The sequence below is a fragment of the Bradyrhizobium sp. Cp5.3 genome, assembly GCF_000426265.1.
GTDB lineage: Bacteria > Pseudomonadota > Alphaproteobacteria > Rhizobiales > Xanthobacteraceae > Bradyrhizobium > Bradyrhizobium neotropicale.
Genome location: NZ_AUFA01000001.1, coordinates 170,600 through 282,243, shown reverse-complemented (window position 1 = coordinate 282,243; position 111,644 = coordinate 170,600). Strand labels below are relative to the sequence as shown.

Annotated in this window: 109 protein-coding genes, 1 tRNA gene and 1 riboswitch (2 of these 111 running past the window's edge); of the genes, 73 read left to right on the top strand and 37 right to left on the bottom strand. The window is 65.2% G+C overall.

Annotation, left to right across the window (positions count from 1 at the left end; translation table 11 throughout):
• From K289_RS0101365 to K289_RS50140, 4 genes are all read right to left on the bottom strand, one after another.
• Window positions 1-1,108, bottom strand: partial view of an ABC transporter substrate-binding protein gene (locus K289_RS0101365; protein ID WP_027549801.1) — the 5' portion only. The gene continues 23 nt to the left of window position 1, outside the view; 1,108 of the gene's 1,131 nt are visible here — the first part of the coding sequence; the start codon lies at window positions 1,106-1,108; its stop codon lies beyond the left edge, outside the window.
• 54 nt (window positions 1,109-1,162) lie between these two features.
• A complete protein-coding gene (locus tag K289_RS0101360) occupies window positions 1,163-2,041 on the bottom strand; it encodes a shikimate dehydrogenase (RefSeq protein ID WP_027549800.1) in 879 nt (292 codons plus the stop codon).
• Between the two features lie 132 nt (window positions 2,042-2,173).
• A complete protein-coding gene (locus tag K289_RS0101355) occupies window positions 2,174-3,112 on the bottom strand; it encodes a LysR family transcriptional regulator (RefSeq protein WP_027549799.1) in 939 nt (312 codons plus the stop codon).
• Window positions 3,113-3,367: 255 nt separating this feature from the next.
• The gene (locus K289_RS50140; RefSeq protein ID WP_145927762.1) at window positions 3,368-3,544 is read right to left on the bottom strand and encodes a hypothetical protein; all 177 of its coding nucleotides are present in this window, start codon (window positions 3,542-3,544) and stop codon (window positions 3,368-3,370) included.
• 167 nt (window positions 3,545-3,711) lie between these two features.
• Here K289_RS50140 and K289_RS0101340 point away from each other — a divergent pair, with 167 nt between their 5' ends.
• From K289_RS0101340 to K289_RS50135, 8 genes are all read left to right on the top strand, one after another.
• A complete protein-coding gene (locus K289_RS0101340; protein WP_027549798.1) occupies window positions 3,712-4,440 on the top strand; it encodes a LuxR family transcriptional regulator in 729 nt (242 codons plus the stop codon).
• Window positions 4,441-4,526: 86 nt separating this feature from the next.
• Complete coding sequence (locus tag K289_RS0101335) at window positions 4,527-5,186, top strand: acyl-homoserine-lactone synthase (protein ID WP_027549797.1); 660 nt, start codon at window positions 4,527-4,529, stop codon at window positions 5,184-5,186.
• Between the two features lies 1 nt (window position 5,187).
• Entirely contained in the window at window positions 5,188-5,406 is a 219-nt protein-coding gene (locus tag K289_RS0101330; protein ID WP_027549796.1) for a hypothetical protein, read from the top strand.
• Between the two features lie 572 nt (window positions 5,407-5,978).
• Entirely contained in the window at window positions 5,979-6,896 is a 918-nt protein-coding gene (locus tag K289_RS0101325) for a branched-chain amino acid ABC transporter permease (protein ID WP_027549795.1), read from the top strand.
• Window positions 6,893-7,837: a branched-chain amino acid ABC transporter permease gene (locus K289_RS0101320; protein ID WP_027549794.1), complete on the top strand. Its 945-nt coding sequence runs from the start codon at window positions 6,893-6,895 to the stop codon at window positions 7,835-7,837. The genes K289_RS0101325 and K289_RS0101320 overlap by 4 nt, the downstream gene beginning before the upstream one ends.
• Entirely contained in the window at window positions 7,830-8,597 is a 768-nt protein-coding gene (locus K289_RS0101315; RefSeq protein ID WP_027549793.1) for an ABC transporter ATP-binding protein, read from the top strand. Before K289_RS0101320 ends, K289_RS0101315 begins: the two co-directional genes overlap by 8 nt.
• Entirely contained in the window at window positions 8,590-9,303 is a 714-nt protein-coding gene (locus K289_RS0101310; RefSeq protein ID WP_027549792.1) for an ABC transporter ATP-binding protein, read from the top strand. The genes K289_RS0101315 and K289_RS0101310 overlap by 8 nt, the downstream gene beginning before the upstream one ends.
• A gap of 258 nt (window positions 9,304-9,561) precedes the next feature.
• Window positions 9,562-9,840: a hypothetical protein gene (locus tag K289_RS50135; protein ID WP_198024648.1), complete on the top strand. Its 279-nt coding sequence runs from the start codon at window positions 9,562-9,564 to the stop codon at window positions 9,838-9,840.
• Between the two features lie 253 nt (window positions 9,841-10,093).
• Here K289_RS50135 and K289_RS0101300 read toward each other — a convergent pair whose 3' ends face one another.
• The gene (locus K289_RS0101300) at window positions 10,094-11,530 is read right to left on the bottom strand and encodes a glutamine synthetase family protein (protein ID WP_027549790.1); all 1,437 of its coding nucleotides are present in this window, start codon (window positions 11,528-11,530) and stop codon (window positions 10,094-10,096) included.
• Between the two features lie 202 nt (window positions 11,531-11,732).
• Window positions 11,733-13,091 (bottom strand): aromatic ring-hydroxylating dioxygenase subunit alpha, encoded by a 1,359-nt coding sequence (locus K289_RS0101295; protein WP_027549789.1) that lies wholly within the window; start codon window positions 13,089-13,091, stop codon window positions 11,733-11,735.
• A gap of 116 nt (window positions 13,092-13,207) precedes the next feature.
• Between K289_RS0101295 and K289_RS0101290 the strand changes: the two genes are divergently transcribed.
• Together K289_RS0101290 and K289_RS0101285 are read left to right on the top strand one after the other, a co-directional pair.
• Complete coding sequence (locus tag K289_RS0101290) at window positions 13,208-13,993, top strand: IclR family transcriptional regulator C-terminal domain-containing protein (RefSeq protein ID WP_027549788.1); 786 nt, start codon at window positions 13,208-13,210, stop codon at window positions 13,991-13,993.
• A gap of 143 nt (window positions 13,994-14,136) precedes the next feature.
• Entirely contained in the window at window positions 14,137-14,469 is a 333-nt protein-coding gene (locus K289_RS0101285; RefSeq protein ID WP_027549787.1) for a PRC-barrel domain-containing protein, read from the top strand.
• Window positions 14,470-14,550: 81 nt separating this feature from the next.
• Here the strand turns inward: K289_RS0101285 and K289_RS0101280 are convergent, their stop codons facing one another.
• Window positions 14,551-14,946, bottom strand: coding sequence for a group II truncated hemoglobin (locus tag K289_RS0101280; RefSeq protein WP_027549786.1), 396 nt, complete (start codon window positions 14,944-14,946; stop codon window positions 14,551-14,553).
• A 266-nt stretch (window positions 14,947-15,212) separates the two neighbouring features.
• Window positions 15,213-16,121: a helix-turn-helix transcriptional regulator gene (locus K289_RS0101275; protein ID WP_027549785.1), complete on the bottom strand. Its 909-nt coding sequence runs from the start codon at window positions 16,119-16,121 to the stop codon at window positions 15,213-15,215.
• A gap of 135 nt (window positions 16,122-16,256) precedes the next feature.
• Here K289_RS0101275 and K289_RS0101270 point away from each other — a divergent pair, with 135 nt between their 5' ends.
• The 5 genes from K289_RS0101270 to boxB all read left to right on the top strand — a co-directional run bounded on the left by K289_RS0101270 (window position 16,257) and on the right by boxB (window position 22,629).
• On the top strand, window positions 16,257-17,798 hold the full coding sequence (locus K289_RS0101270) for a benzoate-CoA ligase family protein (protein ID WP_027549784.1): 1,542 nt from the start codon (window positions 16,257-16,259) through the stop codon (window positions 17,796-17,798).
• An 85-nt stretch (window positions 17,799-17,883) separates the two neighbouring features.
• Window positions 17,884-18,702, top strand: a complete 819-nt coding sequence (locus tag K289_RS0101265) for an alpha/beta fold hydrolase (RefSeq protein ID WP_027549783.1) — start codon at window positions 17,884-17,886, stop codon at window positions 18,700-18,702.
• A gap of 21 nt (window positions 18,703-18,723) precedes the next feature.
• Window positions 18,724-19,272: a DUF309 domain-containing protein gene (locus K289_RS0101260; RefSeq protein ID WP_027549782.1), complete on the top strand. Its 549-nt coding sequence runs from the start codon at window positions 18,724-18,726 to the stop codon at window positions 19,270-19,272.
• Window positions 19,273-19,365: 93 nt separating this feature from the next.
• Window positions 19,366-21,054: a 2,3-epoxybenzoyl-CoA dihydrolase gene (gene boxC / locus K289_RS0101255; RefSeq protein ID WP_027549781.1), complete on the top strand. Its 1,689-nt coding sequence runs from the start codon at window positions 19,366-19,368 to the stop codon at window positions 21,052-21,054.
• Between the two features lie 123 nt (window positions 21,055-21,177).
• Window positions 21,178-22,629 carry a benzoyl-CoA 2,3-epoxidase subunit BoxB gene (gene boxB / locus K289_RS0101250; protein WP_027549780.1) on the top strand — a complete coding sequence of 484 codons (1,452 nt, stop codon included), beginning with the start codon at window positions 21,178-21,180 and terminating at the stop codon, window positions 22,627-22,629.
• Between the two features lie 186 nt (window positions 22,630-22,815).
• Here boxB and K289_RS0101245 read toward each other — a convergent pair whose 3' ends face one another.
• Both K289_RS0101245 and K289_RS0101240 read right to left on the bottom strand, forming a co-directional pair.
• Window positions 22,816-23,616 (bottom strand): SDR family oxidoreductase, encoded by an 801-nt coding sequence (locus K289_RS0101245; protein WP_027549779.1) that lies wholly within the window; start codon window positions 23,614-23,616, stop codon window positions 22,816-22,818.
• Between the two features lie 182 nt (window positions 23,617-23,798).
• A complete protein-coding gene (locus tag K289_RS0101240) occupies window positions 23,799-24,857 on the bottom strand; it encodes a polysaccharide deacetylase family protein (protein WP_027549778.1) in 1,059 nt (352 codons plus the stop codon).
• A 165-nt stretch (window positions 24,858-25,022) separates the two neighbouring features.
• On the opposite strand from K289_RS0101240, the gene K289_RS0101235 reads away from it, so the two are divergent.
• The 14 genes from K289_RS0101235 (at window position 25,023) to phoB (ending at window position 37,280) form a co-directional block, all read left to right on the top strand.
• The gene (locus K289_RS0101235) at window positions 25,023-26,417 is read left to right on the top strand and encodes an OmpA family protein (RefSeq protein ID WP_027549777.1); all 1,395 of its coding nucleotides are present in this window, start codon (window positions 25,023-25,025) and stop codon (window positions 26,415-26,417) included.
• A gap of 2 nt (window positions 26,418-26,419) precedes the next feature.
• A complete protein-coding gene (locus tag K289_RS0101230) occupies window positions 26,420-26,716 on the top strand; it encodes a hypothetical protein (protein WP_027549776.1) in 297 nt (98 codons plus the stop codon).
• A gap of 122 nt (window positions 26,717-26,838) precedes the next feature.
• Entirely contained in the window at window positions 26,839-27,429 is a 591-nt protein-coding gene (locus tag K289_RS0101225) for a TetR/AcrR family transcriptional regulator (RefSeq protein ID WP_027549775.1), read from the top strand.
• Window positions 27,426-28,358 carry a haloalkane dehalogenase gene (locus K289_RS0101220; RefSeq protein ID WP_027549774.1) on the top strand — a complete coding sequence of 311 codons (933 nt, stop codon included), beginning with the start codon at window positions 27,426-27,428 and terminating at the stop codon, window positions 28,356-28,358. Before K289_RS0101225 ends, K289_RS0101220 begins: the two co-directional genes overlap by 4 nt.
• A gap of 12 nt (window positions 28,359-28,370) precedes the next feature.
• On the top strand, window positions 28,371-28,598 hold the full coding sequence (locus K289_RS0101215; protein ID WP_027549773.1) for an Rdx family protein: 228 nt from the start codon (window positions 28,371-28,373) through the stop codon (window positions 28,596-28,598).
• Window positions 28,599-28,621: 23 nt separating this feature from the next.
• On the top strand, window positions 28,622-29,146 hold the full coding sequence (locus K289_RS43775; protein ID WP_084788527.1) for a GNAT family N-acetyltransferase: 525 nt from the start codon (window positions 28,622-28,624) through the stop codon (window positions 29,144-29,146).
• A 316-nt stretch (window positions 29,147-29,462) separates the two neighbouring features.
• On the top strand, window positions 29,463-30,518 hold the full coding sequence (locus K289_RS0101200; RefSeq protein WP_027549772.1) for a lysylphosphatidylglycerol synthase domain-containing protein: 1,056 nt from the start codon (window positions 29,463-29,465) through the stop codon (window positions 30,516-30,518).
• A gap of 34 nt (window positions 30,519-30,552) precedes the next feature.
• Complete coding sequence (locus tag K289_RS0101195; RefSeq protein WP_027549771.1) at window positions 30,553-31,851, top strand: ATP-binding protein; 1,299 nt, start codon at window positions 30,553-30,555, stop codon at window positions 31,849-31,851.
• Window positions 31,852-31,994: 143 nt separating this feature from the next.
• Window positions 31,995-33,005, top strand: coding sequence for a phosphate ABC transporter substrate-binding protein PstS (gene pstS, locus K289_RS0101190; protein WP_027549770.1), 1,011 nt, complete (start codon window positions 31,995-31,997; stop codon window positions 33,003-33,005).
• A 167-nt stretch (window positions 33,006-33,172) separates the two neighbouring features.
• A complete protein-coding gene (gene pstC / locus K289_RS0101185) occupies window positions 33,173-34,162 on the top strand; it encodes a phosphate ABC transporter permease subunit PstC (protein ID WP_027549769.1) in 990 nt (329 codons plus the stop codon).
• A 4-nt stretch (window positions 34,163-34,166) separates the two neighbouring features.
• On the top strand, window positions 34,167-35,012 hold the full coding sequence (pstA, locus tag K289_RS43770) for a phosphate ABC transporter permease PstA (RefSeq protein ID WP_035683561.1): 846 nt from the start codon (window positions 34,167-34,169) through the stop codon (window positions 35,010-35,012).
• Window positions 35,009-35,830, top strand: coding sequence for a phosphate ABC transporter ATP-binding protein PstB (pstB, locus tag K289_RS0101175; RefSeq protein ID WP_027549768.1), 822 nt, complete (start codon window positions 35,009-35,011; stop codon window positions 35,828-35,830). Before pstA ends, pstB begins: the two co-directional genes overlap by 4 nt.
• Window positions 35,831-35,841: 11 nt before the next feature.
• Window positions 35,842-36,558, top strand: coding sequence for a phosphate signaling complex protein PhoU (gene phoU, locus K289_RS0101170; protein WP_027549767.1), 717 nt, complete (start codon window positions 35,842-35,844; stop codon window positions 36,556-36,558).
• A gap of 14 nt (window positions 36,559-36,572) precedes the next feature.
• On the top strand, window positions 36,573-37,280 hold the full coding sequence (gene phoB, locus K289_RS0101165; protein WP_027549766.1) for a phosphate regulon transcriptional regulator PhoB: 708 nt from the start codon (window positions 36,573-36,575) through the stop codon (window positions 37,278-37,280).
• 239 nt (window positions 37,281-37,519) lie between these two features.
• Here phoB and K289_RS0101160 read toward each other — a convergent pair whose 3' ends face one another.
• A complete protein-coding gene (locus K289_RS0101160; protein WP_027549765.1) occupies window positions 37,520-38,032 on the bottom strand; it encodes a GcrA family cell cycle regulator in 513 nt (170 codons plus the stop codon).
• 455 nt (window positions 38,033-38,487) lie between these two features.
• Here K289_RS0101160 and K289_RS0101155 point away from each other — a divergent pair, with 455 nt between their 5' ends.
• The 3 genes from K289_RS0101155 to K289_RS0101145 all read left to right on the top strand — a co-directional run bounded on the left by K289_RS0101155 (window position 38,488) and on the right by K289_RS0101145 (window position 41,858).
• Window positions 38,488-39,690, top strand: coding sequence for an aspartate aminotransferase family protein (locus K289_RS0101155; RefSeq protein ID WP_027549764.1), 1,203 nt, complete (start codon window positions 38,488-38,490; stop codon window positions 39,688-39,690).
• Window positions 39,690-40,610 (top strand): ornithine carbamoyltransferase, encoded by a 921-nt coding sequence (gene argF, locus K289_RS0101150; protein WP_027549763.1) that lies wholly within the window; start codon window positions 39,690-39,692, stop codon window positions 40,608-40,610. The genes K289_RS0101155 and argF overlap by 1 nt, the downstream gene beginning before the upstream one ends.
• Window positions 40,611-40,850: 240 nt before the next feature.
• Entirely contained in the window at window positions 40,851-41,858 is a 1,008-nt protein-coding gene (locus K289_RS0101145) for an Hsp33 family molecular chaperone (RefSeq protein ID WP_027549762.1), read from the top strand.
• Window positions 41,859-42,000: 142 nt separating this feature from the next.
• Here the strand turns inward: K289_RS0101145 and apaG are convergent, their stop codons facing one another.
• Window positions 42,001-42,393 carry a Co2+/Mg2+ efflux protein ApaG gene (apaG, locus tag K289_RS0101140; protein ID WP_027549761.1) on the bottom strand — a complete coding sequence of 131 codons (393 nt, stop codon included), beginning with the start codon at window positions 42,391-42,393 and terminating at the stop codon, window positions 42,001-42,003.
• Window positions 42,394-42,571: 178 nt separating this feature from the next.
• Here apaG and K289_RS0101135 point away from each other — a divergent pair, with 178 nt between their 5' ends.
• From K289_RS0101135 to K289_RS0101125, 3 genes are read left to right on the top strand one after another with little or no spacing between them, the layout of a single operon-like run.
• Window positions 42,572-43,813 carry an OpgC domain-containing protein gene (locus K289_RS0101135; RefSeq protein WP_027549760.1) on the top strand — a complete coding sequence of 414 codons (1,242 nt, stop codon included), beginning with the start codon at window positions 42,572-42,574 and terminating at the stop codon, window positions 43,811-43,813.
• The gene (locus K289_RS0101130) at window positions 43,813-44,592 is read left to right on the top strand and encodes an SGNH/GDSL hydrolase family protein (protein ID WP_027549759.1); all 780 of its coding nucleotides are present in this window, start codon (window positions 43,813-43,815) and stop codon (window positions 44,590-44,592) included. Before K289_RS0101135 ends, K289_RS0101130 begins: the two co-directional genes overlap by 1 nt.
• Window positions 44,593-44,604: 12 nt before the next feature.
• Complete coding sequence (locus K289_RS0101125) at window positions 44,605-45,606, top strand: SGNH/GDSL hydrolase family protein (RefSeq protein WP_027549758.1); 1,002 nt, start codon at window positions 44,605-44,607, stop codon at window positions 45,604-45,606.
• 123 nt (window positions 45,607-45,729) lie between these two features.
• On the opposite strand, the gene K289_RS0101120 is transcribed toward K289_RS0101125, so the two are convergent.
• Window positions 45,730-46,917 carry an O-succinylhomoserine sulfhydrylase gene (locus K289_RS0101120; RefSeq protein WP_027549757.1) on the bottom strand — a complete coding sequence of 396 codons (1,188 nt, stop codon included), beginning with the start codon at window positions 46,915-46,917 and terminating at the stop codon, window positions 45,730-45,732.
• A gap of 74 nt (window positions 46,918-46,991) precedes the next feature.
• A riboswitch (SAM riboswitch) is annotated at window positions 46,992-47,071 on the bottom strand.
• A 108-nt stretch (window positions 47,072-47,179) separates the two neighbouring features.
• Here K289_RS0101120 and K289_RS0101115 point away from each other — a divergent pair.
• The 5 genes from K289_RS0101115 to K289_RS0101095 all read left to right on the top strand — a co-directional run bounded on the left by K289_RS0101115 (window position 47,180) and on the right by K289_RS0101095 (window position 52,441).
• A complete protein-coding gene (locus K289_RS0101115) occupies window positions 47,180-48,286 on the top strand; it encodes a 2'-deoxycytidine 5'-triphosphate deaminase (protein WP_027549756.1) in 1,107 nt (368 codons plus the stop codon).
• A 111-nt stretch (window positions 48,287-48,397) separates the two neighbouring features.
• Entirely contained in the window at window positions 48,398-48,811 is a 414-nt protein-coding gene (locus K289_RS0101110) for a PAS domain S-box protein (RefSeq protein ID WP_027549755.1), read from the top strand.
• Window positions 48,812-48,915: 104 nt separating this feature from the next.
• Window positions 48,916-49,968, top strand: coding sequence for a hypothetical protein (locus K289_RS0101105; RefSeq protein WP_027549754.1), 1,053 nt, complete (start codon window positions 48,916-48,918; stop codon window positions 49,966-49,968).
• Window positions 49,969-50,134: 166 nt separating this feature from the next.
• Window positions 50,135-51,580: an MATE family efflux transporter gene (locus tag K289_RS0101100; RefSeq protein ID WP_027549753.1), complete on the top strand. Its 1,446-nt coding sequence runs from the start codon at window positions 50,135-50,137 to the stop codon at window positions 51,578-51,580.
• Between the two features lie 147 nt (window positions 51,581-51,727).
• Complete coding sequence (locus tag K289_RS0101095; RefSeq protein ID WP_027549752.1) at window positions 51,728-52,441, top strand: hypothetical protein; 714 nt, start codon at window positions 51,728-51,730, stop codon at window positions 52,439-52,441.
• 50 nt (window positions 52,442-52,491) lie between these two features.
• On the opposite strand, the gene K289_RS0101090 is transcribed toward K289_RS0101095, so the two are convergent.
• From K289_RS0101090 to K289_RS0101070, 5 genes are all read right to left on the bottom strand, one after another.
• On the bottom strand, window positions 52,492-52,977 hold the full coding sequence (locus K289_RS0101090) for a hypothetical protein (protein WP_027549751.1): 486 nt from the start codon (window positions 52,975-52,977) through the stop codon (window positions 52,492-52,494).
• A gap of 114 nt (window positions 52,978-53,091) precedes the next feature.
• Complete coding sequence (locus K289_RS0101085; protein ID WP_027549750.1) at window positions 53,092-53,490, bottom strand: SRPBCC family protein; 399 nt, start codon at window positions 53,488-53,490, stop codon at window positions 53,092-53,094.
• A 128-nt stretch (window positions 53,491-53,618) separates the two neighbouring features.
• Entirely contained in the window at window positions 53,619-53,978 is a 360-nt protein-coding gene (locus K289_RS0101080) for a VOC family protein (RefSeq protein ID WP_027549749.1), read from the bottom strand.
• A gap of 55 nt (window positions 53,979-54,033) precedes the next feature.
• On the bottom strand, window positions 54,034-54,873 hold the full coding sequence (locus K289_RS0101075) for a helix-turn-helix transcriptional regulator (RefSeq protein WP_027549748.1): 840 nt from the start codon (window positions 54,871-54,873) through the stop codon (window positions 54,034-54,036).
• A gap of 95 nt (window positions 54,874-54,968) precedes the next feature.
• Window positions 54,969-55,544 carry a methylated-DNA--[protein]-cysteine S-methyltransferase gene (locus K289_RS0101070; protein ID WP_027549747.1) on the bottom strand — a complete coding sequence of 192 codons (576 nt, stop codon included), beginning with the start codon at window positions 55,542-55,544 and terminating at the stop codon, window positions 54,969-54,971.
• 172 nt (window positions 55,545-55,716) lie between these two features.
• On the opposite strand from K289_RS0101070, the gene K289_RS0101065 reads away from it, so the two are divergent.
• Window positions 55,717-55,790 (top strand) — tRNA-Gly (locus K289_RS0101065).
• 36 nt (window positions 55,791-55,826) lie between these two features.
• Here K289_RS0101065 and K289_RS0101060 read toward each other — a convergent pair.
• Window positions 55,827-56,636: a cyclase family protein gene (locus tag K289_RS0101060; protein ID WP_035683650.1), complete on the bottom strand. Its 810-nt coding sequence runs from the start codon at window positions 56,634-56,636 to the stop codon at window positions 55,827-55,829.
• Between the two features lie 339 nt (window positions 56,637-56,975).
• Here K289_RS0101060 and K289_RS0101055 point away from each other — a divergent pair, with 339 nt between their 5' ends.
• The 11 genes from K289_RS0101055 (at window position 56,976) to K289_RS43765 (ending at window position 67,524) form a co-directional block, all read left to right on the top strand.
• Window positions 56,976-57,557 carry a helix-turn-helix domain-containing protein gene (locus K289_RS0101055; protein WP_027549745.1) on the top strand — a complete coding sequence of 194 codons (582 nt, stop codon included), beginning with the start codon at window positions 56,976-56,978 and terminating at the stop codon, window positions 57,555-57,557.
• Window positions 57,557-58,069, top strand: a complete 513-nt coding sequence (locus K289_RS0101050) for a GNAT family N-acetyltransferase (RefSeq protein ID WP_035683556.1) — start codon at window positions 57,557-57,559, stop codon at window positions 58,067-58,069. The genes K289_RS0101055 and K289_RS0101050 overlap by 1 nt, the downstream gene beginning before the upstream one ends.
• 2 nt (window positions 58,070-58,071) lie before the next feature.
• Window positions 58,072-58,536 carry a GNAT family N-acetyltransferase gene (locus K289_RS0101045; protein ID WP_027549743.1) on the top strand — a complete coding sequence of 155 codons (465 nt, stop codon included), beginning with the start codon at window positions 58,072-58,074 and terminating at the stop codon, window positions 58,534-58,536.
• Between the two features lie 103 nt (window positions 58,537-58,639).
• The gene (locus K289_RS0101040; RefSeq protein WP_035683553.1) at window positions 58,640-59,704 is read left to right on the top strand and encodes a LacI family DNA-binding transcriptional regulator; all 1,065 of its coding nucleotides are present in this window, start codon (window positions 58,640-58,642) and stop codon (window positions 59,702-59,704) included.
• 109 nt (window positions 59,705-59,813) lie between these two features.
• Window positions 59,814-61,265 (top strand): xylulokinase, encoded by a 1,452-nt coding sequence (gene xylB, locus K289_RS0101035; protein ID WP_027549741.1) that lies wholly within the window; start codon window positions 59,814-59,816, stop codon window positions 61,263-61,265.
• Entirely contained in the window at window positions 61,266-62,588 is a 1,323-nt protein-coding gene (xylA, locus tag K289_RS0101030; RefSeq protein ID WP_027549740.1) for a xylose isomerase, read from the top strand.
• Between the two features lie 12 nt (window positions 62,589-62,600).
• On the top strand, window positions 62,601-63,362 hold the full coding sequence (locus tag K289_RS0101025; RefSeq protein WP_027549739.1) for an ATP-binding cassette domain-containing protein: 762 nt from the start codon (window positions 62,601-62,603) through the stop codon (window positions 63,360-63,362).
• The gene (locus tag K289_RS0101020) at window positions 63,362-64,444 is read left to right on the top strand and encodes an ABC transporter permease (protein ID WP_027549738.1); all 1,083 of its coding nucleotides are present in this window, start codon (window positions 63,362-63,364) and stop codon (window positions 64,442-64,444) included. Before K289_RS0101025 ends, K289_RS0101020 begins: the two co-directional genes overlap by 1 nt.
• Window positions 64,445-64,537: 93 nt before the next feature.
• Entirely contained in the window at window positions 64,538-65,470 is a 933-nt protein-coding gene (locus K289_RS0101015; protein WP_027549737.1) for a sugar-binding protein, read from the top strand.
• Between the two features lie 122 nt (window positions 65,471-65,592).
• Window positions 65,593-66,570, top strand: a complete 978-nt coding sequence (locus K289_RS0101010; RefSeq protein ID WP_027549736.1) for an aldo/keto reductase — start codon at window positions 65,593-65,595, stop codon at window positions 66,568-66,570.
• 3 nt (window positions 66,571-66,573) lie between these two features.
• A complete protein-coding gene (locus K289_RS43765) occupies window positions 66,574-67,524 on the top strand; it encodes an amidohydrolase (protein ID WP_084788526.1) in 951 nt (316 codons plus the stop codon).
• On the opposite strand, the gene K289_RS0101000 is transcribed toward K289_RS43765, so the two are convergent.
• From K289_RS0101000 to K289_RS0100985, 4 genes are all read right to left on the bottom strand, one after another.
• Complete coding sequence (locus tag K289_RS0101000) at window positions 67,487-67,852, bottom strand: nuclear transport factor 2 family protein (protein ID WP_027549735.1); 366 nt, start codon at window positions 67,850-67,852, stop codon at window positions 67,487-67,489. The genes K289_RS43765 and K289_RS0101000 overlap by 38 nt on opposite strands.
• A 172-nt stretch (window positions 67,853-68,024) precedes the next feature.
• The gene (locus K289_RS0100995; protein ID WP_027549734.1) at window positions 68,025-68,375 is read right to left on the bottom strand and encodes a RidA family protein; all 351 of its coding nucleotides are present in this window, start codon (window positions 68,373-68,375) and stop codon (window positions 68,025-68,027) included.
• A 78-nt stretch (window positions 68,376-68,453) separates the two neighbouring features.
• Complete coding sequence (locus K289_RS0100990) at window positions 68,454-69,359, bottom strand: PHB depolymerase family esterase (RefSeq protein ID WP_245283827.1); 906 nt, start codon at window positions 69,357-69,359, stop codon at window positions 68,454-68,456.
• A 14-nt stretch (window positions 69,360-69,373) separates the two neighbouring features.
• Window positions 69,374-71,032 carry an FAD-binding dehydrogenase gene (locus K289_RS0100985; protein ID WP_027549732.1) on the bottom strand — a complete coding sequence of 553 codons (1,659 nt, stop codon included), beginning with the start codon at window positions 71,030-71,032 and terminating at the stop codon, window positions 69,374-69,376.
• A gap of 251 nt (window positions 71,033-71,283) precedes the next feature.
• Here K289_RS0100985 and K289_RS0100980 point away from each other — a divergent pair, with 251 nt between their 5' ends.
• From K289_RS0100980 to K289_RS0100960, 5 genes are all read left to right on the top strand, one after another.
• The gene (locus K289_RS0100980; RefSeq protein WP_027549731.1) at window positions 71,284-71,805 is read left to right on the top strand and encodes a hypothetical protein; all 522 of its coding nucleotides are present in this window, start codon (window positions 71,284-71,286) and stop codon (window positions 71,803-71,805) included.
• A gap of 120 nt (window positions 71,806-71,925) precedes the next feature.
• Window positions 71,926-72,120 carry a hypothetical protein gene (locus tag K289_RS0100975; RefSeq protein WP_027549730.1) on the top strand — a complete coding sequence of 65 codons (195 nt, stop codon included), beginning with the start codon at window positions 71,926-71,928 and terminating at the stop codon, window positions 72,118-72,120.
• Window positions 72,121-72,148: 28 nt separating this feature from the next.
• On the top strand, window positions 72,149-72,739 hold the full coding sequence (locus K289_RS0100970; RefSeq protein ID WP_027549729.1) for an SCO family protein: 591 nt from the start codon (window positions 72,149-72,151) through the stop codon (window positions 72,737-72,739).
• Window positions 72,740-72,961: 222 nt separating this feature from the next.
• Window positions 72,962-73,897: a transporter substrate-binding domain-containing protein gene (locus K289_RS0100965; RefSeq protein WP_027549728.1), complete on the top strand. Its 936-nt coding sequence runs from the start codon at window positions 72,962-72,964 to the stop codon at window positions 73,895-73,897.
• A 196-nt stretch (window positions 73,898-74,093) separates the two neighbouring features.
• Window positions 74,094-75,737 (top strand): lysine--tRNA ligase, encoded by a 1,644-nt coding sequence (locus K289_RS0100960; RefSeq protein WP_027549727.1) that lies wholly within the window; start codon window positions 74,094-74,096, stop codon window positions 75,735-75,737.
• A 67-nt stretch (window positions 75,738-75,804) separates the two neighbouring features.
• Here K289_RS0100960 and K289_RS0100955 read toward each other — a convergent pair whose 3' ends face one another.
• Window positions 75,805-76,557 (bottom strand): carbonic anhydrase, encoded by a 753-nt coding sequence (locus K289_RS0100955; RefSeq protein ID WP_027549726.1) that lies wholly within the window; start codon window positions 76,555-76,557, stop codon window positions 75,805-75,807.
• A gap of 115 nt (window positions 76,558-76,672) precedes the next feature.
• A complete protein-coding gene (locus K289_RS0100950; RefSeq protein ID WP_027549725.1) occupies window positions 76,673-77,326 on the bottom strand; it encodes a helix-turn-helix transcriptional regulator in 654 nt (217 codons plus the stop codon).
• A gap of 205 nt (window positions 77,327-77,531) precedes the next feature.
• On the opposite strand from K289_RS0100950, the gene K289_RS0100945 reads away from it, so the two are divergent.
• Together K289_RS0100945 and K289_RS0100940 are read left to right on the top strand one after the other, a co-directional pair.
• A complete protein-coding gene (locus K289_RS0100945; protein WP_027549724.1) occupies window positions 77,532-77,876 on the top strand; it encodes a DUF952 domain-containing protein in 345 nt (114 codons plus the stop codon).
• Window positions 77,873-78,970, top strand: coding sequence for a quinone-dependent dihydroorotate dehydrogenase (locus K289_RS0100940; protein ID WP_027549723.1), 1,098 nt, complete (start codon window positions 77,873-77,875; stop codon window positions 78,968-78,970). Before K289_RS0100945 ends, K289_RS0100940 begins: the two co-directional genes overlap by 4 nt.
• A 138-nt stretch (window positions 78,971-79,108) precedes the next feature.
• On the opposite strand, the gene K289_RS0100935 is transcribed toward K289_RS0100940, so the two are convergent.
• The 5 genes from K289_RS0100935 to K289_RS0100915 form a co-directional block, all read right to left on the bottom strand.
• On the bottom strand, window positions 79,109-80,434 hold the full coding sequence (locus K289_RS0100935; protein WP_027549722.1) for an MATE family efflux transporter: 1,326 nt from the start codon (window positions 80,432-80,434) through the stop codon (window positions 79,109-79,111).
• 1 nt (window position 80,435) lies between these two features.
• A complete protein-coding gene (locus K289_RS0100930; RefSeq protein WP_027549721.1) occupies window positions 80,436-81,170 on the bottom strand; it encodes an MBL fold metallo-hydrolase in 735 nt (244 codons plus the stop codon).
• A 76-nt stretch (window positions 81,171-81,246) separates the two neighbouring features.
• Entirely contained in the window at window positions 81,247-81,552 is a 306-nt protein-coding gene (locus K289_RS0100925) for a DUF6460 domain-containing protein (RefSeq protein ID WP_027549720.1), read from the bottom strand.
• 600 nt (window positions 81,553-82,152) lie between these two features.
• Window positions 82,153-84,030: an ATP-dependent DNA ligase gene (locus K289_RS0100920; RefSeq protein WP_027549719.1), complete on the bottom strand. Its 1,878-nt coding sequence runs from the start codon at window positions 84,028-84,030 to the stop codon at window positions 82,153-82,155.
• Window positions 84,027-85,064: a ligase-associated DNA damage response exonuclease gene (locus tag K289_RS0100915; protein ID WP_035683547.1), complete on the bottom strand. Its 1,038-nt coding sequence runs from the start codon at window positions 85,062-85,064 to the stop codon at window positions 84,027-84,029. Before K289_RS0100915 ends, K289_RS0100920 begins: the two co-directional genes overlap by 4 nt.
• Before the next feature lie 134 nt (window positions 85,065-85,198).
• On the opposite strand from K289_RS0100915, the gene K289_RS0100910 reads away from it, so the two are divergent.
• From K289_RS0100910 to pdeM, 4 genes are all read left to right on the top strand, one after another.
• Window positions 85,199-86,125 carry a class I SAM-dependent methyltransferase gene (locus K289_RS0100910; protein ID WP_027549717.1) on the top strand — a complete coding sequence of 309 codons (927 nt, stop codon included), beginning with the start codon at window positions 85,199-85,201 and terminating at the stop codon, window positions 86,123-86,125.
• A gap of 116 nt (window positions 86,126-86,241) precedes the next feature.
• Window positions 86,242-87,471: an ABC transporter substrate-binding protein gene (locus K289_RS0100905; protein ID WP_027549716.1), complete on the top strand. Its 1,230-nt coding sequence runs from the start codon at window positions 86,242-86,244 to the stop codon at window positions 87,469-87,471.
• A gap of 258 nt (window positions 87,472-87,729) precedes the next feature.
• Window positions 87,730-90,306 (top strand): ligase-associated DNA damage response DEXH box helicase, encoded by a 2,577-nt coding sequence (locus K289_RS0100900; protein ID WP_027549715.1) that lies wholly within the window; start codon window positions 87,730-87,732, stop codon window positions 90,304-90,306.
• 149 nt (window positions 90,307-90,455) lie between these two features.
• Entirely contained in the window at window positions 90,456-91,154 is a 699-nt protein-coding gene (gene pdeM, locus K289_RS0100895) for a ligase-associated DNA damage response endonuclease PdeM (protein WP_051310470.1), read from the top strand.
• Between the two features lie 19 nt (window positions 91,155-91,173).
• On the opposite strand, the gene K289_RS0100890 is transcribed toward pdeM, so the two are convergent.
• On the bottom strand, window positions 91,174-92,037 hold the full coding sequence (locus K289_RS0100890) for a LysR family transcriptional regulator (protein WP_027549713.1): 864 nt from the start codon (window positions 92,035-92,037) through the stop codon (window positions 91,174-91,176).
• Between the two features lie 96 nt (window positions 92,038-92,133).
• On the opposite strand from K289_RS0100890, the gene K289_RS0100885 reads away from it, so the two are divergent.
• Entirely contained in the window at window positions 92,134-93,045 is a 912-nt protein-coding gene (locus tag K289_RS0100885; RefSeq protein WP_027549712.1) for a DMT family transporter, read from the top strand.
• Between the two features lie 12 nt (window positions 93,046-93,057).
• Window positions 93,058-93,831 carry an MBL fold metallo-hydrolase gene (locus K289_RS0100880; RefSeq protein ID WP_027549711.1) on the top strand — a complete coding sequence of 258 codons (774 nt, stop codon included), beginning with the start codon at window positions 93,058-93,060 and terminating at the stop codon, window positions 93,829-93,831.
• Between the two features lie 152 nt (window positions 93,832-93,983).
• Here the strand turns inward: K289_RS0100880 and K289_RS0100875 are convergent, their stop codons facing one another.
• From K289_RS0100875 to K289_RS0100860, 3 genes are all read right to left on the bottom strand, one after another.
• Window positions 93,984-94,754 (bottom strand): TIGR02186 family protein, encoded by a 771-nt coding sequence (locus K289_RS0100875; RefSeq protein WP_027549710.1) that lies wholly within the window; start codon window positions 94,752-94,754, stop codon window positions 93,984-93,986.
• Window positions 94,751-95,668, bottom strand: a complete 918-nt coding sequence (locus K289_RS0100870) for a sulfite exporter TauE/SafE family protein (protein ID WP_027549709.1) — start codon at window positions 95,666-95,668, stop codon at window positions 94,751-94,753. Before K289_RS0100870 ends, K289_RS0100875 begins: the two co-directional genes overlap by 4 nt.
• A 371-nt stretch (window positions 95,669-96,039) precedes the next feature.
• Complete coding sequence (locus tag K289_RS0100860; protein WP_027549708.1) at window positions 96,040-99,438, bottom strand: tetratricopeptide repeat protein; 3,399 nt, start codon at window positions 99,436-99,438, stop codon at window positions 96,040-96,042.
• A 573-nt stretch (window positions 99,439-100,011) separates the two neighbouring features.
• On the opposite strand from K289_RS0100860, the gene K289_RS0100855 reads away from it, so the two are divergent.
• A complete protein-coding gene (locus tag K289_RS0100855; RefSeq protein WP_027549707.1) occupies window positions 100,012-100,770 on the top strand; it encodes an outer membrane protein in 759 nt (252 codons plus the stop codon).
• A 9-nt stretch (window positions 100,771-100,779) separates the two neighbouring features.
• On the opposite strand, the gene K289_RS0100850 is transcribed toward K289_RS0100855, so the two are convergent.
• Entirely contained in the window at window positions 100,780-101,370 is a 591-nt protein-coding gene (locus K289_RS0100850) for a PadR family transcriptional regulator (protein WP_027549706.1), read from the bottom strand.
• A 183-nt stretch (window positions 101,371-101,553) separates the two neighbouring features.
• Between K289_RS0100850 and K289_RS0100845 the strand changes: the two genes are divergently transcribed.
• The 4 genes from K289_RS0100845 to K289_RS0100830 all read left to right on the top strand — a co-directional run bounded on the left by K289_RS0100845 (window position 101,554) and on the right by K289_RS0100830 (window position 107,472).
• Window positions 101,554-101,937, top strand: coding sequence for a nuclear transport factor 2 family protein (locus tag K289_RS0100845; protein WP_035683540.1), 384 nt, complete (start codon window positions 101,554-101,556; stop codon window positions 101,935-101,937).
• Between the two features lie 102 nt (window positions 101,938-102,039).
• Window positions 102,040-103,830 (top strand): acyl-CoA dehydrogenase C-terminal domain-containing protein, encoded by a 1,791-nt coding sequence (locus K289_RS0100840; RefSeq protein WP_027549704.1) that lies wholly within the window; start codon window positions 102,040-102,042, stop codon window positions 103,828-103,830.
• A gap of 63 nt (window positions 103,831-103,893) precedes the next feature.
• Window positions 103,894-105,102 (top strand): acetyl-CoA C-acetyltransferase, encoded by a 1,209-nt coding sequence (locus tag K289_RS0100835; RefSeq protein WP_027549703.1) that lies wholly within the window; start codon window positions 103,894-103,896, stop codon window positions 105,100-105,102.
• A gap of 153 nt (window positions 105,103-105,255) precedes the next feature.
• On the top strand, window positions 105,256-107,472 hold the full coding sequence (locus K289_RS0100830; RefSeq protein WP_027549702.1) for an FAD-dependent oxidoreductase: 2,217 nt from the start codon (window positions 105,256-105,258) through the stop codon (window positions 107,470-107,472).
• A gap of 527 nt (window positions 107,473-107,999) precedes the next feature.
• Here K289_RS0100830 and K289_RS43760 read toward each other — a convergent pair.
• Complete coding sequence (locus tag K289_RS43760; protein ID WP_027549701.1) at window positions 108,000-108,308, bottom strand: hypothetical protein; 309 nt, start codon at window positions 108,306-108,308, stop codon at window positions 108,000-108,002.
• 211 nt (window positions 108,309-108,519) lie between these two features.
• Window positions 108,520-109,134, bottom strand: coding sequence for a glutathione transferase GstA (gstA, locus tag K289_RS0100815; protein WP_027549700.1), 615 nt, complete (start codon window positions 109,132-109,134; stop codon window positions 108,520-108,522).
• Window positions 109,135-109,259: 125 nt separating this feature from the next.
• Here gstA and K289_RS0100810 point away from each other — a divergent pair, with 125 nt between their 5' ends.
• The 3 genes from K289_RS0100810 to K289_RS0100800 all read left to right on the top strand — a co-directional run.
• Entirely contained in the window at window positions 109,260-109,748 is a 489-nt protein-coding gene (locus K289_RS0100810; protein WP_027549699.1) for a MarR family winged helix-turn-helix transcriptional regulator, read from the top strand.
• Between the two features lie 99 nt (window positions 109,749-109,847).
• On the top strand, window positions 109,848-111,218 hold the full coding sequence (locus K289_RS0100805; RefSeq protein WP_027549698.1) for a glutamate--cysteine ligase: 1,371 nt from the start codon (window positions 109,848-109,850) through the stop codon (window positions 111,216-111,218).
• Window positions 111,219-111,451: 233 nt separating this feature from the next.
• Window positions 111,452-111,644, top strand: partial view of a PAN domain-containing protein gene (locus K289_RS0100800; protein WP_027549697.1) — the 5' end (the start) only. The gene runs 371 nt beyond the window's last position; 193 of the gene's 564 nt are visible here — the first part of the coding sequence; its start codon is at window positions 111,452-111,454; the stop codon falls past the right edge of the window.

Genomic DNA, 111,644 nt, shown 5'->3' with positions numbered 1-111,644 from the left:
GCTTTACGACCTGCTTGCCTTCCACGACCTCGACCAGGAAGCTCTGGCGATCGATGTCGCCGTTCTGGTCGAAGGTGACATCCATCAGGATACCCGGCTCGTCCGCGGCCTTGATCGTCAAGCCGTGCAGCGTGTTCGCGAACCCCTTGGAATCGACCTTGCCCATCTTCTCGGTGGTGGCTTTCACCATGTAGACGGCGAGATAGCCCTTCAGGCCGTTGTGGTCGGGCACGTAATTGTACTTCTTGGCGAACTTGTCGCGGAACGCCTTGATCAGCTCGACAGGCGCGTCGGTGGTGAGGCCGACATGGCCGCGCGCGCCGTTGGCGGCGTCGCCCGCGAGCTCGATCACCTTCTGGCCGATCAGCGTGGTCTCGCCCATCAGCGGCGCGGTCACGCCCTGGCGCTTCAGCTCCTTGAGGATGCGCGCGCTCTCTTCCTCGTTGAGATAGACGAAGACGGCGTCGGGATTGGCGGCCTTGATCTTGCCGACGTCGGCGGCGAAGTCGGCCTGGCCGGCTTCGGTCGAGAGGTCGGCGACGACCTTGGAGCCGAGGCGGTCGAGCTCCTTGACGACGACGTCGCGCCCGCCGCGGCCAAAGTCATTGTTGACCCAGACCACTGCGACCGTCTTCGCCTTCATCTCGTCGTGGATGTACCTTGCGACCTTCGGCATCGAGGATTGCTGGCCGAACGAGGTGCGGAACAGGAACTTGTTGCCGGCCTGCGTCAGCTCGGCGGCCTCGCCGCCCATGATCTGCGCGATGCCGGCTTCGGCTGCGAGCGGCGCTGTCACCTTCACGGAGCCCGAGTAGCCGGGTCCGAGCAGCACGTAGGGCTCGGCGTCGAGCGCCTTCTGCACTTGGGCACGGGCGACACCAGGGTTGGATTGCGAGTCGGCGTGGGTGACCTCTAACTTGCGGCCGAGCACGCCGCCCTTGGCGTTGATCTCCTCGATCGCGAGGTCGATGCCATTCTTCCAGTTGGTGCCGACGGTGGCGCCGCCGCCCGAGAGTTCGGCGACATCGGCGAGCTTGATCGCCTGGCCATGGGCGCCGGTTGCGGCAGCAAAGGCAAGCAGGGCGCCTGCCAGAATGGTCGATTTCATCGTCTCCTCCAGTTCGCTTGATTGTGTCAGCGGCCTTGTGTCCGGCCGCTTGGGTTACGCTGCGTGATAGGTTGAGCTTCGTGTCGCCATCACCTCGTCGAAAGCCTCTCCCATGACTTCGGTCGATGGGGCAAGGCCCGTGAACAGCTCGAAGGCATCGGCGGCCTGATAGATCGCGAGCTCCCGCCCGGTCATGATGCGCGCGCCCTTGGCGCGCGCTGCCGCCAGCAGCGGCGTGATCAGCGGCGAATAGACGGCGTCGGCGACCCACAATCCCTCGTGCAGCAGCGTGGCCGGGACCGGCATGCCCCGGTTCGGCAGCATGCCGACCGGTGTACCGTTGACGAGGCCGGTTGCGCCATCAAGCGCATCCTCGACGCTTCTAGCGACCGTGGCACCGCTTCGCGCTGCAAGCAGCGAGGCGAGTTTCCCGGCGCGCGCCGGCTCGCTGTCGAAAATGCGGATGTCGGCCACCTCCAGGCTCGCCAGCGCGAAGGCGATCGCCTTGCCGACGCCGCCGGCGCCAATGACGGCAACCGCGTTGGCAGATGGCGCCAGCAGCGGCGCCACTGCGCGGGCAAAGCCCGTGGTGTCGGTGTTGTGGCCGATCAGCCGGCCGTCCCTGACGACGACGGTGTTGACGGCGCCCATGGCGGCGGCGCCCGGCGCCAGCTCGTCGAGCAGCGGGACCACCGCCTCCTTGTAGGGATAGGTGACGTTGATGCCGGCGAAGCCGAGACGGCGCACGCCCTCGAGCAGCGTGCTGAGCAGTGCGGCATCCGCGCCGGCGATCTCGATGAGCTGGTAATGGCCACGCAAGCCAAGCGCCTCGGCGGCGCGCTCATGCATGGCGGGAGAAGCGGAGTGTGCGATCGGCGCGCCGAGCAGGCCGGTGAGGAGCTTCTTGCTGGTGGCGGGTCCGCGCTTCGACATGATCCACTATCGTCTCGTGAGGGGCGTTGTTTCCCGGCCATTAGCGGGGAAATCCGCGCAATTCCAAGAGTGACGATAGACTTTCCCCTGCCTAACACAATTACTCATTTATCCGGCAAACCTAACATGGTGTTATTTTCGCCGACCGCGCGCGGCGCCGCCTTTTCCATTGCTGCGGGAGGGTTCGACAGCGCGCATCTCGGCGCGCAGCGCCTCGATGAAATATTCGACGTGGAGCGACAGCGGCGCGCCGCGCTTCACCGCGATGTAGGTGTCGAACCGCGTCGGCTCGGTGATCTTCAACAGCTCGATTCCGGGGTAGCCGCCATGGGCGACCGTGAACTGGTCGATGATGGCGATGCCGAGCCCCGCCTTCACCAGCGCGCAGACCGTGGTGCCGAAGCGCGCGCGGATGGTGATGTTGTAGTCGAGCCGGTGGCGCGCGAAGATCTCGGCCATGATCCGTCCATACGGATCGTTGGGATCGATGCCGATCAGCGGATAGCGGGTGATCTCGGCCGCCGAAACCTGCTTCCGCCCGGCAAGCTCGTGACCGGGCGGCACAATGCAATAGAGCTCGCCCGAGGCGAGCGGCATGAAGTCGAGGCCGGAATGCTCGAGCCGGTAGCTCATCGCAACGCACTCGCCACGGCCGAGCAGGAGGTAGTCGATGGCCTCCTCGAGCTTGAGGATGTTGATGTCGATGCCGAGATCCGGATAACGGCGCCGGACGCGCTCGATCGCGCGCGGCACCATCACCTGCGAGATGCTCGGCACCGAGCCGATGCGCAGCTCCGACAAGCCGCCGCGTCCGATCTTGGAGATGATCTCGGAGAGATCGTCGACCTTCTTGTAGACGCCGTTGATCTGCTCAAAAATGTTCTCCGCCTCCGGCGTCGGGAAGTAGCGGCCGTTCTGACGCTGGAAGAAGCGGATGCCGAGCGAACGCTCGGTGTATTTGACCAGCCGGCTGATGCCGGGCGCCGACACGTTGAGCAGCTTCGCCGCGCCGCCGATGGTGCCCGTCACCATCACGGCACGGATCACTTCGACCTGGCGCAGCGTCATCATGTCCCGGACATCCCGAAAGGCGATCGCGGCGATCATCTCACGAGCAATGTGAGGACTTCCAGCGGCAAATGCTTGTCAACATGGAGAGCCGCGCGGCGCTTCACCCTCCCCTGGAGGGGGAGGGTAAGCGAGAGCGCGGCTCGCAACGGCGGAGCAACGCGGTCAGATTGTTGGACTAAAATCGGCGCGTACAAATGGAGAGGCGGCGGCGTCGCGCGATGGGTTTCATCGGCAACGTTGCAGCAACGGCGCGGCTCAGTTCGCCGGGCCCTCGGGGGAAGCGCTGTCGGGCAGCTTTGCGCGCTCGCTTTCCAGCACTTCGCGCGCGAACTCGATGATCTTCTGCTTGTTTGCCGTTTCGCGGACGGCGAAAAACACGCGGTTGAGTTCGAGGCCGAGCACGCTGTTGAGGGCGATGTTCTCGTCTTCCATCGTGGTTTCCCGCTTCGGACGATCGGAGGTGTATCTTGACGCCCATTCTTCCACAAGTAGATTAAATGTTCGGCCCGCGTGTCGCACCGGGAAACTACGGGAGCAGCGAATTGAGGCAGCCCCCAAAGACGTGCTATACCGAACGGCAAGGGACGGGAATCTCGCTGATGTCCGCCGTTGACTATGGCCGGGAAGCGCTCGACTTCATCGAAGGTCTGGGAGCCTACAGGAGGGTCCCGGATGCCATGGATGCGCTTGAAACAGCGTTCAACCGCTTCGGGTTCGAGCACATGATCGTGACGGGTTTACCGAATCCCGATCAGCGCTTCTCGCAGATGGTGCTTGCCAAGCGTTGGCCAGCGGAATGGTTCAAGATCTATACCGAGAGGAACTTTGACCGCGTCGATCCGGTCATCCGCAAATGCCGGCAGACTGTGAATCCGTTCGAATGGTCCGAGGCGCCCTATGATACGGAACTCGAGCCCGGAGCTGTCGAGGTGATGCGGCGGGCCGCCGATTTCCGTATGTCGCGCGGCTTCGTCGTGCCGATTCATGGCCTGACGGGCTATGAGGCTGGCGTCTCGCTCGGTGGCGTCAACCTCGATCTCAATGCGCGCAGCAAGCCGGCGCTGCATCTGATGGCGATGTACGGCTACGACCACATTCGGCGTCTGCTCGATCCGGCGCCGCATCCGTCGACGCGGCTCACGCCGCGCGAGCGCGAGGTGATCGCCTGGGCCGCGCAAGGCAAGTCCGCTTGGGAGATCGGCGAGATCCTGAGCATTACCCAGCGCACCGCAGAAGAGCACCTTGCAACCGCCGCGCGCAAGCTCGGCGCGGTCAACCGGACGCACGCGGTTGCGATCGCGATCCGCCACAGAATCATCAATCCATGAGCCTCTGCGCCTACTGGGAAATTTCCCAATAGTCGTGCCGGGCTTTTTTTCCGAGGCTTCCCCCATTTCGAGCTATGGGGGACTTCATGATTCATGTGATTTCTGCCGACAATCGACACCTCTATGAAGAGGTGATCGAGCGGCATTTCCAGGTGAGGCACGAGATCTTCGTCGAGGAGCGCAAGTGGGAAGCGCTGCGCAGGCCCGACGGCCGCGAGATCGACGCCTATGACAATGAGGACGCGATCTATTTGCTCGCCCTGGAGGACCGCCGCGTGCTCGGCGGCTCTCGGCTCTATCCCACCACCAAGCCGACGATGATGAGCGAGGTCTTTCCGCATCTCGCCGCGGTGCGCGGCTGCCCCGCCGATCCGCTGGTGTGGGAGTGGTCGCGCTTCTTCGTCACGCGCGATCGTCGCGACGGCGCGTTCAACCTGCAACTGATGGCCGCGGCGCAGGAGTTCTGTCTCGAACAGGGCATCGAGCGGCTCTGCCTGGTCATGGAGACCTGGTGGTTGCCGCGCTTCCACGACATCGGGTTCGTCGTGACACCGCTCGGATTGCCGGCCCTGATCGAGAACTCGTGGACCATGGCGGCAACGATCGAGGTTCGCCAGCAGTCGCTCGATATCGTGCGGGAGCGCATCGGGATGACGCAGGTCATCCAGCAGGACGGTCCACGCATCGATGCCATCGCCCGTGCCAACAGCTGCGGCCTTGCCGCAGCGCAACGAAAGACCGCCTGAGATGTCGAATATCATGCGGGACATCCAGATCATGGCACAGACGAAGGACGAGAATCTCGGCTACATGTCCGACATGGCGCTCGAGCTCGCGCAGATGGCAGAGGACTCCGGACTGGCGACGCTCGCCTATCTGTTCCGGATGGCGGCGCTGGAAGCTTCCACTGTGGACACCGTCATGGCCGAGCCGGACGACTTTTCGCACCAGATGACGTCGCATTAGACGCATCCTCTTCCTTTCCCGAAGGACACGCTTTCAACCTCCCCCGCAAGGGCAGGGCTATCGCATATGCTCTTGCGGCGCGAACGCGCTCGGCCTTCATGGTTCGAGACGCGCCGTAAGGCGGCGCTCCTCATCATGAGGATCTAGGATTTCGCCGCGAAATAAGACCTCATCCTGAGGAGCCCGCCAAAAGCGGGCGTCTCGAAGGATGGGCCGCAAGGAGCCTACCTGCCACCGAGGTGATCACGCGCATCCCGTCATCCGACCTGCGCGCAGTGAGTTGCAGCCGGACGTCATCAGCAACCTGACCGTTCAACATCCACCAATCGCTCCGCCGTGGAAGCCGTAGGTGCGGCAGCTTGACCCATTCGCGCGGCAACTTTCTTGCGAGGCTGCTCGGCTGCGGGCATCGAGCTGCAACAAAGTGCATGTCTGGCGCAGAATCGCTCTTGCCTCGGAACGATACTGCCATTACCCATTTTTCTGCCTTGAAGAGGCGGGGGGAGCTCTTTCACTGATGGCGACCGTGTTCGAACATCGGCGCGACTCTGTGTGCGCCTGAAAGAGTTTTGATGCTGCTCGTCGTCGAACAATTCTTGAACGGATTGCAGTTCGGCCTGCTGCTGTTCCTGCTCGCCGCCGGCCTGACGCTGGTGTTCGGGATCATGGATCTCGTCAACCTCGCACACGGCTCGCTCTACATGATGGGCGCCTATTTCGCCGCGACCTTCGCGGCGTGGACCGGCAGCTTCGTCCTCGGCGCGCTGATGGCGCTCGGCGCGACACTGCTGCTCGGCATCGCGCTGGAAGTTACGGCACTGCGGCATCTGTACGGACGCGACCATCTCGACCACGTGCTGGCGACCTTCGGCCTGATCCTGTTCTTCAACGAGGCCGTGCGACTGATCTGGGGCCCGGCGGGCCTCGCGCTGCCGCTGCCGGCCTGGCTCACGGTGCCAGTGCCGATCCTGCCCGGCATCCACTATCCGGCCTATCGGCTCGCGATCATCGTGGTGGCGCTGCTGGTGGCGCTGCTGCTCTATCTCGGCGTGATGCGCACACGCATCGGCATGCTGATCCGGGCCGGCGCCTCCAACCGCGAGATGATCGGCGCGCTCGGCATCAACATCAAGCTGCTCTACACGCTGGTGTTCGGCCTGGGCGCCGCGCTCGCAGGCCTTGCCGGCATGATGCAGGCGCCCATCCTCACGGTGCAGATCGGCATGGGCGAGAACATCCTGATCCTCGCCTTCGTCATCATCGTGATCGGCGGCATCGGCTCGATCCGCGGCGCCTTCCTCGCCGCGATCTTCGTCGGCATGATCGACACGCTTGGCCGTGCCTTCCTGCCCAACCTATTGCGGCAGGTGCTGAGCGGCGCCGCCGCCTCCACCGCCGCGCCCGCGCTGTCGTCCATGCTGATCTACCTCCTCATGGCGATCGTGCTGGTGGTGCGGCCGGAGGGGCTGTTTCCGGCCAGCCGTCGATGAAGGGTTTGAACGTGAGCAAGGCCGTCACGGCCCTGATGCTGGCGGGCCTCGTGCTACTGCCGCTCTATTCGTCGCTGTCCGGCAACATCTTCATCCTGACGCTGTTCACCCGCATCGTCATCCTGGCGCTGGCCGCCGCGAGCCTCAATCTGATCATGGGCTATGGCGGCATGATGAGCTTTGGCCACGCCGCCTATCTCGGCATCGGCGGCTATGCCGTCGGCATTCTGGCGCAGGAAGGCGTCGGAAGCGGCTTCGTCCAGTTTCCGGTCGCGCTCGCGGCCTCCGCGCTGTTTGCGCTCGTGATCGGCGCGCTCAGTTTGCGCACCCGCGGCGTCTATTTCATCATGATCACGCTCGCGTTCGCGCAGATGGCCTATTACGTCGCCTCGGGCCTCGCGCGCTACGGCGGCGACGACGGTCTCACGGTCTACAAGCGCAGCGACTTCTCCGGCCTGATCAACCTGTCGGACCGCGTGCAGTTCTACTATCTCTGCCTCGCCGGCCTCCTCGGCGTGATCTTCCTGATCTGGCGCATCGTCAATTCGCGCTTCGGCCTCGTGGTGCAGGGCCTGCGCTCCAACGAGCAGCGCATGCAGGCGATCGGCTTCCCGGCCAAGCGCTACCAGCTCGTCTGCTTCGTCATTGCCGGCACCATGTGCGGGCTCGCTGGCGCGCTGCTCGCCAACAACACCGATTTCGTCAGCCCCGCCGTGATGTACTGGACCCGCTCCGGCGATCTCATGGTGATGGTCATCCTCGGCGGCATGGGCACGCTGTTCGGCCCGGTCATGGGCGCGGTGGTGTATCTGCTGCTGGAAGAATTTTTGTCGCAGATCACCGAATACTGGGCGCTGATCATGGGCCCGCTCTTGCTGCTGATCGTGCTGTTCGGGCGCGGCGGCATCATGGGCCTGCTCGGGAGGCTCAATCGTGGCTGATCCGCTGCTCCGCGTCGAAAAGCTGGTGCGCCGCTTCGGCGGCATCACGGCGACGGATAACGTCTCGCTCGACGTCGCGGCCGGCGAGCTGCACGCCATCATCGGCCCAAACGGCGCCGGCAAGACCACGCTGATCAGCCAGCTCACCGGACATCTTGCCCCACACGCCGGCACGGTCTCGCTCGGCGGCCGTGACATCACCTATCTGTCGGCCTATCGCCGCTGTGCGCTGGGGCTTGCGCGCTCGTTCCAGATCACCTCGCTGCTGCTCGATTTCACCGCCGCCGACAACGTCGCACTCGCTGCGCAGGCGCATGCCGGCACGTCGTTCCGCTTCTTCGCCAATGCGCGCAAGGAGAAAGGACTGCGCGATGCCGCGCACGCCGCGCTCGACCGCGTCGGCCTGTCCCATCGCGCCGATGTCGTGGTATCCCGGCTCAGCCATGGCGAGCGGCGCGAGCTCGAGCTCGCGGTCGCGCTCGCGAGCAAACCGAAACTGCTGCTGCTGGACGAGCCGATGGCGGGCCTGGGCGTCACCGAATCCCAGCGCATGGTGAAACTGCTGCAGGAGCTGCGCAAGGAAGTCTCGATCGTGCTGGTCGAGCACGACATGCCGGCGGTGTTCGCGCTCGCCGACCGCATCTCGGTGCTGGTCTATGGCCGCGTCATCGCCTCGGGCGATCCGGCCGCGATCCGCCAGAACGACGAAGTCAAGCGCGCCTATCTCGGCGACCAGCATGTGGTGACGCACCATGGCTGACACGCTGCTCGACGTCGACGGCATCGAGACCTGCTACGGCCTCTCCCAGGTGCTGTTCGGCCTGTCCCTGTCCATCAAGCCCGGCGAGATGGTCTCGCTGATGGGCCGCAACGGCATGGGCAAGACCACGACCATCCGCTCCATTATGGGCCTGACGCCGGCGCGCGCGGGGGCGATCCGTTTTGCCGGTGCGGAGGTGCGGCAGCTCCCGTCCTACAAGATCGCAAAGCTCGGCGTCGGACTGGTGCCCGAGGGACGCCAGATCTTTCCGAACCTCAACGTGCGCGAAAATCTCGTCGCGGCCGCCGCCGATCGCTTCGGCAGCGACAATCCCTGGACGCTCGCCGCGATCTACTCGCTGTTTCCGCGGCTCGCCGAGCGCGCCTCCAACATGGGCAATCAGCTCTCAGGCGGCGAGCAGCAGATGCTCGCGATCGGCCGTGCGCTGATGACCAACCCGAAGCTCCTGATCCTGGACGAGGCGACCGAGGGCCTGGCGCCGCTGATCCGCGAGGAGATATGGAACTGCCTGTCGATGCTGAAGAAGCGCGGCCAGTCGATCCTCGTGGTCGACAAGAACGTCGACCACCTCGCCCGCATCTGCGACCGCCACTACATCATCGAGCGGGGCAAGACGGTGTGGAGCGGCACATCGGACGAGCTGATGGCCGAACCGGATCTGCAGCACCGGTATCTCGGGATTTGAATCTCGATTGACGGCTGGAGGGGCGGCACGCGTGCGTCGGTCGTGGAAGACGCTGCCGCGGCCTCGTCATTGCGAGCGCAGCGAAGCAATCCAGTATCTTTCCGCGGAGGCAGTCTGGATTGCTTCGCTTCGCTCGCAATGACGGAGCAGAGGACTACCTGCCATTCACCAATAGATCCCGTGGCGTGCAGCTCGCGGACGACGCGGGACTCGGCCGAGGGCGCGCGGTGCTTCGGCTTGGTCGTGGTCGCGGTTTGCGTGGGTGCGGCTGAACTCGTCGCGGCTGGCGCTGTCGTGGCTGGCGTTGTCGACGTCGGCGTTGCCGTCTGCGTGGTCGTGGGCTGTGGCGTGGCGAGAGACTGCGTCGTCTGCGGTGTGCGGGCCGCCGGCGTGGCCGGCTGCTCGGTCGCTGGCTGGCTGGCCAAACTCAGGCTCCGCGAGCCGGCATTCGCCTGGGTCGCAACAAGCGCCACTGCGGCGATCAGCATGAGCTTGCGCATGGAAGCCCCCGTTATCTGGTCAATCCACCTTACCTAAATAGCGTTCGCCCGCTATCGGGACAGGTGATGCGTACCGATTTCAATCAGGGTTGTCCGGCAGGACAGGCGATAAATCAGGCTGAACAATTGGTCCCACATGATCGAACTCCACTGTTTGATCACTTGGTCCCACGCTAAGGCCGCAGTCTTTCCGGCGGTTTTCGCGGCGTCAGGAAAATGGTTTCGTCGGCGGGGGGAGTTATGTCGTCGGAGCAGGCGGGACGAAGTCGTCTCACGGGGGTGTGAGGGGATCAAAACATCTCGAAATATTCGCGGTGCTCCCAGTCGGTGACCTCGGCGAGGAAGCGGTCGATCTCGGCGTTCTTGATGTGGGTGTAGTAGTCGACGAACTCGGCGCCCAGTTTCTCGCGGAAGAACGGATCGTCCTTGAGCGCAGCGACCGCATCGCGCAATGACTTCGGCAGCAGCGGGGCCTTGGTCTCGTACGGCGTATCGGCCGACGGACCCGGATCGAGCTTGCGGTCGACGCCGTCGAGGCCGGAAAGAACCTGCGAGGCCATGTAGAGATAGGGATTGGCGGCGGGCTCGCCGACGCGGTTTTCCAGGCGCGTGGCCGTATCGTTCGCTCCGCCGAGAACGCGGATCATCACGCCGCGATTGTCACGGCCCCAGATCGCGCGGTCCGGTGCCAACGAATAGGAGCGGTAGCGCTTGTAGCCATTGATGGTCGGCGTGGTGAACACGGTCGCGGCGCGGGCGTGGTCGAGCAGACCCGCAAGATAAGCGCGGCCGAATTCGCTCAGCGGCTCGCCGCCTCCCTTCGCCATGAACAGGTTCTCGCCGCTCGCGCGCGAGACGATCGATTGGTGCAGGTGCCAGCCGCTTGCGAACAAATTGGCCAGCTTCGGCCGGCACATGAAGGTGGCGTGATAGCCGTGCCGCCGGGCGATCTGCTTCACGGCAGAGCGGAACAGCACCATGTTGTCGGCGGGCTCCATGCCCTTCTTCGGCTGAAAGGTGAATTCGCACTGGCTCGGTCCGAACTCGACCTCGACGGAGCGCAAGGGAAGCCCGAGCGCGACGATGTCGCGGCGCAGGATTTCCAGCACCGGCTCCATCTGATCGAAGCGCTGTTCGGTGAGATATTGATAGCCGTGGCTGAGCAGGCTCACCGAGGGCGGCGTGCCGGGCTGGCCGGCGTCCTCCGCGCGCATATGTGCGTCGTCGAGCTTGAAGATGTGGAATTCGACCTCGAGCCCCGCGACGAAATCGTGGCCGCGCTTGCCGAGCTCATCGAGCGCCTTGCGATAGAGCCCGCGGGTTGCGAACGGCACGGGGCGGCCATCATTGAAATAGAGATCGCACAGCAGCCAGCCTGTCGCCGGCGCCCAGGGCAGCACGCGGAAGGTGGTGGGGTCGGCGACCATCAGCACGTCGGCCGCGCCCTCCATCTCCTTCATGCCGAACCCGCCGCCGGCGGTGAACACCGGAAACACCGTGCGGTGCGAGGTGTCCTTGGCGAGCATTGTCGTGGTGATGGAGCAGCCGCTTTCCAGCGAGGCGATCGCCTCGGAGGCGATGATGGTCTTGCCGCGCAAGATGCCGTGCTGGTCCGGGAAGGCGAGGCGGATGACCTCGAGGTTCTTCTCCTCGACGATGCGGGAGAGCCGCGTCGCCGCGTCCCTCTGCTCGTCCGACCACAGCGCATGACGCGCGACGAAAGTCACTCCAGAACTCCTTCAGTCGTTGGGTGCGAAATATGCGCCACATGCTCCGTCACTGCGAGCGGAGGATAGGCTTTCACGCACGCTCCGCTGCCGTAGGGTGGGCAAAGCGAAGCGTGCCCACCACGCCCCGTCGTCCGCATGGAAGGATGGTGGGCACGGCGCATTGCGCCTTTGCCCACCCTGCGGGTTCCGCCCATGAGCCTCACTCCGCCGCCGTCAAATGGTGCACCTTGCCTTCGATCTCCTTCGGCACCGGCGCGGTCCAGGGTGCGCCGCGGCGGCGCTTGACGTCGACTTCCATCCAGTAGAGCTCCCAGCCCTGGGTCGGCCCGATGCCGTCCATGGTGGCCGGCCCCTGGATGCTGCGGGCCTTGCTCTCGTCCAAGAACAGCATCGGCCGCTCGCCGCCCACGACCTTCTCGATCTCCTGCCGCAGCAGACGGCGATATTGCACGATCGCCTTGTCGCTCTGGCCGAGATGCTCCTTGGTGCGGTCCTGGATCGCGCCCATCGATTCCACCGCCCACTGGTCGTGGACGTTGATGTCGGTGCCCATGCCGGTGTAGGTCGTGGTCGCCTGCTCGTGCGGATCGAAGCCGTAATCGTTGCTCTTGTTCTTGCGCGAGGTGTAGTCGGGCAGCTCGTAGAGCTCGAGGCGCTGGTCGCGCATCTTCTGCTTGTCGACCGGGTTGGTGTAGCTGGTGAAGATCGCGTACCAGTAGCAGTTCTCGTCGTCGACCGGCACGTGCCACTGCGTGATCGTCATCTCCGTGCTCATGGGGATGACGAAACCGTGCGGGAAGAGCTGGTTGGTCACCCGCACATGGGTGCGCTCCTCGTCGATCTCGCGCAGCGCGATCAGCCGCAGGCCGTATTCGGTGTGCTCGACATTGATGATCGGGCGGTCGTATTCGCGCAGGATTTTCGTCATCGGCAGGTCGCTTCCTGCTGACGCGCCGCGGAACTGCTTGCCGTAGGCGGTGGAGGTGTCCTCGTCCTCGAAGAAGCGGTGCAGATAGGAGGCGTGCGCGGGATCGATGCCGACCTCCAGCGCCTGCAGCCAGTTGCAGGCCATGTGGCCCTTGAAGGCAAAGGTGTGCGTGCCCGGCGCGACGAAGCAGTCGAGCTCCGGAAAGGCGGGCGGGGTGCCCTCGCCGAGATAGGCCCAGAGGATGCCGCTCTTCTCCACCACGGGATAGGAGCGCTGGCGAATGTTTTGGCAGAGCTTCGAGTCCTTCGGCTCCGCCGGTGTCTCGATGCACTGGCCGGTCGCGTCGAACAGCCAGCCATGGAAGGCGCAGCGCAGGCCGCCATGTTCGAGTCGGCCGAAGGCGAGGTCGGCGCCGCGATGCGCGCAGTGGCGGTCGATCAGCCCGTAGCGCCCCTGCTCGTCACGGAACAGCACCAGTTTTTCGCCGAGCAGTTTGACCGGGCGGATCGGACGCGCGCCTTTCAGCTCATCGACCAGCGCCGCCGGCTGCCAGTAGCTCCGCATCAGCTTTCCGCAGGGGTCCTTCGGCCCGGTACGGGTGATCAGGTCGTTCTGCTCCTGGCTCATCATGGCGGTCGCGTCCTTTTTCCGGAGGGGCGTTGTGTTCGCCTATTGAACGAATGGGCGAATTATGACATGCCTTGGATCGGCAGCAAGCACTATTTTGCAGGAATCTCCCGACACCCATGCCCAAGCTGAAGCGGAGCGAGACTGACGAGCGCGCGACGGATTTCGTCGAAAGCCTCGATCGTGGCCTGCGCCTGCTTCAGTGCTTCGGCACGACCGCGGGCCCGATGACGCTGAGCGATCTCGCCCGCGCCGCCGAGCTGCCGCGCGCCACGGCGCGCCGGATGCTGTTCACGCTTCAGCGCGGCGGCTTCGTTGCCGGTGACGGCAAGCTGTTCTCGCTGACGCCGCATGTGCTGACGCTAGCGGCCTCATATTTGCGGTCGAGCCAGCTCGTCGCCGTGCTTCAGCCCGTGCTCGACCGTGTCGCGACCGCGGCGCAGGAAATCTCCTCGCTTGCGGTGCTCGATGGTGACGACGTCGTGTTCATCGCCCGTGGTGGTCCGGCGCGGGTGTTCTCGGGCGGACTGGAGATCGGCTACCGCCTGCCGTCGTTTTGCACCTCGGTCGGCCGCGTCATGCTCGGCCAATTCGAAGATGCCGACCTCGCTGTGCGCCTGAAGGCCATGAAGCGCGAGACGCTGACGCCGCAGACGGTGACCGATCCCAAGGCGCTGCTTGCACGCATCGTCGCCGACCGTGCGCAAGGCTATTCGCTGGTCGACCGCGAGGCCGAGCCGCATTTCCGCTCGATCTCCGTTCCCGTCCGCCGCTACGACGGCGTGATCGTCGCCGCCATCAACATGGGCGCCCATGTCGATCGCGTGCCGTCGCAGGAGCTGCTCGACCGATTTCTGCCCTTGCTGCGGGAGGGTGCGGAGTCGGTGCGGTCGCAGTTGCTGTAGCTGTGTAGGGTGGGTTAGCGACGCGTAACCCACCACTTGTGCAGCAAGGATCGACGGAGATGTGGGTTACGCTGACGCTAACCCACCCTACGCTCCTGCCGTTTGTGCTATAATATGCTCCACACAAGACCAGGGAGCACGCCATGCAACACACCATGGTTCCCAGTGATCGCGTGGAGCACGTCGCCGTCTATGGCTGTGACGGCACGAAGCTCGGCACGATCGAGCGATTGATGCTCGATAAAGTGAGCGGAACGGTCGCCTATGCCGTGATCAAGACCGGCAGGCTGCTCGGCACTCACCACCATTATCCCCTGCAGTGGAGCGCGCTGAAATATGATCCGGGACGTCAGGCCTTCCAGGTTGAGCTGACGCCGGAGCAATTGAGCAGCGGCCCCTGCGAGGTCGATGGCGATGAATTCGACTGGGGTGACCGCTCGCGGCCCTACCAGCATCCGAATTACTGGTCGATCTAGGCGATCGCATTCATTCGTTCTGATTCTCCGCCTCGCGCTCCATGTCGCGGCCGCGAGATCTTTCCCCGCTGATCGGCGCTCTCACTGCCGGTTGCGCATCCAGTCGGCGAGGCCGGACAGTGCGCGATCGAGGTCCCGTCGCGCGATGGTGTCCGCGACCGTCTCCTCCAGCGCGCCGCGCATGCAGAGCAGCCAGGCATCGCGTTCCCCATCGCCGATGGCAAAACCGATGTGGCGCTGGCGCAGCCGCGGATGGCCTTTCTCGACAGAGTAGACCCGAGGGCCCCCGGTCCATTCGGTGAGATAGCGCTTCAGCACGTCCTTGATGTCGCCGAGGTCGGCCGCATGCATGGCGCGGATCACTCTCGCCTCCGGCAGCGTATCCATGCGTTCGTAGAAACGGTCGACCAGCCGATCGATCGTGGCACTGCCGCCGATCCGCTCGAACATGGAAACCGCGGCGTCGCTATCGGTCATTCCTGAGTCCTGATGTTTGTGAGCTCCTCGTATCGTCTTCGTGCGAGAAACGGAAAGGGGACACAAGCATAGCCGTCCGCTCCGCTCTGCTCCCTCCCCCCTTGCGGGGGAGGGCAGGGGAGGGGGTAGCCCAGGAAAAGGTGTATCCGTCGTCGACAGTGCAAGGCGGCACCGCAACGGACAGAGTGTGCCGTGTGGCACCCCCCTCCCTAGCCCTCCCCCGCAAGGGGGGAGGGAACGCAGCGGAGAGCGAGGCGGCGGATTGCCTACAGCGCCACGCTGCGCAATCCAAAACTGCGGGCTTCGTTCTGGAGTACGGGGCGCACTGCGTCGATCAGGCGGGCGGCGGCGGCGTCGACGGAGAGGCCCGCGGTATCCACCACCGCCGTCGCACGCGAATACAGCGGCTCGCGGCTCAGCAGAATGTTGCGCAGCTCCGTCATCGCGGAGCGGTCGTCGGCCATCGGGCGCAGATCGCCCTGGCGGCGCACGCGCGCCATGTGCTCCTCGGGCTCGGCCTTCAGCCAGATCGTGTAGAACGACGACAGGATCTGGTCGAAGGTCAAAGGCTCCGAGACGATGCCGCCGCCGGTTGCGAGCACCATCAACTCGTTGCGCGCCAATAGCTGTTGCAGCGCCGCCTGCTCCATGCGGCGAAAGCCTTCCTGGCCGTAGAGTGCGATGATCTCCGCAATCGAAAGCCCGTTCTGCTCCTCGATCGCCTTGTTGAGCTCGACGAAGCTCCAGCCGATCTTCTTCGCCAAAATCTTGCCGAGCGTGGACTTGCCGGCGCCGCGCAAGCCGATGAGCGCGATGCCGCAGAACGGCGCGCGCCGCGGCGCGGATGCGCTGCCGCTGGCAAGCAGATCCTTGGCTTGCGCGATTTGGGTAGGCGTCGCCTTGCGCAGGAGATCGCGAAACATCTGCCAATCCGGCGTCGGATCGGCGCTAGGAAGCAGATCTTCGAGATGCGCGCCCATCGCGTCAGACACGCGGCGCAAGAGCACGATGGACACGTTGCCCTTGCCGCTTTCGAGCTGCGCGATGTAGCGCTCCGAGATTCCCGATACCTTGGCGAGCACCTTGCGCGACATGCCGCGCAGCGCGCGCATGGTGCGCACGCGCTGGCCAAGCTGTTCGAGAAATCGGGATTCGGCGTCGGGACTGTCGGTCATGGACTACAGATCATGGGCCTTCTTTAGCGGAGGTCCTGCGGCGCATTTTAATGAAACATAATGCCTGATAGCATTGACAGCAAGCCGTCACGTGTCTTTCTATGAATTATAATTCTAAATTCTGGGGAGAAGTCCGTGAGCGAGGGATCCTATAACGCGGTGACCTGGCTGCTCGATCGTAACGTCGAGCAGGGCCGCGGCAATAAGCTGGTCTTCGACGACACCGTCTCGCGACTCACCTATGGCGAGCTGCAACGCGAAACGCGGCGCGCCGCCAACATGCTGCGCCGTCTCGGCGTCCGCCGCGAAGAGCGCGTGGCGATGATCATGCTGGACACGGTCGACTTCCCGATCGTGTTCCTGGGTGCGATCCGCGCCGGCATCGTGCCGGTACCGCTCAATACGCTGCTGACCGCCGATCAGTACGCCTACATCCTCGCCGACTGCCGCGCGCGCGTGCTGTTCGTGTCCGAGGCGCTCTATCCCGTCATCAAGGACGTCGTCGGCCGCATGCCGGACCTCGAGCATGTCGTGGTGTCCGGTGCCAAGATGAACGGCCACAAGCAGCTCGCTGAAGAGCTCGCGGGCGAGAGCGATCAGTTCACGACCGCCGCGACGCATCCCGACGAGCCGGCGTTCTGGCTCTATTCGTCGGGCTCGACCGGCATGCCCAAGGGCGTGCGTCATCTGCACTCGAACCTGCAGGCAACCGCCGACACCTACGCGAAACAGGTGCTCGGCATCCGTGAGAACGACGTCTGCCTCTCCGCGGCAAAGCTGTTTTTCGCCTATGGCCTCGGCAATGCGCTGACCTTCCCGATGTCGGTCGGCGCCAGCGTGGTGCTGAACAGCGAGCGGCCGACGCCGGCGCGGATGTTCGACCTGATGAACCGCTACAACCCGTCGATCTTCTACGGCGTGCCGACGCTGTTCGCGGCGATGCTGAACGACGAGACGATGAAGAGCGAGCGCGGCGGCAAGTCCTTGCGTATCTGCACCTCGGCGGGCGAGGCGTTGCCGGAATCCGTCGGCAATAGCTGGAAGGCACGCTTCGGCGTCGACATTCTCGATGGCGTCGGCTCGACCGAGCTCTTGCACATCTTCCTGTCGAACGCGCCCGGCGACATCAAATACGGCTCGTCGGGCAAGCCGGTGCCGGGCTATGCGGTGCGGCTCGTCAACGAAGCGGGTCAGGACGTCGCCGACGGCGAAGTCGGCGAGCTCCTGGTCGATGCGCCCTCGGCCGGCGAGGGCTATTGGAATCAGCGCCACAAGAGCCGCCGCACCTTCGAGGGGCCGTGGACCCGCACCGGCGACAAATATGTCCGCGATGCCGATGGCCGCTACACCTTCTGCGGCCGTGCCGACGACATGTTCAAGGTCTCCGGCATCTGGGTCTCGCCGTTCGAGGTCGAGAGCGCGCTGATCACGCATCCGGCCGTGCTGGAGGCCGCCGTCGTGCCCGAGGCCGATCCGGAAGGCCTGTTGAAGCCAAAGGCCTTCGTCGTGCTGCGCCCCGGCGCCAAGACGGCGGATTTGCAGGAAATGCTGAAAGAGCACGTCAAGCAGAAGATCGGCCCGTGGAAATATCCGCGCTGGATCGACGTGGTGGAGTCCTTGCCGAAGACGGCGACGGGGAAGATTCAGCGCTTCAAGTTGCGGGAAGGGACGAACTGAGCGTGCAGGCCAGTCGCGCCCAAGCTCCGCTGCGCACCCTCCCCCTCCAGGCGAGGGTGCGGACGGAGCGAACAGGAATAAGAACATGACAAACCTCACCCCCACAGGCTTCCTCACCATCGACGGCGCCAGCCTCGAATACAAATGGCTCGCGCCGCAAGATCAGAACGCGCCGACCATCGTCATGCTGCATGAAGGGCTCGGCTCGGTCGGGTTGTGGGGCGACTTCCCGGAGAAGCTGCAGCAGGCCACCGGCGCCGGCATCTTCGTCTATTCGCGCGCGGGCTATGGCCAGTCGAGCCCGGCGAAGCTGCCGCGGCCGCTCGACTACATGCAGCGCGAGGCGATGGATGTGCTGCCGAAGATCCTGGAGGCAATCGGCTTCAAGCGTGGCCTCTTGCTCGGCCATTCCGATGGCGGCTCGATCGCCGCGATCTATGCCGGCGCGCATCAGGATCATCGCCTCAGCGGCCTCGTGCTGATCGCGCCGCATTTCATCGTCGAGGACATCTCGGTGAAATCGATCGCCGAAATCAAGACCGCTTACGAGACCACCGACCTGAAGACAAAGCTCGCGCGGTGGCACAAGGATGTCGACAACGCCTTCTACGGCTGGAACGGCGCCTGGCTCGATCCGGAATTCCGTTGCTGGGACATTTCCGAGCACCTCGCCTACATCCGGGTCCCCGTCCTGGTCCTGCAAGGCGTCGATGATCAATATGGGACGCTGCACCAGGTCGAGATTGCGCAGGAAGAGTGTTATTGTCCGGTAGATTTGAAAGTCATTTCAGGCGCGGGGCATTCCCCGCATCGTGAAGCGCCGGGAGCGACGCGTGACGCGATTGTACAATTTGCAACGGCGGCCCTGCGCGACGACTGGGGATTTCAAGGACGCGCCGCATGATCTGTTGGAGGCGCACTTTCGATGAGTGTGCCGCTAACCGCGTGCGGCCCGCTGCAGCGGCCGCAATGGGCCTATGTGCCGGGCGAGATCGGCGCAGTCGATGCCGACTACGAGACGCTCGCCATGGCCAAGGAGCTCGTGCCGGCGGCCTTCCGCGGCCACGTGCCGGCGCGCCATCCGGCGCTGCGCTACGGGCTCGCGCTCAACGACCGCGGCTATTTCTGGGAAGCGCAGCAGGTGCTGGAAGCGGTGTGGGCTGCGGCCCCGCAAGGCGGCCGCGAGCGCATCCTGCTGCGCGCCTGCATTCACGTCGCCAATGCCAATTTACGGCTGCGGATGCAGCGGCTGCATTCGGCCGCGCGTCTGTTCGGCGATGCGCTCGGCGAACTGCGCGGGTTGAACTCGCGCAAGGCAGCCCCCGTCGGTGACGGCTTTGTCGAGCGCTTTCCGGTCGCGGCACTGGTCGCGCTGCTTCTGGCCAAGCTCGGCGCCGAGAGGCTTTCCAAGGCCGATTGGATTTCCTTCGGCGCTATCTCGCTGAGAAATCTTTATGAAGCAAAGTGCATGTAACGCCGATTAAGGGCTAGACGGGTCTAAAAAGATGCACTATTGTGCATCTAACGGTTAAAGACCGAGGCTCATAATCAAGCTCAAGGGTGGCCCATGGCCGGGGAAGATCGTCGCCTCGCAGGCGGTGCGACATTCATCGATTTCCAGACCGATCCGTCCCGCTACCGGCACTGGAAGCTCGCAATTGACGGTGACGTCGCGACGCTGACCATGGATGTCGACGAGAACGGCGGCCTGTTCGAGGGCTACCTGCTCAAGCTCAATTCCTACGATCTCGGTGTCGACATCGAGCTGGCCGACGCGATCCAGCGGCTGCGCTTCGAGCATCCGGAGGTGAAGGTCGTGCTGATGCGCTCGGCCAAGAACCGCGTATTCTGCGCCGGCGCCAACATCCGCATGCTCGCCGGCTCGACCCATGCCCACAAGGTCAACTTCTGCAAGTTCACCAACGAGACCCGCAACGGCATGGAGGACTCCTCGGAGAATTCCGGCCAGCGCTTCATCACCGTGGTGAACGGCTCCGCCGCCGGCGGCGGCTATGAGCTCGCGCTTGCGACCGATCACATCATCCTCGCCGATGACGGCTCTTCCGCCGTCGCGCTGCCTGAAGTGCCGCTGCTCGCGGTGCTGCCGGGCACCGGCGGTCTCACCCGCGTCGTCGACAAGCGCAAGGTGCGCCGCGATCACGCCGATTTCTTCTGCACCATCGAGGAGGGCGTGAAGGGCAAGCGCGCCGTCGCCTGGCGCCTGGTCGACGAGATCGCGCCGAACTCCAAGCTCGAGGCCAAGATCGCCGAGCGCGCCAAGGAATTCGCTGGCGCCTCGAAGCGCAACGGCAGCGGCAAGGGCATTGCGCTGACGCCGCTCAAGCGGACGATCGACGAGAACAGCGTCCGCTACGGCTTCGTCAGCGTCGATATCGACCGCGCCGCCCGCATCGCCACCATCTCGATCAAGGCGCCGGAGGCCGCGCCGCCCGCCGACATCGACGGCATGATGGCGCAGGGCGCCTCGTTCTGGCCGCTCCAGGTCGCGCGCGAGCTCGACGACGCCATCCTGCATCTGCGCATCAACGAGCTCGAGATCGCCATGCTGGTGTTCAAGAGCCACGGCGATCGCGCCCATGTGCTGGCCTGCGACACTTTCCTCGAAGCCAACAAGGCGCACTGGCTGGTCAACGAGATCCGCCACTACTGGAAGCGCGTGTTGAAGCGCATCGACGTCACCTCGCGCACGCTGGTGACGCTGGTCGAGCCCGGCTCCTGCTTTGCCGGCACGCTCGCCGAGCTCGTCTTCGCCGCCGACCGCTCGTACATGCTGATCGGCGCGCGCCAGGGCGACAACCGCCCGCCGCCGTCGATCGAGCTCTCTGCCATGAACTTTGGCCCGTATCCGATGAGCCACGGCCTGACCCGACTCGACTCGCGCTTCCAGGCCGATCCGTCCGATGTGGAACGCGCGGAGGCCACCGTCGGCACGACTCTCGACGCCGAGGCGGCCGAGGAGCTCGGCCTCGTCACCTTCGCGCTCGACGACATCGACTGGGACGACGAGGTTCGTGTGTTCCTGGAGGAGCGCGCGAGCTTCTCGCCCGATAGCCTCACCGGCATGGAGGCGAGCCTGCGCTTCGTGGGTCCCGAGACGATGGAGTCGAAGATCTTCGCGCGCCTGACCGCGTGGCAGAACTGGATCTTCCAGCGCCCTAACGCCGTCGGCGAGGAAGGCGCGCTGCGCCGCTACGGCAGCGGGCAGAAGCCGAAATTCGATATGACGCGGGTGTAACGACATTCACTGTGTCATGGCCGGGCTTGTCCCGGCCATCCACGTGCTTGGCTCAAGAAGCAAGAACGTGGATGCCCGGCACAAGGCCGGGCATGACGGAAAGAGATCGCAAGGAGCACGGCCATGAACATGAACATCATGAACGTCGACTACTCGACCAAGATTCCGAACAACGTGAACCTCGCCGAAGACCGCCAGGTGCTGAAGGCGCTGGAAGGCTGGCATCCCGGCTACATGGACTGGTGGAGCGACATGGGGCCGGAGGGCTTCCAGGAGTCGCTGGTTTACTTGCGCACCGCCTATTCGGTCGATCCGCGCGGCTGGGCCAAGTTCGACTATGTCCGCATGCCCGACTATCGCTGGGGCATTCTGCTTGCGCCGCAGGAAGAAAACCGCGTCGTGCCGTTCGGCGAGCATTATGGCGAGCCGGCCTGGCAGGAAGTCCCCGGCGAGCATCGCGCCATGCTGCGCCGCCTGATCGTGATCCAGGGCGACACCGAACCCGCGTCCGTCGAGCAGCAGCGGCATCTCGGCAAGACCGCGCCCTCGCTCTACGACATGCGCAACCTGTTCCAGGTCAATGTCGAGGAAGGCCGTCACCTCTGGGCGATGGTCTATCTGCTCCAGAAATATTTCGGCCGCGACGGTCGCGAGGAAGCCGACGACTTGCTGCGCCGCCGCTCGGGCGATGCGGACGCGCCGCGCATGCTGGGCGCCTTCAACGAGGCGACGCCGGACTGGCTGTCCTTCTTCATGTTCACCTACTTCACCGACCGCGACGGCAAGATGCAGCTGCACTCGCTCGCGCAGTCGGGCTTCGATCCCTTGTCGCGCACCTGCCGCTTCATGCTGACGGAAGAAGCGCACCACATGTTTGTCGGCGAGACCGGTATCACCCGCGTCGTGCAGCGCACCTGCGATGCGATGCGGGAGGCCGGCATCACCGATCCGACCGACATCGCGAAAGTCCGCGCGCTCGGCGTGATCGACCTGCCGACGATCCAGAAGAAGCTGAACCTGCACTACACGCTGTCGCTCGATTTGTTCGGCTCGGAGGTTTCGACCAACGCTGCGAACGCCTTCAACGCCGGCATCAAGGGCCGCTACCACGAGACCCAGATCGAGGACGATCACCAGCTCAAGAATGCGACCTATCCGGTGCTGAAGTTCATCAACGGCGAGATCAAGCTGGTCGACGAGCCGGCGCTGACGGCGCTCAACATGCGTCTGCGCGACGACTACAGCCAGGACTGCGTCAAGGGCATGCTGCGCTGGAACAAGGTGATCTCGACCGCGGGCTACGACTTCAAGCTGACGCTGCCCAACGTCGCCTTCCATCGCCATATCGGCGAGTTCAAGGACATCCATGCGACGCCCGACGGCATCCTCATCGATGATGCCACCTGGGCCAAGCGCCGGGACGAGTGGCTGCCGTCGACCAGCGACGGCGACTTCATCACCTCGCTGATGCAGCCCGTCACCGAGATCGGCAAGTTCGCCTCCTGGATCTCGCCGCCGAAAGTCGGCATCGACAACAAGCCCGGCGATTTCGAGTACGTGAAGATCGAGTCGTAAGGGTTATGGGCTAACGCCCTTGCAACACAGAAGCTGTCATCACCCGCGAAAGCGGGTGATCCAGTATTCCAGAGGAGGTCGTGGCTGCGCAGAAATGCCGCGGCGTACCGGATGCCCCGTCAAGCCGGGGCATGACTGTGAGTTTGAGGGAGGGCATGCCGCCCTCCCTTGGTCGAAGCCCGCCGCCTACCCCGCGATCTCCAGTCCGGCATTGGCGTAGACGACGCCGCCATCGACGGCGATGGTGTTGCCGACCACGTAATCGCCCGCACGCGAGGCGAGGTAGATCGCCACCCCTGCCATGTCCTCGTCGGTTCCGATCCGCCGCGCCGGAATGCGCTTTGCGACGTCCTCCGCATGGTCTCGTGCGGCCCGGTTCATGTCGGACTTGAACGCGCCCGGCGCGATCGCGGTGACGTTGATGTTGTCCTTGATCAGTTTCGTCGCCATGCGCCGCGTCAGATGGATCACCGCGGCTTTGCTCGCGGCGTAGGAATAAGTCTCGCTCGGATTGACGAAGATGCCGTCGACCGAGGCGATGTTGATGACCTTGGCGGGCCGCTCATGCGCCGCCGACGCGCGCAGCGGTGCGGCAAGCGCCTTGGTCAGGAAGAACAGGGATTTGACGTTGAGGTCCATCACCTTGTCCCAGCCGCTCTCGGGGAATTCGTCGAACTCCGCGCCCCAGGCGGCGCCGGCATTGTTGACGAGGATGTCGAGCTTCGGCTCCAGCTTGATGATTTCGTCGGCGAGCTTGTTGCAGCCGTCGACGGTCGAGATGTCGATCGGCAATGCAATGCACTCGCCGTCATATTGCGCGGAGAGCTCCTTGGCGGTCGCCTCGCAAGGCCCGGCCTTGCGCGCGGTGATGTAGACCTTCGCCGCGCCGGCGCCGAGAAAGCCGGCGGCAATCATCTTGCCGATGCCGCGCGAGCCGCCGGTTACGAGCGCAACACGGCCTTCGAGCGAGAACAGATTTTTGAGCATGGTTGCCTCCCTTGGTTGGTGCTCGTTGTGGGCATGGCGAGGAGGGGAGTCAAGGAACCGTCGCCAGCTCCGCCCTCATCCTGACGAGCGCGTTAGCGCGTCTCGAAGGATGCGGGCGGCCATCCTTCGAGACGCGCTCCTTCGGAGCGCTCCTCAGGATGAGGTCTGAGTGTGTGGAAGGCTCAAGCCGCCGCGATCCGGCGAAGGCCGTTCCACATCGCGGTGGCGGCGCCCGAGGTCAGCACCGGCAGGATGCGGGCGTCCTGATAGTTGCCGTTGAGCGAGACGCGCGGCAGCGCGGTCATGTGGCCGGCGTTCTCGGCGAACAGCATGCCCGGCCGCGTCGTCACGGCTGTCTTGAAGCCGGCGGAAGCGGCGAGCGCGAACTCGCGTTTCCCGGCCGCCTCGCGGTCGCCATAGGGGTAGGCGAAATGCAGCACGGGACGGCCGAGCGCCTCTTCGATCCGTGCGCGGCTGATTGCCATCTCCTGCGCAGCGATCTCTTCGCTCTGCTTGGCGAGATTGCAATGGCTGACGGTGTGGGCGCCGATCGTAACCAGCGGATTTGAGGCAAACGTCTTCACTTCGTCCCAGGACAGGCACAGAGAGCGGCACAGCGCGGCCATGTCGACGTCGTATCTGGCGCAGAGCGCCTCGATCTCGCGCTTGAGATCGTGCTCGCCCGGCAGCGCGCGCAGCCAGTCGTGCAGGTGGTCGAATGCCGCCTGCTTGGCCGCCGGCGTAGTGGCATCGAGCCGCAGCGCGGACTTGCCGATCTCGACGTCGATCTGCTCGGCCTTGGCGATCACGGCTTCCAGCGCGATCCACCACAGGCGCCCGGTGCCTTGGGCGAAGTCGCTCGCGACATAGACGGCCAAAGGTGCGTCGAATTCGCGCAGCACCGGGAGCGCAAATTCCAGATTGTCGCGGTAGCCGTCGTCCAGGGTGAAGGCGGCGAAGCGGCGGGTGAAGTTGCGCTGGACCAGCCGCTCATGCAGCTCGTCCATGCTGACGATGTCGATGTCGCGGGAGCGCAGGTGGCAAAGCGTCGCGCGCAGGAAGTCGGGGGTGACCTCGAGGTGCCGGTTGGGCTGGAACGCGCCGTCGCGGGCCGGCCGCACATGATGCAGCATGAAAATGGCGCCGACGCCCGACAAAAGCGGGCGCAGAAGGTGGTGCGCCCCGCTGAAATAGAGTGCACCCAGCCCGGCGCGGATGACGTTATTGCGGAGTTGTTTCATCGAAGGCTGGCGGACCCCTGGCATTCCGCCTTCAACTTAGGGTGGGACCCTTGAAGAAAAAGTTATTCCAATTGTCCACGCAGTGCCTTGAGAGGGGCGGCATTTCCGGTTTGACAGCCTGCCAAGGGTTTGTTTTGTCTCCGGTTCCAGAGTTCGGGTCGTCGAATGCAGAAGCTTTTCAGGTGGGCCAGCAAATGGTGGCCGGGGTTGATTCCCCTGGCCGTCATGTGGGGATTTGCGGCTTGGAATAACACCGTACCGGTCGAGGCCGACCTGTCGGCCCGTAGCAGCGCCGCGCTCAAGGACACCGTTCTGGACAAGACCCGGATTGCCGTCGACGGCCGCGACGTCAGCCTGGCCGCCGACGCCTTCTCCGAGGAGGGACGGCGCGATGCGGTCATGGCGGTCGAGAACGTTCCCGGCGTGCGGCTCGTCGACGACGCGACCCGCCTCGTTCCCGAAGCCAAGCCGTTCGTCTGGAACGCCGAGCGCGACGTCGTCCGGGTAACGCTGTCCGGCAGCGCGCCGTTGCCGGCGATGAAGGCCCGGCTGATCGAGGCGGCGCGCAAGGAGCTCGGTGGGGTGGAGGTGGCCGATCAGATGGGGCTGGCGCGCGGCGCGCCGCCGCGGTTCGAGGCGGCAGCGATGCTCCTGCTCGACCAGATCGGCAAGCTGAAGGAAGGCAAGATCACGATCTCCGACACCGCGGTCAGCCTGTCCGGCATGGCGCGCGAGCTCGGCGGCCGCGAGGCGATCGCAGCCGCGCTGAAGAACCTGCCCGAGGGTTTTTCGATCGCCGCGAACGAGATCAAGGCGCCGCCTTACATCTTCCAGGCCTACAAGGATCCGGTCGCCGCGACGCTGACGCTGACGGGTTATGTGCCGGACAACAATGTGCATGCGGCGATCGCAAGCAGCGCCTCGCGAAAATTCTTCACCGAGAAGGTCGTCGACAATCTCAAGGCCAGCATCGGTGCGCCCAGCTCCTTCAGCCCGGCGGTGGTCGCAGCTCTCGGCGCGCTGTCGCGGCTGTCGACCGGCACGCTCGTGGTGTCCGACCGCGAGGTGAAGCTGTCGGGCGATGCGCTGTATGAAGGCGCGGCCAACGATATCCGCGCTGGCCTCGGCAAGGATTTTCCAAAGACCTGGCAGTACAAGCCGGAGATCACGGTGAAGCCCGCGGCAGGGCCGGTCGATGGCACGGTCTGCCAGCAATTGTTCACGGAGCTCCTGAGCAAGGGCAAGATCCGCTTCGAGCCGAAGCGCGCCAATATCGAGCCGGATTCCGCAGGGATTCTCGACCATCTCATCGAGACCGCGCTGCGCTGTCCCACCACCAATATCGAGGTCGCCGGGCACACCGATGCCGATGGCGAGGACGCCTTCAACCAGGCGCTCTCGGAAAAGCGCGCGCAGGCGGTGATCGACTATCTGGTCAAGGCCGGTCTGCCGGCCAACCGCTTCACCGCGGTCGGCTATGGCGCGACGCAGCCGGTCGCCGGCAACGACACCGATGACGGCAAGGCGCAGAACCGTCGCATCGAATTTCTGGTGAGGTGACGATGCCCTATCTCGTCTCGTTCCATTTGGGCTGGCTGGTCGGATCGCTGCTATTGGGCCTGGCGATGGGCTGGATCTCGGTGGTCCAGCGCGGCAACGGCACCTCGAAGGTGACCGCGCGCTGGCTGGCCGTGCTCGTTGCAGGATTGGTCGCGGCGTCGCTGACCCACGTGGTCCCCGGACGGTTCGGCTATTGGCTCGACCTCGGCCTGATCATGTTCGCCTGCTACCTGGTCGGCTGTACCATCGGCGCATGGCTGCGCGACCGCGTGATCTCGCGCAGCGCGCCGGCGGCCTGAGTTTCCGGCTCGCCTGGAGGCGGGCCTAACCCAACATCGCGACAACTACCTGATCGGTAAGGATATTGCCCAGACGCAGGGCCGTGCTTGACATTAATACGTACGTACGTATTATATTCCTCATGCCAAAGCCCTCGCTCAAAGATGCCATCCTCGACGCCGGCCTCAAGGTCATGTTTCGCACCGGCTATCACGGCACCAGCGTGCGCGACGTCACCGCTGCGGCGGGCGCGCCGCAGGGCTCCTTCACCAACCATTTCCGCTCCAAGGAGGCCTTCGCCTCCGAAGTGCTCGACCGCTATTTTGGCGTCACCAGGGGCCTAGTCGCGGAGGCGCTCGAGGACACCTCGCTGACGCCACGCGCGCGGCTCCGGCGCTACCTCGACATCATTACCGGCCGGCTCCAGGCCGACGGTTTTGGCCGCGGCTGCCTGATCGGCGATCTCAGCCTGGAGGCCACCGGCAGCAGCGAGATGCTGCGCGCCCGCCTCGCCGAGATCTTTGCCGAATGGCGCGTGCCGTTCGCAGCCTGCATCACTGAGGCCCAGACTCGCGGCGAGATCGCATCCGATTTCGAGCCAGAGGAGCTTGCCGACTTCCTGCTTGCATCCTGGCAGGGCGCGATCCTGCGCATGAAGGTCGATCGCAATCCCAAGGCGCTCGAACGCTTCAAGACCATCGCATTCCAAACCGTGTTCAAGGAGCCGACATGAGCCAGCAAGCCGAGATCGAGATCCGCAACACCTCCGTCCTGGGAACGACGATGGCCTGGCGCGAGACGGGTGCCCATGATGCGCCGGTCGCACTGTTCCTGCATGGCAATCCCACCTCATCCTACATCTGGCGCAACATCCTGCCGCTGGTGGCGCCTGTTGCGCATTGCATCGCGCCCGACCTCGTAGGCTTCGGCCAGTCCGGCAAGCCGGATCTCGCCTACCGCTTCTTCGATCATGTCCGCCATCTCGATGCATTGATCGACGAGCTCGGCATCTCCTCGGCCTATCTCGTCGCGCAGGACTGGGGCACCGCGCTCGCATTTCATCTCGCCGCGCGCCGGCCGGATTTCGTCCGCGGCCTCGCCTTCATGGAATTCATCCGCCCGATGCCGACCTGGCAGGATTTTCACCACACCGAGATCGCGGAGGAGCAGGGTCACGCCGAGGCGGCGCGGGCCGTCTTTCGCAAGTTCAGAACGCCGGGCGAGGGCGAGGCCATGATCCTCGGGGCGAACGCGTTCGTCGAGCGCGTGCTGCCCGGTGGCATCCTGCGCAAGCTCAGTGAAGAGGAGATGGCATCCTATCGCGCGCCGTTCCCGACGCCCGAGAGCCGCCGCCCCGTGCTCGCCTTTCCCCGCGAGTTGCCGATCGCAGGCGAGCCTGCCGATGTTTACGCAACGCTCCAGTCCGCTCATGCGGCGCTGGCAAATTCGTCGTATCCAAAGCTGCTGTTCACGGGGGCGCCGGGCGCGCTGGTCGCGCCTGAATTTGCCGAGCGGTTCGCAGCTTCGCTGCAGCACTGTGCGCTGGTGCGCCTCGGACCCGGACTGCATTTCCTCCAGGAGGATCACCCCGAGGCGATCGGTCGCTCCGTCGCGGGCTGGATCGCGGGCATCGAGGCTGTGCGTCCGCAGCTTGCGGCTTGAACGGAGGGCGGCATGTCGGACGTGACGATCGCCTATTGCCGGCCCTGCGGCTACGAGAAGCGCGCGACGGAAGCCGCCGCTGCGCTGCGCGCGCAGTTGGCGCTGGAGGTGGATCTCGTGCCGGGCAAGGGTGGGATCTTCCAGGTCAAGGTCGGCGACAGGATTGTCGCCAGCCGCAGCAAGGGACATTTTCCCGCAAGCGACGAGATCGTCGCGGCCGTTGCCGCCGCGCGCCACTGACATCAGCGCAGGAGGGATCGCCGATGCCGATTGTCTGGACTGACGATCTTACCGCGGTCGACTGGGACGAGCTCTCCGTGCTCTACCGCATCGCGCCGCTGGGCAACAAGACGCCGGCTGATCTCGCGCTGGTATTCGGTAACAGCATGTTCCGGATCTTCGTCTACGACGACGGCCACCTCGTCGGCGCGGGCCGCGTGCTCGCCGACGGCCGCGACTGCGCCTATCTCTGCGATATCGCGGTGCACCCGGACTGCCAGGGGCAGGGCCTCGGTCGCCAGATCATCGAGCGGCTGCTTGCGCGTTGCGGCTCGCACCGCAAGATCATCCTGTACGCCGTGCCCGGCAAGGAGGCGTTCTACGAGCGTCTCGGCTTCCGCCGAATGACCACCGCCATGGCGATCTTCGAGGATCAGACCCGTGCCCATGAGCGCGGCTATTTGACCGCCCCCTTGGCAGCGCTCGCGCCCGACCTCTCAGCGTCGTGGATAATCCGTGCAAAGCCGGCCGTGTTGTCCCGCCTTTCAACCGGCGGGCGGGACGCATAGATTGACGTCGGCTTAAGCGGCGACGGAACATTGCGCTGCCGAAATCATCAAAACTTCATGGCCCCTGCGCAGGATTGCCATGGAGATTCGCATGAACCCAGCCGCCGAAAGAGCCACCCCTGTGCATTCCCCGCCCAAAGGCCTACCTAAAACATTGAAGGCACGGCTTTTTGTTCCTATTGGCGAATTCCACTCCGCCGCAAAACGCGCTAGTGGAAGAGCGGGGGGAATGCGCGGTGCCGGCTCCGGCGACGCGGGTTCGCCGGCCGTCAATTCGCCGGCCAACTTGGCCGCTGGAGCGTTGTTCGAGGTCTAGATGCTGGAAGCCATACGCAGGGCGATGTCGTTTCTGCGCCAGAAGCAAATCCTGCATAAGCTTGGCGTTGTGATCAGCGTCACGGTTATCGGCATCGCTTGCTATGTGCTCTATCACATGCTGCGCGGCATCGACTTCAACGAAGTGGTCGAGGCCATCAAGAGCACCGAGCCGCGCCAGATTGTGATGGCGGCGGTGTTCGTGGCCGCGGGCTATTTCACCCTGACCTTCTACGATCTGTTCGCCGTGCGTGCGATCGGCCATTCCCATGTGCCCTATCGCGTCAATGCGCTGGCCGCTTTCACGAGCTACTCGATCGGCCACAATGTCGGCGCCAGCGTCTTCACCGGCGGCGCGGTGCGCTATCGCATCTACTCGGCCTATGGCCTCAATGCGATCGATGTTGCGAAGATCTGCTTCCTCGCCGGCCTGACCTTCTGGCTGGGCAACGCCGCCGTGCTGGGCCTCGGCATTTCCTACCATCCGGAGGCGGCTGCCTCGATCGACCAGCTTCCGCCTTGGCTGAACCGCACGCTGGCGATGATGATCATCGTTGCGCTGGTCGCCTACGTGGTCTGGGTCTGGACCCAGCCGCGGGTGGTTGGTCGCGGGCCGTGGACCGTGGTGCTGCCCGGCGGCCCGCTGACGCTGCTTCAGATCGCCATCGGCATCGTCGATCTCGGTTTCTGTGCGCTCGCAATGTACGTGCTGGTCCCGGACGAGCCCAATCTCGGCTTCGTCGTGGTCGCGGTGATCTTCGTCTCGGCGACGCTGCTCGGCTTCGCCAGCCACTCGCCCGGGGGGCTCGGGGTGTTCGACGCCGCCATGCTGGTCGGCCTCTGGCAGATGGACCGCGAGGAACTGCTGGGCGGCATGCTCCTGTTCCGGGTCCTCTATTATCTTTCGCCCTTCGTCATATCTGTAATCTTGCTGACGTTTCGTGAGGTTATCATAGGTGCTCGATCGAAGCGCCTGCAGCAGGCGGCGCTCAAGCTCGACCCCGGCCCGCCACCTGAGGCCGCCTATGTGAGAGAGCGCAGCGATAGCGGCGCCTGAACCGCGCAAGCCCCTTAAGGAGAAGTCCGCCCCGATGGCGATTGACGCCCCTTCTTCTCCCGCCGCCCAGCCCTGGTCCGACCGGCTGCGGCACTCGACCATCATCCTGATCGCCGCGGCGCTGGCGCTGTCGGTCGTGGTTTCGCTCGGCGAATTGACGGTGGTGCGGGCGGTGACGGTGTTCCTCTGCATCGCGGCCGCGGCGCTGATCCCGTGGCGGCTGCACGACAATGCGGCCTCGCGTGACGACGTCCGCCGCATCAATCCCGTCGACAGCGCGGCGGTCGCGGCGGTCGTTGCCGGCATGCCGGATCCGGCGGTGCTGCTCGACCGCGCCGGCCGCGTCATCCATCTCAATGCCGCCGCCGCCCAGCTGGCGCCTGCGCTGCGCAAGAACGAGCTGGCGCAGTTCGCGCTGCGCTCGCCGGAGATCATTACCGCGCTGCGCGAGTCGATCGCCACCACCGAGCCGCGACGTGCGGCCTATCTCGATCATGTGCCGGTCGATCGCTGGATGGAGCTCTTCATCACGCCGGTGCCGGTGCCCACCACCTTCGGCGGGGCCGACAAATGCATGCTGATGACCTTCCACGACCAGACGCCGCTGCGCCGGGTCGAGGAGATGCGCGCCGATTTCGTCGCCAATGCCAGCCACGAATTGCGCACGCCGCTCGCCGCGCTGTCGGGTTTCATCGATACGCTGCAGGGCCAGGCCAAGGACGATCCCAAGGCGCGCGAGCGCTTCCTCGGCATCATGCACAACCAGGCCACCCGCATGGCGCGCCTGATCGACGACCTCTTGTCGCTGTCGCGGGTCGAGCTCTCAGCCCATGTGCGGCCCGATACCCTGGTCGACCTCGTGCCGATCATCCGCCAGGTCGCCGACGGGCTCGAGCCGCTGGCACGCGAGCGCCAGGTGGACGTCGAGACCCACCTGCCGGAGACCCCTGTGATGATCGCGGGCGACCGCGAGGAACTCCTGCGCCTGTTCGAGAACCTGATCGAGAACGCGCTGAAATACGGGGCGTCGGGCGGGCGCGTCATCGTGTCTCTCAATATGAGTGTGGCGACCGACGGAACTCAGGAAATCCGCGTCTTCGTGCGCGATTTCGGTCCTGGCATCGCGCCCGAGCATCTGCCGCGGCTGACCGAGCGCTTCTACCGGGTTGACGTCGGCGACAGCCGCTCGCAGGGCGGGACAGGGCTCGGATTATCGCTGGTGAAACATATTCTTAACCGTCATCGCGGCCGGCTCCTGATCGAAAGCGTGCCCAAGCAGGGCGCCACTTTCACCGCCTGTTTTCCCCAGGCGAAGACTTCCGCGTCAACCTGAAATCATAGCGATTTCAGTCGCTTAGTGCTGTCATCCGACTGTCACGAAACCTTCGTAAAAGCACAGCCGACCGCTCCTAAAGGGGCGGCGCGGGAGCGCGATCGGGCGCGGAAGGCGCTTCGCTCCCCAGTATGGAGACCAGCATGAATTTCCTCAAAACTATCGTCGCTGCTGGCTTGGTCGCCGCATCGACGTCGGCGTTCGCCGCCGATATTACGGGTGCCGGCGCGACGTTCCCGTTCCCGATCTATTCGAAGTGGGCGGACTCCTACAAGAAGGAGACCGGCAACGGCCTGAACTATCAGTCGATCGGTTCCGGCGGCGGCATCAAGCAGATCCAGGCCAAGACCGTGACCTTCGGCGCCAGCGATGCGCCGCTCAAGGCCGAGCAGCTCGAGAAGGATGGCCTCGTCCAGTGGCCGATGGTGATGGGTGCGATCGTTCCCGTCGTCAACATCGAGGGCGTCAAGGCCGGCGAGCTGGTGTTCGACGGCGAGACCCTCGCCAATGTCTATCTCGGCAAGATCACCAAGTGGGATGATGCTGCCATCAAGAAGCTCAATCCGAACGTGAAGCTGCCATCCGAGGCGATCACCGTGGTCCGCCGCTCCGACGGTTCGGGCACCACCTTCAACTTCACCAACTATCTCTCGAAGGCCAGCGCGGACTGGAAGAGCAAGGTCGGTGAGGGCACGGCCGTCGAGTGGCCGGTCGGCGTCGGCGCCAAGGGCAACGAGGGCGTGTCCGGCAACATCAGCCAGACCAAGAACTCGATCGGTTACGTCGAGTACGCCTACGCCAAGCAGAACAAGCTGACCTACACCGGCCTCGTCAACAAGGCCGGCAAGACGGTGCAGCCGACCGTCGAGGCCTTCCAGGCAGCCGCTTCCAACGCCGACTGGTCCAAGGCGCCCGGCTACTACGTCATCCTGACCGACCAGCCCGGCGACAAGTCCTGGCCGATCACCGCGGCGACCTTCATTCTCATGCACAAGGAAGCCACCGACAAGGCGGCCTCGCAGGAAGCCATCAAGTTCTTCCGCTGGGCCTTCAAGAACGGCGGCAAGATGGCCGAGGAGCTCGACTACATCCCGATGCCGGACAGCGTCGTCCAGCAGATCGAGAAGACCTGGGCTGCCGAGATCAAGAGCTAAGTGCTCTTGTCCTGGACGCAGCGCGGCATGATCTGCCGCGCTGTCGATCCGGGATCCGCAAGACCTCGTTCCCCGGCACGTGGTGTCGCTGTCGCGATGCCGCCGCCGGGGTGCGAGACCGGTGACAAGAAACTAGATGGTCAGTACAGGGGATCGGCGTGGCAGAGATGGCCGTTCAGAGCGACGTGATTGATGACGCCGGACCCTATGATCGCGCCAAGGCGTTGAGCGCGTTCAAGCTGGGTGACCTCACCTTCTACTGGATCACGCGTCTCAGCGCGATCTCGGTCCTCCTCATCCTCGGCGGCATCATCGTGTCGCTGATCGTCGGTGCCTTCCCGGCGATGAAGGAATACGGCTTCTCGTTCCTGTGGACGCAGCGCTGGGCGCCGTCCGCCGATCCGCCCGTGCTCGGCGCGCTCGGTCCGATGTACGGCACGCTCGTGACCTCCTTCATCGCGATGCTGATCGCCATCCCGGTCGGTCTGGGCATTGCGATCTTCCTCACCGAGCTGTGCCCGCAATGGCTGCGCCGCCCGATCGGCATGGCGGTCGAGTTGCTCGCCGGCATTCCCTCGATCATCTACGGCATGTGGGGCTTCTTCGTGCTGGGGCCGTTCCTGGCCAACACCTTCCAGCCCTTCATGATCAGGATCTTCGACGGCGTTCCCGTGCTGGGCGCGATCTTCGCGGGGCCACCGTCCTATCTCAGCCTGTTCAACGCCGCGCTGATCCTGGCGATCATGGTACTGCCCTTCATCACCTCGATCTCGGTCGACGTGTTCAAGACCGTGCCGCCGGTGCTGAAAGAGGCCGCCTACGGCGTCGGCTGCACCACCTGGGAAGTCGTCCGCAGCGTGGTGATCCCCTACACCCGCGTCGGCATCATCGGTGGCGTCATGCTGGCGCTGGGGCGCGCGCTCGGCGAGACCATGGCGGTGACCTTCATCATCGGCAACTCGTTCCGGATCTCCTCGTCGATCTTCGCGCCGGGCACCACGATCTCGGCGGCGATCGCCAGCGAGTTCGCAGAAAGTGACGGCCTGCACCAGTCCGGCCTGATCCTGCTCGGCCTGCTGCTGTTCGTGCTGACATTCTTCGTGCTCGCAGGCGCGCGGCTGATGCTGCTGCGTCTCGAAAAGAAGGCGGGGAAGTAACGCCATGAACCCGATTTACGCACGCCGCCGCCGCAAGGACATCGTCATCCGTGGACTCTGCATTGGTGCCGCCGCCTTCGGTGTCACCTGGCTTGCACTGATCCTGATCACGCTGCTCTACAACGGCCTGGCCGGGCTCAACCTCCAGATCTTCACCGAGAACACGCCGCCGCCCGGCTCGAACGAAGGCGGCCTGCTCAACGCAATCGTCGGCTCGCTCATCATGACCGTGCTCGGCGTCGGCATCGGCGCGCCCCTCGGCCTGTTCGCCGGCACCTACCTTGCCGAGTACGGCCGCAACGACAAGCTGACCTCGGTGATCCGCTTCATCAACGACATCCTGCTCAGCGCGCCCTCGATCATCATCGGTCTGTTCATCTACGGTGCGGTGGTGGTGCCGATGCGCGGTTTCTCGGCAATCGCCGGCAGTCTCGCGCTCGCCGTGATCGTGATCCCGGTGGTGCTGCGCACGACCGAGGACATGCTGCTCTTGGTGCCGAATGCGCTGCGTGAAGCGGCCTCCGCCCTCGGCCTGCCGCGCTCGCTGGTGATCAAGCGGATCGCCTACCGTGCCGCGCGCTCCGGCCTCATCACCGGCGTGCTGCTGGCGACCGCCCGCGTCGCCGGCGAAACCGCGCCGTTGCTCTTCACCGCGCTGTCGAACCAGTTCTTCAGCCTGAGCCTGAACAAGACGATGGCGAACCTGCCGGTCACCATCAACAACTTCGTGCAGAGCCCGTACGCCTACTGGAAGCAGCTTGCCTGGAGCGGCGCGCTGCTGATCACGCTCACCGTGCTTGCCCTGAACATTGGCGCGCGCATCCTTGGCGCCGAGAGGACCGCAAAATGACCGATCTTTCCGTATCCGTGAGTGCCAACGGTCACCTGGCGTCGCAGCAACCGCTGCCGGAAGCCCCGGCCAAGGTGACGGTGCGCAACCTCAACTTCTATTACGGCGAGCACCACGCGCTGAAGAACATCAACCTCACGCTCGGCACCAACCGCGTCACGGCGTTCATCGGCCCGTCGGGCTGCGGCAAGTCGACCCTGCTGCGCATCTTCAACCGGATGTACGACCTCTATCCGGGTCAGCGCGTCACCGGTCAGCTCATGCTCGACCAGACCAACATTCTCGATCCCAAGCTCGACCTCAATTTGCTGCGCGCCCGCGTCGGCATGGTGTTCCAGAAGCCGACGCCGTTCCCGATGACGATCTACGAGAACATCGCCTTCGGCATCCGCCTCTATGAGAAGATATCGAAGTCCGAGATGGACGACCGCGTCGAGAAGGCGCTGCGCGGCGGCGCGCTCTGGAACGAGGTCAAGGACAAGCTCAACGCCTCGGGCCTCTCGCTCTCCGGCGGCCAGCAGCAGCGCCTCTGCATCGCGCGCACCGTCGCGGTGCGGCCCGAGGTGATCCTGTTCGACGAGCCCTGCTCGGCGCTGGACCCGATCTCGACCGCCAAGGTCGAGGAGCTGATCCAGGAGCTGTCCGAGAATTACACGATCGCGATCGTCACCCACAACATGCAGCAGGCGGCGCGCGTCTCCGACAAGACCGCCTTTATGTATCTCGGCGAGCTGATCGAGTTCGACGACACCAGCAAGATCTTCACGTCGCCGACCGATCGGCGCACGCAGGATTACATCACCGGCCGCTTCGGCTGAGGAGACAGGATATGGGTTCCGAACACACCGCAAAGGCCTTCGACACCGACCTGCAGGAGCTCACCCGGCTGGTCGCGGAGATGGGCGGGCTCGCCGAGCGCATGATCGTCGATTCCGTCGATGCGCTGATCCGCCGCGATGTCGCGCTCGGTCAACGTGTGGTCGCCGGTGATACCGAGATCGACGCGCTGCAGAAGAAGATCGAGGAGCGCTCCGTCCTGACCATCGCCCGCCGCCAGCCGATGGCGGTCGACCTGCGCGAGATCGTCGGCGCGATGCGCGTGGCGACCGACCTCGAACGCATCGGCGACCTCGCCAAGAACATGGGCAAGCGCGTCGCAGCGCTGGAGACGGACTTTCATCCGCTCAAGCTGTTCCGCGGCCTGGAGCATATGACCGACCTCGTGCAGCAGCAGGTCAAGTCGGTGCTGGACGCCTATGCCGCGCACGATCTGCCGGCGGCGATGGCGGTGTGGAAGGGTGACGAGGAAGTCGACGCCATCTGCACCTCGCTGTTCCGCGAGCTCCTCACCTATATGATGGAGGATCCGCGCAACATCTCCTTCTGCATCCACCTGATGTTCTGCGCCAAGAACATCGAACGGATCGGCGACCACGCCACCAACATTGCCGAAACCGTGTTCTACATGATCGAAGGCCAGGCCATCGCCGACAAGCGGCCGAAGGGCGACATGACGACCTTCGCCACGACGGTCCCGAATAGCTAAGGAGCGACGACCCCATGGGCGCACGCATTATGGTGGTTGAAGACGAAGAAGCTCTGACCGAGCTGCTCCGTTACAACCTCGAAGGCGACGGCTATGACGTCGAGACGGTGATGCGCGGCGACGATGCCGACACCCGCCTCAAGGAACACATACCCGATCTGATCGTGCTCGACTGGATGCTGCCGGGCCTGTCCGGCATCGAGCTGTGCCGGCGGTTGCGTGCCCGGCCCGAGACCAAGCAGCTCCCGATCATCATGCTCACCGCGCGCGGCGAGGAGAGCGAGCGGGTACGTGGCCTTGCGACCGGCGCCGACGACTACATCGTCAAGCCGTTCTCGGTGCCGGAGCTCCTGGCGCGCGTGAAGGGTCTGCTCCGACGTGCAAGCCCCGAGCGGCTCGCCACGGTGCTCGCCTATGGCGACATCGAGCTCGACCGCGAAAAGCGCCGCGTGGCGCGTTCGGGCCGGCCGATCGATCTCGGTCCGACCGAGTATCGCCTCCTGGAGTTCTTCCTGGAGCATCCGGGCCGCGTGTTCTCGCGCGAGCAGCTGCTCGACAGCGTCTGGGGCCGCGACATCTACATCGACGAGCGCACTGTCGACGTGCATATCGGCCGCCTTCGCAAGCTGCTCAATCTCGGCCGCGAACAGGACCCGATCCGCACCGTGCGTGGTGCCGGCTATGCGCTGGATGATCGTTTCGCGAAGGCGGAGCAGACTTAAGGTCTGACAGGTTGGCGGGCTGTCGCCACAATCTCGTCGTCCGGGCCTGGTGCGCAATTGCGCACGGGGCGCGGGACGCATCGCCCCAGGGCGCAGTTGTTGCGCGAAGAGGGTAACTCCGAGTCCCCGTCATCACATCCGCTGGCGGTAATGGCTCCCGGCTTTCGCCGAGACGACGCGGAGTTTGACTGGGCCGTCGTCGCGTGACGGCCTCATCCTGATCGTCGACGAAAGCTAGCTCAGCGCGTGCCCGGCTTCGCCGGGGCGCGGCGGCGGTCGGCTGCCGGCTGGTAGGCGACGCGCGAGTGCTGGGCGCAGTAGGGCAGGCCCGAGAGCGCCCTGCCGCCGCAGAAGAAGAAATCCGGGCTCGAGGGATCGCCAACCGGCCAGTGGCAGGTCGCCTCGTTCAGCTCGAGCAGCGACAGCCGCTGGCTCATCGGCACCACGTTGTCGTAGGTGACCGGATCGGGCTCCACCTCGACCTCGAAGGCCTGCGCCAGCGCGGTGTTGCCGCGCGAGATCGGACGGGACACCCGCATCATGTGCTGCGCGGGACGCGCCTTGCGCGGCCGCGGAGCTGCCGAAGACGGGCTCTTGGCGCGGCCGGACAGGCCGAGCCTGTGCACTTTGCCGATCACGGCATTGCGGGTCACATTGCCGAGCTCGGCTGCGATCTGGCTGGCCGAAAGTCCGGCCTCCCAGAGCTTTTTCAACTGCTCGACGCGATCGTCGGACCAGGTCAAAACCGTCATTGCACCCTTTCCCTCGCCGCGCGCCAGCCATCCTGGGGCCTCGCAGCGATTGCCTAAGCCTCGAAAAACCCGTGCCGCCAGAATCCCTTAAGGCTCGCCGGGCGCGACTAGAACGCCCGAACGTTTACGCCGGTACATGAGGACTTAGAGGATCAGAACCGCTGCACGAGATGTCGTATCTGACAAGCCAAACGCTACAATATGGCGTGACTCACGCGCAAGAGTCCGCCGACTCGCTTCCACATGTTCCGTAGCGAAACCACCACAAAATAGGCACCGCAAGACTACGGATTCTGCGTTTCCCGAGGCTTGCCGGCGGCATTGACTCCCGTTCTGCCAGGCATAAGATGCCCTCACGTGCCGCCCTGAAAAGGCGGCACGTTTCGTTTTCCGGGACGGTCATTGGTGCGCTGCGCAATGCGCGTTGAGGCCGTCCTCAACACCAAGTGACAGCCATGACCAAGAGCGCCGCGCCGCATCTGCTTCCCGTTTTCGCCAGGGCCGACATCGGTTTCGAGCGCGGCGAAGGCTGCTGGCTGATTGCCACCAATGGCGAGCGCTATCTCGACTTCACGTCCGGCGTCGCGGTGAACGCGCTCGGCCATGCCCATCCCGTGCTGGTCAAGGCGCTGCAGGAGCAGGCGACGAAACTCTGGCATATGTCGAACCTGTTCCAGAGCCCGGATGGCGAACGTCTTGCGAGCCGCCTCTGCAACGAGAGCTTTGCGGACTTCGTGTTCTTCTGCAATTCCGGTGCGGAAGCGCTGGAATGCGTGATCAAGGTCGTGCGCCGCTATCACGCGTCGAAGGGGCATCCCGAGCGCTTTCGCATGATCACTTTCGAGGGCGCCTTCCATGGCCGCACGCTCGCGACGCTGGCTGCGACGGGCTCGGCAAAATATCTCGAAGGTTTCGGTCCGCCGATGGAAGGCTTCGACCAGGTCCCGCATGGCGATCTCGACGCCGTCAAGAAGGCGATCGGTCCGCAGACTGCCGGCATCCTGATCGAGCCGATCCAGGGGGAGGGCGGCGTGCGCTCGGCGACGCCGGCATTCCTCAAGGCGCTGCGCCAACTCTGCGACGAGCGTGGCCTCTTGCTCGCATTCGACGAGGTGCAGACCGGCATGGGCCGTACCGGCGATCTGTTCGCGCACCGCCGCCTCGGCGTCACGCCCGACGTGATGTCGCTGGCGAAAGCGCTCGGCGGCGGATTCCCGATTGGCGCCTGCCTCGCGACCGCGGAAGCGGCCTCCGGCATGACACCCGGCTCGCATGGTTCGACCTTCGGCGGCAATCCGCTCGCGATCTCCGCCGCCAATGCGGTGCTCGACGTCATGCTCAAGCCCGGCTTCTTCGACCACGTGCAGAAGATGTCGCTGCTGCTCAAGCAGAAGCTCGCGTCCGTGATCGATCGTCATCCCGACGTCGTCAGCGAGGTTCGCGGCGAGGGGCTCCTGATCGGCATCAAGGCCGTGGTGCCCTCCGGCGATCTCGTCGCCGCGCTGCGCGATCAGAAGCTGCTCACCGTCGGGGCCGGCGACAATGTCGTGCGCTTCCTGCCGCCATTGATCGTCACCGAAGCCGAGATCGAGGACAGTGTCGGGCGGCTCGAGCGGGCCTGCGCCGCGCTGTCCGGTAACAAACGGGCGGCAAGCTGATGAGCAAGCCGAAGCACTTTCTGGATATCAATGAGCTCCCGTTGTCGGAGCTCAAGCGGATGCTCGCCGCCTCCTCCGCAATGAAGGCGAAGCAGAAGGCGCATCAGCCGGTCAAGCCGCTCGAAGGCAAGACGCTCGCGATGATCTTCGAGCGGCCCTCGACCCGTACGCGGGTGTCGTTCGACGTCGGCATGCGCCAGCTCGGCGGCGAGGCCATCATGCTCACCGGCGCCGAGATGCAGCTCGGCCGCGGCGAGACCATCGCCGACACCGCGCGTGTGCTGTCGCGCTACGTCGATGCGATCATGATCCGCATCCTCAATCACGACGCGCTGCTTGAGCTCGCGGCGAATGCGACCGTGCCCGTCATCAACGGGCTGACGCGGCGCTCGCATCCCTGCCAGGTGATGGCCGACCTCATGACCTATGAGGAGCATCGCGGCCCGATCGAAGGCAAGACGGTGGCCTGGACCGGCGACGACAACAACGTGCTGGCGTCCTGGGCGCATGCCGCCGAGCGCTTCAAGTTCAAGCTCAATGTCGCAACCCCGCCGGAGCTCGCGCCGAAGAAGGCGATGCGTGACTGGATCAAGGCGACCAGCGCCCCGATCGTGCTCGGTACCGATCCGGAAGCCGCCGTGCGCGGCGCCGATTGCGTCGTCACCGACACCTGGGTGTCGATGGGCGACAAGGAAGGCGAGCACCGTCACAACGTGCTCAAGCCCTACCAGGTCAATTCGAAGCTGATGTCGCTGGCCAAGTCCGATGCGCTGTTCATGCACTGCCTGCCCGCCCATCGCGGCGAGGAGGTCACCGACGAGGTAATCGACGGCCCGCAATCGGTCGTGTTCGACGAGGCCGAAAATCGCCTGCATGCGCAGAAGGGCATCTTGGCCTGGTGTTTCGACGCGGTGAAGTAGGTTTGGATCGTCGTCCTGGCGAAAGCCAGGATCCATTACCACCGGCTTTCGTTTGGCGAGGATTGGCAATTGTCATCTCGCGTCACAACTCCTCCCTGGGGTTATGGGTCCTGCGGTTATGGGTCCTGGCTTTCGCCAGGACGACACCGAATTCGCGTATCGTTGTGCCGTCACGCACGTTCGGAACACGTTGCTCCGAACCCCTTCCATTCCACCTCCTCCGACCCCAGATAGAGCGCCATGGTTTTTCAATCCCCTGACATGAAAACCGGGCCTGAAGGCCCGGTTCGCGCGCCATCAGCGGTTCCGATCGATGATGCGGTGCTGCCTTACGAGGTCGACGCGCTCGACGTGCGCGGCCGCCTGGTGCGGCTTGGTCCGGCGCTCGACGAGATCCTGACCAAGCACGACTATCCTGCGCCGGTTGGCAAGCTGCTCGGCGAGGCCATCGTGCTGACGACGCTGCTCGGCACGGCGCTGAAATTCGAGGGCCGCTTCATTCTCCAGGCCCAGACCGACGGCCCGGTGTCGTTCCTGGTCGTGGACTACATGGCGCCGGATCGCCTGCGGGCCTATGCCCGCTACGACGCCGCGCGTCTTGGTGAGGCGCAGGATTCCGGCACGCTGCTCGGGCGCGGTCATCTTGCGATGACCATCGATCAGGGGCCCGACATGAGCCGCTACCAGGGCCTGGTGGCGCTTGACGGCGGCAGCCTGGAAGACGCCGCCCACGAATATTTCCTGCGCTCCGAGCAGATCCCGACCCGCGTCCGCCTCGCCGTCGGCGAGGAGTGGCGCAGCAGCGACGGCGGCAAGCATCGCTGGCGCGCCGGCGGCATGCTGATGCAGTTCCTGCCGAAGGCGCCCGAGCGTGCTCGGCAGGCCGATTTGCATCCCGGCGATGCGCCGGAAGGCACCGCGGTACATAGCGTCGCCGAGGACGATGCCTGGGTCGAGGCGCGCTCGCTGATCGAGACCGTCGAAGACGTCGAATTGATCGATCCCGAGCTCTCCGGCGAACGGCTGCTGTTTCGCCTGTTCCACGAGCGCGGCGTGCGCGTGTTCAATCCGCAGAACCTGAAGGCGGAATGCTCCTGCTCGCGCGACGCAGTCGCCTCGATGCTGAAGAGTTTTTCGCCGGACGATCGCGCCGCGATGGTCAAGGACGACAAGGTCGTCGTGACCTGCGAGTTCTGCAGCTCGGTGTATAAGTTCACGCCGCACGAGGCGGGCGTCGACAACGCGTAAGCCCTCGATTCTCCCTCAATGACGAGCTTGGGGAAGCTCCCGCCGATCGCTCAGAAATCGTAGCCCACCGCCCGTTCGTCGTGATTGAAGTGGTGGGCACGGCGCTTCGCGCCCTTTACCCACCTTGGCAGCGTGCCGTGCGTCAGTTCAACACTCGCTTGTTGTCCGGACTGTCCAGCGAGAACGTCGGCACGTCGATCTCGAAACGCTCGCCGCTTTCGCTGACCATCTGGTAGCGGCCGGTCATGAAGCCTGACGCGGTCGAGAGCGGCACGCCGGAGGTGTATTCGAAGCGTTCGCCGGGCGCCAGGATCGGCTGCTCGCCGACCACGCCCTCGCCCTTGACCTCCTGCTGCCGGCCGGAGGCGTCGGTGATGATCCAGTGCCGCGTCTTCAGCTGCACGGTCTCGTCGCCGGAATTGGTGATGACGATGGTGTAGGACCAGAAATAGCGCGAGCGCTCGGCCGACGACTGCTCCGGAACAAAGTTCGGCTCGACGGTCACTTCGATCTGGCGGGTCACGGCACGGTACATGGCTGCCATCATACCGAAATCCGGCCCGGGAACCAAACGCCCGCAGCGCCTTCCGCGACATCGTCCCGCCCGAATTGACAGAGAAGTACAACCGGATTGTGATCCGGTCGCTTTGCGAGGCGGCGCAGGACCAGTACACTCCTCCAACGTCGCGATTTGCAAAGGGTTCTTGGCCCCGATGACCATTGCCGACCAAGTGACGGGATCGCCGATCGCGGGAACCGCGAATGCCAAGTCGCGCACGGCCGCGCCGGCCATCACGCTGCCTGCGATCGGCGAGCGCGAACTCAGGCTCGATCTCTTCCGCGGGCTCGCGCTGTGGTTGATCTTCATCGACCATCTGCCGCCGAACCTGTTGACCTGGTTCACGATCCGCAACTACGGCTTCAGCGACGCCACCGAGATCTTCATCTTCATCTCCGGCTATACCGCCGCCTTCGTCTATGGCCGCGCGATGCTGGAATCCGGTTTCGTCATCGCCACCGCGCGCATCCTGCGCCGGGTCTGGCAGATCTATGTCGCCCACGTCTTCCTGTTCACGATCTTCCTTGCGGAAATCTCCTACGTCGCGACGAGCTTCGAGAACCCGCTCTACACGGAAGAGATGGGCATCATGGATTTCCTCAAGCAGCCCGACGTCACCATCGTTCAGGCGCTGCTGTTGCGCTTCCGTCCCGTCAACATGGACGTGCTGCCGCTCTACATCGTCTTGATGCTGGCGCTGCCCGTGATCCTCTGGTCGATGAAGTGGAAGCCCGACGTCACGCTCGGCCTCTCGGTCGTGCTCTATGTCGTCACCTGGGAATTCGACCTCTATTTCTCGGCCTATCCGAACGGCTTCTGGGCGTTCAATCCGCTGGCCTGGCAATTGCTCTTCGTGTTCGGGGCCTGGTGCGCGCTCGGAGGTGCGCGGCGCATGTCGCGGATCCTGGCATCACCCGTGACGATGTGGATCTCGATCGCCTATCTGGCCGCGGCGTTCTACGTGACGCTGACCTGGTACGTGCCGCAGCTGTCCCACTTCATGCCGAAGCGGATCGAGCAGTGGATGTATCCGATCGACAAGACCGATCTCGACGTGCTGCGCTTCACGCACTTCCTGGCGCTCGCCGCGCTCACCGTGCGCTTCCTGCCGCGGGACTGGCCGGGCCTGAAATCGCCCTGGCTGCGGCCGCTGATCCTGTGCGGCCAGCATTCGCTCGAGATCTTCTGTCTCGGCGTCTTCCTGGCCTTCGCCGGCCATTTCATCCTGGCCGAGGTCTCAGGCGGCCCGGCCATGCATGCGCTGATAAGTCTCTCCGGAATCCTGATCATGTGGGCGATGGCCTGGGTGATTTCGTGGTACAAGCGCGTGGCTGACAAGAGCGGTTCGAAAACCAAAAACGCCGTCGGCAACGCCGATATGGCGGGAGGGGGCTGATGAAGGCGAAGGTTCTCCTGAGCCTGATCCTGCTGTGCGGTGGTCTCGCCGCGCCGTCGGCGCGCGCGGAGGATGCTGCGCCGGCTGCTCCTGCCACGCCCCCGGCCTGCGAGCTGCCGTCCTATCTGCTCACAACCGACAGCCAGCTCCACAAGGTCGCCGACACCGTCAAGGACGGCAAGCCGCTCGAGATTCTGGTCATCGGCAGCCGCTCGACCACGATTCCGTCCTCGGAGGACAGCTCCTACCCGGCGCGCATGCAGGCGATCCTGAAGGAAAAGCTGCCGCCATCCGAGCCCGTTCATGTCTCCGTAGAAATACAGAGCAAGAAGACGGCAGCGGAGGCTGCCTCGACCTTCGTTAAGCTGATGGAAGAAAAAAGGCCTACTTTGGTCATCTGGCAGACCGGGACCGTGGATGCTATCCGATCCATCGATCCCGATGAGTTTCGCGGCGCAGTCACCGAAGGGGTTGCTGCGTTGCAAAATGCAGGGGCTGACGTCGTCTTGATGAACTTGCAGTACAGCCCGCGAACCGAAACCATGATCTCGGTGCCGCCCTACCTCGACAATATGCGCGTGGTGGCCCAGGAGCATGACATCCCGCTGTTCGACCGTTTCGCGATCATGCGGCAATGGAATGATCAGGGTCAGTTCGACCTGTTCAGCCCATCGCGCGGCCCTGAACTGGCAAAGCAGGTCCATGACTGTCTTGGCCGGGCGCTGGCGCAGTTCGTGATCGACGCCGCCCATCTCGGGCCGGCCCAGCAGCAAAATTGAGGTCTAGCGTAAATGAGTTCTTTCCGCCCTTTTTGCCTGTCGGCATGGCTGGCCGGACCTGCAGCAGCGGCCCTGCTGTTGCTGACACCCGTCTCGCTGTTGCCAGCGCAAGCACAGGCCGCACAAGCGACGCCGGCGCCGCAGTCGGCCAATAGTCCCGCTCCCGCATCACCGTCCCAGACCACGGTTGCCGTGACCTCGCAGCCACCTGCCGACCAGCGTGGCATTGCCGGGCGCGCCATCGACAAGGTGAAGCAGGTCGCGAAATCCGCCGGCGACATCTTCAGCCGCGTGCCCTGCCTGCCGCCGAAGGGCGGCGCGAAGCCGATGGGCTCGCTGCCGCACGTCGCGGGCAAGCTGATCGAGGGCCGGCCCGTCGTGATCGTCGCGTTCGGATCGTCGTCGACCGCAGGCTTTGGCGCGAGTTCGCCGGAGTTCAACTATCCGAACCGCCTCGCCGCCCAGCTTCGCCGGCAATATCCGAGCGCCGACATCACCGTCATCAATGCCGGCGTCGGCGGCGAGGATGCGCCGGAAATGATGAAGCGCCTCCAGAAGGAGGTGATCGACGTGCATCCGGATCTCGTGATCTGGCAGGTCGGCACCAATGCCGTTCTGCGCAATCTCGATCCCGCCGACACCGCCAAGCTCGTCGAGGACGGCATCTCCCGCATCCAGGCTGCCGGCGGCGCCGACATCGTGCTGGTCGATCCGCAATATTCGCCGCGCGTCACCGAGCGCCCCGAAAGCGCGAGCCGGATGGTGAGGCTGCTCGGCAAGGTCGCCGAGCTCCGTCACGTCGGCATCTTCCCGCGCTTCGAGGTGATGCGCGAGTGGCACGAGAAGCAGGCTCTCCCGGTGGAGAGCTTCGTCATCGCCGACGGCCTGCACATGAACGACTGGGGCTACGCCTGCTTCGCCCAGCTCCTCGGCGACGACATCATCCGCTCCGTCGGCCAGATCAAGCTCGGCGTCAACGTGCCGGCGGATGTGCGGACGTACCGGCCGATGTAGGCATCGCTGCGTAGGGTGGGCAAAGGCGCGCTCTTCGCGCGCTGTGCCCACCATCTATCGACCGTGCGATCGTGAATGGTGGGCACGCTTTCGCTTTGCCTACCCTACGAGACCTCGATCGCCTCACGCCTTCTCCAGCGCCGCGGTGAGATCCTCGATCAGATCGTCCGCATGCTCGAGCCCCGTCGAGAAGCGGATGAAGCCCTCGCTGATGCCGAGCGCGGCGCGGTCTTCCGGCTTCAGGCGCTGATGCGTCGTGGTCGCCGGGTGCGTGACGAGGCTCTTGGCATCGCCAAGGTTGTTGGAGATCTTCGCAAGCTTGAGCGCGTTGAGCGCGCGGAAGGCCGCCTGCTTGCCGCCCTTCACCTCGAAGCCGACCAGCGTCGAGCCGCCGCGCATCTGCTTCTTCACCAGTGCCGCCTGTGGATGATCGGCGCGGCCGGGATAGACCAGCCGCGAAATCTTGGGATGACTCGCCAGCACCTCGGCGATGCGGGCCGCAGTATCGGTCTGCGCGCGCACGCGCACGCCCAGCGTCTCCAGGCCCTTGAGCAGGACCCAGGCATTGAAGGGCGAGATCGACGGCCCGGTCTGGCGCATGAAGTTGTGGATGTGCTCGGCGATGAAGGCTTCCGAGGACAGGATGATGCCGCCGAGGCAGCGGCCCTGGCCGTCGATATGCTTGGTCGCGGAATAGACCACGACGTCGGCGCCGAGCGCGAGCGGGCTCTGCCAGATCGGCGTTGCGAACACGTTGTCGACGACCAGCCGCGCGCCGCCCTTGTGCGCGATCTCGGCGATGCCGGGGATGTCGAGCACGTCGAGCGTCGGATTGGTCGGGCTCTCCAGGAAGAAGGTTTTCGTGTTCGGCTTCAGCGCGCGCTGCCACTGGTCGAGGTCGAGACCGTCGACCAGCGTGGTCTCGATGCCGTAGCGCGGCAGCAGGTCCTGCACGACATAGAGGCACGAGCCGAACAGCGCCTTTGATGCCACCAAATGGTCGCCGGCCTTCAGCGGGGCCAGGATCGCGGTGGTCACCGCGGCCATGCCGGTTGCCGCCGAGCGGGCGGCTTCGGCGCCCTCGAGCTCGATCATGCGGCGCTCGAACATCGCGATCGTCGGGTTCGAATAGCGCGAATAGATGAAGCCGGGATCCTCGCCCTTGAACCGCGCCTCGCACTCCTCGGCGCTGTTGTAGACATAGCCCTGTGTCAGGAACAGCGACTCCGACGTCTCGCCATATTGCGAGCGCAGGGTGCCGGAATGGACCAGGCGGGTTTCGGGGCGGTAAGTAGCAGGCGACTTCGACATAGGTACCTCCGACATGACCACGCGAGCGAAAGCGGTCACAAAAAAACCGGCCTGGATATCTCCACTGGCCGGGATCACAGAGGTCCCCGGCCTGTTTAGCGACTTATTTAACGTGGCTGCAAGCCGGCCGGCTCAAATCACCACGGGATAAGTCATGCTCTTATTCCGCAATGCCCTTTCCGTCAAGGCGTCCATCGGATAGCCGTAAAAGGTTCATTTTTCCGCGTTTTCGGATGCGTTTGACCCCGAAGAGGACCACCGTTTGACGTTCACGGTTGCTGCCGACGCCAATGGTATCCTGCCCGACCGCATGATCGCGGCGATGGCGGAAGAGGGGCTCATCCTGCCCGCCTACGACTTCGTCGAAAGCCAGATCCAGCCGGCGAGCCTCGATCTTCGGCTTGGCGACATCGCCTATCGCGTGCGCGCAAGCTTCCTGCCCGGACCCGGCGCCACCGTCGCCGAGCGCATCGACGAGCTGAAGCTGCACGAGTTCAGCCTCGCCGACGGCGCGGTGCTGGAGACCAACTGCGTCTACATCGTGCCGCTTCTGGAAAGCCTCGCGCTGCCGCCGGAGATCGTCGCTGCGGCGAATCCGAAAAGCTCGACCGGCCGCCTCGACGTCTTCACCCGGGTGATCGCGGATGGCACTCGTCGCTTCGACATGATCGGCGCCGGCTATCACGGCCCGCTCTATGCCGAGATCAGCCCGAAGACGTTTCCGGTGCTGGTGCGCGAAGGCTCGCGCCTGTCGCAGGTCCGCTTCCGCACCGGCGATGCCATCCTCAATGCCGACGAGCTCGACGCGCTCCATGCGGCCGAGCGCCTCGTCGATGTCGACGAGGCCGATCTCTCCGGCGGTGTCGCCGTCTCGGTCGATCTGTCCGGGGAGAAGGGCGGCGGCTTCGTCGGCTACCGCGCCAAGCGCCACACCGGCGTCGTCGATGTCGACCGCCGCTCGGGCTACGCGGTCGAGGATTTCTGGGAGCCGATCTCGGCGCGACCCGACGGCAGCCTGATCCTCGATCCCGGCGAGTTCTATATCCTCGCTTCCAAGGAAGCGGTGCAGGTGCCGCCCGACTTTGCCGCGGAGATGGTGCCGTTCGATCCGCTGGTCGGCGAGTTCCGCGTGCACTATGCCGGCTTCTTCGATCCAGGCTTCGGCTATGCCGGCGCCGGCGGGCAGGGCGCCCGTGCGGTGCTGGAGGTGCGTTCGCGCGAAGTGCCCTTCATCCTCGAGCATGGCCAGATCGTCGGCCGCCTCGTCTACGAGAAGATGCTGGCGCGTCCCGACGCGATGTACGGCCAGCGCATTGGCTCGAACTACCAGGCGCAGGGCCTGAAGCTGAGCAAGCATTTCCGGGTGTAGCCGCATACCGTAGCCCGGATGGAGCGCAGCGAAATCCGGGACCCCTCGTCATCAGAAGGTCCCGGATTGCGCTGCGCTTCATCCGGGCTACATTTCGTGCGAGGTGACGAGATGACTGATCAATCCCAACTCGACGCGCAGATCATCGAAGACGTCGCGGATGCGCTGATCTACTCGGATCGCTCCGGCACGATCGTGCGCTGGAATCGCGCATCGAGCGCGCTGTTCGGCTTCTCCGCGGACGAAGCGCTTGGCCAAAATCTCGATCTGATCGTTCCCGAACATTTGCGCGCCGCGCATTGGAAAGGCTTCGAGACCGCGATTGCGAGTGGCACCATGAAGCTTGCGGGTCGACCGACGCTGACCCGCGCGTTGCACAAGAGCGGGCGCAGGCTCTACATCGAGATGACCTTCGCGCTGGTGCGCGATGCCGGTGGGATCGTGCAGGGATCGGTCGCGATGGCGCGTGATGTCACCGAACGGGTCGAGCGCGAGCGTGCCGCCACGGCGACGCAAAATTCGTGATACGGAATTGGTGAGCCTCTGTGCAGAGCGGCCTGCATGAGCGTCAGGTTGCCTGTCACCGGGTGCAGTGACACACTCGATCAAAACAACGATCGGGAGTGAACATGGCCGTCACTTTGGACTCCGCGCAGGAGGCTCAGTGGAAACGCTGGCGCGCCGTCGCCGATCTCTACCATGCCTATTTCACTGGGCTGATCCTCACGGTGGTGACGCGGCGCGGCACGGCGGATGCCGCCGAATTCGTCTTCCGCGTGTTCCGCCGCCAACAGCAGGAGCGCTTCCTGCCGGGATTGAAGAAGCTCGGCATCAGTCACCTGCCGCCGGCGGTGGCGGCCGCGCAATATCACTATCTCTCCAACTGGATCGGCGGCGTGCATGTCGAATACATGTACGAGAGCGACGCCAAGGCCTGGATCCGCTATCCGCCGCCGCGCTGGATCTGGAAGGGCACGGCGATCTGCGGCGTGCCGGGCGAGGTGTCGCGTGCGATGCTGCGCGGCTGGCACGCCAATAACGGCGTCGCGCTCGGCGATCTCCGCCTCGGCTTCGTCTGCACCAAGCAGAGCGTCGACGGTCAGGACGGGTTAGAGGGCTACTACTACCAATACGATCATCCGCTCGAGCTCGATCAGCGCCTCGTATTCGCGCGGCATCTGGAAGCGCCGCTGTTCGATGCGAAGACCGCGCCGGCGCTGCCCGTCGCGAGCTGGCCGAAGCCGCGACTGGAAAAGGCCTATCGCAACTACGCCATGGAATATGTGCGCACCGCGGCGCCCGTGATGGTGCAATTGTTCGGGCCGGAGGATGCGTGCTATCTGCTGCACCTCACCGGCAAGCTGATCGGCATGCAGTCCTTTGACGAGGTCGCCTCCGCGCTGTCGGCGGGCCGCGGTGGTGCGGGCGAGTTCGCATCGTTCCTGCAGGCGCTGTTCACCGCGCAGGACGACGCCGCCGAGATGACGAGCTCCGAAGGCACATTCGAAATCCGTCAGCAGAGCTGGAAGCTGATGGACGATGTCGCCGATTATCATCCCGTGTGCGCCAAGGTGCTGGAGGGCTTGTTCGAGGGGCTGGCCGCCGGCTGCGGCCGCCATATCGGCGTGCACATGCGCGCGCCAGCGGGCGGCCGTCCGCCGCTGATGTGGACGATCGAGTAATTCCACCCGCTGAAATGCGCTGCCGCAGGGCACGCCTGCGTCCGGCGCAGGAGGAATCGGTGCCGGCCGTGCTAACAAGTGCCTACCGCGCCTTTGACGCGAAGATATTCATTGGCACAGCTAGTCATTGCCGCGCCCTGGTTCGCGTTCGGGCCCCGGAGAGGAAATGTCCGACATCGCCGAAATCCCGGTCGATGAACAAGAGCGTCCGCTGCCGCCGCCTTCGCGGCCGGTGAGGAGCGCACTGACCGACGGACCGATTCTGCGCACGCTGCTCAGCCTCGCCTGGCCGAACGTGGTCGCGCTGTCGGCCGGCACTTGCGTGGTGATCGCGGAGACCTCCTATATCGGCCGGCTCGGCGTCGAGGCACTCGCTGCGATGGCGCTGGTGTTTCCGACAGTCATCCTGACCATGACGATGTCGGGCGGCGCCATGGGCGGCGCGGTGGCCTCCGCCATCGCGCGCGCACTCGGCGCCGGCGATCGCGAGCGCGCCGGCACGCTCGCCGCGCATGCGCTGCTGATCGGCGTCAGCTTCGGTCTCGTCTTCATGCTGGGCATGCTGATCTTAGGGCCGCGCCTCCTCGAATTGCTCGGCGGCCGCGGCGCGGTGCTCACGCATGCGATCGCTTACACGCAGGTGTTCTTCGGCGGCGCCGTGCTGCCCTGGCTGCTCAACACCATGGCGGGCGTGCTGCGCGGCACCGGCAACATGAAGCTGCCCTCGCTGCTGATCCTCAACTCCGCGGTCTGGCAGGTCGTGCTCGGCGGCACGCTGGGCCTCGGGCTCGGGCCGGTGCCGCAGCTCGGCATGCGCGGCGTCGCGGCCGGCGCGCTGATCGCCTATACGATGAACATCGGCGTGATGGGCTGGTACCTGTTCTCCGGCCGCGCCCGTGTCGTGCCGAAGCTGCGCGGCTTGCGCGTGCAATGGGCGATGTTCTTCGACATCCTGAAGGTCGGCGCCATCGCCTGTTTCTCGCCGCTGCAATCGGTGCTGACGATCGCTATCTTCACCCACATGCTGGCGAAGTTCGGCACCGCGATCCTCGCCGGCTATGGCATCGGCGCGCGGCTCGAATTCCTGCTGACCTCGATCGGGTTCTCGTTCGGGATCGCCTCGGTGCCGATGATCGGCATGGCGGTCGGTGCCGGCCGCATCGCGCGCGCCCGGCGCATCGCCTGGATCGCGGGAGCGTCGGCCTTCGTTGCCGTCGGCGCGCCGGCATGCCTCGTGGCGCTCTTCCCCGATCTCTGGGTCAACATCTTCACCGACAGCGCGGCCGTGCGTGCGACCAGCCACCAATATCTGTCGACGGTGGCGCCGTTCTACGCCTTCATCGGCCTTGCCTCGACGATGTATTTCTCGTCGCAGGGCGCGGCCAAGGTGATCGGCCCGGTGCTGGCGCAGACCGCGCGGCTCGTCTACATCGCGAGCTGCGGCTGGTGGCTGTCGACGCATGATGCCACCGCGCAAGGCTTCTTCTGGCTGGCCGCGAGCTCGATGGTCGTGCTTGGCCTGCTCTCCTGCTCCAGCGTGGTGCTGACGCGCTGGGGGCCGCGCGAGGGCAAGTCCGCGATCAGGCCGGCTCTTTCGGCCGCAGCGGACTAGGACGCGCTCGCCAGCATTTTTGTTTCTTAATGTTTCCCGTCGCTCATTGGCAATATCGAGTAATCGGAGCGGCTCCTTGCCGAAGGCTCCGCGCTAGCCCTTGGGGGCAACGTCACCTCGAGTCCACCAAAAGCACGGAAAGCCACCATGACCTCGATTTCGGCGCTCTCCTCCCACCACCATCATCACTCATCGCCGCTGCAACGATTGCAAGATGAACTGCAAGCGGAAGTGAGCTCCGGCGCGATCAATTCGTCCGATCAGTCGGCGCTGACGTCAGCGCTCAGCGACATTGACTCCTCGTTGCAATCAAGCAGTGCGACCGATCAGTCCAGCGGTAGCAAATCATCGCCTGAGGCCTTCAAGTCGAGGATCGATGATCTCATCCAGCAGGAAGTTTCGGCCGGCAAGCTGACCGACCAGCAGGCAACCGATCTGCAAGGTATCTTCAAGGCCGCGTTGTCAAATGGACCGGATGGAGCCGGCGGACCGGGTGGAGCAGGTGGGCCGCCGCCAGCCGGCGGGCCTGCTCCCGCCAACGGCACGGCGAGTTCATCCAGCGGCAGTTCGGTGGTGGACCTGCTTCAACAATTTCTCGATTCGCTGAAAAGCCTGCTCACGGATCCGACCTCTTCCAGCACGACAGGGGCAAGCGACACGTCGAATGCAAACGGATCTTCTGCGGCCAACGGCACGGATGGTTCGTCGAGCAGCAACTCGGCGCCGGACTTGCTTGAACAATTTCTTCAGTCGCTAAAGAACTCGCTCGCGGATTCGACCTACAGCGCGACGCGACCAGGCGACCCGGCGAAGGCAAGCGATCCGTCGCTTTCCGGCGTCCTGATCGACGATCGGATCTGATATCGGCGGCCGCATCTACGCTTGGCGCGGCGGCTGTACGTCGCCGCGATTCAGCGATGCCTGTGGCGGCGATGGCCGCCACCGCCGCCGACATTGGCGAGGCGCATCAGTTGCGGAATCATTGCCATCATGTCGCCGCCGCCGGCGCCGCCCAGCATGCCCATGATGTCGCCGCCGCCAAATCCCATGCCGGTCGGCATGGTGCCGCCCATCGGCGCGTAGCCGCCATAGTTGGGCGCACCGAAACCGCCGCCGAAATTCGCGCCGCCAAGGCCGCCGGGCATGCCACTGAGCCCGCCGCCGTTCTCCATCATGCGGCTCATCATCGGGCCCATGGTCCGCATCAGCATGGCGAAGCGGCGCTTGCCCATCTTCGCCTTCATCATCTCCAGCATCGGCGCCATCTGGGTCATCATGTCCTCGCCTCCGGCGCTTCCACTGGAGCCTGCGAACTGCGCCTTCGCTGGCGAGCTCGCGATCGATAGCAACAGCAGCACGGCAGCCGCCTGGCAGATCACCTTGTCCGCACCTCTCATGGCATGCTCCTCGCGTGCGCAGCTCCGCCGGAAGAGCAGAGCCAACCGGACGCACGCGAGAATGGTTACGGGCGAGCAGGGGTGAACTCTGTGAGAAAAATCACAGAGCCGCCGCTAGGCCGCAGGCGGAAACGCCTTGTGCATGGCGATCACCGCCTCCTTGGTCTGCCCCTGCACGTAAGCCGCAAGCTCGTTCGGCAGCATGTCGATGATCCAGACGAGACGGCTCTTGGCTTCGCCCTCGGCGATCACCTGCACCGAGGCGCTGTAATGCTCCAGCCGCTCGTTGTTGATCGCATAGACCAGGCGCTGCCGGGCATCGTCGCAATCGACGAGCACCTCGCGCGCCACCGAGCCGTTGGCGAAGGTGACGACGCGCACCTCGCCGTCGAGCGTGCAGGCGGTCACGAAGCCCGGCACCAGCCGCTCATGCAGTGCGCCGAAATCGCGCACCGCGTCCCAGACATCGCGCGCGGAGGCGTTGAGGGGAATGTCGTTGTGGATGGAGGCCAAGGGGGGTGTCCTTGAATTTGCGGTAGAGAGTAGGGTGGGCAACGGCGCAAAACGCCGTGCCCACCATTCATCGACGTTGTCGCGCGCAATTGGTGGGCACGCTTCGCTTTGCCCACCCTACCGGTCCGTCACGTACAAACCGCCTCGACATTGTTGCCGTCGGGATCGATCAGGAACGCGGCGTAGTAGGTCGGGCTGTAATCCCTGCGCGGCCCGGCGCCGCCATTGTCGCGGCCGCCGCTCTTCAGGCCCTCGCTGTGGAAGGTCTTGACGGCGTCGTGGTCCTTGGCGCGGAAGGCGATGTGGGCGCCGTCGGCTTTGCGTCCCTTGTTCAGATGCAGCCAGAGCGCGGGCTCACCCTTCGGCCCGAAGCCCGCATAGCCGTCGCCGTTCGAGCACAGGACGTAGCCGAGCGGGGCCAGCACCGCGGTGTAGAAGCGCATGCTGGCGTCGAGATCGGCAACGCGCAATCCGATATGATCGTACATGATCGTCTCCATTGCAAAGCGCGCCGCGAATGGCGCGCGCCGGAGACAAACCTATTCAGTTGAGGGCAAGCTGCTCTTGGAAAATCTTGCGGTCGCCGCGCGAGGCCTGGCGGAACTTCGTCGGCGACACGCCGGCGGCGCGGTGGAAGGTGCGGACGAAGTTGGAGAGATCGCCGAAGCCGACGTCATAGGCGATATCGGTGACCGCGATCTCGTCATCGGTCAGCAGGCGCGCCGCATGCCGCAGCCGCGAGCGCACCAGGTATTGATGCGGGGTGACGCCGAGCACGGCCGAGAACAGCCGCAGGAAATGGAAGGGACTCAATCCCGCCTGCCGCGCGGCCTGTTCCAGGTCGACCTCGGCATGCGAGTTCTCGTCGATCCACAGCGCGGCTTCGACCGCGCGGCGGCGGTCGCGCGCGGTCGGTGTGGCCTGCTTGCGCGTCTTGCCCGAGACCACATCGACGAAGCGGCCGGCAAAGATCTGGCCGACCTCGTCGAGGCCGATATCGCTGTTGCCATCTGCTGCCGACTGGGCGAGCTCGCCGAGCACCATCAGCTCCGGCAACGGCGGCGTCGCGCCGACCTGCCAGATCTCACGCCGCCCGCCGAGCGCATCGACAAGGTCCTCGCTGAGGAAGAAGGACAGGCAGACGTCGCCGCAGACGTGTTCATGCGTGCAGGTGTATTCGTCGCCGGGGGCGCCGACCAGCACCGAGCCCGCCACCAGCTCGAAGAAGCCGGCGCGGCAATGGCAGCCAAAGCTGCCCGAGCGGACATAGGCGATGGAATGACCGGTGCGGCACTCCGCAAACGGCTTGTCATCCGGTCCCGCATCGCAGCGAAACTCGGAGACGGTCATGGATTGTGTTGTCAGCAGACGGGTCGCTTCCATCCACCTTATCTAGGCATGATCCGGAAAAGTGTGTAGCGGTTTTCCGATAAGATCATGCCCAAAAAAGTGGGCCGAGGCGCGATCAAAATCGCGCTTCAGCTCGCCCGCGGCGGGGCAACGGGCAGCAGCACCTCGAACAGCGTCTTGCTGGCGACGGGGTGGGCGCCCTCCAGCGCGAGCAGCCGCCGCTTGGAGATCACCCCGCCGTAAGGCGAGAGCCGGTCGGTGTAGTTGCCGGCTTCCAGCACCCGATGGCAGGGCACGATGATCATGTAGGGATTTTTCGCGATCGCCTGCGCCACCGAATGCGTGGCGCCGGAGGCCCCGAGTGCCTTGGCGACTTCGAGATAGGTGCGCGTCTCCCCGCGCGGGATGCTGCAGGCGAATTCATAGACGCGCCGGTGGAAGGCGGGCACGCCGCCGGCGTCCAGGCTGACGTCGGAAAAATCGGGGTCGCCGCCTTGCAGCAGCACTGCAATGCCCTCGATCGCCAGCTCGGCGTTGTCGGAGGGCCGCTGCTCGCGCGCCTCGGGATGGACCTGGAAAATCCGGCGGCGGGTGTCGATCTCCCGCGCCTCGGGCAACTGCACGGCGATCACGCCGGTATTGCTCCAGACGATGCCGCAACGGCCTATGGCCGTGTCGAATATCGCGTAAGCACGCCCCACCATGCGCACGCCCCACTCACGCTACGTTTCCCCAACCGTGCGATCATAACACCGCCACAATCCGGCGCACCTGGAATCTTGCCAACAGGTTAAGAAGCGTGAGGCCAAGTGCGCCAAACCGCTTGGCGCGAGCCGCCGTCTCGGCTAATCAGGTGGGGCGTGAAGAGCGCGCACCGCGGGCGTAGTTCAATGGTAGAACGGCAGCTTCCCAAGCTGCATACGAGGGTTCGATTCCCTTCGCCCGCTCCAAAGCTTCGCCGCTCGGCGGCCGAGTATCGATCGAAATCACGGCACGATGGCGAAGGCGCGGGCGGGGAAGCCCATGCCGTCCTTGACCTTCGGCCAGCTCACGACGATCAGGGCGCCCTTGGCGGGGACCTGATCGAGATTTGCCATGACCTCGATCTGATAGTGACCGCTCTTCAGGATATAGGTCTCTGAATCCATCTTGTCGGTGATGTCCGTATCCATGGACTCGTGACCGGTCGCGGTGACGTGGCGCTGCTCGTACAGGAATTTGAGGGTCTCGAGCTTCCAGGCGGGGAACGGGCTGCGCTTGAAGCGCTCGGGATTGCTCTCCCAGTCCTTGGACATGTCGGTCCGCAGCGCGACGAATGAGCCTTCCGGCACACGGCCGTTCTTGCGCTCCCATGCACGTAAGTCGTCCAGCGAGAATGCATGGTTGGGATCCTTGGCGAGATAGGGCGTGTCGTCGAGCACGATGAGTGGGAGGATCATCTGCTTCAGCGGAATCTTGTCCATCGTGGTCCCGTGCTCGTCGAAATGCGCGGGCGGATCGACATGCGTGCCGTATTGTCCGACCATCTCGTAATAGGTGGCTCGAAAGCCGTCATGCGCGATGTCGTAGGGCCGCTTGGTTGTGGGATCGACGGCCGGCGTCATCTTGGCCTGGCCGAATCCGGACCAGACCGGTGTGTCCGTTCCGAAACTGTGGGTGAGATCGACGAAGCGCGCATTCGCGATCGTCTTGTAGACGGTGCTCAGCGATGCCGCCGTCGCGGCCGCGTTCGTCGCACAGAGGAGGCATGCGCCGGCAAGCAGGCGGGTGACGATGGTGCGGAATTTCGGCTGCATGGTCGGCTCCATGATGGCGCTTTGGGAAGGGAAGCTCGATTAGATCGGCGTTCGTTGGCGGTTCGCAAGGAGGATGGTGCCTCACAAGTGGGTCACTTCAGGCTTTCACGACACGGCTGAAGTCAAATGCATTGGAAGCCTCAATGTCGAAGAAGCGCGGAATTTCCTTTCCGCCAGGCCTGCGTCTCATCCTGGAGCCAAAATCACGCGCCACCGAGATTCTAATATATTAGACTACCGGTCCCGGCATTCACCGCGCTTCCCGCCTAAGCTCCTCTCGCCCGGCAGGTGCGGTCCGGTTGCCGGGCGATGTTCGGATGAAGGCCAGGACCAACGAGAATGGACCAGCAAAAGCTCGACAGGGCGATCGGTCGCCGCTTGAAGACTCTCAGGACGCATGCCGGCATGACGCTGAACGAACTCGCCGCGCGCTCTGGCGTGAGCCGCGCGATGATCGGGCGGGTGGAGCGGGCGCAGAGCAGCGCGACCGCTTCGCTGCTGGGAAAGCTTTGCGCCGCGCTCGACGTGTCCTTGAGCGACGTGGTCGCGCTCGCCGAGAAGCCGCCGGAGCGGCTGGTGCGGCTCGCAGACCAGCCGCACTGGCGCGATCCCGAGAGCGGCTATCGCCGGCGCCATGCTTCGCCGACGGATGCGGCGAGCGGTATCGAGATCATCGTCGTCGACCTGCCGGCCGGCGCGCGCGTGCCGTACAGCCCCTGGGGCCGTAATGCCTTCACCCAGCAGCTCCTGATGCTGGAGGGTGCGATCGCCGTGCACATCGACGCCAAGACGGTGCGCTTGCGCGAGGGCGACTGCCTCGACTTCGACGTGATGCGCTCGGTGATTTTCGAGAACGAAACCAGGCAGGACGCGCGCTACATCATCATCGTGCGGCGCGGTACCTCTTACGGGAAGATGTGATGTCGCTGATCGTGCGGGACGCCACGCTCGAGGATGCCGCCGACATCCTCGCCATCTACAATTTCGCCGCGCTCAACACCACGGCGGTCTGGACCGACGGCCCGGCCGATCTTGCCTCGCGGCGCGACTGGATCTCGGCGCGGCAGCAGGTCGGCTATCCCGTGCTGGTCGCGATGAAGGGCAGGGATGTCGTCGGCTTCGCCTCGTTCGGCGATTTCCGTCCCTGGCCCGGCTATCGCCACGCCGTCGAAAATTCCGTCTATGTCGATGAGCAGCACCACAGGAGTGGCATCGGCCGCAGCCTCGTCGCCGCGCTGATCGAGCGCGCCACCGCGCTCGACAAGCACAGCATGATCGCCGGCATCGAGGCCGCCAACGCCGCCTCGATCGCGCTGCATGCCTCGCTCGGCTTTGTTGAGGTCGCGCGGATGCCGGAGGTCGGCTGCAAGTTCGGCCGCTGGCTCGATCTCGTCTTCATGCAGCGGCGGCTTGCGACCGAGGTGAAGCCGTGACGATGCGGATCCGCACCGGCGACACCTACGATCCGCGCGTGATCGCGATGCTCGACCATCACGTCGCGACGGCGCGGGCGCAGACCGCGCCGGGCAGCGCGCACGCGCTCGATCTCTCCGGGCTTCGTGCGCCCGACATCGCGTTCTGGACCGGCTGGGACGGCGAGACGCTCGTTGCCGTGGGCGCGTTGAAGACGCTTTCGGCCGATCATGGCGAGGTGAAGTCGATGCACACGCTGCAAGTGGCGCGACGGCGCGGGTTTGCGGGCCAGATGCTCGGCCACCTCATCGCCGAGGCCCGCGCGCGCGGCCTCAAGCGGCTCAGCCTCGAGACCGGCTCGTGGGACTATTTCAAGCCCGCGCATGCGCTCTACCGTGCGCACGGCTTCGTGCCCTGCGGCCCGTTCGATGGCTATGTCGAGGACCCCAACAGCGTGTTCCTGACGCTTGACCTGACCGGCCGCTAGGGCCTCGCCGGGCGACGTGCGACGCACAACCGGCACTCGAAAGCATCGGCCGGCCCCTCAAAATGAGTTGCGTACCTCAAAATGCCTCTGCTAGCCTTCAGCCATGGACCAGGACACGGACACAGCGACTGACACGGTCGCCACCCCCGCGCTGACGCTGAAGGACATCGCCCGCCAGGCGGGTGTCAGCCTCGCCACGGTCGATCGCGTCCTGCACAACCGTCCGGGCGTGCGGCCGGACACGGTCCGGCGCGTCAAGGAGGCGATCGCGCGCAATGCGTTCCAACCCCATGTGGGTGCCGCGGAGCTTGCGCGCGCGCGGGCCCGCCGCTTTGCCTTCGTGATGCCGACAGGGCCGAACCTGTTCATGCAGCAGATTCAGGCCTATCTCGATGAGATGTCGGCCTGGCTCTCGGCCCGTCGCCTCAGCGTCGAGGTGGTTGCGACCGACGTGTTCGATCCGTCCGTGCTCGCCGCCTCACTGGAGGCGCTGTCGGGCGATTATGACGGCGTCGCGGTGGTGGCGCTGGACCATCCGAGCGTCCGCGCCGCGATCGACGATCTCGTCGAGGCCGGCACCAAGGTGGTGACGCTCGTCTCGGACGTGCCGTCCTCGCGCCGCCACCATTATGTCGGCATCGACAACATCGCCGCCGGCCGCACCGCCGGCGCGCTGGTCGGGCGGCTCGCCGACCAAAAGTCCGGTAAAGTGGCGATCGTCGCGGGCTCGCAGGGCCTGCGCGACCATGCCGAGCGCATCTTCGGCTTCAACCAGGTGATGGCCTCGGAATTCCCCAGGCTTGACGTGCTGCCGGTGCTGGAAGGACGCGACGACGACGATCTCTCGGAACAGGCTTTGGCGCGGCTGTTCGGCCGGCATGCTGACATTGTCGGTCTTTACAATGTCGGTGCCGGCACGCCAGGCGTCGCCAAGGCGTTGAGCAATGCCGGCCGCGAGAAGCAGGTGGTGTTCGTCGGCCACGACGTCACGGTGCTGACGCGCCGGCTGCTGCTGCAGGGTGTGATGGATGCCGCGATTTCGCAGAATCCGGGACATGAGGCGCGCGCCGCCGTGCGCGTGCTGCTCGCCCTCGCCCGTGGTGAGCCGATTCTGCGTGAACAGGAAAAGATCAGGATCGACATCGTGATGCGGGACAATCTGCCGTAGGCCAAAAGGTCGAACGAAGGGCCAACGGCAGGTCGAGATTCGAGAAGGCCTGTTGCGGAAGAGGCGACGTAAGTTCGCAGGCCGCGACGGAGTTGAAAGGGAGGATGGCGTGTATCTCGGAATGGACATCGGCACGTCCGGTGTGAAGGCGGTGCTCGTGAACCCGGCCGGCGCGATCGTCGCGACGGCGGCGCGCGAGCTTTCGCTGTCGCATCCCGCGCCGCTGTGGTCCGAGCAGGATCCGGACGCCTGGGTCGATGCCGCGATTGGCGCCGTCGACGATCTCGCAGCTCGCCATCCGCGCGAGGTTTCACAAGTGCGCGGCATCGGCCTGTCCGGCCAGATGCATGGCGCGACGCTGCTCGGCGCGGACGGACGGCCGCTGCGCCCGGCCATCCTCTGGAACGACGGCCGCTCGCATGCCGAATGCGTCGAGCTCGAGCGGCGCTGTCCGTCGCTGCACGCCATCGCCGGCAATCTGGCGATGCCAGGCTTCACCGCGCCAAAGCTGCTTTGGGTCGCGCGAAACGAGCCCGATATTTTCGCGCGCGTCGCAAAGGTGCTGCTGCCGAAGGCCTATGTGCGCTATCGCCTCACGGGCGAGATGATCGAGGACATGTCGGACGCCGCGGGCACGCTCTGGCTCGATGTCGGCCAGCGCCGCTGGTCAGCCGAGCTGCTGCGGGCCACCGGCCTCGATCTCGATCACATGCCGCGCCTCGTCGAAGGCAGCGAGGCGAGTGCGATGCTCGCGCCGGAATTGGCGCAGCGCTGGGGCATGGCAGGGAATGTCGTGGTTGCCGGCGGGGCCGGTGATTGCGCGGCAAGCGCCATCGGACTCGGCGCGATCGCCCCCGGCGACGCCTTCCTGTCGCTCGGTACCTCCGGCGTCGTGTTCCGCGTCACCGACCGGTTCGCGCCGGCGCCGGCCTCGGCGGTCCACGCCTTCTGCCACGCGCTGCCTGGTGTATGGCACCAGATGGGCGTGATGTTGTCGGCGGCGGCCTCGCTCGCCTGGCTCTCCGGCGTGATGGAGACGCCGGCCGCCGCGTTGCTCGCGCCCCTCGGCGAGCGCGTCGACGGGCCGAGCCCCATAAAATTCCTGCCCTATCTCGACGGTGAGCGCACACCGCACAATGACGCTGCCGCCAGCGGTGCCTTCGTCGGCTTGCGCGGCGCGACCGGACGCTCCCAGATCGTTCAGGCCGTGCTCGAAGGCGTCGCCTTCGCCGCGCGCGACAATCTGGCGGCGCTGAGCGGCGCGAGCGCGCCGATTGCGGAGGTCGATCTCGTCGGCGGCGGCTCGCGCTCGCCGCTCTGGGCACAGATCTGCGCCGACGTACTCGGCATTCCCGTCCACCGCGTCGAGGAAGGCGAGGTGGGGGCGGCGCTCGGCGCCGCGCGGCTCGGCCGGCTCGCCGCCACCGGCGAGGACCCCGCAGAGGTCTGCACGCGTCCGCGGCGGCTTGCGACCCTCGCCCCCCGCGCATCGACGACCAGCGCCTACGACGATGCCTATCGTCGTTGGCGCGATCTTTATCCCGCGTTGAAGGAGCTTTAAGTGAACGCATCAGCCAAATTCTTCGATGCAAGCGCACCCGTCGCCTTTGCCGGCAGGGATGCCGGACAGGCGCCCGCCTTCCGCTGGTACGACAAGGATCGCGTCGTGCATGGCCGCCGGCTCGAGGATCATCTTCGTTTTGCGGTCTGCTACTGGCATTCGTTGTGCTGGCCTGGCGGCGATCCCTTCGGCGGCGAGACGTTCCTGCGCCCCTGGCATCGCGGCACCGATCCGATGGCGCAGGCGCGCGCCAAGGCAGACGTCGCCTTCGAGCTGTTCCGCCTGCTCGACGTGCCCTTCTTCACCTTCCATGACGTCGATGCCGCGCCGGAAGGCGCCTCGCTCGCAGAATCCGTCGCCAACCTCAACGCGATTGCCGATCTGTTCGAAGCGAAGATGGCTTCAGCCAAGGTGCGGCTGCTCTGGGGCACGGCCAACCTGTTCACACATCGCCGCTACATGGCGGGAGCAGCGACCAATCCGGACCCCGATGTCTTCACCTATGCCGCAGGCCAGGTCCGCGCCGCGCTGGAAGTGACGCACCGGCTCGGCGGCCAGAACTATGTGCTGTGGGGCGGGCGCGAGGGCTACGAGACGCTGCTCAACACCGACCTCAAGCGCGAGCTCGATCAGCTCGGCCGCTTCGTGTCGCTAGTCGTCGAGCACAAGCACAAGATCGGCTTCAAGGGCCCGATCCTGATCGAGCCCAAGCCGAAGGAGCCGACCAAGCATCAATATGATTTCGACGTTGCCACCTGTTACGGCTTCCTGCAGCGCTACGATCTGCTGAAGGACGTCAAGCTCAACATCGAGCAAAACCACGCCATCCTCGCCGGCCATTCCTTCCATCACGAGGTCGCCCTGGCCGAGGCGCTCGGCGTCTTCGGCTCGCTCGACATCAACCGCGGCGACGATCTGCTCGGCTGGGACACCGACCAGTTCGCGATGAACGTGCCCGAGCTGGCCCTGGTGTTCCACGAGATACTGAACCGTGGCGGCTTCACCTCGGGCGGGCTCAATTTCGACGCCAAGATCAGGCGCCAGTCGATCGATCCCGACGACCTGATCCATGCCCATGTCGGCTCGATGGATGCCTGCGCGCGCGCGTTCCTCGCCGCCGCCGACATGCTCGATGCCGGCGCGCTCACGGCGCCGCTTGTCGAGCGCTACGACGGATGGGCAAGCAGCGAGGGCCGCGCCATTCTCGGCGGGCAACGTTCGCTGGCCGACCTTGCCGATCGTGCGCTTAAGCCCGGCTTCGACCCGCAGCCGCGCTCGGGACGGCAGGAATATCTGGAATCCCTGGTCAACCGCTACGTCTGAGCGAGGCCGCCTATGGCAAATGCAGCAGCACGGCAGCCGGTCCTCGAACTGACCGGGATCGGCAAGGAGTTCGGCGCGATCCGTGCGCTGCACGGCGTCGACATGCATGTCCACCCGGGTGAGGTAGTCGGCCTGATGGGCGACAACGGCGCCGGCAAGTCGACGCTGGTCAAGATCATCGCCGGCAATTTTCGCCCCAGCCATGGCGAGATCCGCTTCGCCGGCAGCGCGGTCCACTTCAACCGCCCGGTTGATGCCCGAGCCGTCGGCATCGAAGTGGTCTATCAGGACCTCGCGCTCGCCGACAATCTGACGGCGGCCGCCAACGTGTTTCTCGGCCGCGAGCTGAAGCGCAAGTTCGGCCCGCTTGCCTTGCTCGATCACAAGGCGATGGCGGCGCGCGCGCTGGAGCTGTTCGGCGAGCTGCGTTCGGAGACGCGCCCGGACGATCTCGTCAAGCAGATGTCGGGCGGCCAGCGCCAGGCGGTTGCGATCGCGCGGACGCGGCTCTCCAATGCGAAGCTCGTGATGATGGACGAGCCGACGGCCGCGATCTCGGTGCGCCAGGTCGAACAGGTGCTGAGCCTGATCCACCGGCTGAAGGAGCAGGGCGTTGCCGTGATGCTGATCTCCCACCGCATGCCTGATGTGTTCGCGGTGTGCGACCGCGTCGTCGTCATGCGCCGCGGCGAGAAGCGGGCCGACAAGCCGATCCATGAGACCTCCCCTGAGGAAGTCACCGCCCTCATCACCGGCGCGAAGGAGGCGGCGTGATGGCCATGCCCATGGAATCCCCGATCACCTTCACCAATGTCGGCAAGGCCAAATGGTGGCAGCGCGGCATCTTCGCCTCTCAGACCGGCTACGTCCTGCTGGCGCTGGCGGTGCTGCTGGTGATCATGCATTTCGCCAGCCCGTATTTCTTTACCGAAGGCAATATGCAGAACGTGGCGAAGAATTTCTCCTTCATCGCCATTGCCACGCTCGGCGTCACCTTCGTGATCATCACCGGCGGCATCGATCTCTCCGTCGGCTCGATGATGTGCTTCTCGGCCATGATCACCTCGATGGTGATGACCGAGCTGTCGACGCCCGGCTCGCCCGCGGGCTCCCTGTTCGTGCACATGGCGGCCGACGGCAAGACCGTGGTTGCCAATGTGCCGGGGCTGATCCTGCTGGTCTCGCTTCTCGCGGGCCTCGGCGTGGCGCTGATTGCCGGCCTCGTCAACGGCTTCTGTATCGCCGTGCTCGGCTTGTCGCCGTTCGTGACCACGCTCGGCATGCTCTCGATCGTGCGCGGGCTCGGCTATGTCGTCTCCAACGGCCGCGGCAGTTTTCCGGGCGGGCCCGACGCCGATTATTTCTATGCGCTCACCTCGGGAGACGTGCTCGGCGTGCCCGTGCCCTTCATCTATCTCGTCATCCTGGCGCTGGCGATGGCCGTCGTCCTGCACCACACCTCGTTCGGTCGCCACGTCTTCGCACTCGGCGGCAACGAGAAGGCGGCTGAGCTGACCGGCATCCCGGTCGTGCGGGTGAAGATCGAGGTCTATGTGATCTGCGCGCTCGCCGCGGGGCTCCAGGGCATCATCATCTCCGGCTGGCTCGGCTCGGCGCCTGCCAACATGGCGACATCCTACGAGCTCAACGTGATCGCCGCGGCCGTGATCGGCGGCGCCAATCTGGCCGGCGGCATTGGCGGCCCGTTAGGGGCCATTGTCGGCTGCGTCCTGCTCGAGGTGATCCGCAACGGCCTCGTGCTGGCGCAGGTCAGCTCGTACTGGCAGCAGACGCTGGTGGGCGTGATCATCATCCTGGCGGTGCTGGTCGACCGTATCCGCTCGCGGATGAGTTGAAGTGACGTCGTTTCGGGATGGCAACGAAGATACGCCTGTCCGCTTCCCGGACGATCTTGAGAGGATAGGCGCCAGAAAAGGGTGGAGGAGACAATGAGGAAGCTTCTTCTTGCCGGCATTGCCGTCGCGATGATGGCGACACCGGCGTTTGCCGCGAACTACCGCTTCGTGATCGTGCCCAAGGCGATGAACAATCCGTTCTTCGATTTCGCGCGCGACGGCTGCCAGAAGCGCGCCAAGGAGCTTGGCAACATCGAGTGCATCTACAAGGGGCCGGTCGAGCACGAGCCGGCGACGCAGGCGCAGATCATCCAGGACTTCATCACCCAGAAGGTCGACGGCCTCGCGATCTCGGTCGCCGACGTCGCGGCCATGACCAAGTCGATCGAGGCGGCGACCGCGGCCGGCATCCCCGTCATCACCTTCGACGCCGACGCGCCGGGCTCCAAGCGGATCGCCTATATCGGCACCAACAACAAGGAGTTCGGCGTCGCGCTCGGCAAGCAATTGCTGAAGCTCCGGCCCGACGGCGGTAAATATGCCGTGGTCTCCGGCGGCCCCGGCGCGAAGAATCTCGCCGAGCGCGTCGATGGCGTCCGCGAGGCGCTGAAGGGCTCGAAGTGGACCGAGGTCGGTGGCTCGCCGACGTTCTGCAACGATGATCCCGCGCTCGCGGTCCAGCAGATGACGGATCTGCGCACCGCGACGCCCGACCTCGCCGCGATCGTTCCCGTCGGCGGCTGGCCGATGTTCGCGCCCGAAGGCTTCAAGGCCTTCGCCTCCAGGTACAAGAAGGACATCGACGCCGGCAAGTTCACGCTCGTCGTAGCCGATACGCTGAAGATGCAGCTCGAGCTGCTGCGCGACGGCTATGCCAATGCGCTGGTCGGCCAGCGCCCATTCGAGATGGGCGAGAAGGCGATGGACACGCTTCTCGCCATCAAGAAGGGCGAGAAGGTGCCGGAGATCGTCTACACCGGCCTCGATCTCGTGACCAAGGACAACGTCGCACAGATGCTGAAATAGGAGTGTCGCCAGCCCCACACTCCTATGCTCTCTCCCGCTTGCGCATCCCGCAGGCGGGAGAGACACTGGCCCTTGGAAGGAACTTCGGCCCATGAAGAACTTGGGCTTTGAAAGGAATGGAAATGAAACGGTCACGGTTCGGGGCTCTCGACGTCACGTCAATCGGTCTCGGCACGGCGCCCTTGGGCGGATTGTTCGCACCCGTGAGCGATGCCGATGCGGAGGCGACGATCGAACGCGCCTGGTCGCTCGGTGTGCGCTTTTTCGACACCGCGCCGCTCTACGGCTTCGGTCTCGCCGAGCGGCGGCTGGGTGGCTTCCTGCGGCAGAAGGATCGCGACGCCTACGTCATCTCGACCAAGGTTGGACGCCTCTTGCGCTCGCCGGATGGCGCTGCCGCCGAAGACGATCACTACAAAGGCACCTCGCGCGAGCGGCCGGTGTTCGACTTCAGCCATGACGGCGTGATGCGTTCGGTCGAGGAGAGCCTCAAGCGCCTCGGGCTCGATCGCGTCGATATCCTGCTCGTGCATGATCCGGACGATCACTATGACGACGCCGTCGCTGGCGCCTTCCGTGCGCTCCGTCGTCTCCGTGACGAGGGAACGATCAAGGCGATCGGCGCCGGCATGAACCAGTCCGAGATGCTGGTCCGCTTCGCCGAGGCTGTGCCGCTCGACTGCTTCCTGCTCGCCGGCCGCTACACGCTGCTCGACCAGGGCGCGCTGGATGCGCTGTTCCCGGTATGCCTCGCGAAAAACATCGGCATCCTGCTCGGCGGCATCTACAACAGCGGCATTCTCGCGGATCCGCGCGCCGGCGCGAAATTCAACTATGAGGATGCCGGCGCCGCGCTGGTCGCGCGCGCCCTGGAGCTTGACGAGCTCTGCCGCAAGCACGGCACCGAGCTGAAGGCCGCCGCGTTCCAGTTCTGCATGGCCCATCCGGCGGTGACGGTCGCGTTGACCGGCGCCCGCAACGCCGCGGAAGTGTCCGACAACATCGCGATGGCGGAGCGCACCGTGCCGCCGGCCTTCTGGCAGGAGCTGCGTGGGCGCAAGCTCGTCGATGCCCGCGCACCGTTGCCGCGTGGAGTGTAGCGCATGGTGATCGACGGCCATCAGCATTTCTGGGATCCGGCGCGCGCGGATTATCCCTGGATGGATTCGCCTGAGCTTACGCCAATCCGCCGCGCCTTCGGCCCTGCCGATCTCGCGCCGCTGCTGAAGGCGAATGGTATCGATGCGAGCATTCTTGTGCAATGCCGCTCGGCGCTGGCCGAGACTGAGGAGTTTTTGCGCATCGCCAGCGCAACGCCGTCCGTCATCGGCGTGGTCGGCTGGGCCGATCTCACGGACGGAGCGCTCGACGAGACGCTTCATCGCCTGCGCGCCTCGCCGGGCGGCGACAAGCTGGTCGGCATTCGCCATCAGGTCCACGACGAGGCCGATCCGGATTGGCTGCTCCGCGAGGACGTGCAGCGCGGCCTCGCCGCGGTGTTCGCGAATGATCTCGCCTATGACCTGCTGGTCCGCAGCCGCGAGCTGCCGGCCGCGATCGCAACCGCTCAGGCCTTCCCCAAGGCGCGCTTCGTGCTCGATCACGCCGCCAAGCCGCCGATCGCCGATGGCGGAAGCGACGAATGGTCCGATCGCATCGCCGCGCTCGCGACTTGCGGCAATGTCTGGTGCAAGATCTCGGGCCTCGCGACCGAGGCGAAGTGGGATGATTGGGATGCAGAGCGGCTGTTCCCGTTCGTGCAGCATGCCGCAAACTGCTTTGGCGAAGACCGCCTGATCTTCGGCTCCGACTGGCCGGTGTGTCTGCTTGCCGGCAGCTACGGCGAGATCAAGCGCGCGCTGGAAGCGTGCCTGGCGAGGCTGGGACCGCAGGTACGGGACAAGGCGTTCGGGGTGAACGCGAAGGCGGCGTATCGGTTGGGTTGGTTGCATCAGCGAGCAAGCTACTCTTCCTTCTCCCCTTGTCAGGGGGAGAGGGTGAGCAGAGTACCTCTCCTCACGCGCCCGCCGGCACCTGATCCAGAAATCCCGTGATGCTCTTGATGCGGCCGCCGCTGAGCACCGCAAAATCAGTGCCCTTGATCGGGCTGTCGACGCCGTCGGGACCGAGGCCCCAACTGAAGCGGACATGGTCGCCATAGCCGTTGGGCTCGCCGATCAGCTTGAACTTGAAGTCGGGAAAGCGCTGCTGCACGCCGGCGATCAGCGCGTCGACGCCGTCATGGCCGTTGCCCTTCATCAGGGGATCGACGTAGCTCGCGTCCGCCGTCCAGTTTTCGCTGAGCAGTTCGCGCCGGCGGCTCGCCATGCGCTCGTTCCAGAGGTCGATGTAGCGGCGGGCGATGGTGACGTGATCGGTCATGGTGCTCTCCTTCGATGGCGCCGTGTGCTCGGCTGTCCCTGACTATCGAAGGTTTGCGCGCGCCGATCGATTACCTCTGAGGTCATGCGCATGCGACAATGCGCCAACAAAAAACTGAAGCGCGATGATGTTTTCATCGCGCTTCAGAAGCACCATAATTCTTGCGCGAAAATTACTTCGCCGCGGTCACCATGATCTCGACGGTGTATTGCGGCGCCGCCAGCTTGGCTTCGACGGTGGCGCGCGCCGGGGTGTTGCCGGGCGACACCCAGGCGTCCCACACCGCGTTCATTTCCTGGAAGGTCTTCATGTCGGTGATGTAGATCGTCGCCGACAAGAGCTTCGACTTGTCGGTGCCGGCCTTGGCGAGATGGCCGTCGATCGTCGCCAGGATGTCCTGGGTCTGCTTGGTCACGCTTTCGCCCGCCGCCTTGTTGGCGACGACACCTGCGAGATAGACGGTGTTGCCGTGCACGACGACCTGGCTCATGCGCGGGCCGGTTTCGAAACGCTGAATGCTCATTGGGGGCTCCTGGTAAAATGGCGGCCCTGTCTAGCGCAGGGCTCCCCGCTCTGCCACCCCGCGCGATGCATGCGTCGCCTACGGAAACTGGCTGAAAAAAGCCCAGATCGTCTCGGCGCCGTCGATGTCGCCGTTCTGCGGCCCGAGCAGGCTGGCTGCGATCTTCGGGAAGCGGGCGTCCGGGGACAATCCAGGGATGCGATGGCCGCCATCGTTGACGCGGTAGAGCACGACATCGTGTCCTTTGGGACAACGGGAGCTGATCCGCGTGACGGTGGACTGGTCGGCCGCGTTGCTGTCGGCTAGCGCGGTTGCGGCTGCGTCGTCAGCCTCGCAGCCATTGAGCTTGCGCCAGAACGCCAGCGTCCTGGGGGTCGACCAGAACCCGTCTGCGGCAAAATAGCTCGACCCGCGTCCGCCCTCGAAAGGAATCAGCGGATCGGCCGTGCCGTTCATGAGCAGCATCGGCAACGGGCGCGACGGATGGCAGGCGGCAGCGGCTTCGTCGGTGAGATTCATGATCACGCTCGCGCCTGCCGCAAACAGATCGGCGCGCGCGCAGATCAGCGTCATCGTCATGGCGCCGCCATTGGAGACGCCGGTGACGTAGACGCGCTTGGGGTCGGCGGTGCCGTCAGCCACCAGCTTCTCGACGATCTTTGCGATGAAGGCGACGTCGTCGGTCCCCGCGGGCGGGCCGCGTCCAGCGCGCCCAACTTCGGTCCTCGCATCGGCCCATGCATTGTTCAGCCCGTCGGGAAAGACGACGGCAAATCCGTTGCGCTTGGCGACCTGCGGCCAGGCCGTGCGCGTGATCATGTCGGCACCGCGCTGGGTCTTGCCATGCAGCACGATCACGAGCGGCGCGGGCGTCTTTGCCGGCAATTGCGCGGTGTAGGACCGCTTTACGCCGCCAACGTCGATCGTGTCGGCGAATGCGGCCGGGGCGGCGGCAAGTCCCGCAACGACCGTCGCGATATGCATCCACCGCCGCACGATCACCCCACCGCCTTCGCCGCCGCGCGGCCCGCATTGCGGCCGGAGAACAGGCAGCCGCCGAGGAAGGTGCCCTCCAGCGAGCGATAGCCGTGCACGCCGCCGCCGCCGAAGCCGGCGGCTTCGCCGACCGCATAGAGGCCGGGAATGATCTGTCCCTCCTGGCCGAACACGCGCGAGTCGAGGTCGGTTTCGAAGCCGCCCAGCGTCTTGCGGGTGAGGATGTTGAGCTTGACCGCGATCAGCGGCCCGTGCGCCGGATCGAGGATTTTGTGCGGAGAAGCGGTGCGGATCAGCTTGTCGCCGATATAGCGGCGCGCATTGTGGATGTTCATCACCTGCGCATCCTTGACGTAAGGATTGACGATCTCGCGGTCGCGCGCCTCGATCTGCATCTTCACATGGTCGAGCTTGAGAAGGTCGTTGCCGGCGAGCTTGTTCATGGCCGCAATGAGGTCGTCGAGCTTGTCGCGCACGATGAAGTCGACACCGTGACTCTTGAAGGCCTCCACCGGCGCCGGTGCACCCTTGTTGGTGGCGCGGCGCAGCGTCATGCGCCAGCTCTTGCCCGTGAGGTCCGGATTCTGCTCCGATCCCGACAGCGCGAACTCCTTCTTGATGATGCTCTGCGTCAGCACGAACCAGGAATAATCGTAGCCGGTCGACATGATGTATTTGAGCTGGCCGAGCGTGTCGGAGCCGGGAAACAGCGGCGCCGGCAGGCGCGTGCCCGTCGCGTCGAACCACATCGAGGAGGGGCCGGGCAGGATGCGGATGCCGTGGCGCGGCCAGATCGGATTCCAGTTCTGGATGCCCTCGACATAATGCCACATGCGGTCGCGGTTGATGAGCCGCGCGCCGGCCGCCTCGGTGATGCCGATCATGCGGCCGTCGACATGCTCCGGCACACCGGAGATCATGAACTTGGGCGGCTCGCCGAGCCGCTTCGGCCAGTTCTGCCGCACCAGGTCGTGATTACCGCCGATGCCGCCGGAGGCGACGATCACCGCCTGCGCCTTCAGCGCGAAATCGCCGACGACCTTGCGCGAGGAACTCTTGCCGCGCTCGACGTGATCAGGCTCCAGGATGGCGCCGCTGACGCCGTCGACCGTGCCGTTCGTCATGCTGAGCGCATCGACGCGGTGGCGGAACTTGAAGATCAGCCGGCCGCTTCTCGCCGCCTCGCGCGCGCGGCGCTCGAACGGCTCGACGATGCCTGGCCCGGTGCCCCAGGTGACATGGAAGCGCGGCACCGAATTGCCATGGCCCATCGCATCATAGCCGCCGCGCTCGGCCCACCCGACCACCGGGAAGATGCGATGACCCATCGCGCGCAGCCAGTCGCGCTTCTCGCCCGCGGCGAACGCCACATAGGCCTCGGCCCATTGGCGCGGCCAGAGATCCTCGTCGCGGTCGAAGCCGGCGGTGCCGATCCAGTCCTGCAATGCGAGATCGAAGGAGTCCTTGATGCCGAGCCGTCGTTGCTCCGGCGAATCGACCAGGAACAATCCGCCGAAGGACCAGAACGCCTGGCCGCCCAGCGACTGCTCGCCCTCCTGGTCGACCACGATCACGCGCTTGCCCGCATCCGCAATCTCCGTTGCGGCCACCAATCCCGACAGTCCTCCGCCGACGACGATGACGTCCGCCTGCTCCGTCATGAGTTCCCCCCTGTAGTTGCCCGGATTGAAGCCAGCGGTTGTAGCTGAGATCAAGGGTGCGGTGCGTAAGAGTCCGTTAACATGTTCCAGTTTGGGATCGGGATGCACCGGGTGCAGCGCGCCGGCAACACTAGGGTTGAATTTGTTTTGAGCGAGCCGGGGCGCCTAGACAAAACCACAGAGTCGACGGACGCTAGCATCAGGCTTGCATCACCTGACAAACAGATTCGAATGCGACTGGGGCGGGGGACATGAAGGTTCTGACGGGGTTGCTCGCGTTGGTGCTCTTGCTCGCGGGTATGGGGGCGTCCCACGCGGTGGTCCGGATCGCGGATGATCGCGGCGGCAGGATTGGAACCTACGTCGATAGATATCAGGACCTGCGCCAGTCCGGTGAGACCGTCATCATCGACGGGCTCTGTGCCTCAGCCTGCACCATCGTCCTCGGCGCCATCCCGCACGATCGGATCTGCGTGACCTCGCATGCGACGCTGGGCTTCCACGCCGCCTGGGATTTCGGCTCCAACGGCCGCGCCATCACCAATCCCGAAGCGACCCAGATGCTCTATGCGATGTATCCCTCGCAGGTGAGGCGCTGGATTAATCAGCGCGGCGGTCTCACCCCGCACATGATCTTCCTCCGGGGCAAGCAGCTCCAGTCGATGTACAAGCCCTGCTATCTGGACGCGCAGGCCTCGACCAGCCGACCGGTGCGCCGGGCTCTCCCGCAAGCGGAAGAGCTGGAGTCCGCCCGGGGCCAGTTGCTTCACTGATAACACAGCGTGATCTAATTTCCGGGGACGGTTCCTTGGCCCGCCGGCGGCGCTTGCCCGGGCGCGGGCCAGCGCCTATTTGAATGGCAAGGAAACCGGGCCTTCGCCCTGATCATTGTCATGGCTCAACCGCTGCATCCCGCCCATCCTGTATCGGACAATTCGCCCACTGCCGGCCGGACGCCGTCCATGCTGGTGTTGGCTGGCGCGGGTTTCGGCGGCCTGGTCGTGATCGGCGCGCTCGCACTGTGGTTCCACTATGGCACCCAGGTGTTCTTCGAAATGATCAGGACTGGCTTCGCCGCCTGTTTCTGACCCCGGGACAACAGGAAGTTTTCCGACCATGAGCTCCACAGCCCGCCCGCTGGTGATCGCAACCGCCTTCGCCGCAAGCCTCGTCGTCGGGCTCCTCGTCGTGTTCTGGGCGATGGGCGGCGTGAGCAAGGTGGCGCAGCCGGCCGCGATCGGCGGCCCGTTCCAGCTCACCGACCAGCACGGCAAGACCGTCACCGACAGGAGCCTCAAGGGCAAGCCGACCCTGATCTTCTTCGGCTACACCCATTGCCCGGACGTCTGCCCGACCTCCCTGTTCGAGATATCGGAGGTGCTGCGCGCGATGGGCAAGGATGCCGACAAGGTCAATGCCTATTTCATCTCGGTCGACCCCGAGCGCGACACGCAGGCCGCCATGAAGGACTATCTGTCGAGCTTCGATCCGCATCTGGAGGGCCTGAGCGGCGATCCCGCTGACATCGCCAAGGTCCTCACCTCCTATCGGGTCTATGCCAAGAAGGTCCCGACCAAGGACGGCGACTACACCATGGACCACACCGCGCTGATCTATTTGATGGACCGCGACGGCCACTTCGTCTCGCCGTTCAACTTGAAGCGGAGCCCGGAAGAGGCCGCGGCCGACCTGAAGCGGTATCTCTGAGGTTTGCTCGCCGCGACCTCCGCCGCACCTCTCGGGGCGCTGAAGCTTCCATATCGTCATGGCCGGGCTTGACCCATCCACGCCTACCTCACGGCACAAAGAACGTGGATGCCCGGGACAAGCCCGGGCATGACGTCCCCGGGCCATAATCCCCACTCGCCTTCGCAGCCGAATGGTCTATAAGGCCTTCCGATCCCAATGAAATTCGTTCATTTTCGGCCGATGGCCCCATCGCAACAGGCGAAATCGCCCAAAACTGTCCGTGGCCTCCTGACCGGGCTGGCCGTCGGAGCCTGCCTGCTCGCAACAGTGCCGAGCGCCGAGGCGCAGGCCCCGGCCCAACCGGCGGCCCCCCAAGCCGCGGCACCCAAAGCCGCTCCTCAAGTCGCAGCCCCCCAGGCGGTGCCCGGCTTCTGGGATCCGCGGCGGCGCCCCGAGCGGCCGGACCTGTCGCGCCTGACCGTGATCCGCTTCTTGACCGAGACCGATTATCCGCCGTTCAACTACACCGGCGCCGACGGCAATCCGGCCGGCTTCAATGTCGATCTCGCCCGCGCGCTGTGCGATGAGATCAAGGTCAGCTGCACGGTGCAGATGCGCCGCTTCGAGACGCTGGTCGATGCGCTCACTTCCAATCGCGGCGACGCCATCATCGCCTCGATGGCTGTGAGCCCGCAGCTCCGCGCGCGCGTCGATTTCACCGATCCCTATTACCGCGTGCCGGCGCGCTTCGCCTCGCGCAAGGACGCGGTGATGCCGGAGATCCGCCCCGAATATCTCGAGGGCAAGAAGGTCGGCGTCATCGCGGGCTCCGCGCATGAGGCGTATCTGAAGGCGATGTTCACCGATGCCGAGCTGCACGGCTATCCCAACGACGACGCGCTGCGCGCCGCCTTGCGCAAGGGCGAGGTCGATTTCATCTTCGGCGACGCCATCTCGCTGGCGTTCTGGATCAACGGCACCGATTCGGGCGATTGCTGCGCCTTCTCCGGCGGCCCCTTCGTCGAGAGCCGCTTCTTCGGCGAGGGCATCGGCATTGCCGTGCGCAAGGGCAATGACGTGCTGCGTCAGGCCCTGAACTGGGCGCTGTTCCGGGTCTGGGAAAAAGGCCGCTACACCGATCTGTGGCTGCGCTACTTCTCGGTGAGCCCGTTCTAACTTCACGCTCCGTTATCAGGTCCTCATCCTGAGGAGCTTGCAAAGCAAGCGTCTCGAAGGATGAAGGCCCGGCTCTCGGCCTCGCCCTTCGAGACGCGCGCGAAGAGCGCGCTCCTCAGGGTGAGCGTCTGAAGTCACCCCGCAAAATTGCATTCTGCCCGGAAATCGCTAATTTCCGCGGCCCGGAGGCCCCTGAATGTCCGTTATCGATCTTGCCGCTAGCCCGAGCGATCTTCGTGCGCTCGCCGAACAATCCAACGCCTGGCCGTTCGAGCAGGCGAAGGCCATTGTCGCGCGGCTGAAGAAAAGCCCGAAGGACGAGGTGCTGTTCGAGACCGGCTACGGCCCGTCCGGCCTGCCGCATATCGGTACCTTCGGCGAGGTCGCGCGCACCTCGATGGTGCGCCATGCCTTCCGCGTGCTGACCGAGGACAGGATCAAGACGCGCCTGCTCGCCTTCTCGGACGACATGGACGGCCTGCGCAAGGTGCCGGACAACGTGCCGAACAGGGACCTCCTGGCGCAATACCTGGGACGGCCGCTCACGGCCGTGCCGGATCCGTTCTCGAACGAACATCCCTCGTTCGGCGCCGCCAACAACGCGCGCCTGCGCGCCTTCCTCGATCATTTCGGCTTCGACTACGAGTTCGCAAGCTCGACCGACTACTACAAGTCGGGCCGCTTCGACGCGACGCTGCTGAAGATGCTCGCCGCCTACGATCAGATCATGGCGATCATCCTGCCGACGCTCGGCCCCGATCGCCGCGCCACCTATTCGCCGTTCCTCCCCATCAGCAAAACCACCGGAATCGTGCTCCAGGTGCCGATGATCCGCCGCGACGTCGCCGCCGGCACCGTGACCTATGTCGATCCCGACACCAACCAGGAAGTCGAAACGCCCGTCACCGGCGGCAATGTGAAGTGCCAGTGGAAGGCCGACTGGGCGATGCGCTGGGTCGCGCTCGGCGTCGACTACGAGATGGCCGGCAAGGACCTGATCGATTCGGTGAAACTCTCCGGCGCGATCGCCAAGGCGCTCGGCGCCACGCCGCCGGAAGGCTTCAACTACGAGCTCTTCCTCGACGAGAAGGGGCAGAAGATATCGAAGTCGAAGGGCAACGGGCTCACCATCGACGAATGGCTGCGCTACGCTTCGCCGGAATCGCTGTCGCTGTTCATGTATCGCGAGCCGAAGGCGGCCAAGCGGCTGTATTTCGACGTCATTCCGCGCAATGTCGACGACTACCAGCAGTTCATCGACGGCTTTGCCAAGCAGGATGGGAAGCAGCAGCTCGGCAATCCCGTCTGGCACATTCACAACGGCAATCCGCCGAAGGGCGACATGCCCGTCACCTTCCAGCTCCTGCTCACGCTGGTGTCGTCGTCGAATGCGGAGAATGCCGAGACGCTGTGGGGCTTCATCGGCCGCTACCGTCCCGGCGTGAGCCCGCAGACGCATCCGAAGCTGGATGCGATGGTCGGCTACGCCATCAACTATTATCGCGACTTCGTCGCGCCGACGAAGCAGTTCCGCGTGCCGACCGACACCGAGCGCGCCGCGCTGCAGGATCTGCGCGATGCGCTGTCGCAGCTGCCGCAGGAGTCATCGGCCGAGGACATCCAGAACGTCGTCTACGAGATCGGCCGCCGCGAGCCGTTCCTCGACCAGGTCAAGAAGGGCAAGGATGGCCGACCCGGCGTCACGCTCGACTGGTTCAACATGCTCTACCAGGTGCTGCTCGGTCAGGAGAAAGGCCCGCGCTTCGGCTCCTTCGTCGCCGTTTACGGCATCCAGAACGCGGTGAACATGATCGACGGCGCGCTGGCGCGCAGCGCGTAAGGGACGTGTAGCCCACCAATTGTCGTCCTGGCTTTCGCCAGGACGACAATTGGTGGCGTATTCCGTATCAGCTCGACCGCAACACGTAACGCCGGTTGTCCTTCTGCACCGGGCGCGCGTTCATCGGGTAGAGCTTTGCGAAGGCTGCGACGTCGGCGGCCGCGACCTGGATCGGATCGGTCAGCAGCAGCCATTCGACGACCTCCGAGCAGGGCGGCGTCGTCAGCGAGCCGGGATAGCGGAAGTAGCTGAGCTTTTGCGGCAGCATCGCGTGGGGATCGATGGTCGCGTCAGCCTTCATCGCAGGCCCTTCGGCAGCCGGCATGGACTTGACGATCTTGCCGAAGGACGCGTTCGCCTTGCCTTCCGCCATCAGCACGCCGACCACGGCGAGTCCGCCGGAGTCGTTGCGATGGACGAAATGCGCCTCCATCGGAAAGTTCTTGCCGCCGATCATATGCTCGCTCGGCCGGTGGAAGTGGACCTGAAGCAACTTGTACTTGACGTCACCGAGCGTCAGCGTGTTGCCTTCCGCGAAGTTGAGCTGGATCGTGTGCCCGTTGTTGACGATGGTGTCGGCGCTCTTCGCCCAGTTCAGCTTCAGGGCGGGCAATTGCGATTTGATCGCCGCCTCGATGTCGATCGGCGATTGTTGCAGGCCGACCGCGCAGGCCTTGTTGGCCGCATCGAGGTCGCCCCATTTGCCGGGACCGCCGCCGCTCTCATAGCTCCAGTGCGCGCCTTCGGCCGCGAATGCCGGCTTGCACATTGGACACAGCGCGAGACCCGCAAGCGCCTTCAATGCATGACGTCGATTCATCCTATTCCCCCCCGATGATTCGGTGCGCAACCCAGGCGAGAGGTGTGGTGAGTCGCAATGGCGATCGCGGTGCCGCGCATGTCACCGCCCGGTCGTGACACCGGGCGAAAAGCAATCACTGGCTCGCCCACACGATCCGCGCGATCCAGGCGACATCGCCGAGGGCGAGCGTGCGCGCGGCCTGAGCCGCATCGAGCGGCTGCAATTCCAGCGCCTTCGCGGTGCGGCGCATCAGCGTCGTCACCATTACCTCGCCCGCTCGGGTCTTCACCACCACGCGGTCGCCCTTGCGGATCGGCGTGCCCGGCGAGACCAGGATGACGTCGCCGTCGCGATAGGCGGGCTGTAGCGTGTCGCCGGAAATCTCCAGCGCGAAGGTGCGGCCGTCCTCGGCCGTCGGCAACGCGACCTCGTCCCAGCCCTTGCCGGATGGAAAACCGTGATCGTCGAAATAGCCGGTTCCCTCTGCCAGCGCGAAACCGATCAGGGGCACCGAGCGGCCGTCGCCCGGGCTGTCGTCGATCAGCTTGACGAAGGTCTCGATCGAGGACCCGGCCGCGGTGAGTGCCTTCGCGATCGATTCGGTCGAGGGCCAGCGCTCGCGGCCGTCGGAGGTGACGCGCTTGGATTTGTTAAAGGTGGTGGGGTCGAGCCCGGCACGCTTGGCAAGTCCCGACGGCGACAGGCCGGCGCGCGCCGCCAGACGATCCAGCGCGCCCCAGATCTGATCGTGGGTCAGCATCCTCTGCGCTTTGGCCTGCCTGATCATGGTCGATCCGGCCCCGTCGCAACTCAGGAAAACTATCCTTTAAATCAACCGGTTTTCCGTTTTCCGTGCAAGAGGCGGCATGCAAGCCTTGAGTTCGGCTGGGGGCGCCTTTACGGTCGCGCCCGGGTTTTCAGACCCGGACGAGGCGAAAAACCCCAAGAGACTCAAAGAGCTGACTCCAAGAGCAAACAGGGCTGCGTAAGCGGTGGTCAAGATCTACAAAATCTGTCTGGCCTCGGCCTGGCGCGAGGCGGAACGGCAGGGTGTGTACCGGGGCAGCACGGACGACGCGCGCGACGGTTTCATCCATTTCTCGACCGCATCCCAGGTTCCCGAGACCGCGCGAAAGCATTTCTTCGGGCAGCGCGCGCTGTTTCTGGTCGAGGTCGACGCCGATGCGCTCGGCGCCGCCTTGCGCTGGGAACGCTCGCGCAACGACGAGCTGTTTCCGCATCTCTATGGCGAGCTCGACCTCGGCGCGGTGATCTCGGTGATCAATCTCGCGATGCGCTCCGACGGCGGTCACGACATTCCGGAGCTCTTGCCGTGATTCGCGCCTTCGACGCCCTGTCCCTGCCGGTCCTGCGCTGGCTCGATCCGGAGGATGCGCATCGGCTTGCGATCCAGGGATTGCGCTTCCTGCCGCCGGGAAAGCCCCATGACGATGATCCCAAGCTCGCGGTGCGCGCCTTCGGGCTGAATTTCCCCAATCCGATCGGCATGGCCGCGGGCTTCGACAAGAGCGCCGAGGTGCCGGACGCGCTGCTGCGGCTCGGCTTCGGCTTTGTCGAGATCGGCTCGGTGACGCCGAAGCCGCAAAGCGGTAATCCGCGGCCGCGGCTGTTTCGCCTGGAGCGCGACGAGGCCGTCATCAACCGCATGGGCTTCAACAATGACGGTGCGGAAGCCGCGCTGCGGCGTCTTGCCGCGCGCGCGCAGAATGGCGGCATCGTCGGCGTCAATGTCGGCGCCAACAAGGATTCGCCCGACCGCGTCGCCGATTACGTCAAGCTGATCGAGACCTTCGCGCCGGTCGCCAGCTATTTCACCGTCAACGTCTCCTCGCCGAACACGCCGGGTCTGCGCAATTTGCAGGAAGGCGCGCTGCTCGATGATCTCCTCGCAAGGGTGATCGACGCGCGCGAGCAGGTGCGCCAGAAGGCCGGCGACACGCCGGTGCTGCTCAAGATCGCGCCGGACCTCAGCCTCGCCCAGCTCGACGACGTCGTGCAGGTCGCGCGCTCGCGCCGGGTCGACGGCATGATCGTGTCGAATACCACGATCGCGCGGCCGAGCACGCTGCGCGAGGAGATGCGCGCCAAGGAGCAGGGCGGCCTGTCCGGCCGGCCGCTGTTCCGCCTGTCGACTCGCATGGTCGCGGAGACCTATGTCCGCGTCGAGGGCGCGTTCCCGCTGATCGGCGTCGGCGGTGTCGATTCCGGCGGTGCCGCGCTGACAAAGATCCGCGCCGGCGCCAGCCTGATCCAGCTCTATTCGTCGCTGGTCTACAAGGGCCTCGGCCTCGTCGACGAGATCAAGCGCGACCTCACCTCGACGCTGTTGCGCACGGGCCGGGATTCGCTTTCCGAGATCGTCGGCGCCGACGCCGCCACGCTCACCGCGGAAGACTGGCCGGGGATGTGAGGCAGTCTCGTGCCCCGGATGCAGCGCAGTGCGCCGTTCCTAGCGGCGTAGTGCGCTGCTGATCCGGGGCCCATGGCCGCTGGGTCCCGGCTCTGCGTCGCACCACTTGCGTGCTGCGCCGCGTCCGGGACACGAGAGCTACAATTTTGAAAACGTCGCCCTGAACTGCGCCGGATAGCGCGCGCCCTGCAGGCCGCCGCGCGCGACGTAGAAGGCGATCAGCGCGCTCCACAGCCCGGCATTGCCGAACGATTGCAGCGCCCACCAGGTGGCAAGGAAGATCGCGAGCGAGGCCAGCATCAGATTACGCATCTCGCGCGCCCAGGTCGCGCCGACATAGATGCCGTCGAAGCCGAATGCGAACACGCCGGGCACCGGTGCAAGCACGATGAACAGCAGGAAATCGCGCGCGGCGCGGCGGACGTCTTCGCTCGCCGTCATGAAGTCGATCATGGCCGGCCCGAACAGCGCGAACAGCACCGCGACGACCAGCGCAAAGCCAAGCCCCCACATCAGCACCAGCCGGGTCGAATCGGCAAAGCCCCTTGCGTCGCGCGCGCCAAAGGTGCGGCCGCAGAGCTGCTGGGCCGCATTGGCGAGGCCGTCGAGGAAGAAGGCGCTGACCAGCAGGAAATTGTTGAGCACCGAGTTCGCAGCCAGCGTGACGTCGCCGGCGCGCGCGCCCTTGGCGGTGAAGAACAGGAAAACCGCAATCAGCGCCGCCGTGCGGATCATGATGTCGGAGTTGACCGACAGCATCCGCATCAGCTTCACCCGGTCGAACAGGGTCGCATACGGCACCGCGAAGCCGCCGTCTGCATAGCGGCGGCAGACGATCACGCCGAGGACGAAGCCGACCGTTTCCGACAGCAGCGCGGCGATCGCCGCGCCCGCGATGCCGGTGTCGTAGACCAGCACCAGGAGGATGGTCGCCGCCATGTTGATGAGGTTGATGACGATCTGGAGCAGCAGCGCCGGGTTGGCGCGCGCCTGGCCGACCAGCCAGCCGAGGACGACGTAGTTGGCGAAGGCGAACGGCGACGACCATATCCTGATCATGAAGTAGGTCTTCGCAGCGCGCGTCACGCCCTCGCTGCCGCCCATCAGATCGAACAGCACGGCGGCCAGCGGCAATTGCAGCGCGATCAGCGCGGCGCCGATCAGGCCTGCGACGATGAAGCCGCGCACCAGGATCGCGCTGAGCTCGTGCGTCTCGCCCGCGCCCAGCGCCTGCGCGGTGAAGGCGAGCGTGCTCATGCGCAGGAAGGCGAACAGCCAGAACAGGCAGTCGAAGATCACCGACGCCATCGCGACGCCGCCGAGCAGCGCGGCGTCGTCCAGCCGTCCGATCGCGGTGGTCGAGACCACGCCGATCAGCGGCGTGGTGAGGTTCGCGACCATCGCCGGCCCCGCGATGGCGAACACCTCGCGCGAGCCGACCCTGGGATGAACGGGGGCGTGCATGTCAGATGAGGAGCATCATGCCGTCTTCGGCGGCCAGATGCGCGATGTCCTCGAGGCGCGACAGCACGTCGTCGCTCATATGGGTGAGGACGAGCCGTTTGACGCCGATGGCGGGCAAGTGCTGTTCCAAGGTCTTCAGGCTGAGGTGATTCTTGACCACCTTCTCGTACATATAGGCCTCGGCGATGAAAAGGTCCGCGCCATGCGCCAGCGGAATGAGCGTCTCCGTCCATTCGGTGTCGGCACTGTAGGCGAGGGTGCGGCCCTCGGCCTCGACGCGATAGGCCAGGAACGGCCCGCCGGATTCGCCGTGCACGACGCCGTAGGGTGTCACCGTCACCGCGCCGAAGCTTCGGCTTTGCTCCGGCTGTAGCTCGATGACGGAGAGCTCGAAGCGCTGCTTTGTCTTCGAGGAGTGCTCGAACAGCGCCTCCATCACCTGCGCCAGCCGCGTCTCGATCCCTTGCGGGCCGGCGATGGTGAGCGGCCGTGTTCGCCGCGAGAATTGCGCATCGAGCAGGAAGAAGGGCAGGCCGGCAAAATGGTCGCCGTGGAAATGCGTGATCAGGACGAGGTCGATCGCGTTGCGATCGATCTCGAACCGCTTCAGCGCCGGCAAGGCCGACGCGCCGCAATCGATCAGGAAATTGGCCTCGCGCCCCGTGACGTGGAAGCAGGTGTTGAGCCTGCCGCCAGAACCGAAGGCATCGCCGCAGCCGACAAAGCGTAGTTGCATCGGCTGCGCACTCCCTAGAGCATGATCCGGAAAAGTGTGAAGCGGTTTTCCAACAAGATCATGCTCAAAAGATAACTTATCGGCCGCGTGGCGCGCCGAAGACGCGCGACAGCAGCCAGATCGGGATCACGATGACTGCGCCGAGCAGGAAGTAGCGCCATAGCCAGTTGACGGCATCGAAACCGAGATCCCATAGCCGCTGGAACAAGAGGCGAATGCTGTAGATGATATTCCAGGGATCGAAGCCGATCGCGGCCAGCACGACACCAACCAGGATCGAGAGCAAAATCAGGCGAAATGCGACCGCCAGCGGCGAGCCGCCGAGAAAGCGGTTCAGGCCATCGCTGTGGCCGGCCGGCAAGTCTCTGACGTCGTTGGCCATCGCAAAAAACTCCTCGCGGGGCCATAGCCCCGATTATAGGTCACGGCGGGGCACATGGGGAACCCGCGCCCGGCCGTCAATCGGCTTACCGCATTTTAATCCGACAGCGCGCCAAAAGCGACGGTCCCGGCTCTGCGTCTCACCGAGGATTCCTTCGCCTCTCCCCGCTTGCGGGGAGAGGCCGGATTGTATCGCAGATGCAATCCGGGTGAGGGGGAGCCACCGCGAGTCTTTCTGCCACCGTCCTTGCGGGAAGAGCCCCTCACCCCAACTCCCTCCCCGTAAGAACGGGGAGATGCTGGTCTCTCGGCAAAAGCGACCGGGGCCAGGGGCCGGCGCGAGTCGCCGGAAAGCAACAGCCGGTAAGGTAAATGCGCGCGTTCTTGTGCGTGCGAACGGCTGTTGATTGCTCCCGCCCCGCCCGGGCTCTTAAGAGGGGCCGTGCGACGCCACGCGGGTGTCGCACAGGTCTGCGTCGCGGCTCGAACGGTTTGACGAGCCAAGTTCTTTAAGACCGCCATGGGACCGCCGCCGGGGCCAATTAACGGTTCTCTGCGCATAAGCTGGCTGGCGTTGCGCTGGCCGGCGGCGGGACCATTTTCAGGCGTCGACTTCCGCGGCCTCCGTTTTCAGCATCTTTTCAAGCGCCTCCAGCCGGTCCGCCTCGCGCGGCGGCTTGTCCCAGCGCAGGCGGTTGATGCGGGGAAAGCGCATGGCGACACCGGACTTGTGGCGCGGCGAGCGCTGCAGCCCCTCGAAGGCGACCTCGAGCACCAGTCCCTTGTCGGGCTCGTGCACGACATGGCGCACGGGACCGAATTTTTCCGTGGTGTTGCGGCGAACGAAGCGATCGATCTGCAACAGCTCCTCGTCCGTGAAGCCGAAATAGGCCTTGCCGACCGGCACCAGTTCGTCGCCGCTGTCGCCCTCGGTCCAGACGCCGAATGTGTAATCGGAATAATAGGACGAGCGCTTGCCGTGGCCGCGCTGCGCATACATCAGCACGGCGTCGATGATGTGTGGGTCGCGCTTCCACTTCCACCATTGTCCCTTCGGCCGTCCTGGCAGGTAGGGCGCATCGCGCCGCTTCAGCATCACGCCTTCAACGGCGTCCGCATCCTCGCCGGCTCCCGCGCTCGCGGGATCGGCGCGCGCAGCGGTGAGCGCGTCCCAGCTTGCGAAGGGAACGGTCGGCGACAGGTCGATGCGGGGGTCGTCGAGCTTCCTGATGAATACTTCCAGCCGCTCGCGGCGCTCGGCGAAGGGCAGCTCGCGCAGATCGTTCTCGTCGTCGCCGATCAGGTCGTAGGCGCGCAAATGGATCGGAAACTCCTTGATCAGCTTTGGTGAGACGACCTTGCGGTTCAGGCGCTGCTGCAGAACGTTGAAGCTTTGCACGCGGCCGTCGCGCAGGATCAGAAGCTCGCCGTCGATCGCGCCTGGCAGGCGCAGCGACGGCACGAGGTCCGGAAAGCTCCCCGTGATGTCCTCGCCGGTGCGCGAATAGAGCCGTGCCGCGATGTGCCCGCGATCGTCGCGGCCCGCGACCGCCTGCACGCGGATGCCATCCCATTTCCATTCGGCGACGTAGTCGGCGGGATCGAGTGTCGCAAAATCCGTCTCCTCGATCGCATGCGCCAGCATCACGGGGCGGAACGGCGCGGGATCGCGGTTGACCGGCTTTTCCGCGCGCCCTTCCAGCCAGGCAAACAGGTCGAGATAGGGCGGGACGAGGCCCGGCCAGATCAGCTCGACCTCATGCGGGTCCTTGTCGCCGAGCGCTGCGGCCGCGGTTTTTGCCAGACGCGTGGAGATGCCGATGCGAAGTGCGCCGGTGACGAGCTTCAACAGTGCCCAGCGGCCGGTCTCGTCGAGCTCGTCGAGCCAGCGTGTGAGTCGCGCCGGCAGCTCGGTCTTGCCGAGCGTGCGGAGGGTGGTGACGACTTCGGTCAGCGTTGGCGGTGGTGGATTGTTGTGGTTGCGCGGGCTGAGGGACTCGTCAGCGTCTCCCCCGGGGCACCCCCCTCCCTGACCCTCCCCCGCAAGGGGGGAGGGAACGGTGGGAGTTGTACGTCCATCACTTGCCCTATCGCTGCGAGCGAGTGTGCTCTGTAGTTGCTGCTCGCTCCGCTGCGCTCCCTCCCCCCTTGCGGGGGAGGGCTGGGGAGGGGGGTAGCCCGGAAAAGATTGCTCGCCGTGACCCGCGCCCTTCGGCCACATCAGCGCCACCGTCTCCGAGAGATCGCCGACATAGTCATAGGACAGTCCGAACAGCACGGGATCAGTGCGCGCCGCGATCAGGTCGCGGATCAGGGCCGGCTTGGCGTGCTTGAAGCTGAGCGCGCCGGTCAGCGCGGCCAGCGCATAGCCGCGATCGGGATCGCCGACCTCGCGGAAATAGCTAGTGATCAGCCGCAGCTTGCTGTTGCGGCCGGGCTCGTAGGCAAGGCGATCCAGCAGCTCGGCGAAGCGGTTCATGCTTCGGCCTCGTCCTGAAGCGGCGTCTCGGTTTCTTCCTCGTCGCCATAGCCGACGAGATCGAGCGGCCGCGCCTGCAGGCCTTTGCTCTTGCACCAATGCACCAGCGCATCTTCCTGGCCATGGGTGACCCAGATCTCGCCGGCGCCGGTCGCGGCGATCGTCGCGGTGAGGCCGTCCCAATCGGCATGATCGGAGATCACCAGCGGCAGCTCGACACCGCGCTGTCGCGCCCGGGCGCGCACCCGCATCCACCCCGAGGCGAACGCGGTGACGGGATCGGGAAAGCGCCGGGTCCAGAGATCGGACGTCGCTGAAGGCGGCGCCAGCGTGATGGTGCCGGCGAGCGCCGCCTTCTTCACACCCTTCACGGCTCGCAGCTCGCCGAGCTCGATCCCGCGGCTCTGGTAGTAATGCGTGATCGCCTCCATCGCGCCATGCAGATAGATCGGTGCGTCGTAGCCGGCGGCGCGCAGCAGCGCGATCACGCGCTGCGCCTTGCCGAGCGAATAGGCGCCGACGAGATGCGCGCGCTCCGGAAACACCGCGACCGAGGCCAGCAGCTTCTTCACCTCATCGGCCGCATCGCCGTGTCGGAACACCGGCAGCCCGAACGTCGCCTCCGTGATGAAGACGTCGCAGGGCACGAGCTCGAACGGGGTGCAGGTCGGGTCCGGCGCGTCTTTGTAATCGCCGGAGGCAACGATGCAGGTGTTTTTGCAGGTCACCGCGATCTGCGCCGCGCCCAGCACATGGCCGGCCGGGTGAAGCTTGACGCCGACATCGCCGAGCCGGATCTCCTCGCCATAGCGGATCGCTTGCGTCGAGCCGGCAAAATTCTCGCCGTAGCGCAGCCGCATCATGTCCAGCGTTTCCTGTGTCGCCAGCACCGCGCCATGACCGGCGCGGGCATGGTCGGAATGGCCGTGGGTGATCACGGCCCGTTCGACCGGGCGGACAGGATCGATATGGAAGCCGCCCGGCTTGCAGCACAGGCCGGCAGCAGCTGGCAGCAGGATGTCTTGCGGACGCATGCCGGTTATATAGGGCGCCGGTGCCCCAATGTTCACCCGTCATGCGTGGGCTTGACCCGTGCATCCATCGCCCTAAACAGTGCTTTTTTTGATGGATTGCCGGGCGAGCCGGCAAGACGAGTGTTGGTTCCCCAATGCCCCTGCGTCTGTTTTTGTCCTCCGGCGATCTGATGGCCGACCGCCGCTTCGAGTTTGCGCGCGACCTCCAGCTCAAGGGCGACCTGCCTGCCGCCGCCGATCTCCTCGAGCAGGCGATCGAGCTCGCGCCGAATTTCACCTCGGCCTGGTTCACGCTCGGTGAAATCCGTCAGCAACTCGGCGAGCGCGACAAGGCCATCGCGGCCTTCCGGGAAGCGCGCCGATCCGATCCCGAGGACCAGCACGGCGCCGGCCTGCATCTGATGCGGCTCGGCGACACGCAACTGTCCGAAATGCCAAAGGCCTATGTGCAGGCGCTGTTCGATCAATACGCGCCGCGCTTCGAGCATGCGCTGATCAACGATCTCGGCTATCGCGCACCTAGCCTGATCTTCAAGGCGGTGCTGGCCGCGCGCGTCGCCGCGAAGAAGCCGGCCTTCTTCAAGCGCGCCATCGATCTCGGCTGCGGCACGGGGCTGGCTGCCAGCGCTTTCGTGAAGCAGGTCGATCATTTCATCGGCATCGATCTTTCGCCCGGCATGATCAAGGAGGCGCAGGCCACTGGGCTCTATGCCGAGCTCGAAGTCGCCGACATGATCGAAGGCCTGCGCGACAAGGCCGACGCGAGTGCGAACCTGGTCGTGGCGGCGGATGCGTTCGTGTACCTCTCCGACCTTGCGCCGGTGCTGAGTGAAGCCAGGCGCGTGCTCGCGCCCGGCGGCACGCTCGCCTTCACGCTGGAGACGCATGACGGCAGCGGCGTCGTGCTCGGCGATGGCCTGCGCTATGCCCATGCCGCGGAATATGTGCGCGGCGCGATCGCCAAGGCCGGACTCAAGCTCCTCACATTGGAGCCGGCGTCCCCGCGCAACGAGAACAACGAGCCGGTGCGCGGCCTCGTCGTCGTTGCCGAGAAAACTTGAGTCTAGGCGCTGCGCACGCAGCGATTTGAGCGTCATTGCGTCGCAAAGCTGCGACTTCCCACTTGCGACGCGTGCGGCGATGCCAGCACAATGCGCGCATTAGGGAGAAAACAACAATGACAAGGAATCCATCGCGGCGCGATTTCAGCGCCGCTGCGTTCGCCACCATCGCAGCATCCACTTTGCCCGCGCCTTACGTCTGGGCCGCGGAGAAGAAATACGATGCGGGCGCGAGCGACACCGAGATCAAGATCGGGCAGACCGTGCCGCATTCCGGTCCCGGCTCGCTCTATGGCGTGCTGGGGCGCATCGGCGAAGCCTATTTCCAGATGCTGAACGAGAAGGGCGGCATCAACGGGCGCAAGATCAAGTTTCTTACCCTCGACGACGCCTACAGCGCGCCGAAATGCGTCGAGGCGACGCGGCGCCTGGTCGAGCAGGAGGAGGTCCTCGCGCTCTATGGTTCGCTCGGTACCGCGCCGCAGACCGCCGTGCACAAATACCTGAACTCCAAGGGCGTGCCGCAGCTCCTGCTCAACACCGGCGCGTCCAAGTGGAATAATCCGAAGGAGTTCAAGTGGACGATGGCGGGCCTGCCGCTGTATCCGACCGAGGCGCGCATCCTGGCGCGGCACGTCGTCAGCGTGAAGCCGAATGCGAAGATCGGCATCCTCTACCAGAACGATGATTTCGGCCGCGATTTCTTAGGTCCCTTCAAGAAGGTCTTGGCGGATGCCGGCGGCACCGCACAAGTGATCATGGAGCAGACCTACGATCTGAGCGATCCGACCGTCGACTCCCAGCTCATCAATCTCTCGAAGTCGGGCGCGGACGTTTTCTACAACATCACCACCGGCAAGGCGACGTCGCAGTCGATCCGCAAGGTCGCCGAGCTCGGCTGGAAGCCGCTGCAACTCTTGTCGGCCGGCTCGACGGGGCGTTCGATCCTCAACGCCGCGGGATTGGAGAACGCCACCGGCATCGTCGCCATCCGCTACAACAAGGAGGTCGGGCTGCCGAAATGGGAGAAGGATCCGGACGTGATGGCGTTCGAGGAGCTGCGCAAGAAATATTTGCCCAGCATCGATCCCGACAACACCATCGCCTTCGCCGGCTACGGCCAGGCCGTCACCATGGGCGAGATTTTGCGCCGTTGCGGCGACGATCTCACCCGGGCCAACGTGCTGAAGCAGGCCTCCACGCTCGCCGGCTTCCACTCGCCCTACTTCCTCGACGGCGTCACCTACAGCTACACGCCCGAGGACTACACGCCGATGAAGACGCTCTTCATCTCCACCTTCAGCGGCACGGATTGGGACATCTCCGATAAGCCGATGTCGGAGTAGAAGCCGCTTGCGACGCTGCCAATTCTCCCTCTCCCCGTTCTTACGGGGAGAGGTCGGGGTGAGGGGCTCTTCCGCGGGTTCGATAGCAGTGCCGTAGGGTGGGCAAAGGCGCTCTTGCGCCGTGCCCACCACCTCTCCGGTCATCCTGGCGCGAATGGTGGGCACGCTTCGCTTTGCCCACCTACGGGAGCGTCACGCGGCAGGCGCGGTGAAGCCCACCCCTCGACGAACCCGCCCCCACGGCTTACCTCTTACGCCGTGCCGCCCCGTATCCTCAAAATATCGGCCGAGCCGGCCGCGTTGCTGCCCGACCGCTTCCAGGCGTGGTTCGCGGGCCGCGGCTGGTCGCCGCGCGAACATCAATTGGCGCTGCTGGAGAAGGCGCGCGAGGACCGCTCCGCGCTCCTGATCGCGCCCACCGGCGCCGGCAAGACGCTTGCGGGATTTCTGCCGACGCTGGTGGAGCTGTCGTCTTCCTCCCTCGAGGCGCGGGCAGGTGAGAGCGGCAAGGTGATCTCCACCGGCCGCGGCGTGCAGCGCGCCGGCGGTCTGCACACCCTCTACATCTCGCCGCTCAAGGCGCTCGCCGTCGACATCGCGCGCAACCTGGAGCGGCCGATTGCCGAGATGGGGCTGCCGGTCAAGGTCGAGACCCGCACCGGCGACACGCCGGTGTCGCGGCGCCAGCGGCAGCGGCGTTATCCGCCGGACATTTTGCTGACGACGCCGGAGCAGCTCGCGCTCTTGCTCTCCTCCGACGATGCGCCGTTCCTGTTCTCTTCGCTGAAGCGCATCGTGCTCGACGAGCTGCATGCGCTGGTGACGTCCAAGCGCGGCGATCTGCTCTCGCTGGGCCTCGCACGGCTGTGGCGGCTGGCACCCGGGATACGCGCGATCGGATTGTCGGCGACCGTGGCCGAGCCCGATCAGCTCGCGCGCTTCCTGGTGCCGCAGCCCGAAGGCAAGGAAGCAGCCGCTGATATCGTCATCGCGGGCGGCGCGGCCCCGCCGCTGGTCGAGATGCTGGATACCCGCGAACGGCTGCCCTGGGCCGGCCACGGTGCGCGCCATGCGCTTCCCGAAGTCTATGAGCTGATCAAGCAGAACAAGACCACGCTCGTCTTCGTCAACACCCGCAGCCAGGCCGAGATGCTGTTCCAGGACCTCTGGCGCATGAACGACGACGGCCTTGCGATCGCGCTGCATCACGGCTCGCTCGACGTCGCGCAGCGCCGCAAGGTCGAGGACGCGATGGCGGCCGGAAAACTGCGCGGCGTGGTCTGCACCTCCTCGCTCGACCTCGGCGTCGACTGGGGCGACGTCGATCTCGTCGTCAATATCGGCGCGCCAAAGGGATCCTCGCGCCTGATGCAGCGTATCGGCCGCGCCAATCACCGCCTGGACGAGGCCTCACGCGCGGTGCTGGTACCGGCGAACCGCTTCGAGGTGCTGGAGTGCAGCGTCGCGATCGATGCGATCGCCGAGAATGCGCAGGACACGCCGCCGCTTCGCACCGGCGCGCTCGACGTGCTGGCCCAGCACGTGCTCGGCTGCGCCTGCGGCGAGCCGTTTCTCAGCGACGAGCTCTATGGCGAAGTGCGAACCGCCGCGCCCTACGCAGATCTTGCGCGACAGGATTTCGACGACGTCGTCGATTTCGTCGCAACGGGCGGCTACGCGCTGAAAACCTATGAGCGCTTTGCCCGCATCAAGCGGGACAAGCAGGGCCGCTGGCGCGTCGCCAATCCAAAGGTGCGGCAGAGCTATCGCCTCAATGTCGGCACCATCGTCGAAGAGCCGATGCTCAAGGTGCGGCTGGTGCGCTCGCGCTCCACCGGCAGCGGTTCGACCGGTGCGATCGCCCGCGGAGGCCGCGTGCTCGGCGAGATCGAGGAGTATTTCATCGAGGGCCTGAGTCCCGGCGACACTTTTGTGTTCGGCGGCGAGGTCGTTCGCTACGAGGCGCTGGCCGAGGATCAGGTCTATGTTTCCCGCGCCAACGACAGGGATCCAAAAGTGCCGTCCTATATGGGCGGCAAGTTTCCGCTCTCGACCTATCTCGCCGAACGCGTGCGCCGCCTGCTCGACGACAAGCGCGCCTGGAATGGCCTGCCCGAGCAGGTGCGCGACTGGCTGTCGCTGCAAAAGGATGTCTCGCGCGTGCCCGGCGTTCGCGAACTTCTGGTCGAGACGTTTCCGCGCGGCAGCAGGCATTATCTCATCTGCTACCCCTTCGAGGGCCGGCTCGCGCATCAGACGCTCGGCATGCTGCTCACGCGCCGGCTGGAGCGCGCCCGCGCCCGGCCGCTCGGCTTCGTCGCCAATGAATATGCGGTGGCGATCTGGGGGCTCGGCGATGCCTCTTTCATGATCCGCAACGGCCAGCTTGATCTCGATACGCTGTTTGCCCCCGACATGCTCGGCGACGACCTGGAGGCGTGGCTCGCGGAATCCGCGCTGATGAAGCGCATGTTCCGCAATTGCGCGCTGATCTCCGGCCTGATCGCGCGCCGTTTCACCGACGAGGACAAGAGCCGCCGCCAGGTGCTGTTCTCGACCGATCTCGTCTACGATGTCCTGCGCAAGCACCAGGCCGACCACGTCCTGCTGCGTGCCGCGCGCGCCGATGCCGCCACCGGCCTGCTCGACCTGCGCCGTCTCGGCGCCATGCTCGCGCGCATCCAGGGCCGCATCACGCACCGGGAACTCGATCACGTCTCCCCGCTCGCCGTCCCCGTGATGCTGGAAATCGGCCGCGAGTCAGTTTATGGCGAAGCTGCAGACGAACTCTTGGCCGAAGCCGCCGATGAGCTCGTCAAAGAGGCGATGTCGTAGACTGCTGCAACAATGACTTTTCGGGGCGCAATTCTTTCCATGTCGTCATGCCCGGGCAAAAGCGCGGAGCGCGTCTTCAATTGGAAGACCCGGGCATCCACGCCTTGCTTGCCGCGGCAAGAACGTGGATGGCCGGGACAAGCCCGGCCATGACGGAGCAAGCGGCGCTGCAAATCACGTCAACGCGCAGTTTGGATATCGCGGGCGCATCATTTCACGCCGATCTCTCCGGCGCTCTCTTTTGGGAAGAGCAGCATCTGCTCGTCGTCTCCGACCTGCATCTGGAAAAAGGCTCCAGCTTCGCCGCGCGCGGCGTGCTGCTGCCGCCTTACGACACCGTCGCGACGCTCGGTCGTCTCGCCGCAGTCGTCGCTCGCCATGATCCCCGCGTCGTCATCGCGCTCGGCGACAGTTTTCACGATCGCAGCGCGCATGAGCGTCTCTCGGCCGAAGATCGCGACAGCGTGGCCGCACTCCAGGAGGGGCGCGACTGGATCTGGATCTCCGGCAATCACGATCCTGCGTTGCCGCGCGATCTCGGCGGCACCATCGCCGACGAAGTTGCGATCGGGCCGATCACCTTCCGCCACGAGCCGACCGGCACAACCGGCGAGATCGCCGGCCATCTGCATCCCAAGGCGCGCGTCTCGGCGCGCGGCCGCTCGATGGAGCGGCGCTGCTTCGCCTGTGACGGGATGCGCGCCGTGATGCCCGCCTTCGGGGCCTATGCCGGCGGCCTCAGCATCCGCGACGCCGCATTCGCAAAGATCTTCCCGAAGAACGGTTTTGTCGCGCACCTGCTCGGCGACCGTCGCGTGCACGCGATCGCCGCGTCGCGGTGTTATTGAGATTACGCGTCCAATAAGATCACGCCGCCTTCGCCTGGACGTCATCGCAGAACTCCGCGAGCCTGTTCGCGAGCCGCAGCGTCGCGGGGCTTGCATCCGGCGAAGCCATCAGTGCCACTTCCGTCCGGTTGATCGGCGCAAAGCCGTCCTTTGCCGTCAGCACGCGGTGATCGGTCTGGATCGCCATCTCCGACAAGATGCTCAGGCCCATGCCGGCGGCGACAGCGGCCTGGATGCCGGCGAGGCTCGATGAGGTATAGGCCATGTGCCAGGGCCGCCCGGCGCTTTCGAGCGCGTGGATGGCGCCGGCACGGTAGAGGCAGCCGAGCGGAAAGCCGATCAGCGGCACCGAGGTGACATCGGCATTGATCGGATGGCTCTTGCTGGTGACCCAATGTACCTGCTCCGGCCACACCGCGATCGCGCCTTTCTCACCGGCCTCGCGCTTGTAGAGCGCCAGATCAAGCTCGCCGCGCTCGAGGTCGCGGCTGAGGTTCTTGCTCTGATCGGCGCGCACATCGAGGCGCAGGCCCGGATGCGAACGCGAGAACGCGCCCAGCAGCTTTGCCAGTCGATACGCGGCAAAATCCTCGGGAATGCCGAGGCGGATTGCACCCTCGCCATCGGGCTGGCGCAGCATGTCGCGCGCCTCCTCGGCCAGCGAGAGCAGCCGCCTCGCATAGGAGAGCAGGCGCTCGCCGGCTTCGGTCGGGCGCACGTCCTTGCCGTCCCGGTGCAGCAGCACCTGGCCGACATCCTCCTCCAGCCGCTTGATCTGCTGGCTCACGGTCGATTGCGTGCGGTGGACGCGCTCGCTGGCGCGGGTGAAGCCGCCGGCCTCGACCACCGAGACGAAGCTGCGCAGGAGCTCCAGATCGAGCATGGGCGTCCCCATTCGAAAATCCACTGATCGGCAGTTAATCATTTAATTTCCAAATGGCAAGCGGGGTCCCTAGATCGTGGGCTCAGGAGAATGTTCATGTCGTTCGTCCCCTCGATCTCGGTTCCCCGCAGCCGCTTCAACCTGCTGCCGCTCACCATCGGCCTGTTCTGCCTGCTCTGGAGCTACGCCTTCGTCGCCGGCAAGATCGGCGTCACCCATTGCCCGCCGCTGATCCTGCTCGCGGCGCGCTTTTCGCTCGCCGGCATCCTGATCCTCGGCGCGACTCTGATCCGCGGCGACGGCTGGGCGCTGTCCTGGCGCGATGCCGCGATCTTCGCCGTGCTCGGCATCGCCAACAACGCGCTCTATCTCGGCCTCGGCTACACCGGCCTGCAATCGGTCTCCGCCGGCCTCGGCGGGCTGATCGTGTCGGCCAACCCGGTATTCACGGCCGCGCTTGCCGCGCTGTTCCTCGGCGAAGGCATGACCTGGCGCAAGGCGGGCGGCCTCTTGCTCGGCGTCATCGGCGTGACACTGATCGTCTGGCACCGCCTGTCGGTCGGCACCGACAGCCTGCACGGTATCGTGTTCACGCTGGCTTCGCTCGCCTCCATCGTCGCCGGTACCATCCTGTTCAAGCTGCTCGCGCCGAAGGGAAGCCTGTGGATCGGCAACGGCATCCAGAATCTCGCCGCCGGCATCGTGCTGACGCCGGTGGCGCTGACCTTCGCGGACATCCATGCGATCGACTATACGCCGGGCCTGGTCGGTGCCTTCGCCTTCCTCGTGCTCGGCGGCTCGATCCTGGCCTATCTGCTCTGGTTCCATCTCCTGAAAGTGTGCGGCGCCACCGCTGCGAGCGCGTATCATTTCCTGATGCCGCCGCTCGGCATGCTGTTCGCCTTCCTGGTGCTCGGCGAGCATGTCGAGGCGCGTGACCTCTTTGGGATCATTCCGGTCGCGCTCGGCATTTACCTGGTGACGCGCCCCGCAGCGAAGTCTTCTTAAGGAGAGTTCAGCATGCCCGTTTCCATCACCCTGATCGGAGGCCCGACCGCGCTGATCGAGATCGACGGCTTTCGCCTGCTGACCGATCCGACCTTCGATGCCCCCGGTGCCTATCAGCTTCCGCATGTGAAGCTGGAGAAAACGATCGGGCCCGCGCTGAAGGCCGATGCGATCGGCCCGGTCGATGCGGTCCTGCTCAGCCACGACCAGCATTCGGACAATCTCGACAATTCCGGCCGCGAGTTTCTCTTCAAGGTGAAGCGCGTGCTGACGACCGAGGCCGGCGCCAAACGCCTCGGCGGCCATGTCGAGGGCCTCGCGCCCTGGGAGACTGCTCGCGTGAGGGACGGCTACGGCAACACGCTGACGATTACGGCCACGCCCGCGCGCCACGGTCCGGCCGGCATCGAGCCGCTGTCAGGCGATGTCATCGGTTTTGTGGTGTCGTCGAGCCGGAAGGAGACCCGCCCGGTCTATATCAGCGGCGACACCACCTGGTTCGACGGCGTCGCCGAGGTCGCGCGCCGCTTCAAATGCGGCGTCGTGCTGCCCTTCGCCGGCGCTGCGCAAACGCGCGGGCCGTTCCATCTCACCATGGACACCAACGACACCGTCGAGACCGCGCGCGCCTTTCCCGAGGCGATGATCGTGCCGCTGCACACCGAAGGCTGGGCGCATTTCCGCCAGAACGGCGAGGACCTGCGCAAGACCTTTGATGCGCTCGGCTTCGGCCCGCGGCTGAGATTGCTGGAGCCGGGTCTGCCGACGGTGATCGAGGCGCCGTGATGCAAGCTGTCATTCCGGGGCGACGCGAAGCGTCGAGCCCGGAATCCATTGCACCACCAACTCCGCTGATCGATAGATTCCGGGCTCGCGCTTCCGCCTTCGCTCTTCGAGCGTCGGCGGACAAGTCGCGCGCCCCGGAATGACAGTCCCCCTCAATCCTTCCGGAACACGATCGACGCCATCCATCCCGTCATCAGCGCCATCGCCGCCGTGGCGAGACCGTAGATCAATCCGTTCTGCCGCGCGCTCGTCGCCACGAACTGCTCGAAGCCGACCTTGACGATCTCGAACGCGGTCTCGGTCTTGCCGATGAACGCGCCATTGGCGAACAGCTTGATCTCGACCTCATAGGTGCCGATCGGCACCTCCGCGGGCAGGGGAATGCCGGTGCGGAACAGCGTCGGCGTCAGGAACGTCACCGCGCTCGCGTCCTCGCGATAGAGGCCGCGCTGCGTGCGCAGGCGGATGAAGGCCGATCGGAATACATCGTTCGGCACCACGTCGGCATAGTCGCCGCCGACGCGCTGCATCAGCAGCACGTTGTTGAGCCCGATCTGCTGCCGCCGCGCGATCTCCGCTGACGTGATCTGGTCGAACGGACGGTTGGCGAACAGCGCGAGATAGCTCGGCACCTGCAGGAACTGCCGGTAGTCGGTGTTGATCCAGATGCCGAAGGTGCGCTCCTTGCGCCGCGTCACCATGTCGGCGCGCGGGCCGATCACGGTGACCACGAGGTCGTAGGCGGTGCGGTCGGCCGGCGTCGAGGCGTCGCGCTCGACCGAGCCGAACAGCACCAGCTCCTCGCCGGAATAGTTCGGCGTCACCGTGACGCGGTGGTTGGAGACCGACACGATCAGCCGCTCGGCCCGCGCGGACGTGCCGAGCAGCAGGACGAGGAGGGCGGCGATCAGCGCGCGCATCATCCTGTCACCCCCAGCTCGCGGATGGTGAAGAGATCCTCGGGCCGGATCACGAGCTCGACGGCGAAGCGGATGCCGACCGAGAGGATCAGAATGCCGAGCAGCAGGCGCAGTTGCTCGCCGCGAATACGCTGGCCGGCGCGCGCCCCGAACTGCGCGCCGGTGACGCCGCCGACCATCAGGATCAGCGCCAGCACGGCGTCGACGAGGTGATTGGTCACCGCATGCAGCATGGTCGCGAACAGCATGGTGACGAGGGTGAGGATCATCGACGTCCCGATCACCGTCGAGGTCGGCACCCGCAAGAGATAGATCATGATCGGCACCAGGATGAAGCCGCCGCCGATGCCCATGACGGCGCCGATGAAGCCGATCACGATGCCGACGATTACCACCGGGATCACCGAGAGATAGATCTTCGAGCGCTTGAACCGCATCTTCAGCGGCAGGCCGTGGATCCAGTTGTGGGTCCGCCGCGGCGGTACGGTGCCGCGCCGCGTCCGCATCAGGGCGCGCAGGCCTTCCGAGAACATTAGGCTGCCGACGGTGGTGAGCAGGATGACGTAGGACAGCGCGATCATCAGGTCGAGCTGGCCGAGCGCGCGCAGCTGCGTGAACGTCCACACGCCGAGCGCGGTGCCGGTGACGCCGCCGGATAACAGCACGGCCGCAAGCGCGGGATCGATCGCGCGTCTGCGCCAATAGGTGATCGCGCCGGAGAACGACGAGGCGGCAATGTGGCTCGCGACGGAGGCGACCGCGACCGCCGGCGTGATGCCGATGAAGATCAGAAGCGGCGTCATCAGGAAGCCGCCGCCGATCCCGAACATGCCGGAGACGAACCCGACCGCGGCGCCCATCGCCAGCACCAGGAAGACGTTGACGGGGAGATCGGCGATCGGGAGGTAGAGTTGCATCGGACCGAAGCTCCGGCGAGACGGATCGATTTCGCGGAATGCTCGCGGGAGGGCGGAACGATTGCCGCGTCCCTCAATAGCCGAATTTGATGCGGGGCGGATCAGGAATTTTGGGCGCGGTGAAGGGGCGGGACGAGAGCGTCATGAAACCGGGCGTGATCGTTACGATCACGCAAGTGTGCTCCCTCCCCCGCTTGCGGGGGAGGGTTGGGGAGAGGGTGTCTCCGCAGTGAGACTCCCCAAGAGGACAAAGCCCTCATCGGCGCTCACGGGACGATGCTTCGCATCGCCCGGGGATCGCCGACCTCTCCCGCAAGCGGGAGAGATGCACCGAGCCCGCGGCCCGTTCGGTTTGATCTAGCTATTTCGCTTTAGTGCGCGGCCGAGGCCGTGCGCTTGGCGGCGACGGGCTTCGGCGCGGGCTTGGCGTTCGCCTGCGGCGCGCTGTCCCAGCCGCCGGGAGGCGCCAGGACGTTGACGGCGTCGTCGGGCTGCGGTTCGGCGCTGAAGGTCTGGATCGCGAGCTTGGCGGCGGCGAGTGACTGCGGGTCGAGGCGCTTGGCGACGTCGTCGCGCTTGCCTGCCGCGTCGGCATCGCCCTGGGCCGCAGCCAAGCTGAACCATTTGAAGGATTCGGCGAGGTTCTGTTCGACTCCGATGCCGCGGGCGTAGAGGATGCCGAGGTTGTACTGGCTGTCGGCGACGCCGCGATCGGCCGCTTTGCGGAACCATTGCGCAGCGCTCTTGTAATTGGCGCCGCGTCCGCCGCCGTCGGCGTCGAGCACCGCGAGATTGTGCATCGCCTTGGCATTGCCGCGCTCGGCGGCCTGCGTGTAGTAGCGGCGGGCGATGTCGGCGTCCTTCTTCACGCCGAGGCCCTTCTCGTAGAGCGTGCCGAGGCGGAAGGTCGCGGGCACCACTCCGGCCTGCGCCGCGCGGTCGTACCATTTGGCGGCTTCGTCGTAATTCGTCGCGACGCCCTTGCCTTCGGCGAAGCGCAGGCCGATCTCGTAAGCCGCGGTCGCATCGCCCTTCATCGCGGCCGTGCGCAGCGCGGGACCGCCGATGCCGTCAGGCAGCTTTTCGCTCGGCGGCACCTGGATCTGGCCGAGCCGCGCGCGGCTCGCCATTGGAAGCGCGCCGGTGATGTCGTTGCTCGCCGCGGGTGGGGGCGGCGGAGCAGCCGGCGCGGGCGGAATTTCGACCGATGCCGTGCTGCCCGAGTTCGCTGCGGGCGCGGGGGCGGCATTGTTCTGCGACTGCCGGCCGATCGGCGTCGGCGAGGTCATGGACGGCGTGATCTGCTCGGGCGCGCTGGGTTTGCTCTCGGCAGGCGGCGGCGGGAGCTGCGGCGCCGGCTGGCTCGACGTATTCTCCATCGCCTGCGGCGCCGGCGCGCTACCGCTGCCATCCAGCAGGTTCATCGCCATCTTGAAGGTGCCAAGCACGATCACGACCACGCTGGCGCCGACCAGCAGCGAGCGGATCTTCGAGGTGATCGTCGAGGTGCCGTCCTTGCTGTTGTCCTTGGCGCGGCCGGCGGTCGCTGCCTTGGCGCCGCGCGCGGGTTTCTCGGGCTGCGCGGCGGCCGCCTGCGCGGCGCGGCGGGCAGCCGCGATGAAGCTCGACGACGACACCGGCTCCTTCGGCGCGGCGGGAATTTCGCTGATCGCGCTTTCGGACGCAGCGATGCGCTCCGACGGCGTGGGGACGCGCCCGCCCGGGCGCGTGCCCGGCTCGAGCGGATGATCCGGCGGCAATTCCGGCGCAATCGCGGCGCGCGCCGGTGCCGTGTGCGGCTCCAGGATCTCGCTGATCGCGCGCGGCGGAATCGGCGATGCCACTGGCACCGGCGGCGGCGCGGCCGGCGTGGCGGCGTGGAATTCGCGCGGTGCGGCCGCGAATGCGGCGTGGGCCGCCTGTGCGGCGGCTGGGTTCGGCAGCTCGGGCTTCGGATCGGATTTCGGCTGCGGCTGTGGCCGCGGCTCGCGCGCCATCGGCGCGGGCTCGATCGGAGCGGCCATCGGCATCGGCTGTGGCGCCGGCGGCGCAGCGCGCACCGCGCGCAGATCGCCCTCGATCATGGTGAGGCGGTCGACGACATGGCCGAGCGTGTTGTGGACGACTTCGAGCGAATCCTGCGTATGCCGGGTGGTTTCCGCCTGGCTGAAGCGGATGTCGGAGAGCTCGCGCTTGACGAGGTCGACGACGCCGGAGTCGGACGGCGGCGCCGCGCTGCGGCTCTCGGCGAGTGCGGCGTAGGTTGCCTGCTGCCGTTCCAGATGCCGCAGGATGTCGTGCAGCCCGTCCTCGACGCGACTTAAGTTGCCGCCGCGCGGATCCGAGGCGGCCTCGATCCGTTCAAGAAGATACGAGACCCGCTGTTCGAGATGCGCGAAGGTCGATGCCGAGTCGTTGCCGACCTGCATGCGGTCGAAACGATCGGACAACGCGCGGATGGCGGCTTCCAGATGCTCGGTGCTTTCGTGTGCGACCGGCCGCTCACGCGTTTCCAGCGCGGCGGTGAGCGCGGCGATGCGCTGCTCCAGCACCGCAAAGCTGTCGCTGTGGCCGGACGAGCGGGTGATCTGGTCGACCTTGGACGACAACAGCTGCACGTCCTCGGAGAGCCGTGCCAGCGCTTCGTTGGAGGCAACGTTGGAGACGATGCCACGCAGCGCCGAGATCGCGCCTTCAAGCTGGTGCACCGTGGAAGGATCGTCATTGGCGCGCAGGATCAGATCGAGCTTGGCGCCGAGATTGCGGATCGCCTCGTCATAGCCGGTGAGCTGCTCGGCCGGCGTCAGCGTGCGCAGCACCTGCTTGATCTCGGACAGCGCGCGCTCGATGCCGGCGAGCATCTGGCCGTCAGTGCCCGTTGAGCGGGTTTCGTCGATGCGACGGTGCAGCGATCGGATCTCGTTCTCGATCGATTCGATCGCGCGCCGCGGCATCGCCTCGGTGATGGCGTGGCGAATCTCCGCAAGCTCGTTGCGGAACGCCGAGATCGACTGCTCGATGTGATCGGGACGGTGCAGCGCCTCGATCTGGCTGGTGATCTTGAGCAAATGACGTTCGAGCGCCGAAAAGTCCGGCCCCGGCGGTGGTGGCGGCGGGGCATAGGCAGGCGCGGCCGGCGCCATCGGCGCAGCCATGGGAGGGGCCATCGGGGCTGCCATCGGCGCAATCGGTGGCGCGGCGCGTGGTGGCATCTGCCGCGGCACGAAGCCGTCGAGCTCGTTCTGCCGCGCCGAGATTTCGGCGACGGCGACGTCGAGCGAGGCGGGGCTCAGGGGCGGCGAACTCCGGTAAACCTGCGCTGCCGCGCGCTCGACCGCGTCCTGGCGCTGGCGCGCGTCGAACTGTGGGGGGCGCGGCGGTTGGGGCTGCTGCGGCTGCTGCGGCCGCGAGATCTGCGACAGCCGCGCGTCGAGGCGCGAGATCGCATCGTTGAGCTGCCGCGCAACACCCTGCTCGCGCGAGACGTCCTGGCGCGGTGCGGGCTTTGAAATCCGTTCGATCTGCTGGGTGATCGCATCGAGCCGCTGGTGGATGTCAGCGACTTCGCGGCTTTCCTGGCTCGGGATTTGGCTCGGCATTTGCTGCGAGCGCTGATCGTAAGGTCCGCGAAAGTTCGGCGGAGCAGATTCGCCGAGCGTGGAGTTCAGCCAATCGTTGAGTGACATGCCGGCGCGACGCGCAGCAGCCTCGGCCCGCTCCCTGACGGATGGATCGATGCCGTCAACACTCCACGATACGCGCGAATTCATGACTCTGTCCGGTTCCGACTCCGGCGCCCCACCCGGCGCCTCCAGCCTTCCCACGCGTGCCGGTTGCAAAGACAATCGAATTTGGCGCGGGTCGTCTGCCTCGAAAACCGACTTTTTCCTGTTACGGTAAATAACGGGTTAAGGAATGCGTCGCCGGTGTCTTAAAGTTGGGCGGCGGGAACCGGGCCGCAGGGAGCCGGCGACGGTTCGTTGCGACTTGTTTCTGCTCGCCACATTCAGCGGTGTCATGCCCCGCCACCGGGTCTCGCCTTCGGCGAGCCCGATGACAGGCTCCGGCGGGGCATCCAGTACGCCGCGGCTTCTTCGTATTCGTCACCGCCTCTGGAATACTGGATCGCCCGCTTTCTCGGGCGATGACAGCGGAGAGGAAGCGACCGCGTGCCACAAGTTCGTCATGCCCGGGCTTGCCCGGGACAAGCCCGGCCATGACGTCGTGGAAAGTTCGCTGCCCCAAGCGACAAAAATTTCGCAGCCGCCACCGTCTGCGCGTCCAATAGGTAGAGAGCGGCCGGATCCACGGCGCTGTCTTGCGCGACTGGAATGTTGGCTGAGATGAAAAGGTTGCTCGTGGCCGCGATGGCGGCCGGACTGGCATCGCATGCCTTTGCCGCCGATGCCCCGGCGGCAAAGCCTGCGCTCAAGGCGCCGGCGCCTGCCGGCTTCAACTGGACCAGCTGCTATGTCGGCGTCCAGGGCGGCGGCGCCTGGGGCAAAAGCGAGCACGTCGCCCGCGCCGGTAACGTCTCCGGCCCAACGATTACCGGCATGTTCGATCTCTCCGGCACCGTCGCGGGCGGGGCCGTCGGCTGCGATTTCCAGATCGAAAAGACGGTGCTGGGTTTCGAAAACGATGCCTCCTGGACGAACAAGCATGGGAGCGCGCCAGACCAGCCGCCCTTCAACGTCGCGGCGACGAGCAGCACCCGCGAGAAGTGGATCGACATGTTTCGCGGCCGCATCGGCTACGCGCTCGATCAGTTTCTGATCTATGGCACCGCCGGCGTCGCCTTCGCCGGCACCGACGTCACTGTGTCCGATCCAGCCGGGGCCGTAACCGAGTCCAGGACGCGGACCGGTCTGGCGGCCGGACTCGGTGCTGAATGGGCTGCCTGGACAGACACCTGGGGCGCCGTGAGCTTCAAGCTCGAATATGTTCACACCGATTTCGGCAGTAAGCGATATTTCGAGGCGAGGCCCCCGCTTGGAGCTGCTCTAGTTGCTACACGCGATGTCCGGCTGACCGACGATATCGTCCGTGCCGGTGTGAACGTCCGGTTCAACTGGGATAGCCCTGTCGTCACCAAAAACTAAACCGGCGGCTCAGCCTTTTCCTTCGCGCTTGCCGTCGTCCAGCGGTACCACCGTGCCCTTGCCGCTCATCGCCGACAGCGTCTCGAGCGTCTCCTCGCAGAAATCGGCCACCATCTGCTCGTGCCGGGCGCCGAGGCGAAGCAGCAGCAGATTGCCGAGGTCGAGCACACCCTCCGCCGTCCCCTCCGGAAAACGCTTCTTCAGGATGCGCTCGTAATTGGCGTGGCGGTCGCGGTGGTGCTCCAGCCGATCCATCAAGTCGGTGCGCAAGGGCTCGATGTCGATGCTGTCGAGCGCATGCAGCCGGACCAGGAGGTCGTCCTTGATCGAGGGCGGTGTGCTTGGCCGCGCGGCCCAGTGCCGCAGCGCTGTTCGCCCTTCCGGAGTGAGCGTATAGATGAGTTTATTGGGCTTGCCGGATTGTACGACCTCGCGGCCCTGGATGTAGCCGCGGTCGCGCAGCTTGGAGAGCTCGCGATAGATCTGCTGGTGGTCGGCCTTCCAGAAGAAGCCGATCGAGGAGTCGAATGTCTTGGCGAGCTCGTAGCCCGTCATCGGACGTTCCGTCAGGCATGCGAGAATTGCGTCGCCCAGCGCCATGACACCGGCTCCCTTATGAGGTCCCGACCAATTGACTTGACTTTATGCATATCGGCGCATATGCGTCAATGTGCATATGACGGCAGGCCGTTTGCCGGCCGGCGTCGGCCTTCGGGCTACTGTGCATGGGGTTGTTTTCACGTTTTTTGCCATGGCCCCTTAATCATGGGAGGCACCCTGACAATGACCGGCCTCGACTCCTGGTACGGCTACATGAAGTCTCATGACCGCGCCGCGCTCTGGGACCTGCTGCATCCTGACGCCGTCTTCGAAAGCCCCGTCGTGCACACGCCGCAGCGCGGGCGCGACATCACCTTCAAATATCTCTCCAGCGCCGAGAAGGTGCTCGGCGGTCCCGGCTTCACCTATGTCGGCGAGTGGAAGAGCGCCAACGGCGCCGTGCTCGAATTCAAGAACGTCATCGACGGCATCGAGATCAACGGCGTCGACATCATCACCTTCGACACTGACGGCCGCATCACCCATTTCAAGGTGATGGTGCGCCCGCTCAAGGCCATCAACATGCTGCATCGCCTGATGGCGGAGCAGCTCGCCGCCCAATCATGACCCTGCCCTGAGGTTGCAGAACCCGCTAAGCTCGCGGGCAGGCGCTGCGCCGCAGGTATCAAGCAAATATCACCACGAACGGCCCCATGCCGGGAGAACGCCATGCCGATCTATAAAGCTCCAATCGAAGACGTGAACTTCCTCTTCAACGACGTCTTCCAGATCGACCGCTACGACAATCTGCCGGGCTTCTCCGATGCGTCGAGCGACGTGCGCGAGGCGATCCTCGGCGAGGCCGCCAAGCTTGCCGAAGAGGTGCTGCAGCCGCTCAACCGCGTCGGCGATCTCGAGGGCTGCAAGCGCGCAGACGACGGCAGCGTCACCACGCCGAAGGGCTTCAAGGACGCGTTCAAGCAGGTCGCCGAGGGCGGCTGGCTCGGCCTGTCGGCGCCGCAGGAGTTCGGCGGCCAGGGTCTGCCGGTGACGCTGAGCCAGGCCGTCAACGAATTCCAGATATCCGCCAACATGGCGTTCTCGATGTATGGCGGCCTCACCATGGGCGCGACCGCCGCGCTGCTGGTGCACGGCACGCCGGAGCAGAAGAAGACCTACGTGCCGAAGATGGTGGCAGGCGAGTGGACCGGCACCATGAACCTCACCGAGCCGCATTGCGGCACCGACCTCGGCATGCTCCGCACCAAGGCGGTGCGCCAGGCCGACGGCAGCTTCAAGATCACGGGCACCAAGATCTTCATCTCGGCCGGCGAGCACGATCTCGCCGACAACATCATCCACCTCGTGCTCGCCCGTATCGAGGGTGCGCCTGCCGGCATCAAGGGCGTTTCGTTGTTCGTGGTGCCGAAGTTCCTCGTGAATGCCGATGGCTCGATCGGCGCCCGCAATGGCGTGGTCTGCGGCTCGATCGAGCACAAGATGGGCATCCACGGCAATTCCACCTGCGTGATGAACTACGACAGCGCCACCGGCTGGCTGATCGGCGAAGAGAACAAGGGCATGCAGGGCATGTTCGTGATGATGAACGAGGCCCGCCTCGGCGTCGCCGTGCAGGGCCTCGCGCAGTCCGAGGTCGCCTATCAGAACGCCGTCGCCTATGCCCGCGAGCGCATCCAGGGCCGCGCGCTCACCGGCGTCAAGGCGCCGGACAAGCCGGCCGATCCGATCATCGTGCATCCCGACGTGCGCCGCACGCTGCTCTCGATCCGCGCCTTCAACGAGGCCGCGCGCGCCTTCGTAATTTGGACCGCGCTGAAGAGCGATGTCGCGCATCGCTCCGAAGATGCCAAGGACCGCCAGGCCGCCGACGATCACATGGGCCTGATGACGCCGGTGCTGAAGGGCTTCCTCACCGACTACGGCTTCGCCAACGCGGTGCAGGCGCAGCAGATGTATGGCGGCCACGGCTACATCGCCGAGCAGGGCATGGAGCAGTTCGTGCGCGACGCCCGCATCGCCATGATCTATGAAGGCGCCAACGGCATCCAGGCGCTCGACCTCGTCGGCCGCAAGCTGCCGCGCGACGGCGGCCGCGCCATCATGGCATTCTTCGGCGAGGTCATGGCCTTCGCCAAGGAGAATGGCGGCGACGAGGCGCTCAAGCCCTATATCGCGCCGCTGTCGACCGCGCTCGGCCATCTCCAGCAGGCCACCACCTGGCTGATGCAGAACGCGATGATGAAGCCGGACAATGCCGGCGCCGCCGCGACCGACTACATGCATCTCTTCGGCTTCGTCGCGCTCGGCTACATGTGGGCGCGGATGGCCAAAGTGACCCAAGCCAAGATTGCCGAGAGCGGACCCACGCCCTATCTCTCGACCAAGCTCGTCACCGGCCGCTTCTTCATGGAGCGGATGCTGCCGGAGACGGCCGCCAATCTCGCCCGCATCCAGTCCGGCTGCGCAACCATCATGGAACTGCCCGCGGAAGCGTTCTGAGCCTGCTTCCGCTGCCTGCTCCCAACAACTGTCAGATTCCGAATATCACATCAGGAGGGCGTCATGCCTGAGGCATTCATCTACGACCACGTCCGGACTCCCCGCGGCCGCGGCAAGCCGGACGGCGCGCTGCACGAGGTGACGGCGCTTGCGCTCGCCACCGTGCCGCTGAAGGCGCTGAAGGACCGCAACAACCTGCCGGTGGATTCCGTCGACGACGTCGTGCTCGGCGTGGTCGATCCCGTCGGCGAAGCGGGCTCCGACATCGCGCGCTTCGCGGCGCTCAAAGCGGGTCTCGGCGAGGCTGTGCCCGGCGTGCAGATCAGCCGCTTCTGCGCCTCTGGTCTCGACGCCGTGAATTTTGCCGCGGCGCAAGTGATGAGCGGCCAGCATGAGCTCGTGATCGGCGGCGGCGCCGAATCGATGAGCCGCGTCGGCATCGGCGCCTCCGGCGGTGCCTGGCCGATGGATCCGTCGATGGCGGTGCCGGCCTACTTCATGCCGCAGGGCGTCTCGGCCGACCTGATCGCGACCAAGTACGGCTTCTCGCGCGACGACGTCGACGCCTATGCGGTGCAGAGCCAGCAGCGCGCCGGCAAGGCCTGGGACGAGGGCCGCTTCAACAGGTCCGTGGTGCCGGTGAAGGACATCAACGGCCTCACCATCCTGGCCAAGGACGAGCACATGCGTCCCTCGACCACGATGCAGTCGCTGGCACAGCTGCAGCCGTCGTTCACGATGATGGCGCAGATGGGCGGCTTCGACGGCGTCGCGGTGCAGTCGCATCCGGAGATCGAGCGCGTCAACTACGTGCACCATGCCGGCAACTCCTCGGGCATCGTGGACGGCGCTGGCGCGGTCCTGCTCGGCAGCAAGGAAGCGGGTGCGAAATACGGCATGAAGCCGCGCGCAAAGATTCGCGCCTTCGCCAATATCGGCTCGGAGCCCGCGATGATGCTGACCGGTCCGGTCGACGTCACCGAGAAGCTGTTCGCGCGCTCGGGCATGAAGAAGTCGGACATCGACCTGTTCGAGCTCAACGAGGCCTTCGCCTCGGTGGTGCTGCGCTATATCCAGGCCTTCGATATCGACAACGCCAAGATCAACGTCAATGGCGGTGCCATCGCGCTCGGCCATCCCCTCGGCGCAACCGGTGCGATGATCCTCGGCACCGTGCTCGACGAGCTCGAGCGTACCAACAAGTCCACCGCGCTGGTGACGCTGTGCATTGGCGGCGGCATGGGCACCGCCACCATCATCGAGCGCGTGTAACGAGCATTGTTGCGTAGGGTGGGTTAGCGAAGCGTAACCCACCACTTCTTTCGCCGTGGACTGGTGGATTACGCCTTCGGCTAATCCACCCTACGAGATCTCAAGTCAAACCGCCGCGCCTGAGATCGGCTGCGGCACCGAGGAGCAACCAACATGGCTTACAAGAACTTCAAGGTTGAGACCGACGCCGAGGGCATTGCGCTCGTCACCTGGGACATCCCGGGCCGTTCGATGAACGTGCTCGACGAGACCTCGACCAACGAGCTCGACGCGATCGTCAAGGACACGACGGCTGACGCCGCGGTGAAGGGCGTCGTCATCACCTCGGCCAAGGAGGCGTTCTGCGCCGGCGCCGACCTGTCGATGCTCGAGGGCATGAACCAGGCCTACGCCAAGGTCTTCAAGGAGCAGGGCGAGACCGCGGCGAACCAGATGCTGTTCGAGCAGAGCCGGCGCTTCTCGCAGGTGCTGCGCTCGATCGAGACTTCCGGCAAGCCGTGGGCGGCCGCGATCAACGGCCTCGCGCTCGGTGGCGGCTTCGAGATCACGCTGTGCTGCCACTATCGCGTGGCGGCGGAGAATCCCAAGACGCGGCTCGGCCTGCCCGAGGTCAAGGTCGGCCTGTTCCCCGGCGCCGGTGGCACGCAGCGCGTGCCGCGCCTCGTGCCGCCGCAGGATGCGATGACGATCCTGCTCAAAGGCGATCCGGTCACCATCGAGAAGGCCAAGGCGCTGAATCTGATTCACGCCATCGTGCCGGCCGGCGACCTCATCAAGGCGGCGAAGGACTGGATCAAGGGTGGCGGCAAGGCGGTCGCGCCCTGGGACGAGAAGGGATTCAAGCTGCCCGGCGGCCCGGTGTTCTCCAAGGCCGGCATGATGATGTTCCCGGCCGGCAACGCGATCTATCGCCGCGAGACCTACGACAACTATCCGGCCGCGCGCGCGATCATGAGCTGCGTCTATGAGGGGCTGCAGTTGCCGATCGACGCGGCGCTGCGCGTCGAATCGCGCTACTTCACCTCGGTGCTGCGCTCGAAGGAAGCGGCCGCGATGATCCGCAGCCTGTTCCTGTCGATGCAGGAGCTGAACAAGGGCGCGCGCCGTCCGAAGGACGTGCCGCCGACCAAGGTGAAGAAGATCGCCGTGATCGGCGCCGGCTTCATGGGCGCGAGCGTCGGCTACGTCTCGGCCCGCGCCGGCCTCGACGTCGTCCTGATCGACCGCGACCAGGAGAGCGCCGACAAGGGCAAGGCGCATGCGCAGAAGGCGATCGAGGATCAGATCAAGAAGGGCCGCGCCAAGCCCGCCGATGCCGAAGCGCTGCTCGCGCGCATCACGGCGACCCCTGACTATGCCGCGCTGAAGGACGTCGACCTCGTCATCGAGGCCGTGTTCGAGGATCGCAAGGTCAAGGCCGAGACCTTCGCCAAGGCGCAGCAGTATCTTAAGCCCGACGTGATCTTCGCGTCGAACACCTCGACGCTGCCGATCACCTCGCTCGCGGAAGGATTCAAGGACCAGGGCAAGTTCGTCGGCATTCACTTCTTCTCGCCGGTCGAGAAGATGATGCTGGTCGAGATCATCCTCGGCAAGAACACCGGCGACGTCGCACTCGCAACCGCGCTCGACTATGTCCGCACCATCGGCAAGACGCCGATCGTGGTCAACGACAGCCGCGGCTTCTTCGCCAACCGCTGCGTCGGCCGCTACGTGGCCGAAGGCAACGAGATGTTCCTCGAGGGCGTGCCGCCGGCGATGATCGAGAATTGCGCCAAGATGGCCGGCATGCCGGTCGGCCCGCTCTCGCTGTCGGACGAAGTCGCGCTCGACCTCGGCCTGAAGATCATGAGGGCGACCGAAGCCGACCTCGGTCCGAACGCCATCAACCCCGATCAGAAGAAGCTGATGGTGGAGATGGTCGAGAAGCAGGGCCGGCTCGGCCGCAAGAACAGCAAGGGCTTCTACGACTATCCGGAGAAGGGCAAGGGCCAGAAGAGCCTGTGGCCCGGTCTCTCGGCGCTTCAGCCCAAGCAGCTCGACCCCGATACGCTGGACGTCGAGGAATTGAAGCAGCGCTTCCTGGTGGTGCAGGCGGTGGAGGCCGCGCGCACGGTTGAGGATCATGTCATCACCGATCCGCGCGAGGCGGATGTCGGCTCGATCCTCGGCTTCGGCTTCGCGCCGTTCACCGGCGGCACGCTGTCCTACATCGACTTCATGGGCACGAAGAAGTTCGTCGAGCTCTGCCACAAGCTCGAAGCCAAATACGGCTCGCGCTTCACCCCGCCGAAGCTGCTCGAGGAGATGGCGGCGAAGGGCGAAACCTTCTACGGCCGCTTCGCGCCGAAGAAGTCGGCTGCAGCCTAGGCGCACTTGTAGCCGCGATTGTGAATCAAGAAGGCCGGATCATCGATCCGGCTTTTTTTGTGTGCGGGCGTGTTCAGCACACGAAGATCTGAGGCGGCGCGATGCACGCGGTGAATGCGGCGCGGCCGATAGCCGCAAACGCGCATCTGGCTTTTCTGTCAGGTTTGTGGAACCCGTCACAGAGCTCGCCAAGAAAAGCATGCATGGTTGGAACGTTGCGGCGTCGCGCAGAGTTTATCTGCGCGCCAAAGCGGCGCCGTTCTTTTGCTCGGCCTTGGTACTACTCCTTGGCACTACTCTTGCTCCCGAACCGGTCATGAACTTGCGAATCGACCTTGTTGGGACGCTTGCCGATCTGCCGGCAAGTTGAAAATCAATGAAGAAAGTGTTCCGCAATGAACTCTCTGGTGTTCCAGAAGACTGCGCTCGATCGTGAGCTCGCCCCGAAACATGCTGCCGCGCCTTCGCCGCGGCAGAGGCCTGCGCGTCTGCGCCGCAAAGGGCCGGTGTTCTGGGCAGTCGCGGCGTTACTTGTGCTGGCGGCGGATTTTCTGCTCGCGCTCTTCACCTGGCTCGCCGTCGATTTCGTGATGAGCTGAAACGTCCGGCGCGTGCAGCAGATAGGTCGCGGCGAGATAAGCCAGCTGGCAGATGGCAAGACAGGCGGCAATGGTGGTCACGCCTGCGACGAGGCCGAACTCGTAGGACCGGAGAACGATTGCAGAGAAGATTGCGACCACCGGTGCGATCAAGACCAGCGCCCAGATCCTGAAAACGAAGCCGCTCGCCGCGCCCACCAACGCGCTAGCAACGATCAGGATGAACGCAACCGCCAAGTTCCACTCCGATGAGAATACAAATAATCCTCAATCAATGCCGCCAAGCTTGCCCGCTTCGCAGGTAGTAACAAGACAGCATTCCTGACCATTCGGCGAACAGTGTTCATAAGTCTAAGGAGAGGTACGATAATCCTGACTTCGTTGCCGATTGCGATAACAGAAAGGCCGGATCATTGATCCGGCCTTTCGGCATTCGATACGCGGCGCCTCACGCGGCCTGCGCCAGCCCCTCCTTCTTCAGGGCTTCTTGCACCTTCGGCCGTGCAGCGACGCGGGCCTTGTAGGCGGTGAGGTTCGGCATCGCGGAGAGGTCGAACTTCATCTTGTCGGCCCAGGTCAGCATCGTGAAGAGATAGCCGTCGGCCACCGTGAACTGCTTGCCCATGAGATAGTCGCGGCCGGCGAGCTGGCTGTCGATGTATTTCAGCTTGCCCATGACGCGGTCCTTGAAGAACGCCTTGGCCTCGTCGTTCAGCGCCGGCGCGAACAGCGGACCGAAGCTCTTGTGCACCTCGGAGGTGAGGAAGTTCAGCCACTCCAGCAGCTTGTAGCGGTCGGAACTGTCGCGGGTCGGCGCCAGTGCCTTGCTTGACGCCTGGTCGGCGATCATCTGGACAATGACCGGCCCTTCGGTCACGATCTCGCCGCTGGGAAGGCCCAGCGCGGGCACCTGGCCCTTCGGATTCACCTTCAGATAATCCTCACCATTTTCGAGCTTCTTGGCGCGGATATCGACCTTGACCAGCTCGTAGGGCAGGTCGGCTTCGAGCAGCGCGATGTGGGGGGAGAGTGAGCAGGCGCCGGGTGAATAATACAGTTTCATGGAATTTCCTCCTCTTGACGCTTGGTTGGGGCGAAGGAACGCCTACATGCATTTGCATGTAATAGTCAAGATTGATGCAGGTGCATCGAGTGGGGTAAGAACGGGCGACGAGTTTGAGCTTGACCATGAAACGTAAACCATCGACCGAGGCAACTGGTGCCTGGATCCGTCTGATGCGGGTGCAGAGCCGTGTGCTCGACTGCGTCGAGCAGGACCTCAAGAAGGCCGGCTTTCCGCCCCTGGCCTGGTATGACGCGCTCCTGGAACTGTCGCGCGCGCCGGCCGGCGAGCTGCGCCCGGTGGAGCTCGAACGGCAGATGCTGATCCCGCAATATTCGACCTCGCGCCTGATCGACCGCCTGGTCGACGAAGGGCTCGCCTCGCGCCGCGAATGCAAGATCGACAAGCGCGGCCAGTTTGTCGAGATAACGGAGGCGGGCCGCGAGTTGCAGAAGCGGATGTGGGGTGCATACTCCACCGCGATCGAGAAATATGTCGGCTCGAAACTGTCGGATACCGACGCCGTCAAGCTCAGTGCCCTGCTCGACCGCCTGGGTTGCTCATGCGGCGAGATGAAACTGCCGCCCGTTCACGAAAGCACGCCGTCGCGATGATCGCGCGGCAAACCAACACGGCCGCGCACCCGGTGGGTTCGCGGACCATCCCTGTCACCCGCGCGCGTTCGGTCGAAGCGCTTTTGATTAGAGTTTGAAATGGCGCGAGACCAGATCGATATGACGCCGCTGCAATCGCGTGACGAGCTCGTCACGTGGTTCGAGGACGGCTGCAAGGCCCCGTCCGAATTCCGCCTCGGCACCGAGCATGAGAAGACGCCGTTCACGCTGGACGAGCACCGGCCGGTTCCTTACGAGGGCGCGCGCGGCATCGGCGCGCTGCTCGAAGGCATGAAGCTCCTGCTCGGCTGGGAGCCGATCATGGAGAAGGGCAACATCATCGGGCTCTACGACGTCACCGGCGGCGGTGCGATCTCGCTCGAGCCGGGCGGCCAGTTCGAGCTGTCCGGCGCGCCGGTCGAGACCGTTCACCAGACCCAGGCCGAGCTGATGGCGCATCTGGCGCAGGTGCGCGAGATCGCAGCCCCGCTCGGCATCGGCTTCCTTGGACTCGGCATGACCCCGTCCTGGTCGCGCCCCGACATCCCGGTGATGCCGAAGGGCCGCTACAAGATCATGAGCAACTACATGCCGAAGGTCGGCCAATACGGCCTCGACATGATGTTTCGGACCTGCACGGTGCAGACCAATCTCGACTTCTCCTCGGAAGCCGACATGGTCAAGAAGCTGCGGGTGTCGCTCGCGCTCCAGCCGGTCGCGACCGCGCTGTTCGCCAACTCGCCGTTCACCGAAGGCAAGCCCAACGGCTTCCTCTCCTTCCGCTCCGAGATCTGGCGCGACACCGACAATGCGCGCTCGGGCATGATGCCGTGGGCGTTCGAGGACGGCATGGGGTTCGAGCGCTATGTCGACTACGCGCTCGACGTGCCCATGTATTTCGTCAAGCGCGGCGACGATTACATCGACGTCGCCGGCTCCTCGTTCCGCGCCTTCTTCGACGGCCGCAACAACAATTTGCCCGGCGAGCGTCCGACGCTGTCGGACTGGGCCAACCACCTCTCCACGATCTTCCCCGAGGTGCGGCTGAAGCGCTATCTCGAGATGCGCGGCTCCGACGGCGGCCCGTGGGGCCGGCTGCCGGCACTGCCAGCGTTCTGGGTCGGGCTGCTCTACGACGACGTGTCGCTCGATGCCGCCTGGGACATCGTGAAGCACTGGAGCGCGCATGAGCGCCAGGCGCTGCGCGACGACGTGCCCCGCTTCGGCTTCAAGTCGCGGATCAGGGACCGCTATCTCTTCGAGATCGCCAAGGAGTGCCTCGTTCTGGCACATGCGGGTCTGCGCCGGCGTGGCCGGATCGACCATCTCGGCCGCGACGAGACCCGTCATCTCGAGCCGCTCGATCGCATCATCGATGCCGGCCGGACGCCGGCCGAGGAGATGCTGGACAAGTTCAACGGCCCCTGGAACGGCTCGGTGGAACCGGCCTACGAGGAATACGCTTTCTAGAGCATGATCCGGACCCGAACGGCCGCGTTCGCGCAAAGTGCGCGGCGGTTCTCCGAAAAGATCATGCTCAAACAATAACCTAAAGCGCGATGACGATTCATCCCGATCTCATCGCGCTTTGGCCTGACCGGCGACAGCAGGTCTCAAGGCCGTTCATCGCCCATACAGGTTTGCGGCGATCAAATGACCGGCTGAAAAACGCAAGCATCGTCAATAACTCGAGAGCTGTTCGGATGGGGAAGGGCCGCCTGCCTGGGGCCGTCGTGGCAAGCGTCGTGGCATGCGTCACGCTGGCGCTCACGCTTGCGTGGACGCAAGTGCGCGCCCAGACCGCATTCGACCGACCCGGCGGCGACTATTTCAGCACACCGGTCGCCTCTGGCGATCCGGCGGATTGTGCACTGCTCTGCGAGCGCGACCGGCGCT

Bases quoted from the DNA above. Each gene is read 5' to 3' on its own strand.
- K289_RS0100950 (WP_027549725.1), bottom strand. From the start codon at position 77,326: ATGATCAGGCAGGCCAAAGCGCAGAGGATGCTGACCCACGATCAGATC.
- K289_RS0100835 (WP_027549703.1), top strand. From the start codon at position 103,894: ATGCCTGAGGCATTCATCTACGACCACGTCCGGACTCCCCGCGGCCGC.
- gstA (WP_027549700.1), bottom strand. From the start codon at position 109,134: ATGAAACTGTATTATTCACCCGGCGCCTGCTCACTCTCCCCCCACATC.
- K289_RS0101130 (WP_027549759.1), top strand. From the start codon at position 43,813: ATGAAGGCGAAGGTTCTCCTGAGCCTGATCCTGCTGTGCGGTGGTCTC.
- K289_RS0100860 (WP_027549708.1), bottom strand. From the start codon at position 99,438: ATGAATTCGCGCGTATCGTGGAGTGTTGACGGCATCGATCCATCCGTC.
- K289_RS0100910 (WP_027549717.1), top strand. From the start codon at position 85,199: ATGCCCCTGCGTCTGTTTTTGTCCTCCGGCGATCTGATGGCCGACCGC.
- K289_RS0100830 (WP_027549702.1), top strand. From the start codon at position 105,256: ATGGCTTACAAGAACTTCAAGGTTGAGACCGACGCCGAGGGCATTGCG.
- K289_RS0101320 (WP_027549794.1), top strand. From the start codon at position 6,893: ATGAAGGGTTTGAACGTGAGCAAGGCCGTCACGGCCCTGATGCTGGCG.
- K289_RS0101310 (WP_027549792.1), top strand. From the start codon at position 8,590: ATGGCTGACACGCTGCTCGACGTCGACGGCATCGAGACCTGCTACGGC.
- phoB (WP_027549766.1), top strand. From the start codon at position 36,573: ATGGGCGCACGCATTATGGTGGTTGAAGACGAAGAAGCTCTGACCGAG.
- K289_RS0101235 (WP_027549777.1), top strand. From the start codon at position 25,023: ATGCAGAAGCTTTTCAGGTGGGCCAGCAAATGGTGGCCGGGGTTGATT.
- K289_RS0101090 (WP_027549751.1), bottom strand. From the start codon at position 52,977: ATGAGAGGTGCGGACAAGGTGATCTGCCAGGCGGCTGCCGTGCTGCTG.
- K289_RS0101120 (WP_027549757.1), bottom strand. From the start codon at position 46,917: ATGTCGAAGTCGCCTGCTACTTACCGCCCCGAAACCCGCCTGGTCCAT.
- K289_RS0100845 (WP_035683540.1), top strand. From the start codon at position 101,554: ATGACCGGCCTCGACTCCTGGTACGGCTACATGAAGTCTCATGACCGC.
- K289_RS0101040 (WP_035683553.1), top strand. From the start codon at position 58,640: ATGGACCAGGACACGGACACAGCGACTGACACGGTCGCCACCCCCGCG.
- K289_RS0100965 (WP_027549728.1), top strand. From the start codon at position 72,962: ATGGCCCCATCGCAACAGGCGAAATCGCCCAAAACTGTCCGTGGCCTC.
- K289_RS0100985 (WP_027549732.1), bottom strand. From the start codon at position 71,032: ATGACGGAGCAGGCGGACGTCATCGTCGTCGGCGGAGGACTGTCGGGA.
- K289_RS0101020 (WP_027549738.1), top strand. From the start codon at position 63,362: ATGGCCATGCCCATGGAATCCCCGATCACCTTCACCAATGTCGGCAAG.
- pstA (WP_035683561.1), top strand. From the start codon at position 34,167: ATGAACCCGATTTACGCACGCCGCCGCCGCAAGGACATCGTCATCCGT.
- K289_RS0100920 (WP_027549719.1), bottom strand. From the start codon at position 84,030: ATGAACCGCTTCGCCGAGCTGCTGGATCGCCTTGCCTACGAGCCCGGC.
- K289_RS0100850 (WP_027549706.1), bottom strand. From the start codon at position 101,370: ATGGCGCTGGGCGACGCAATTCTCGCATGCCTGACGGAACGTCCGATG.
- K289_RS0101060 (WP_035683650.1), bottom strand. From the start codon at position 56,636: ATGCAGCCGAAATTCCGCACCATCGTCACCCGCCTGCTTGCCGGCGCA.
- K289_RS0101010 (WP_027549736.1), top strand. From the start codon at position 65,593: ATGAAACGGTCACGGTTCGGGGCTCTCGACGTCACGTCAATCGGTCTC.
- K289_RS0101195 (WP_027549771.1), top strand. From the start codon at position 30,553: ATGGCGATTGACGCCCCTTCTTCTCCCGCCGCCCAGCCCTGGTCCGAC.
- K289_RS0101055 (WP_027549745.1), top strand. From the start codon at position 56,976: ATGGACCAGCAAAAGCTCGACAGGGCGATCGGTCGCCGCTTGAAGACT.
- K289_RS0101280 (WP_027549786.1), bottom strand. From the start codon at position 14,946: ATGACCGATAGCGACGCCGCGGTTTCCATGTTCGAGCGGATCGGCGGC.
- K289_RS0101155 (WP_027549764.1), top strand. From the start codon at position 38,488: ATGACCAAGAGCGCCGCGCCGCATCTGCTTCCCGTTTTCGCCAGGGCC.
- K289_RS0101200 (WP_027549772.1), top strand. From the start codon at position 29,463: ATGCTGGAAGCCATACGCAGGGCGATGTCGTTTCTGCGCCAGAAGCAA.
- K289_RS0100885 (WP_027549712.1), top strand. From the start codon at position 92,134: ATGTCGTTCGTCCCCTCGATCTCGGTTCCCCGCAGCCGCTTCAACCTG.
- pstS (WP_027549770.1), top strand. From the start codon at position 31,995: ATGAATTTCCTCAAAACTATCGTCGCTGCTGGCTTGGTCGCCGCATCG.
- K289_RS0101330 (WP_027549796.1), top strand. From the start codon at position 5,188: ATGTCGAATATCATGCGGGACATCCAGATCATGGCACAGACGAAGGAC.
- K289_RS0101230 (WP_027549776.1), top strand. From the start codon at position 26,420: ATGCCCTATCTCGTCTCGTTCCATTTGGGCTGGCTGGTCGGATCGCTG.
- K289_RS0100805 (WP_027549698.1), top strand. From the start codon at position 109,848: ATGGCGCGAGACCAGATCGATATGACGCCGCTGCAATCGCGTGACGAG.
- K289_RS0100905 (WP_027549716.1), top strand. From the start codon at position 86,242: ATGACAAGGAATCCATCGCGGCGCGATTTCAGCGCCGCTGCGTTCGCC.
- K289_RS0101360 (WP_027549800.1), bottom strand. From the start codon at position 2,041: ATGTCGAAGCGCGGACCCGCCACCAGCAAGAAGCTCCTCACCGGCCTG.
- K289_RS0100925 (WP_027549720.1), bottom strand. From the start codon at position 81,552: ATGGCCAACGACGTCAGAGACTTGCCGGCCGGCCACAGCGATGGCCTG.
- K289_RS0101080 (WP_027549749.1), bottom strand. From the start codon at position 53,978: ATGTACGATCATATCGGATTGCGCGTTGCCGATCTCGACGCCAGCATG.
- K289_RS0101095 (WP_027549752.1), top strand. From the start codon at position 51,728: ATGACCTCGATTTCGGCGCTCTCCTCCCACCACCATCATCACTCATCG.
- K289_RS0101245 (WP_027549779.1), bottom strand. From the start codon at position 23,616: ATGCTCAAAAATCTGTTCTCGCTCGAAGGCCGTGTTGCGCTCGTAACC.
- K289_RS0100890 (WP_027549713.1), bottom strand. From the start codon at position 92,037: ATGCTCGATCTGGAGCTCCTGCGCAGCTTCGTCTCGGTGGTCGAGGCC.
- pstB (WP_027549768.1), top strand. From the start codon at position 35,009: ATGACCGATCTTTCCGTATCCGTGAGTGCCAACGGTCACCTGGCGTCG.
- pdeM (WP_051310470.1), top strand. From the start codon at position 90,456: ATGACGGAGCAAGCGGCGCTGCAAATCACGTCAACGCGCAGTTTGGAT.
- K289_RS0101100 (WP_027549753.1), top strand. From the start codon at position 50,135: ATGTCCGACATCGCCGAAATCCCGGTCGATGAACAAGAGCGTCCGCTG.
- K289_RS0100970 (WP_027549729.1), top strand. From the start codon at position 72,149: ATGAGCTCCACAGCCCGCCCGCTGGTGATCGCAACCGCCTTCGCCGCA.
- K289_RS0101105 (WP_027549754.1), top strand. From the start codon at position 48,916: ATGGCCGTCACTTTGGACTCCGCGCAGGAGGCTCAGTGGAAACGCTGG.
- K289_RS0101240 (WP_027549778.1), bottom strand. From the start codon at position 24,857: ATGAAACAACTCCGCAATAACGTCATCCGCGCCGGGCTGGGTGCACTC.
- K289_RS0100935 (WP_027549722.1), bottom strand. From the start codon at position 80,434: ATGCACGCCCCCGTTCATCCCAGGGTCGGCTCGCGCGAGGTGTTCGCC.
- K289_RS0101275 (WP_027549785.1), bottom strand. From the start codon at position 16,121: ATGACCGACAGTCCCGACGCCGAATCCCGATTTCTCGAACAGCTTGGC.
- K289_RS0100960 (WP_027549727.1), top strand. From the start codon at position 74,094: ATGTCCGTTATCGATCTTGCCGCTAGCCCGAGCGATCTTCGTGCGCTC.
- K289_RS0100855 (WP_027549707.1), top strand. From the start codon at position 100,012: ATGAAAAGGTTGCTCGTGGCCGCGATGGCGGCCGGACTGGCATCGCAT.
- boxB (WP_027549780.1), top strand. From the start codon at position 21,178: ATGAACATGAACATCATGAACGTCGACTACTCGACCAAGATTCCGAAC.
- K289_RS0101335 (WP_027549797.1), top strand. From the start codon at position 4,527: ATGATTCATGTGATTTCTGCCGACAATCGACACCTCTATGAAGAGGTG.
- K289_RS0100955 (WP_027549726.1), bottom strand. From the start codon at position 76,557: ATGAATCGACGTCATGCATTGAAGGCGCTTGCGGGTCTCGCGCTGTGT.
- K289_RS0100930 (WP_027549721.1), bottom strand. From the start codon at position 81,170: ATGCAACTACGCTTTGTCGGCTGCGGCGATGCCTTCGGTTCTGGCGGC.
- K289_RS0100975 (WP_027549730.1), top strand. From the start codon at position 71,926: ATGGCTCAACCGCTGCATCCCGCCCATCCTGTATCGGACAATTCGCCC.
- K289_RS0101285 (WP_027549787.1), top strand. From the start codon at position 14,137: ATGCAACACACCATGGTTCCCAGTGATCGCGTGGAGCACGTCGCCGTC.
- K289_RS0100915 (WP_035683547.1), bottom strand. From the start codon at position 85,064: ATGCGTCCGCAAGACATCCTGCTGCCAGCTGCTGCCGGCCTGTGCTGC.
- K289_RS43775 (WP_084788527.1), top strand. From the start codon at position 28,622: ATGCCGATTGTCTGGACTGACGATCTTACCGCGGTCGACTGGGACGAG.
- K289_RS50140 (WP_145927762.1), bottom strand. From the start codon at position 3,544: ATGGAAGACGAGAACATCGCCCTCAACAGCGTGCTCGGCCTCGAACTC.
- K289_RS0101160 (WP_027549765.1), bottom strand. From the start codon at position 38,032: ATGACGGTTTTGACCTGGTCCGACGATCGCGTCGAGCAGTTGAAAAAG.
- K289_RS0101025 (WP_027549739.1), top strand. From the start codon at position 62,601: ATGGCAAATGCAGCAGCACGGCAGCCGGTCCTCGAACTGACCGGGATC.
- K289_RS0100990 (WP_245283827.1), bottom strand. From the start codon at position 69,359: ATGCATATCGCGACGGTCGTTGCGGGACTTGCCGCCGCCCCGGCCGCA.
- K289_RS0101145 (WP_027549762.1), top strand. From the start codon at position 40,851: ATGGTTTTTCAATCCCCTGACATGAAAACCGGGCCTGAAGGCCCGGTT.
- K289_RS43765 (WP_084788526.1), top strand. From the start codon at position 66,574: ATGGTGATCGACGGCCATCAGCATTTCTGGGATCCGGCGCGCGCGGAT.
- K289_RS0101125 (WP_027549758.1), top strand. From the start codon at position 44,605: ATGAGTTCTTTCCGCCCTTTTTGCCTGTCGGCATGGCTGGCCGGACCT.
- K289_RS0101325 (WP_027549795.1), top strand. From the start codon at position 5,979: ATGCTGCTCGTCGTCGAACAATTCTTGAACGGATTGCAGTTCGGCCTG.
- pstC (WP_027549769.1), top strand. From the start codon at position 33,173: ATGGCCGTTCAGAGCGACGTGATTGATGACGCCGGACCCTATGATCGC.
- K289_RS0100810 (WP_027549699.1), top strand. From the start codon at position 109,260: ATGAAACGTAAACCATCGACCGAGGCAACTGGTGCCTGGATCCGTCTG.
- K289_RS0100995 (WP_027549734.1), bottom strand. From the start codon at position 68,375: ATGAGCATTCAGCGTTTCGAAACCGGCCCGCGCATGAGCCAGGTCGTC.
- K289_RS0101050 (WP_035683556.1), top strand. From the start codon at position 57,557: ATGTCGCTGATCGTGCGGGACGCCACGCTCGAGGATGCCGCCGACATC.
- K289_RS0101265 (WP_027549783.1), top strand. From the start codon at position 17,884: ATGACAAACCTCACCCCCACAGGCTTCCTCACCATCGACGGCGCCAGC.
- K289_RS0101000 (WP_027549735.1), bottom strand. From the start codon at position 67,852: ATGACCGATCACGTCACCATCGCCCGCCGCTACATCGACCTCTGGAAC.
- argF (WP_027549763.1), top strand. From the start codon at position 39,690: ATGAGCAAGCCGAAGCACTTTCTGGATATCAATGAGCTCCCGTTGTCG.
- K289_RS0100840 (WP_027549704.1), top strand. From the start codon at position 102,040: ATGCCGATCTATAAAGCTCCAATCGAAGACGTGAACTTCCTCTTCAAC.
- phoU (WP_027549767.1), top strand. From the start codon at position 35,842: ATGGGTTCCGAACACACCGCAAAGGCCTTCGACACCGACCTGCAGGAG.
- K289_RS0101355 (WP_027549799.1), bottom strand. From the start codon at position 3,112: ATGATGACGCTGCGCCAGGTCGAAGTGATCCGTGCCGTGATGGTGACG.
- K289_RS0101225 (WP_027549775.1), top strand. From the start codon at position 26,839: ATGCCAAAGCCCTCGCTCAAAGATGCCATCCTCGACGCCGGCCTCAAG.
- K289_RS0100980 (WP_027549731.1), top strand. From the start codon at position 71,284: ATGAAGGTTCTGACGGGGTTGCTCGCGTTGGTGCTCTTGCTCGCGGGT.
- K289_RS0101220 (WP_027549774.1), top strand. From the start codon at position 27,426: ATGAGCCAGCAAGCCGAGATCGAGATCCGCAACACCTCCGTCCTGGGA.
- K289_RS0101075 (WP_027549748.1), bottom strand. From the start codon at position 54,873: ATGGAAGCGACCCGTCTGCTGACAACACAATCCATGACCGTCTCCGAG.
- K289_RS0100880 (WP_027549711.1), top strand. From the start codon at position 93,058: ATGCCCGTTTCCATCACCCTGATCGGAGGCCCGACCGCGCTGATCGAG.
- K289_RS0101290 (WP_027549788.1), top strand. From the start codon at position 13,208: ATGCCCAAGCTGAAGCGGAGCGAGACTGACGAGCGCGCGACGGATTTC.
- K289_RS0101260 (WP_027549782.1), top strand. From the start codon at position 18,724: ATGAGTGTGCCGCTAACCGCGTGCGGCCCGCTGCAGCGGCCGCAATGG.
- K289_RS0101045 (WP_027549743.1), top strand. From the start codon at position 58,072: ATGCGGATCCGCACCGGCGACACCTACGATCCGCGCGTGATCGCGATG.
- K289_RS0100875 (WP_027549710.1), bottom strand. From the start codon at position 94,754: ATGATGCGCGCGCTGATCGCCGCCCTCCTCGTCCTGCTGCTCGGCACG.
- K289_RS0101110 (WP_027549755.1), top strand. From the start codon at position 48,398: ATGACTGATCAATCCCAACTCGACGCGCAGATCATCGAAGACGTCGCG.
- K289_RS0101340 (WP_027549798.1), top strand. From the start codon at position 3,712: ATGTCCGCCGTTGACTATGGCCGGGAAGCGCTCGACTTCATCGAAGGT.
- apaG (WP_027549761.1), bottom strand. From the start codon at position 42,393: ATGTACCGTGCCGTGACCCGCCAGATCGAAGTGACCGTCGAGCCGAAC.
- K289_RS0101015 (WP_027549737.1), top strand. From the start codon at position 64,538: ATGAGGAAGCTTCTTCTTGCCGGCATTGCCGTCGCGATGATGGCGACA.
- boxC (WP_027549781.1), top strand. From the start codon at position 19,366: ATGGCCGGGGAAGATCGTCGCCTCGCAGGCGGTGCGACATTCATCGAT.
- K289_RS0101215 (WP_027549773.1), top strand. From the start codon at position 28,371: ATGTCGGACGTGACGATCGCCTATTGCCGGCCCTGCGGCTACGAGAAG.
- K289_RS0101135 (WP_027549760.1), top strand. From the start codon at position 42,572: ATGACCATTGCCGACCAAGTGACGGGATCGCCGATCGCGGGAACCGCG.
- K289_RS0101070 (WP_027549747.1), bottom strand. From the start codon at position 55,544: ATGGTGGGGCGTGCTTACGCGATATTCGACACGGCCATAGGCCGTTGC.
- K289_RS0101295 (WP_027549789.1), bottom strand. From the start codon at position 13,091: ATGATGAGCCAGGAGCAGAACGACCTGATCACCCGTACCGGGCCGAAG.
- K289_RS0100870 (WP_027549709.1), bottom strand. From the start codon at position 95,668: ATGCAACTCTACCTCCCGATCGCCGATCTCCCCGTCAACGTCTTCCTG.